The 115,343-nt window shown below is 71.0% G+C and carries 95 protein-coding genes and 4 pseudogenes (1 of these 99 cut by a window edge); 53 read left to right on the top strand and 46 right to left on the bottom strand.

What is annotated here, in order from left to right; translation table 11 throughout:
* Both ACZ6I3_RS27720 and ACZ6I3_RS27715 read left to right on the top strand, forming a co-directional pair.
* Positions 1-2,084, top strand: the 3' portion of a protein-coding gene (locus ACZ6I3_RS27720) for an RHS repeat-associated core domain-containing protein (protein WP_469418264.1). 1,144 nt of this gene lie to the left of the window's left edge; only the last 2,084 of its 3,228 coding nucleotides appear in the window; its start codon lies off the left edge, out of view; the stop codon is at positions 2,082-2,084.
* Positions 2,085-2,146: 62 nt separating this feature from the next.
* Entirely contained in the window at positions 2,147-2,359 is a 213-nt protein-coding gene (locus ACZ6I3_RS27715; RefSeq protein WP_469418250.1) for a hypothetical protein, read from the top strand.
* A gap of 84 nt (positions 2,360-2,443) precedes the next feature.
* On the opposite strand, the gene ACZ6I3_RS27710 is transcribed toward ACZ6I3_RS27715, so the two are convergent.
* From ACZ6I3_RS27710 to ACZ6I3_RS27690, 5 genes are all read right to left on the bottom strand, one after another.
* On the bottom strand, positions 2,444-2,734 hold the full coding sequence (locus ACZ6I3_RS27710; protein WP_469418248.1) for a hypothetical protein: 291 nt from the start codon (positions 2,732-2,734) through the stop codon (positions 2,444-2,446).
* 20 nt (positions 2,735-2,754) lie between these two features.
* Positions 2,755-3,708, bottom strand: coding sequence for a hypothetical protein (locus tag ACZ6I3_RS27705; RefSeq protein WP_469418247.1), 954 nt, complete (start codon positions 3,706-3,708; stop codon positions 2,755-2,757).
* A 93-nt stretch (positions 3,709-3,801) separates the two neighbouring features.
* Positions 3,802-4,599 (bottom strand): AfsR/SARP family transcriptional regulator, encoded by a 798-nt coding sequence (locus ACZ6I3_RS27700; protein ID WP_469418246.1) that lies wholly within the window; start codon positions 4,597-4,599, stop codon positions 3,802-3,804.
* A 30-nt stretch (positions 4,600-4,629) separates the two neighbouring features.
* The gene (locus tag ACZ6I3_RS27695) at positions 4,630-5,664 is read right to left on the bottom strand and encodes a ferritin-like domain-containing protein (RefSeq protein WP_469418244.1); all 1,035 of its coding nucleotides are present in this window, start codon (positions 5,662-5,664) and stop codon (positions 4,630-4,632) included.
* 64 nt (positions 5,665-5,728) lie between these two features.
* Positions 5,729-6,469 carry an AfsR/SARP family transcriptional regulator gene (locus tag ACZ6I3_RS27690; protein WP_469418243.1) on the bottom strand — a complete coding sequence of 247 codons (741 nt, stop codon included), beginning with the start codon at positions 6,467-6,469 and terminating at the stop codon, positions 5,729-5,731.
* 315 nt (positions 6,470-6,784) lie between these two features.
* Here ACZ6I3_RS27690 and ACZ6I3_RS27685 point away from each other — a divergent pair, with 315 nt between their 5' ends.
* A complete protein-coding gene (locus ACZ6I3_RS27685; protein WP_469418242.1) occupies positions 6,785-9,595 on the top strand; it encodes a hypothetical protein in 2,811 nt (936 codons plus the stop codon).
* Positions 9,592-13,743, top strand: a complete 4,152-nt coding sequence (locus tag ACZ6I3_RS27680) for a hypothetical protein (RefSeq protein ID WP_469418241.1) — start codon at positions 9,592-9,594, stop codon at positions 13,741-13,743. Before ACZ6I3_RS27685 ends, ACZ6I3_RS27680 begins: the two co-directional genes overlap by 4 nt.
* Positions 13,744-13,771: 28 nt before the next feature.
* Here the strand turns inward: ACZ6I3_RS27680 and ACZ6I3_RS27675 are convergent, their stop codons facing one another.
* From ACZ6I3_RS27675 to ACZ6I3_RS27665, 3 genes are all read right to left on the bottom strand, one after another.
* Positions 13,772-14,614 carry a S8 family serine peptidase gene (locus ACZ6I3_RS27675; protein ID WP_469418240.1) on the bottom strand — a complete coding sequence of 281 codons (843 nt, stop codon included), beginning with the start codon at positions 14,612-14,614 and terminating at the stop codon, positions 13,772-13,774.
* Between the two features lie 320 nt (positions 14,615-14,934).
* Positions 14,935-15,768, bottom strand: coding sequence for a cyanobactin maturation protease PatG family protein (locus ACZ6I3_RS27670; RefSeq protein WP_469418238.1), 834 nt, complete (start codon positions 15,766-15,768; stop codon positions 14,935-14,937).
* A 36-nt stretch (positions 15,769-15,804) separates the two neighbouring features.
* Complete coding sequence (locus ACZ6I3_RS27665) at positions 15,805-16,014, bottom strand: hypothetical protein (RefSeq protein WP_469418236.1); 210 nt, start codon at positions 16,012-16,014, stop codon at positions 15,805-15,807.
* 27 nt (positions 16,015-16,041) lie between these two features.
* On the opposite strand from ACZ6I3_RS27665, the pseudogene ACZ6I3_RS27660 reads away from it, so the two are divergent.
* Positions 16,042-16,283 (top strand): annotated as a pseudogene (locus ACZ6I3_RS27660) (hypothetical protein); the annotation flags it as partial.
* A gap of 82 nt (positions 16,284-16,365) precedes the next feature.
* Here the strand turns inward: ACZ6I3_RS27660 and ACZ6I3_RS27655 are convergent.
* Positions 16,366-17,196: a DUF4394 domain-containing protein gene (locus ACZ6I3_RS27655; RefSeq protein WP_469418263.1), complete on the bottom strand. Its 831-nt coding sequence runs from the start codon at positions 17,194-17,196 to the stop codon at positions 16,366-16,368.
* Positions 17,197-17,484: 288 nt separating this feature from the next.
* Between ACZ6I3_RS27655 and ACZ6I3_RS27650 the strand changes: the two genes are divergently transcribed.
* Positions 17,485-18,729 (top strand): PucR family transcriptional regulator, encoded by a 1,245-nt coding sequence (locus ACZ6I3_RS27650; protein ID WP_469418235.1) that lies wholly within the window; start codon positions 17,485-17,487, stop codon positions 18,727-18,729.
* 75 nt (positions 18,730-18,804) lie between these two features.
* On the opposite strand, the gene ACZ6I3_RS27645 is transcribed toward ACZ6I3_RS27650, so the two are convergent.
* On the bottom strand, positions 18,805-21,546 hold the full coding sequence (locus ACZ6I3_RS27645; RefSeq protein ID WP_469418233.1) for a SpoIIE family protein phosphatase: 2,742 nt from the start codon (positions 21,544-21,546) through the stop codon (positions 18,805-18,807).
* A 268-nt stretch (positions 21,547-21,814) separates the two neighbouring features.
* Between ACZ6I3_RS27645 and ACZ6I3_RS27640 the strand changes: the two genes are divergently transcribed.
* Positions 21,815-22,867: a PP2C family protein-serine/threonine phosphatase gene (locus tag ACZ6I3_RS27640; RefSeq protein WP_469418261.1), complete on the top strand. Its 1,053-nt coding sequence runs from the start codon at positions 21,815-21,817 to the stop codon at positions 22,865-22,867.
* A gap of 90 nt (positions 22,868-22,957) precedes the next feature.
* Here ACZ6I3_RS27640 and ACZ6I3_RS27635 read toward each other — a convergent pair whose 3' ends face one another.
* A complete protein-coding gene (locus ACZ6I3_RS27635) occupies positions 22,958-23,863 on the bottom strand; it encodes a LysR substrate-binding domain-containing protein (RefSeq protein ID WP_469418231.1) in 906 nt (301 codons plus the stop codon).
* Between the two features lie 74 nt (positions 23,864-23,937).
* On the opposite strand from ACZ6I3_RS27635, the gene ACZ6I3_RS27630 reads away from it, so the two are divergent.
* From ACZ6I3_RS27630 to ACZ6I3_RS27610, 5 genes are read left to right on the top strand one after another with little or no spacing between them, the layout of a single operon-like run.
* Positions 23,938-24,603 (top strand): RraA family protein, encoded by a 666-nt coding sequence (locus ACZ6I3_RS27630; protein WP_469418230.1) that lies wholly within the window; start codon positions 23,938-23,940, stop codon positions 24,601-24,603.
* Positions 24,600-25,265 carry an RraA family protein gene (locus ACZ6I3_RS27625; protein ID WP_469418229.1) on the top strand — a complete coding sequence of 222 codons (666 nt, stop codon included), beginning with the start codon at positions 24,600-24,602 and terminating at the stop codon, positions 25,263-25,265. The genes ACZ6I3_RS27630 and ACZ6I3_RS27625 overlap by 4 nt, the downstream gene beginning before the upstream one ends.
* A complete protein-coding gene (locus ACZ6I3_RS27620; protein ID WP_469418227.1) occupies positions 25,262-25,876 on the top strand; it encodes an RraA family protein in 615 nt (204 codons plus the stop codon). Before ACZ6I3_RS27625 ends, ACZ6I3_RS27620 begins: the two co-directional genes overlap by 4 nt.
* A 5-nt stretch (positions 25,877-25,881) precedes the next feature.
* Positions 25,882-27,063, top strand: a complete 1,182-nt coding sequence (locus tag ACZ6I3_RS27615) for an aminotransferase class I/II-fold pyridoxal phosphate-dependent enzyme (protein ID WP_469418259.1) — start codon at positions 25,882-25,884, stop codon at positions 27,061-27,063.
* Positions 27,060-27,887 carry an alpha/beta fold hydrolase gene (locus ACZ6I3_RS27610; protein WP_469418225.1) on the top strand — a complete coding sequence of 276 codons (828 nt, stop codon included), beginning with the start codon at positions 27,060-27,062 and terminating at the stop codon, positions 27,885-27,887. The genes ACZ6I3_RS27615 and ACZ6I3_RS27610 overlap by 4 nt, the downstream gene beginning before the upstream one ends.
* Here the strand turns inward: ACZ6I3_RS27610 and ACZ6I3_RS27605 are convergent.
* On the bottom strand, positions 27,884-28,339 hold the full coding sequence (locus tag ACZ6I3_RS27605; RefSeq protein ID WP_469418224.1) for a group II truncated hemoglobin: 456 nt from the start codon (positions 28,337-28,339) through the stop codon (positions 27,884-27,886). The two genes, ACZ6I3_RS27610 and ACZ6I3_RS27605, sit on opposite strands and share 4 nt — an antisense overlap.
* Positions 28,340-28,618: 279 nt before the next feature.
* On the opposite strand from ACZ6I3_RS27605, the gene ACZ6I3_RS27600 reads away from it, so the two are divergent.
* The 3 genes from ACZ6I3_RS27600 to ACZ6I3_RS27590 are packed head-to-tail and all read left to right on the top strand — an operon-like array spanning position 28,619 to position 32,122.
* The gene (locus ACZ6I3_RS27600) at positions 28,619-29,824 is read left to right on the top strand and encodes a hypothetical protein (RefSeq protein WP_469418222.1); all 1,206 of its coding nucleotides are present in this window, start codon (positions 28,619-28,621) and stop codon (positions 29,822-29,824) included.
* The gene (locus ACZ6I3_RS27595; protein ID WP_469418221.1) at positions 29,821-31,386 is read left to right on the top strand and encodes a vWA domain-containing protein; all 1,566 of its coding nucleotides are present in this window, start codon (positions 29,821-29,823) and stop codon (positions 31,384-31,386) included. Before ACZ6I3_RS27600 ends, ACZ6I3_RS27595 begins: the two co-directional genes overlap by 4 nt.
* Positions 31,373-32,122 carry a hypothetical protein gene (locus tag ACZ6I3_RS27590; RefSeq protein WP_469418219.1) on the top strand — a complete coding sequence of 250 codons (750 nt, stop codon included), beginning with the start codon at positions 31,373-31,375 and terminating at the stop codon, positions 32,120-32,122. The genes ACZ6I3_RS27595 and ACZ6I3_RS27590 overlap by 14 nt, the downstream gene beginning before the upstream one ends.
* 8 nt (positions 32,123-32,130) lie before the next feature.
* Here ACZ6I3_RS27590 and ACZ6I3_RS27585 read toward each other — a convergent pair whose 3' ends face one another.
* Complete coding sequence (locus ACZ6I3_RS27585; RefSeq protein WP_469418217.1) at positions 32,131-33,177, bottom strand: Clp protease N-terminal domain-containing protein; 1,047 nt, start codon at positions 33,175-33,177, stop codon at positions 32,131-32,133.
* A 66-nt stretch (positions 33,178-33,243) separates the two neighbouring features.
* Entirely contained in the window at positions 33,244-33,843 is a 600-nt protein-coding gene (locus ACZ6I3_RS27580) for an LURP-one-related family protein (protein WP_469418216.1), read from the bottom strand.
* Positions 33,844-34,097: 254 nt separating this feature from the next.
* On the opposite strand from ACZ6I3_RS27580, the gene ACZ6I3_RS27575 reads away from it, so the two are divergent.
* The 4 genes from ACZ6I3_RS27575 (at position 34,098) to infA (ending at position 37,908) form a co-directional block, all read left to right on the top strand.
* A complete protein-coding gene (locus ACZ6I3_RS27575; protein ID WP_469418215.1) occupies positions 34,098-35,894 on the top strand; it encodes a sensor histidine kinase in 1,797 nt (598 codons plus the stop codon).
* 127 nt (positions 35,895-36,021) lie between these two features.
* Positions 36,022-36,684 (top strand): response regulator, encoded by a 663-nt coding sequence (locus ACZ6I3_RS27570; protein ID WP_469418214.1) that lies wholly within the window; start codon positions 36,022-36,024, stop codon positions 36,682-36,684.
* A gap of 211 nt (positions 36,685-36,895) precedes the next feature.
* Positions 36,896-37,687 (top strand): GNAT family N-acetyltransferase, encoded by a 792-nt coding sequence (locus ACZ6I3_RS27565; protein ID WP_469418212.1) that lies wholly within the window; start codon positions 36,896-36,898, stop codon positions 37,685-37,687.
* Positions 37,684-37,908, top strand: coding sequence for a translation initiation factor IF-1 (gene infA / locus ACZ6I3_RS27560; protein ID WP_467912458.1), 225 nt, complete (start codon positions 37,684-37,686; stop codon positions 37,906-37,908). Before ACZ6I3_RS27565 ends, infA begins: the two co-directional genes overlap by 4 nt.
* Positions 37,909-38,040: 132 nt before the next feature.
* Here infA and ACZ6I3_RS27555 read toward each other — a convergent pair whose 3' ends face one another.
* Positions 38,041-38,475 carry a VOC family protein gene (locus ACZ6I3_RS27555; RefSeq protein WP_469418210.1) on the bottom strand — a complete coding sequence of 145 codons (435 nt, stop codon included), beginning with the start codon at positions 38,473-38,475 and terminating at the stop codon, positions 38,041-38,043.
* A gap of 87 nt (positions 38,476-38,562) precedes the next feature.
* Here ACZ6I3_RS27555 and ACZ6I3_RS27550 point away from each other — a divergent pair, with 87 nt between their 5' ends.
* The 3 genes from ACZ6I3_RS27550 to ACZ6I3_RS27540 are packed head-to-tail and all read left to right on the top strand — an operon-like array spanning position 38,563 to position 40,933.
* Positions 38,563-39,168, top strand: a complete 606-nt coding sequence (locus ACZ6I3_RS27550) for a TetR/AcrR family transcriptional regulator (RefSeq protein ID WP_469418209.1) — start codon at positions 38,563-38,565, stop codon at positions 39,166-39,168.
* Between the two features lie 44 nt (positions 39,169-39,212).
* The gene (locus ACZ6I3_RS27545; RefSeq protein WP_469418257.1) at positions 39,213-40,229 is read left to right on the top strand and encodes a DMT family transporter; all 1,017 of its coding nucleotides are present in this window, start codon (positions 39,213-39,215) and stop codon (positions 40,227-40,229) included.
* Positions 40,226-40,933, top strand: a complete 708-nt coding sequence (locus tag ACZ6I3_RS27540; RefSeq protein ID WP_469418207.1) for a GNAT family N-acetyltransferase — start codon at positions 40,226-40,228, stop codon at positions 40,931-40,933. Before ACZ6I3_RS27545 ends, ACZ6I3_RS27540 begins: the two co-directional genes overlap by 4 nt.
* Positions 40,934-40,957: 24 nt before the next feature.
* On the opposite strand, the gene ACZ6I3_RS27535 is transcribed toward ACZ6I3_RS27540, so the two are convergent.
* From ACZ6I3_RS27535 to ACZ6I3_RS27525, 3 genes are all read right to left on the bottom strand, one after another.
* Positions 40,958-43,597 carry a SpoIIE family protein phosphatase gene (locus ACZ6I3_RS27535; RefSeq protein ID WP_469418256.1) on the bottom strand — a complete coding sequence of 880 codons (2,640 nt, stop codon included), beginning with the start codon at positions 43,595-43,597 and terminating at the stop codon, positions 40,958-40,960.
* A 246-nt stretch (positions 43,598-43,843) separates the two neighbouring features.
* The gene (locus ACZ6I3_RS27530) at positions 43,844-44,932 is read right to left on the bottom strand and encodes an ABC transporter substrate-binding protein (RefSeq protein WP_469418206.1); all 1,089 of its coding nucleotides are present in this window, start codon (positions 44,930-44,932) and stop codon (positions 43,844-43,846) included.
* Positions 44,933-45,112: 180 nt separating this feature from the next.
* The gene (locus ACZ6I3_RS27525) at positions 45,113-45,370 is read right to left on the bottom strand and encodes a hypothetical protein (protein WP_469418204.1); all 258 of its coding nucleotides are present in this window, start codon (positions 45,368-45,370) and stop codon (positions 45,113-45,115) included.
* Between the two features lie 110 nt (positions 45,371-45,480).
* Between ACZ6I3_RS27525 and ACZ6I3_RS27520 the strand changes: the two genes are divergently transcribed.
* Both ACZ6I3_RS27520 and ACZ6I3_RS27515 read left to right on the top strand, forming a co-directional pair.
* A complete protein-coding gene (locus ACZ6I3_RS27520; RefSeq protein WP_469418203.1) occupies positions 45,481-46,095 on the top strand; it encodes a TetR/AcrR family transcriptional regulator in 615 nt (204 codons plus the stop codon).
* Positions 46,096-46,104: 9 nt separating this feature from the next.
* Positions 46,105-47,061, top strand: a complete 957-nt coding sequence (locus tag ACZ6I3_RS27515; protein WP_469418202.1) for a phosphotransferase family protein — start codon at positions 46,105-46,107, stop codon at positions 47,059-47,061.
* A gap of 87 nt (positions 47,062-47,148) precedes the next feature.
* Here the strand turns inward: ACZ6I3_RS27515 and ACZ6I3_RS27510 are convergent, their stop codons facing one another.
* Positions 47,149-47,508, bottom strand: a complete 360-nt coding sequence (locus ACZ6I3_RS27510) for a hypothetical protein (RefSeq protein WP_469418200.1) — start codon at positions 47,506-47,508, stop codon at positions 47,149-47,151.
* Between the two features lie 129 nt (positions 47,509-47,637).
* A complete protein-coding gene (locus ACZ6I3_RS27505; protein ID WP_469418199.1) occupies positions 47,638-48,024 on the bottom strand; it encodes a VOC family protein in 387 nt (128 codons plus the stop codon).
* Between the two features lie 71 nt (positions 48,025-48,095).
* Here ACZ6I3_RS27505 and ACZ6I3_RS27500 point away from each other — a divergent pair, with 71 nt between their 5' ends.
* On the top strand, positions 48,096-48,992 hold the full coding sequence (locus ACZ6I3_RS27500; RefSeq protein WP_469418197.1) for an aminoglycoside phosphotransferase family protein: 897 nt from the start codon (positions 48,096-48,098) through the stop codon (positions 48,990-48,992).
* A 116-nt stretch (positions 48,993-49,108) separates the two neighbouring features.
* Positions 49,109-50,014 (top strand): trypsin-like serine peptidase, encoded by a 906-nt coding sequence (locus tag ACZ6I3_RS27495; RefSeq protein WP_469418195.1) that lies wholly within the window; start codon positions 49,109-49,111, stop codon positions 50,012-50,014.
* Between the two features lie 25 nt (positions 50,015-50,039).
* On the opposite strand, the gene ACZ6I3_RS27490 is transcribed toward ACZ6I3_RS27495, so the two are convergent.
* The 4 genes from ACZ6I3_RS27490 to ACZ6I3_RS27475 form a co-directional block, all read right to left on the bottom strand.
* Positions 50,040-51,470: an Nramp family divalent metal transporter gene (locus ACZ6I3_RS27490; protein ID WP_469418194.1), complete on the bottom strand. Its 1,431-nt coding sequence runs from the start codon at positions 51,468-51,470 to the stop codon at positions 50,040-50,042.
* 119 nt (positions 51,471-51,589) lie between these two features.
* Positions 51,590-52,543 carry a phosphoglycerate dehydrogenase gene (locus tag ACZ6I3_RS27485; RefSeq protein WP_469418192.1) on the bottom strand — a complete coding sequence of 318 codons (954 nt, stop codon included), beginning with the start codon at positions 52,541-52,543 and terminating at the stop codon, positions 51,590-51,592.
* Positions 52,543-52,710, bottom strand: a complete 168-nt coding sequence (locus ACZ6I3_RS27480; RefSeq protein WP_469418190.1) for a hypothetical protein — start codon at positions 52,708-52,710, stop codon at positions 52,543-52,545. The genes ACZ6I3_RS27485 and ACZ6I3_RS27480 overlap by 1 nt, the downstream gene beginning before the upstream one ends.
* A gap of 29 nt (positions 52,711-52,739) precedes the next feature.
* A complete protein-coding gene (locus tag ACZ6I3_RS27475; protein ID WP_469418189.1) occupies positions 52,740-53,720 on the bottom strand; it encodes an aldo/keto reductase in 981 nt (326 codons plus the stop codon).
* Positions 53,721-54,020: 300 nt separating this feature from the next.
* On the opposite strand from ACZ6I3_RS27475, the gene ACZ6I3_RS27470 reads away from it, so the two are divergent.
* Entirely contained in the window at positions 54,021-54,887 is an 867-nt protein-coding gene (locus ACZ6I3_RS27470; protein ID WP_469418187.1) for an endonuclease/exonuclease/phosphatase family protein, read from the top strand.
* On the opposite strand, the pseudogene ACZ6I3_RS27465 reads toward ACZ6I3_RS27470, so the two are convergent.
* The 5 genes and pseudogenes from ACZ6I3_RS27465 to ACZ6I3_RS27445 form a co-directional block, all read right to left on the bottom strand.
* A pseudogene (locus ACZ6I3_RS27465) lies at positions 54,875-55,790 on the bottom strand (ABC transporter substrate-binding protein). The gene ACZ6I3_RS27470 and the pseudogene ACZ6I3_RS27465 overlap by 13 nt on opposite strands.
* Before the next feature lie 14 nt (positions 55,791-55,804).
* Positions 55,805-57,319, bottom strand: coding sequence for an aromatic amino acid ammonia-lyase (locus ACZ6I3_RS27460; RefSeq protein ID WP_469418185.1), 1,515 nt, complete (start codon positions 57,317-57,319; stop codon positions 55,805-55,807).
* A 128-nt stretch (positions 57,320-57,447) separates the two neighbouring features.
* Positions 57,448-58,941: a tryptophan 7-halogenase gene (locus ACZ6I3_RS27455; RefSeq protein WP_469418183.1), complete on the bottom strand. Its 1,494-nt coding sequence runs from the start codon at positions 58,939-58,941 to the stop codon at positions 57,448-57,450.
* Positions 58,938-66,944, bottom strand: a complete 8,007-nt coding sequence (locus ACZ6I3_RS27450; protein ID WP_469418181.1) for an SDR family NAD(P)-dependent oxidoreductase — start codon at positions 66,942-66,944, stop codon at positions 58,938-58,940. Before ACZ6I3_RS27450 ends, ACZ6I3_RS27455 begins: the two co-directional genes overlap by 4 nt.
* A gap of 82 nt (positions 66,945-67,026) precedes the next feature.
* The gene (locus tag ACZ6I3_RS27445) at positions 67,027-67,536 is read right to left on the bottom strand and encodes a DinB family protein (RefSeq protein WP_469418180.1); all 510 of its coding nucleotides are present in this window, start codon (positions 67,534-67,536) and stop codon (positions 67,027-67,029) included.
* 439 nt (positions 67,537-67,975) lie between these two features.
* On the opposite strand from ACZ6I3_RS27445, the gene ACZ6I3_RS27440 reads away from it, so the two are divergent.
* Positions 67,976-68,923, top strand: a complete 948-nt coding sequence (locus tag ACZ6I3_RS27440) for a glutathione S-transferase C-terminal domain-containing protein (protein WP_469418178.1) — start codon at positions 67,976-67,978, stop codon at positions 68,921-68,923.
* Between the two features lie 263 nt (positions 68,924-69,186).
* Complete coding sequence (locus ACZ6I3_RS27435) at positions 69,187-69,612, top strand: hypothetical protein (RefSeq protein ID WP_469418177.1); 426 nt, start codon at positions 69,187-69,189, stop codon at positions 69,610-69,612.
* A gap of 63 nt (positions 69,613-69,675) precedes the next feature.
* On the opposite strand, the gene ACZ6I3_RS27430 is transcribed toward ACZ6I3_RS27435, so the two are convergent.
* Entirely contained in the window at positions 69,676-71,184 is a 1,509-nt protein-coding gene (locus tag ACZ6I3_RS27430) for an MFS transporter (RefSeq protein ID WP_469418175.1), read from the bottom strand.
* A 145-nt stretch (positions 71,185-71,329) separates the two neighbouring features.
* Between ACZ6I3_RS27430 and ACZ6I3_RS27425 the strand changes: the two genes are divergently transcribed.
* Positions 71,330-72,001 carry a TetR/AcrR family transcriptional regulator gene (locus ACZ6I3_RS27425; RefSeq protein ID WP_469418173.1) on the top strand — a complete coding sequence of 224 codons (672 nt, stop codon included), beginning with the start codon at positions 71,330-71,332 and terminating at the stop codon, positions 71,999-72,001.
* A 99-nt stretch (positions 72,002-72,100) separates the two neighbouring features.
* On the opposite strand, the gene ACZ6I3_RS27420 is transcribed toward ACZ6I3_RS27425, so the two are convergent.
* The 3 genes from ACZ6I3_RS27420 to aceA form a co-directional block, all read right to left on the bottom strand.
* Positions 72,101-72,970 (bottom strand): 3-hydroxybutyryl-CoA dehydrogenase, encoded by an 870-nt coding sequence (locus tag ACZ6I3_RS27420; RefSeq protein WP_469418172.1) that lies wholly within the window; start codon positions 72,968-72,970, stop codon positions 72,101-72,103.
* Entirely contained in the window at positions 72,967-74,565 is a 1,599-nt protein-coding gene (aceB, locus tag ACZ6I3_RS27415) for a malate synthase A (RefSeq protein ID WP_469418170.1), read from the bottom strand. The genes ACZ6I3_RS27420 and aceB overlap by 4 nt, the downstream gene beginning before the upstream one ends.
* Before the next feature lie 99 nt (positions 74,566-74,664).
* Complete coding sequence (aceA, locus tag ACZ6I3_RS27410) at positions 74,665-75,948, bottom strand: isocitrate lyase (protein WP_469418168.1); 1,284 nt, start codon at positions 75,946-75,948, stop codon at positions 74,665-74,667.
* Positions 75,949-76,326: 378 nt separating this feature from the next.
* On the opposite strand from aceA, the gene ACZ6I3_RS27405 reads away from it, so the two are divergent.
* Positions 76,327-77,733 (top strand): short-chain fatty acyl-CoA regulator family protein, encoded by a 1,407-nt coding sequence (locus ACZ6I3_RS27405; protein WP_469418166.1) that lies wholly within the window; start codon positions 76,327-76,329, stop codon positions 77,731-77,733.
* A gap of 59 nt (positions 77,734-77,792) precedes the next feature.
* Here the strand turns inward: ACZ6I3_RS27405 and ACZ6I3_RS27400 are convergent, their stop codons facing one another.
* A complete protein-coding gene (locus ACZ6I3_RS27400; RefSeq protein ID WP_469418164.1) occupies positions 77,793-79,916 on the bottom strand; it encodes a glycoside hydrolase family 97 protein in 2,124 nt (707 codons plus the stop codon).
* A gap of 149 nt (positions 79,917-80,065) precedes the next feature.
* A pseudogene (locus ACZ6I3_RS27395) lies at positions 80,066-80,247 on the bottom strand (LysR family transcriptional regulator); the annotation flags it as partial.
* Between the two features lie 71 nt (positions 80,248-80,318).
* On the opposite strand from ACZ6I3_RS27395, the gene ACZ6I3_RS27390 reads away from it, so the two are divergent.
* On the top strand, positions 80,319-80,732 hold the full coding sequence (locus tag ACZ6I3_RS27390; RefSeq protein ID WP_469418254.1) for a cytidine deaminase family protein: 414 nt from the start codon (positions 80,319-80,321) through the stop codon (positions 80,730-80,732).
* 30 nt (positions 80,733-80,762) lie between these two features.
* Here the strand turns inward: ACZ6I3_RS27390 and ACZ6I3_RS27385 are convergent, their stop codons facing one another.
* A complete protein-coding gene (locus ACZ6I3_RS27385) occupies positions 80,763-82,946 on the bottom strand; it encodes an endonuclease (protein WP_469418162.1) in 2,184 nt (727 codons plus the stop codon).
* A 337-nt stretch (positions 82,947-83,283) separates the two neighbouring features.
* On the opposite strand from ACZ6I3_RS27385, the gene ACZ6I3_RS27380 reads away from it, so the two are divergent.
* The 3 genes from ACZ6I3_RS27380 to ACZ6I3_RS27370 are packed head-to-tail and all read left to right on the top strand — an operon-like array spanning position 83,284 to position 88,774.
* Positions 83,284-85,605, top strand: a complete 2,322-nt coding sequence (locus ACZ6I3_RS27380) for a glycosyl hydrolase family 95 catalytic domain-containing protein (RefSeq protein WP_469418160.1) — start codon at positions 83,284-83,286, stop codon at positions 85,603-85,605.
* Between the two features lie 24 nt (positions 85,606-85,629).
* Positions 85,630-87,519 (top strand): glycoside hydrolase family 97 protein, encoded by a 1,890-nt coding sequence (locus ACZ6I3_RS27375; RefSeq protein ID WP_469418158.1) that lies wholly within the window; start codon positions 85,630-85,632, stop codon positions 87,517-87,519.
* A 19-nt stretch (positions 87,520-87,538) separates the two neighbouring features.
* Entirely contained in the window at positions 87,539-88,774 is a 1,236-nt protein-coding gene (locus tag ACZ6I3_RS27370; RefSeq protein WP_469418157.1) for a glycoside hydrolase family 88 protein, read from the top strand.
* On the opposite strand, the gene ACZ6I3_RS27365 is transcribed toward ACZ6I3_RS27370, so the two are convergent.
* The 8 genes from ACZ6I3_RS27365 to ACZ6I3_RS27330 form a co-directional block, all read right to left on the bottom strand.
* On the bottom strand, positions 88,755-90,176 hold the full coding sequence (locus ACZ6I3_RS27365) for an aminobutyraldehyde dehydrogenase (RefSeq protein WP_469418155.1): 1,422 nt from the start codon (positions 90,174-90,176) through the stop codon (positions 88,755-88,757). The genes ACZ6I3_RS27370 and ACZ6I3_RS27365 overlap by 20 nt on opposite strands.
* On the bottom strand, positions 90,169-91,488 hold the full coding sequence (locus ACZ6I3_RS27360; protein ID WP_469418153.1) for a flavin monoamine oxidase family protein: 1,320 nt from the start codon (positions 91,486-91,488) through the stop codon (positions 90,169-90,171). The genes ACZ6I3_RS27365 and ACZ6I3_RS27360 overlap by 8 nt, the downstream gene beginning before the upstream one ends.
* Before the next feature lie 31 nt (positions 91,489-91,519).
* Positions 91,520-92,590: an ABC transporter ATP-binding protein gene (locus tag ACZ6I3_RS27355; RefSeq protein ID WP_469418152.1), complete on the bottom strand. Its 1,071-nt coding sequence runs from the start codon at positions 92,588-92,590 to the stop codon at positions 91,520-91,522.
* A 3-nt stretch (positions 92,591-92,593) separates the two neighbouring features.
* A complete protein-coding gene (locus ACZ6I3_RS27350; RefSeq protein ID WP_469418150.1) occupies positions 92,594-92,872 on the bottom strand; it encodes an ABC transporter permease in 279 nt (92 codons plus the stop codon).
* Complete coding sequence (locus tag ACZ6I3_RS27345) at positions 92,869-93,474, bottom strand: ABC transporter permease (protein WP_469418148.1); 606 nt, start codon at positions 93,472-93,474, stop codon at positions 92,869-92,871. Before ACZ6I3_RS27345 ends, ACZ6I3_RS27350 begins: the two co-directional genes overlap by 4 nt.
* A complete protein-coding gene (locus ACZ6I3_RS27340; protein ID WP_469418146.1) occupies positions 93,471-94,364 on the bottom strand; it encodes an ABC transporter permease in 894 nt (297 codons plus the stop codon). Before ACZ6I3_RS27340 ends, ACZ6I3_RS27345 begins: the two co-directional genes overlap by 4 nt.
* Positions 94,365-94,367: 3 nt before the next feature.
* A complete protein-coding gene (locus ACZ6I3_RS27335) occupies positions 94,368-95,492 on the bottom strand; it encodes a polyamine ABC transporter substrate-binding protein (protein WP_469418144.1) in 1,125 nt (374 codons plus the stop codon).
* Between the two features lie 195 nt (positions 95,493-95,687).
* Entirely contained in the window at positions 95,688-96,863 is a 1,176-nt protein-coding gene (locus ACZ6I3_RS27330) for an aromatic ring-hydroxylating oxygenase subunit alpha (protein WP_469418143.1), read from the bottom strand.
* A gap of 303 nt (positions 96,864-97,166) precedes the next feature.
* Between ACZ6I3_RS27330 and ACZ6I3_RS27325 the strand changes: the two genes are divergently transcribed.
* From ACZ6I3_RS27325 to ACZ6I3_RS27280, 10 genes and pseudogenes are all read left to right on the top strand, one after another.
* Complete coding sequence (locus ACZ6I3_RS27325) at positions 97,167-97,583, top strand: hypothetical protein (RefSeq protein WP_469418142.1); 417 nt, start codon at positions 97,167-97,169, stop codon at positions 97,581-97,583.
* Complete coding sequence (locus ACZ6I3_RS27320) at positions 97,580-98,821, top strand: NADH-ubiquinone oxidoreductase-F iron-sulfur binding region domain-containing protein (protein ID WP_469418140.1); 1,242 nt, start codon at positions 97,580-97,582, stop codon at positions 98,819-98,821. The genes ACZ6I3_RS27325 and ACZ6I3_RS27320 overlap by 4 nt, the downstream gene beginning before the upstream one ends.
* 55 nt (positions 98,822-98,876) lie before the next feature.
* Positions 98,877-99,068 (top strand): ferredoxin, encoded by a 192-nt coding sequence (locus tag ACZ6I3_RS27315; protein ID WP_469418138.1) that lies wholly within the window; start codon positions 98,877-98,879, stop codon positions 99,066-99,068.
* Between the two features lies 1 nt (position 99,069).
* Positions 99,070-99,864, top strand: a pseudogene (locus ACZ6I3_RS27310) (CoA-binding protein); the annotation flags it as partial.
* A 109-nt stretch (positions 99,865-99,973) separates the two neighbouring features.
* Positions 99,974-101,131, top strand: coding sequence for an acetate--CoA ligase family protein (locus ACZ6I3_RS27305; protein ID WP_469418136.1), 1,158 nt, complete (start codon positions 99,974-99,976; stop codon positions 101,129-101,131).
* A gap of 20 nt (positions 101,132-101,151) precedes the next feature.
* The gene (locus tag ACZ6I3_RS27300; protein ID WP_469418135.1) at positions 101,152-102,324 is read left to right on the top strand and encodes an acyl-CoA dehydrogenase family protein; all 1,173 of its coding nucleotides are present in this window, start codon (positions 101,152-101,154) and stop codon (positions 102,322-102,324) included.
* Positions 102,325-102,377: 53 nt separating this feature from the next.
* Complete coding sequence (locus tag ACZ6I3_RS27295; RefSeq protein WP_469418134.1) at positions 102,378-103,550, top strand: acyl-CoA dehydrogenase family protein; 1,173 nt, start codon at positions 102,378-102,380, stop codon at positions 103,548-103,550.
* Between the two features lie 53 nt (positions 103,551-103,603).
* The gene (locus tag ACZ6I3_RS27290) at positions 103,604-104,506 is read left to right on the top strand and encodes a 3-hydroxybutyryl-CoA dehydrogenase (protein ID WP_469418132.1); all 903 of its coding nucleotides are present in this window, start codon (positions 103,604-103,606) and stop codon (positions 104,504-104,506) included.
* Positions 104,507-104,553: 47 nt separating this feature from the next.
* On the top strand, positions 104,554-105,165 hold the full coding sequence (locus tag ACZ6I3_RS27285) for a TetR/AcrR family transcriptional regulator (protein WP_469418130.1): 612 nt from the start codon (positions 104,554-104,556) through the stop codon (positions 105,163-105,165).
* Positions 105,166-105,251: 86 nt separating this feature from the next.
* A complete protein-coding gene (locus ACZ6I3_RS27280; RefSeq protein ID WP_469418129.1) occupies positions 105,252-105,989 on the top strand; it encodes an SDR family oxidoreductase in 738 nt (245 codons plus the stop codon).
* 10 nt (positions 105,990-105,999) lie between these two features.
* Here ACZ6I3_RS27280 and sigJ read toward each other — a convergent pair whose 3' ends face one another.
* Positions 106,000-106,914 (bottom strand): RNA polymerase sigma factor SigJ, encoded by a 915-nt coding sequence (gene sigJ / locus ACZ6I3_RS27275; RefSeq protein WP_469418128.1) that lies wholly within the window; start codon positions 106,912-106,914, stop codon positions 106,000-106,002.
* A 70-nt stretch (positions 106,915-106,984) separates the two neighbouring features.
* The gene (locus ACZ6I3_RS27270; RefSeq protein WP_469418127.1) at positions 106,985-108,664 is read right to left on the bottom strand and encodes an NAD-dependent malic enzyme; all 1,680 of its coding nucleotides are present in this window, start codon (positions 108,662-108,664) and stop codon (positions 106,985-106,987) included.
* Positions 108,665-108,783: 119 nt separating this feature from the next.
* Between ACZ6I3_RS27270 and ACZ6I3_RS27265 the strand changes: the two genes are divergently transcribed.
* The 8 genes from ACZ6I3_RS27265 (at position 108,784) to hypA (ending at position 115,248) form a co-directional block, all read left to right on the top strand.
* Complete coding sequence (locus ACZ6I3_RS27265; protein ID WP_469418125.1) at positions 108,784-110,319, top strand: hypothetical protein; 1,536 nt, start codon at positions 108,784-108,786, stop codon at positions 110,317-110,319.
* Between the two features lies 1 nt (position 110,320).
* A complete protein-coding gene (locus ACZ6I3_RS27260; RefSeq protein ID WP_469418124.1) occupies positions 110,321-111,412 on the top strand; it encodes an NADH-quinone oxidoreductase subunit B family protein in 1,092 nt (363 codons plus the stop codon).
* 61 nt (positions 111,413-111,473) lie between these two features.
* Positions 111,474-113,267, top strand: coding sequence for a nickel-dependent hydrogenase large subunit (locus tag ACZ6I3_RS27255; protein WP_399015116.1), 1,794 nt, complete (start codon positions 111,474-111,476; stop codon positions 113,265-113,267).
* On the top strand, positions 113,260-113,811 hold the full coding sequence (locus tag ACZ6I3_RS27250; RefSeq protein ID WP_469418122.1) for a NifU family protein: 552 nt from the start codon (positions 113,260-113,262) through the stop codon (positions 113,809-113,811). Before ACZ6I3_RS27255 ends, ACZ6I3_RS27250 begins: the two co-directional genes overlap by 8 nt.
* Positions 113,808-114,404 carry a DUF5947 family protein gene (locus ACZ6I3_RS27245; RefSeq protein WP_399015112.1) on the top strand — a complete coding sequence of 199 codons (597 nt, stop codon included), beginning with the start codon at positions 113,808-113,810 and terminating at the stop codon, positions 114,402-114,404. Before ACZ6I3_RS27250 ends, ACZ6I3_RS27245 begins: the two co-directional genes overlap by 4 nt.
* Positions 114,405-114,445: 41 nt before the next feature.
* Positions 114,446-114,652: a hypothetical protein gene (locus ACZ6I3_RS27240; RefSeq protein WP_469418120.1), complete on the top strand. Its 207-nt coding sequence runs from the start codon at positions 114,446-114,448 to the stop codon at positions 114,650-114,652.
* Positions 114,653-114,686: 34 nt separating this feature from the next.
* Positions 114,687-114,884, top strand: coding sequence for a hypothetical protein (locus ACZ6I3_RS27235; RefSeq protein ID WP_391100313.1), 198 nt, complete (start codon positions 114,687-114,689; stop codon positions 114,882-114,884).
* Between the two features lie 7 nt (positions 114,885-114,891).
* Positions 114,892-115,248 carry a hydrogenase maturation nickel metallochaperone HypA gene (hypA, locus tag ACZ6I3_RS27230; RefSeq protein WP_469418119.1) on the top strand — a complete coding sequence of 119 codons (357 nt, stop codon included), beginning with the start codon at positions 114,892-114,894 and terminating at the stop codon, positions 115,246-115,248.
* The last annotated feature ends 95 nt before the right edge of the window (positions 115,249-115,343 follow it).

The raw sequence follows: 115,343 nt of genomic DNA, 5'->3' as shown, positions 1-115,343 counted from the left end.
GCCACTCCAAGTACACCAACCACCTGGTGCAGAGCGCGATCGACGCCATGGGCACGGGCGCGGACGGCACGGGCGGCAACACCACCACCTACGGCTGGGACGGCCGCAACAACACCATCTCCCAGAAGCTCCCGCTCGGGGCGACGGCTTCCGTGACGGCGTACCAGACGATCGCCGGCACCGACCTGCCGAACGACTTCACCACCGCGGACGGCCGCAAGGACACCTTCAAGTACGACACCAACGGCAACACCATGTCGGTGACCACCTCGGGCACCGCCGGCGGAAGCCGCGAGTACACGTACAACAAGGACACCCCGACCTGTGGCGGCTTCGAGGGCCAGCGCTGCACGGCGAAGGACGGCAACAGCAAGGTCACCTCGTTCGCGTACGACGACAAGGGCAACCTCAAGACCGTCACCCCGCCGGCGCCGCTGGGCAAGATGGAGTACACCTACGACCCGCTGGGCCGGGTGGAGACCGTCACGGACGGGCGCGGTATCAAGACCGTCTACGTCTACGACAACCGCGACCGCGTGACGAAGGTGTCCTCCACCAACGCCACGGTCACCTACTCCTACGACGGCGACGGCAACGTCACCTCCCGCACCGACGCCTCAGGCTCCACGGGCTGGACCTACGACAAGCTCAACCGCGAAAGCGTCCGCACCCTGCAGAACGGCGCCCAGACGGCGCTGGCCTACACCCCGGGCGGCGAGGTCGACCACTACACCGACCCGACGGGCAAGACCGACTACACGTGGGACAAGGCCGGCCGCCTGGACTACCTGACCGCCCCGGACGGCAAGAAGACCGACTTCGACCACAACAACAACGACAAGCGCACCAAGACCGTCTACCCCGGCGGCACCACCCAGTCGACGACGATCGACAAGAACGGCCGCCCCGAGGCCATCAAGACCACCTCGGGCTCGACCACGCTGGTCGACCTGGCGTACGGCTACAAGAACACCGCGGGCAAGGACACCACCAAGATCCGCACCCGCACCGACAACCTCACCAAGTACAAGACCACCTACGACTACGACTCCCAGGACCGCCTGCGCTACGCCCTGGAAGCCGACTCCGCAGGCGCCCGCAAGGCGTCGTGGCTCTACTGCTGGGACAAGGCCGGCAACCTCACCAGCCAGGACGGCACCAAGAGCGCCTGTCCCGGCGGCACCACCTACACCCACAACGACGCCTCCCAGTTGACCGGCAAGAACGGCTCCACCGCAGGCTGGTCCCACGACAAGCTCGGCAACGAGACCTCCGGCGCGAGCGCCACCGCCCGAACGAACGAGACCTGGACGGACTACAGCCAGCTCTCCTCCAGCACCGCGGGCGGCAAGTCCTACGACCTGGTCCACGCGGGCACGACCAACTCCGAGCGCACCAAGCTGGGTTCGACCTGGTTCCACCACACCGCGCTCGGTCTGGCCTCCACGACCGCCAACGGCGTCGACACCGGATTCATCCGCGAACCTGCGGGCACCTTGAACTCCATGACGACTGGGGGGAAGTCCTACTACTACCTCACCGACGCCACGGGCAACGTCCTCGGCCTGGTCGACGACGCGGGCAAGCGCAGCCACACCTATGCCTACGGCCCCACGGGCCTGCCCCGCGGCACGACCACCGAGGCAGTCCCCCAGCCCCACCGCTACACCGGTGCCTACCTCGACCCGACGGGGCTGTACAAGATGGGGCACCGCTACTACGACCCGTCCCTCGGCCGCTTCACCCAGCCTGACCCCTCCGGCCAGGAGGCGAATCCCTACCTGTACGCGGGCGGCGACCCCGTCAATCAGGCCGACCCCAGCGGCCTCGGGCTGGTGGATGCACTGGGCGTCGTCGGAGACGGCCTCACAGGTCTCGCGCATCTTGCTCAAGGCGACACCCGAGCGCTGTGGGGCGACGTCGCCGGAGTAGTGGTCGGAGGGCTTGCGGGAGCCGCGTGCGGAACGGCGGTCGCCGCCTCGGCGCCGGCGACCCTGGGAGGCTCCTTGGGCGCCGCCGCCGGATGCTACGCGATCTCCTGGAGCGCCGGGCAGATCGCCGGCAACGCTGTGAGCGGGGGCTAGAGACGTAATTCTTCTGCGGGGTGTCCATTGCCCCGCCACAGGGCCACAGGAAGGATATGCAGATGCCGAATGTCGGATGGTCGTTGGAGCAACGCGCGGCTGTGAAGAGGTGGATGCTCTTTGCCTCTGTGTTCGCTGTCGCCGGAGTGATTCTCTCGATATTCCTGATCGCGGCGGGTAACTCCGGAGGCTGGGTCGTTCTTGGCATGACCGTTTGCATCTTCGGAGCCCTCTACCTGTTCATCGGAAACATCGCGAAGAAGCAGCCGCGCTGAAGTGATCAGCGTGCCTGTGCCGAGCCCCTCCCGCCGGCGTGGGAGGGGCTCGGCCACGACTGGTCTGGGTCAGAGCAACGCTCCTCAGCGCTCGTCCGGTGTCGAGGGGTGTGCGTCGGACGTCGGGCCATCGGAGGTGGGCCCATCGAGCGCCCGCAGGGTCCGCTGGAGTTCGGCGACGGCCCGCTCCTTCTCCGCGTCCGTCAGGCGAGGATCCGTGCGGATCATGTCGATCCTGCCCTGCACGAAGGCCCGCTCGGCGGCGAGATCCCGGGGAGTCCGACGGGACTTACGGGCGAACTCCTCGCGCCGGTCCCCGGGCGGTCCCGCGGGCCCGTCAGCGTCCGGCGGAGTGCGCGGCGGAGGTTCGGACATGTCGGTCGACTCCCGCGGGATCAGCTCCTGACCGCGAAGTTGTAGTTGGGGTCGAGGAATTCGACGCGGAAGCCGACGTTGCCGTTGTGAACGAAGCTCTGGTTGGGCGTGAGCAGCCCCCAGGGGCCCCAGTTGCCGCTGACGTCCCGCGTGCAGATGGAGGCACCGAGGGTCCCCATGGGCCGGGTGCCCGAGTAGAAGGGCTGGAAGGTCTCCACGATGGGCCCCCAGTTCCCGAACGTGCTCTTCGCTGTCTGCTGGGCCAGCGTCGCCGCGTAGTCGAACTGGTAGATGACGTCGTGGCGGTTATGGACATGGTTGTAGAGCTGCGCGATGTTGGTCCACCTCCCGGGCGACGACTCCGCAGTCGTGATCGTGACACCGATGACCTGTCGGGGCAGACCATGCGAATTCACAGTCCTGCGGTACTCGCCCAAGTACGACCAGGGCACCTCCAGCTGCGGTTGGACTGGAGCGTTCTGCGCCCAGTCCCACACGCAGAGGGTCGGCGTGGTCTGCGCGTAGTAGGCGACGAACACTTCCAGCCCCTTGACCGCGCGGTTCATGGCTGTCAGGTACAGGAAGTTGTTGACGTTGCCTCCCGGGGTGTCGGGGCAGATGATGTCCCAGCCCAGCGAGGTGCCTGTCGCGAAGGCCCGCTTGAACGTTTGGTAGTAGAGGAAGCCGTAGCCGAGACGGGTCGGCACCGGCTGTTCCGTGACGCCGAAGTGCTTCTCGAACTGCTCGGCCAGGGCGGACGCCATGTGGTCGCGCTCTTCGAGATCCATGTCCGGGTCGGTCCTCGCCATGTGGAGCCTGCTCTGCAGAAACCCCCGCTGGAGGGCTTCCGCGTTCTCGTTGGGATATTCCCTGCTGAGGTGCGCGAACCTCTCGCGCTCGTCCCCCGGCTCGCCCGGCATGTCCGGTCCGATGATGCGGAACGGTGCGGAGGCGTCGACATACGTAGTGGTCATGGGAGGTTCACCTGCCCTGGGGCCATTGACATGGATGACTATGGAGTGCGGGGCAGACCACCCGGCCGTAGGTGCGGGGCGGTTCCGTCCCACTCACCGACGATAGGGGGCGCGCGTCACTCCAGCGTCATCACACCGCCATCCGTCCACCGGGCGGTCCCGGGGCGGCGGACCCACGCCGACGGCCGGCGGGAGCATCCGGGTGAACAGCGGTGAGGGCGGGACGCCGAGTTCCTCGCGCAGTACCCGGCAGAAGGCGCGGTAGTGCCGCACCGCCTCGTTCACGTTGCCCTCGGCGAGATGCGCGGCGACTACCGCCCGGTGCGCGCTCTCCCGCATCGGTTCGCTTCGTACGCTCATCAGCGCGGTCTCCAGGGCGAGCGCGTGCCGCCCCTCCTGTGCCAGGTGGTGGGCCAGCGCGTCGAGAGCGTGCAGGCGCAACTGCCGCAGCCGTTCCCGTTCGAACAGGGCCCAGTCGTCGTCCCAGCCGGGCAGTAGTTCTCCCTCACCGAACAAGACCGTCGGCACCGGCTCGTCGCGCGGCTCCCCGGACGAGCGCACCAGGCGCAGCGCCGTCTCGGCGAGCTCATGGGCGTCCACGGTCACGGAGTCGACGATCGACACGGTGTTTCCGCTGCAGGTGACAAGCGCCCGGTCGCCATGTGGCAGTTTGCACAGGGTGCTGCGCAGGCTGCCCCGGGCGTGCGCCTCGGTCGCCTCCGGCCACAGTGTCCCCGCGAGGAGCGTCCGGCTGACGCAGGAGCGCAGTCCCAGGAAGGCCAGCAGACGTTGCGCGTTCCCGCACAGATTCACCGCCTGGCCGCCGTTCACCAGCCGGAACTGACCGAGCAGCCGGAGGCGGGGGGAGGAAGGTGATTCCGAGCAAGCCATCGTCCCTCTCAGAGGATGAGGCAGGGAGCTTCACGGCGCCACGTAGCGAAACTCCGGTCCGTAGGTCTTGCCGCTGTCGTCGGGAAGCGCGCGTTTCATCAGCTCGCGAGCGGGTGCCCGCAACGTGAACATCTTTGTCTCAGCCTCGCCGAGCAGGTCCGGATCGCCTTGCCTCCAGGTCTCCTCGAGAATGCCCAGCAAGGCGCTGTAGGCACGGTTGAACTTGTCGAGGAGGGCCGTCACATCGGCAGCGGGCACGTCAGGTCCCGTCCGTGGCCAGCCTCCCTGAGGGACGACGCCCATGGGCAGACGCTCCGGCAACGGGACCACCGTCGTCGAGTCTCCCCATTTGTGTCCTTGCGCGATCTCCATGAAGGCGTAGTAGTGGGCGAGCTCGCCCCTTGCCAACGGGTACGGGTTCTCGGGCGACGCGGATGTGCCCTCTCCCTGCTCCTTGATGACCGTGATGGCCGACTCGACGTCACCGAGCGTCCTGAGTGCCTCGAGGCTGTTTCCCGAACCGTGGTGCGTCATGTCCCTGGTCACTTGCCGGTCGCCGGTGATGAGCCGGGGGTTCGCGCGCAGAGCGTCCAGGATCGCGGTGTAGAAGGCGCCGATCGAGGGGAAGGCCGCGGAGTCCGCCTGCGTGACCGGGGCTTCGGGCTCCTCGACACTCGCGTACATCTTGGCCGATGCCGTCGTCAGGCCGCTCAGGTAGACCGTGAGCTCGGGGCGTACCCCGCCGGGCAGCGGGCCCGGGTACACCGGCACCAGCGCCTCGTCGGCGAGGCGGGGGGTACCGCCGATCGTGGTGAGCAGATTGCACGCGATACCGAGATGCGACATCTCGTCGAAGACGATCGTGCGCAGGGTGCCGAAGACCTGGTTGCCGCCGCCGGGGACCTTGATCGACCACCAGCCGCACAGATACGGGGGAAGGGTGGCGAGCTCCAGGAGGATCGCCTGTTGCAATGCCTTGTGCAGCCAGTTGGTGTCCCGCTGTTCCGCGGGCTGCCGCATCAAATCGACGATCAGGCTGCTTTGGGCATACTGAACAGCGTTCACCGTCGGCCTCCTTCCGGACGGGTTGCCCCGTCCTCGATCGTCGGTCCGTGCCGTCATCCCATCGTCATCGCCGTTGTTCTCGGCTCCGTCCGAGAGGGATCATCCGCGTGAACCGGGGGGACGGCTCACTCCCGAGCTCCGTGCGCAGCAGGTGCCGGAACGCCTCGTAGTGCCGGAGCGCTTCGATCAGGTTGCCCTCGGTGAGATGTGCCGAGACCACCGCCCGATGCGGGGCCTCGCGGAGCGGTTCGACGCGGATGCTGGCCAGCGCGGCTTCCAAGGCCAGGGCGGGCATGTCGTGCCGGGCAAGCCTCTCCGCCCGGGTGTCGAGTGCTTGCAGGCGCAGCCGACGCAGCCATTCCCGTTCCAGCACGACCCAGTCGTCGTCCCAGTCGGGCAGCAGATCGCCCCGGTCGAGAAACCCGGTCAGCGGAGGATCGGCATGAAGGGGATCGCGGCCCTGGATGATGGCGAGTGCGGTCCGGGCGAGGGTGCGGGTGTCCACTCTCACGCCGTGGCCGAGGATGAGCGACTCCTGCGTGCAGTGGACGAGTTCGGCCTCGTGGCCGTCGCCACTCAGGCGCCACAGGGCTGTCCGTAGGCTTCCGCGGGCGTGTGTTTCGGTCGCGTCCGGCCAGAGGGTCTGCGCGATCACAGAGCGGCAGACCCGCCGGCGGAGTCCGACGAGAGCCAGGAGACGCTGGGCGTTGCCGCACAGTGGCACGGGCTCGCCGTGAAGCTCCAGGCGGAACTGGCCCAGGAGCCGGAGGTCGGTGTGCTGTGGAGGTGAGGGGGAGGGATTCATTCGCTGTCCCTGCGGGCTGTGTCGCGAGGCCGAGGGCCTGTGTTTCACCGCCGCACTCATCATAAGTCGGCTCGCCGGGGCAGGCCTGTTGTCGCGCCCGGGCCGACAGCTGACCAACTACGAGACGTGGTGTCGAGGTTGACCCGGGCCGACCCCGGCCGCCAGTGGTTGATGGGGCACATACCGGTCGGTCAATTGTCTACTGGCAGGCCCGTGATGACGGTGAAATACTGACAAAGGGGTATGTACTGCCCGGTTGGGTTCCATAGATCACGGGAGCTGGTGCCGATGTGCGCCGCCGCCTCAGGGACGCCCATGGACGGGACCACCGTCACCTTCCTCCGCCGTGAGGACATGCTCGTCCTGGACTTCACCTTCTCCAACATCTCCCGATCGGGTACTGCGGGCGCTGTCCTCCTCGGCCCCACGACGCCCGGCACCGCAGGAACGATCACCGCCCGCTTCCCGCCGCAGGCCGCCCTGGAGGAGGCCACGCTCCTGGCGGTGGCGTCCACCGACACCAAACGGGTGCGGTACTCCGGCGAGAGCACCGTCGCCCTGCGCGTACCTCCGGGCACGTCCGTGCCGTTCACCGCGGAGGGGCTGCTGTCCTGGGCCGCGCTCCAGCCCGTCCAGGCGGGCACCGTACTCGAATGCGTCTGGGGTCTCTTCTTCGGTCCCGCCTCCGCCGACCTCGTGTGGCGGCACGTGACCGCCCCTGTCACGGGCAGCTCCGGGGCCACCGGCATCTGGCACACCCGGATCGCCCCCGCGTCCGCGCCGCAGTACGAGGGTGGCCCGGTGGGCCTGGTGGGAGTCGCGTCGCCCCGGGGCGGGCAACCTTTCACCAGCTCGCTCTCCGCACCCCACCGAACACAGATCCACAACGCCGCCGGCGCCCGGCCGGTGACAGCCAACGGCGTCGTGCTCTCCGCGCTCGGCGCCAACGTCGACCTGTCCGGGGACTGGAAGGACTTCCCGGTGTTCGGCATCACCGGCTACCGCCACCGTTCGGCGGGCGGCCGGGACATCGTGGTCCAGGTCGACGAACGCGGCTTCCTGCTGCCGTTCGGATTCCCCGTCCAGGTCACCACCCGCACCGAGCGACGGCTCGACTACGGACTCGTCCAGTCGATCCGGCTGACCGTGCTGAAGCCCGAGATCACCTACGAGGGCATCGCCGCCCTTCCCAACGGCGGCCGGGCCTTCCCCTTTGCCCGGGTCCGGGTCGACCAGCCGATCGACACCGAGATCTCCATCGGGACTCCGCTCGAACGGGTCGGCTACTGGGTGCATCGGGCCGACGCGCCCGCCACGGCGCTGCCCTTCGCCCTCAGCGCAGACGACCGGCTCGGCCACCGTGTCCACTTCACCGCCCCACTCGTCTTCATCCGGGGGGACTTCGCCTACGGCGGCCTGAGCGGCCCGCTCGCCTCGTACGAAAACATCGCCAAGAACCTTCCGCTGCCTGCCACCGGCCGCCTCGCACTCGCCCCCGACAGCGTCACGACTGACGAGAAGTCCACGGTCGACATCGCCGAACTGCGGGTCGGAGCCGAACCGGCCCAGGCCACCTCCGCCCAGCTCATGGCCGCCGGACGGCTGGCCGCACACCCTCGGCTGCTCTCCGTCGGCGCCCGGATCCCGGCCCTGGACGCCCTCGCGCCCCCGCCCGCCGGAACCGCGGTCAGCGCCGCAGCGCCCCCCGCCGTCACCGGCACCGTCCACCAGCTGAAGCTGTACGACAAGTACGTGACCGGCGGCCTCGCCGCCACCCGCCAGGTCTACGCGAGCCTGCCGAAGGCCGCCGACTTCGCACCACCACCCGCCGCCTCCGGCGCCGTGGCCGCACTCGGTCTGCCGGTGACCGGACTCTCCACCACCACCGGGCTTGTCGGCGGGAAACTGGACACCGTCGCCGCCGGACAGTTCGACCCGGGCACGTACTTCAAACCGCCCGCGGGCGTCGGCGATCTGCCCACCCGGCTGCTCGGGGTGATCGACCTGACGAAGCTGGTCGAGCCGGGACCCGTCGGGGCGGGCGACGGCACCAGCACCCCGAAGATCGTCACCACCGTCGAACACGGGCAGGGGGCCGGCAAGCCGCCGACCGCCGTCCGGACCGAGATGACCTGGCGCCCCAGGATCAGGGTCACCACCATCGGGCCGCTGACGACGACCCGGTCCGACAGCCTCGACATCAGGTCCACCAGCGTCTCCGGGTTCGGCGGCTCCGCGTCGACCGCCGAGGTCCGCGGCGAACTGCGGGATTTCAGGCTCAGCTTCGCCGGCATCCTCTCCATCGATTTCCGGCGGATGGCCTTCACCGGTAAGCCGGGCACCACCCCCGACCTCGACGTCAAGATCGGCAGCGTCGGTTTCGACGGAGACCTCCGCTTCCTCGACAAGCTCCGCGAATACCTGCCGTCGCCCGTCGGCGGACCCCGCGTCAACGTGGACCTCAAGGGAGTCGAGGTCGGCTACGGACTCGCCGTACCGACCGTGGGCGCCGGGGTGTTCCTGCTCCAGAACCTGGCCCTGTCCATCAGGGTTCGGCTCCCGTTCGACGGCACGGCCGTGCGCACCACCTTCGGCGTCTCCTCCCGTGACCACCCCTTCCTCGTCACCGTCTCCCTCCTCGGCGGCGGCGGATTCTTCTCCCTCACCGTCGAATCCGGCAAGGTCACCGCCCTGGAAGCCCAACTGGAGTTCGGCGCGGCCGCCGCCCTCGACCTGGGCGTCGCCAGCGGCTCGGTCTCCATCACCGCCGGGGTGTACCTCAAACTGGACCACGGCGCGAGCCTGCTGGAGGGCTTCCTGCGGGCCGTCGGAGCCCTCGACGTCCTCGGCATCATCAGTGTCTCCGTCGAGTTCTACCTTTCCCTGAGGACGACCGAAGTCCCCAAGAACCCGGCGAATCCGAGCGGCCCGAAACGCAAGGAGATCATCGGCTACGCCGTGGTGACGGTCCGCGTACGCGTCGCCTTCTTCTCCCAGTCCGTCAGCCTGCCGATGGAGCGCCGGTTCGGCGGCGGGGGAGACCCCTCGTACAGCGATGCCTTTCCCACCCAGAACGCGTGGAGCAAGAGGTGCGCCGCCTTCGCCGCCCTGGAGGACGCGTCATGATCAAGCAGACCCTGGTGTGGACCCTGCTGCCCGACCCGGCGGCCTCCCTGACCGCCGCCGGGACGACCCAGCTGTCCCTCGTCCTCAGCATCCGGCTCTCGAACGACGAGGGCAGCCCACCCGGCACCGCCGTCCTCCCTCTCTCCCGCTACACCCAGATCGCCGCCTTCCCCACCCTGAACTTCCAACCGCTGACGGTGATCGTCAAGAAGGCGAACAACACCTCCATCACCCCCGTTGCCACCTTCGTCGACGACCCGCCGGACCCCGCGCTCTGGCAGGCGCTCTTCCCCGGGTCGCTGCTCGTCGAGCCCTTCGTCTTCGCCCAGCACGCGACGACGGCCCTCGTCCAGTCCTATCCCGCCGCGAGGGTGGAAGCGGCCCTGGCCGACGTCTACACCCGCCTCCTCGCCGGTGTCGTCGACGCCGCCGCCCGGGATTCCGACGAGGATCAGTACGGCTCCGCCGACGGACCCCGGGACGGCCCGGACTGGGAGACGGTCGAACGGCTGGTCCGGCGCGTCGGCGCCCCCGAAAGCTCGGACCCCGACATCGAGGCGCTCCGCCACGAACTGCTGCGTACGGGAGCCGTTGAGGACGACGACGCACGCGACGGTGAAGGCTGGGCCCGGCTCGCGGAGTTCCACCGCCCCATGGCGCCCACGGCCCGCGAACTCACCCGCATGGGCCCCGGCACGCCGAGCCCGCACGAATTCCACGCCCTGCTCGCCGCACTCGCCGACCACCCGACACTGATGGTCCCCCTCGGGCTGGTCCGCCGCTTCACCCTCTCGCTCCCCACGGACCTGAACGAGCCCGTCACCATCCAGGCCGTACCGCACTCGCTCCAGTTCATCCAGAGCTACCGGCCACGGACCCGCTGCTTCACCCGCAACGGGAAACTCACCCTCGCCCGCCCCGACGGCACCTCGGGCTCCCTCTTCCTGCCGCTGAACGACAGCAGCGTCTACACCCCGATCGACGTCGACCTCGACGCGGGCGGACTCGCCCTCCAGAACTACGCCCAGGCCCTGACGTCCCTGCCCCGCGACGAACCCCCACCCGAGATCAAGCCACCCTCGCTGCGCTCCGCGGGCATCTTCGTCGCCGAGGCGAACCGCCAGGTCACCTTTCAGAAGATCCTCGACGTCGTCGCCGCCATCGACGAGGACCTCAAGAACGGCGGCGAGGGCGACGCGAAGACCCTGGACGCGTCCACCGTCCAGCAGGGGATCCGGGTGGACGTCCACGACGCCGGCTCGAACCGCTGGTACCCCCTCTGCCGCCGTGAGGGGAAGTACACCGTCGACGACTACGGCACCCTGCCCATCAAGGACGAGGGCTGTGTCACCGACGCCATCGCCCGCGGCGCCGACGAGGACGGCAACGACACGGGGCGCCTCACCCAGGCCATCTTCCGCTGGAACAACTGGAGCCTGGTCACCGCCCCCCACGGCAGGACCATCGGCGTCGACGGCCAAGTGACCGACCCAGGGCCGGAGACGAACCCCGCCCTGCCCTTCGCGGCCGCCATCAGCTGCCCCGACAACACCCTGCCGGCACTCCGCTTCGGCCGCACCTACCGTTTCCGCGCCCGGCTGGTCGACCTCGCGGGCCGCAGCGCTCCCTGTACCCCCGCCCCCGTATCGGGCGAACCGGCCACCGTTCCCCTTCGGTTCTCCCGCTACGATCCGGTGCCCGCGCCCGTCATGGTGCTCCGCCGTCCTGTCACCGCGGGTGAGTCCCCGGTCGACCTGGTCGTCCGGACCGACAACGCCGACCCCGTCGCCCCCGCCGCCGGGCCCACCTGCGAGCGGCATCTGCTCGCGCCGAAGGTCTCCGTGGAAATGGCGGAACGGCACGGGGTGCTCGACCTCGCCGCGGGACACCGGCCCGACCCGGCCGTCCACACCCTGCTGACGAAGTACGACGGCGGGAAGGTCACCGGCACCCCCGACCCGGGTGCGGGCGGCAGCCCCTACAAGGACACCGACACGATCGAACTCCCATGGCTGCCCGACCCGTTGTGCCGGGGCGCCGCCCTGCGCGGCGTACCGGGCACCCCCGAACTGCTCACCACCTGGCCCGCCGGGGGCGCCGGCTGGTACCAGCGGCTGCCGATGCGGCTGATCATCGAGGCCGGGCCGATCGGGAGCACCCAGTCCACGGCGGTCGCCGACGCCGGCACCAGGACGATCCGCGTGAAGCTGCGTCCGGCCGCGTCCTTCCCCGCCGTACTCAGCTCGATGCTGGCGCCGGGCGACGAGGACCTGCTGGGTCAGTGGCGGTGGTTCACCGAGCGGGTGAGGGCGGCCGAGGAGACCGACGGCGACCCGGGCGCGGGCCCGGACACCGGCACGGGCACCGGTTACGACGCCCGGACCGGACCGGCCACCAGTGCCGCCGGCTTCGAAGGCGCCGAATCCGACGTCCACGAACTCCTCGCGGACGCCGCGAACACCACACCCGAGCGGTTCGGGCCCGCCGGGAGCAGCGAGCGGGACGACAGCATCTCCGCTCTGTCCGCCGCCGACCGCGAAGCCGCCCTCCGGGCCGTCCTCGCGGGCCGGATCGGACAGCTCACCCCGACGACCGGGCTGACGATGGTCCACGCGGTCCGCTGCCCCATCACCCCGCCGGCCTTCGTGGGCCCGCGCGTCCTGCGGGAGCCCGCACAGACCGTGTACGCCCTCGACGAGACCACGATGGCCGTCCACGGCGCCTCCACCCTCACCGTGCACACCCAGGCGTCGTGGACCGAGTACTCCGACCTGACCGGCGACGGACTGGTGAAGTCCGCGGCATCGGCCGTGCTCCGCCCGGAGACCGACTCCCTCGGCGCCCCCGGCGGCCCGGCGCTGACCAAGATGCCGTTCCGGAGCCGTCACGACCCGGGGGACACCCGCCACAGGCTCATCACCTACACCCCCGTCGGCGCGTCGCGCTTCGTGCCGTACTTCACCCAGCGTCGTACGGTCGTCCTCAACGGCACCACGCCCGCGCAGATCGCCCGGGCCTTCGTCCCGGGCACTGCCGTCGTACGGGCCGCCGTCCCGGCGCTCAACGCCGACGGCACGCCGGCCGGCCCCGGGGTGACGTATCGCGTCGGTACGGATGTGACCGTGAACGACGACAAGGGCGAGGTGGCCAGGATCGCCAACGGGGCGATCACGAACGGCGCTTCGGTGGACGTGTCGTACGTCGTGCCACCCGTCACCCGCACCGGACCGTCGGTCACACTCCACGTGCCGTCGACCGTACGGCCTCCGGCGCCCGTGGTGCACTCGGTGGTGCCCGCCTTCGCCTGGCAGCGGACCACCGCGGGCAACGCCACCACCAGCATTCGCAAGGAGGGCACGGTCCGGGTCCATCTCAAGCGGCCCTGGTATCTCACCGGGGAGGGCGAACTCCTCGGGGTCCGGGTCGTCGACGCCACGACCTCGATCGACCCGTCCGTACAGAAATGGGCCACCGCCTGGGGCCGTGACCCGATCCGGGACAAGGGCGACGCGCCCGTCATGGCGTACCCCACCCCGGCGAACGTGGACGAGCGCGCGGTCGACGTACGCCTCGACCAGGGTCACGCACTCGGCTTCCCCGTCGACTACGACCAGCAGCGGCACCTGTGGTACGCGGACGTACGGTTCAAGGGGGACACCCTCTACCAGCCCTTCGTCCATCTGATGGTGGTCCGGCTCCAGCCCGACTCGCTGACGGTCCCCGAAGACCTGCGGGCGTCCCCCGTGGTCGACGCCGGCTGGGTCCAGCTCCCCGCCTACCGGCGCGCCAAGATCGTCGTCGGTGGAACGGCGGCGGGTTCGCCGGTGAAGGTGTCGGTCGTGGCACCGGAGCCGCCGCCCGGACGGGACGGCCTGACGTCCGAGTTCACCGTGGGCGTGCAGTTCCGCAGTCCGCTGCTGCCCGACGACGCCGGCTGGATGGACATCGACACCGCGCCGCCCGTGCGGATGAACCGCGAGCCGGGGTTCGGGCCGGTCGGGGTGTGGACCAGAGAGGTCAAGCTTCCCGCGGCCGTGGGATCCCGGCCGATGCGCGTGGTGGTACGGGAGTACGACGTCCTCCCCGAAAGCCCGGAGCCGGGCCGGACGACGCGCCGCATCTCCTACCTCGACACGATCCCCATCTGACCCTGCTCCCCGAGGTCACGCCGAGAGGTCACGCCGACAGGTCGCGCAGCACGTCGAACGCGTACGCCGCGTCGAGCAGCGGGGGGACCACGGACGTACGGCGTGCCGGGGGCCGAGGCCGGGTGACCGCGTTCCGTACTGCTTCGGCCGGGGCGCCCGGGAAGAGGGACCAGAGCAGCGCCACGGCGCCGGTGACGACGGGCGCGGCGGCACTGGTACCGGACAGACCGCGGGCGAGTGCTGGTGCTGTCAGACCATGGCGGCCGATCGCCCGGCCCAGCGTCGATGTGCGCAGCAGTCGGCCGCCGTCGTCACACGCGACCACCGGGATCACCCAGGGGTGGCGGACGAGCGGGGGGCCGCCGAGCTCGCCGTCGTTGCCCGCCGCGGCGATGACGAGAACCCCGCGACGGCGGGCCAGTTCGACGGCGTCGAGCAGCATCCGGACACCGGAGGCGTCCGCGTGGCCCGCGGACGGGAGGCGTACGAGCGCCAGACTCAGATTGACCACCCGGGCACCGGCGGCGACGACATCGGCCAGCGCGTCGGCCAGGTCGGGCGGCGTGGCGGGCGGGACGTCGACTCCGGGGACAGGACGTACGACGAAGGAACAGCCCGGACAGATACCGGGCGTGGGGGCGGTGGGCCGGGCTGCGAGTGCCGAGAGGACGAGCGTCCCATGGCCCGGGGGAGCGCCCGTGTCCCGGGCGGGGGCCGGGGCACCGACGAACCGTACGGGCTGCAGCGCCAGATCCGGGTGGCCGGGGTCGACGGCTCCGTCGACCACCCCGACCACGACATCGGGACGTCCGGAGGTGTGTTCCGTGAGGGCGGACAGATGGGCCGGTCCCGGGGGCCCGGTCAGTCGCACGTGGGCTTGACCCTCACCGGATGCGATGACGTCTCGTTCCCCTCGCAGTCCAGACAGGTCTCGACCTCCACGGTCGTTCCGAAGTCGTCGCAGTATCGTTTCGTGGTGCAATGCGGAACGCAGAGGCATCTGGTCATGCAGCGGCTCCGGCACTTCTGGCACTGGGGCTGGGTCCAGGAGTTCTTGCACGCACTGGCGCACTCGTGTTTGCACTCGAACGAGCAAGTGGCGTAGTCGACCTGAGCGGGGAAAACGCCGTAGGCGCCGCGCACACTCGATTCGGCGGTGAATCCGGGAATGGTCACCGCGATCACCTCAGCTCAGAGGCTCGGCCCGAGACGGGTCAGCAGGTAGGGGTTCATATAACGGGTGGAGACCAGTACGGAGTACCTCTCCGTGAGGTCGGTGGTGCGGCTCGTGTAGGACAAGGTGAAGCTCATGACACCCTGGTCGCCTCCGACCGTCGATGGGCGGACCGTGATCGAGGTCAGCGCGTAGTCGTCCGCGAACGCCTCGAAGGTCTTCAGATACACGGCCTCGTACCGGCAGGCCACGAAGTTCGCGGCGCGGTCCTCGGGCGTGGCACCCGCGTTCTCCGTGATCTGGAGGATTTTGGTCAGCACTTCGTCGGCGGTGGCCCGGAAGCGTTTTGCCGGCATGCCGTCCGGCTTCTCGATCGCCTTGAACAGTGCGGGGCGGTCGAAGGAGTAGAGCTGGTGGAACTCCAGGACCGGCAGATCGGGCCCGGAGCAGGAGTCGGCCGCAGCGAGGGGATCGCGCACTCCGACCATCACATCGAGATCGAGCGGGGTGGGAGCGGGCCGGACGGCCGCGATCAGCTTGTCGTAGTCGTCCGAGTAGCGTGGCACGACGTCATACGTGTCCACTCCCTGGATCGTGAGGACGTACCGCATCTGCCGGGCCAGGTAACGGTTTTCGGGCCGGGCGAGCACCTCATGCAGAACCTCGTCCGTCGTCAGCCCTTTGGTGTTCGTCACTCCCACGACCTGGGTGAACTCCTTCTCGACCCCGGGGTCGCGGAACCGGGCGCCGATCTGCCCGATGGCGAATACGTAGGGATGCTGGTGGCCGTGGGCCATTCCTGCGGCCGGTGGCGGAGCCGCCGCCTCCGGCGTCACGGTGTCGTCGCTCATGGTGGCTCCCGGTGTCCCGTCGGCCGGCCGCGTGCGTCAGCGGCGCCGCTTGGAGAAGGTGACCCATTCGTTCATCCGCCGGGCCCGGCGGGCACAGTTGTCGCACGGGCCTACGCCCACGGCGTTCGTCGCCCTGCCCACCAGGTCGCCGAGGCCGATCTCGTCCTCTCGGACGAACCCGGGGAGACGGAGGTCGTGGCGCGCCCGCTGGTCGCGCTTCTGCCGTTCGTCGCGCTCCCGGCCCATGTCCGGTGCTCCTGACGTCGATCCCCTGTGCCTTTTCATTGTCCGCCGCGCGACAATGCCCCGCATCCGGAGGGGATCGAGGCCGTCCTGGCGGCGAAATTCCAGGTGTTGTCGCCGCATCTGGACGAGCGTCGGCGTCGCCTGGGCATCGGGGCGGAAGCAAGGTCGTTGGGCCATGGGGCATCAGGCTCGTCGCCGCTCCAGCCGGGGTCCGGGAGGGCACGGTCTCGCACGGGATGGCTGAACTGAATTCCGGCCAGCAGCCGTTGTCGACCCGAAACCCTGCGTCCTCGATGGTGGCGCCGGTTCGCCGCGGACCGGCGGTGGCCGGGCCGCGGCGCGGGCCGGCGATCAGGATCCCGTGAGGGAGATGGCCAGGTCCGTGATGTTCAGCGGGAACTGGCCGATGGAGGTGGCCTGGCCGGTGAAGACGTTGATGCCGTACAGCGAGGGGGTGCCGGCGCCGTACGGGGTGAGGGAGGCGAACGCGGCGTTGTCGACCGTCTTCCCGCCGGACAGGGTGCTGTAGATGTCCATGCCGGCGTTGATTCCGGCATCGATGCCGAGGCTGCCGGTCGGGGCGAGCGTGCCGTTGTTCGCCGGGGACTGGAGGACGACCTGGTCCGTGGTCGTGTTGATGTCGACGAGCGTGGTCGCGGTGGCCGCGTTGAGGTCGTTGTTCGTGTAGGCGGCGGCCGAGACGCCCTTGGTCGTGCCCTCGATCGGCGGGGTGGTGAGGTTCAGGTCCTGGATGGTGCTGTGGTCGTTGAGGTTGTGCCGCAGGTTCTGGCCGTTGTCACTGATCACACGCAGGCGGTCGGCCGCCGGGTTGAAGTCGACGCCGAAGTTCGCGCCGTTCAGCGCGTACTGGAGCTGGGAGACCTTGGTGACCAGGACGTCCCCGGTGCCCGACGGGGTCTTGATCGTGTAGATGCCGCCCTTGTTGCCGACGCCGTACATCAGACCGTTCTGCACCCGGAAGTCGATCCCGATCAGGCCGGTGTCGCCGCTGAGGCCGGTGACGGCCCTGACCCAGTCGAGGATCTGCGGCCGGTCGGTCGTGAACGTGGCCATCAGGGTGCCGTCGCCGCTGATGCCGAAGGCGCGCAGGCTGGGCGTGGCGGCGGGGGCGGCCGAGCCGGTGCCGGGTGCGCCGAGCATGAGCGCCGTCGATGTGACCATGACCGCGACCGCCGCCATGATTCTCTTTCTCGTGTCTGCTGTCATCGGAGTTTTCCTCCCGTTTGGGTGAGCGCCATTCGAGGCAGTCATGCCGAAGGCGGTTCTCATTAAGGCCGTTTCACAGTTCCTCCACAAGCAGAAGGGCTGACGGAAACACCCTGATCCGGGAATTTTGCGCACTGTGATAAAAGCCTTGTCGATACACCTGCCACCGTTTTGTGCGGAGTGATGAACGCCGTCCGGATCTCCCCTGTCGGCCCGCTTGTCCTGAATGGCATGCTCGCGTTCATGGGGAGCCTCTTCGCCGAGCTGGCCCGGCAGGCGTCGACCAACGCCCGTCGTGAGGTCGAGGTGTACACACGTGAGATCCCGGAGTTCGGGTTCCTGGACAAGGACTCCCGGGCGCGGGCCGAGACGCTGGAACACTCGATGTGGTTCCGGCGTCGTACCGTCGAACTCTCGCCTGACAACAGCGAGTTGAGCGGAGGCGATCTCGGCTACATCGCGTCGATGGGGGAGCTGCGGGCAGGTGCCGGGATGTCCCTCGACGCGCGGCAGCGGGTGCTCCGCGTGCACACCGCCCTCATGCTGCGTGAGATCAACGAGGCGACCGAGGCCCAGCGTGGCGGCGGCGTCGACGAACTCATGCGCATGATGACCTGGTTCGCCCCCCAGGGCGAACGAGGCATCGCCTCCTACCGCCAGGGATTCGTGCGCGTACTGCGCCGCCGAATGCCGTACACCGAGCAGGTGGCCCTGCTGACCCGGTCATTGCTGAAGGGAGATCCGATTTCGGCGGAACTCGCCGCGGCCGTCGAGATGGAACTGCCGGACCGCTACGCGGTGACGGTTTTTCGGATTCCGGACCGGCCCGCCATCGATCGTTTCCTGGAAAGCGAGATCGGGGCGCTCGTGAAGAGCCACCGAGCGCCGGTCATGTGGGGACCGGAGGGCGGCGACGGAAGCGGTGAGCTGATCGCCCTGCTTCCGCTGTTCTCCGGCCCCGAGGCAGCCGGAAGCGCACCGCCGCACGCTGTTCCCGACCTCTTGCCCGACCTCACCCCCGGCCACCTGCCGGACCTCGTTCAGGACGTCGCCCAGGCTCTCGGCCGCCCCTGCGCCGTCGGAATGTCCGTCGCACCACTGCCGGAGCTGGCCGATGCTCTGGACCGCGCCCGCCGGATCAGCCGGGCAGCCCCGCCGCGCCGGGCATCCGCCCGGCTGCGGCCGCACACCCTGGCCGATGTCTTCGTCGAACTCGCCGTCGCAGACGTGCCACTCGTCGACGACTGGCTCCGCACACTGGCCCGCGGCCTGGAGACCGGCCCCGACCTCCTCACCACCCTCGACGCGTACTACCGACACGACATGCACCGCGGTGCCACGGCGACCGCGCTCAACGTCCACACCCGCACCCTGGACTACCGCCTGCGCCGGGTCCGTGAGCTCACGGGCATCGACCCCGGATCGACACGAGGCGTGCGCACCCTCAGTGCCGTGGTCACCCGGCACCTGTCGGGAGCATGGCGCTGAAACGCGTCGGGCGCGCCGGACCGGTGACGGTCCACGGGTCTCGGACCGCTGTGCGGTCCTGCGCAACGACCTGAATCACGCGTCGGCTGCCTCGTCGTCCAGGGGTGTGTCCGCGTCGGCCGGCCCCGGGGCGGGCCGCTGCATGGCCTCGGGCAGGGCCTGCTCGGCCCAGATCACCTTGCCCTGCGGGGTGTACCGGGTGCCCCAACGCTCAGCCATCTGCGACACCAGGAACAGGCCCCGGCCACCCTCGTCCGTCGACGCGGCGTACCGCAGATGCGGTGAGGTGCTGCTGCCGTCGGCCACTTCGCAGATCAGCGCACGGTCGCGGATCAGCCGCACGTGGATCGGCCCGGAGCCGTAGCGGATGGCGTTGGTGATGAGCTCGCTCAGGATGAGCTCCATGGTGAAGCCGAACTCCGAGAGGCCCCACGCTTCGAGCCTTCGGGACACGGCGTCGCGCATACCCGCGACGGCGGCGGGATCCGGTGGTACGTCCCAGTCGGCGATCCGGTCGGGCGGCAGTCGCCGCGTGCGGGCGACGAGCAGGGCGACGTCGTCCTTGGGCCGCCCGGGGAGCACCCTGTCCAGCACGTGCTGGCAGGTCTCCTCGGGCGGGCGGCCGGGGTGGCCGGTGAGCGCATCGCGCAGCAGCCCCATTCCCACGTCCAGGTCGCGCCTGCGATCCTCGATGAGGCCGTCGGTGTACAGGACGAGCTGGGTCCCCTCGGCGAGGCACAGCTCCGCGGTCTGGAACGGCATGCCACCGAGGCCCAGGGGTGGCCCGGCGGGCACGTCCGGGAACGTGACGGTCCCATCGGGCCGGACCAGCGCGGGCGCCAGATGCCCCGCCCGCGCCATGACGTAGCGGCGCGTCACGGGGTCGTAGATCCCGTACAGGCAGGTGGCGCCCACGACGCCCGCCGCGCTCTGAGCCGTCTCGTTCTGGTCGATGCTTCCGACCAGGTCGTCCAGATGGCTCAGCAACTCGTCCGGTGGCAGATCGAGGGCGGAGAAGTTGTGCACCGCGGTACGCAGCCGTCCCATCGTGGCGGCGGCGTGGAGGCCGTGGCCGACCACATCGCCGACGGCCAGTGCCACCCGGCTGCCCGGCATGGGAATCACGTCGAACCAGTCTCCGCCCACGCCCGACTGGGCGGGGAGGTAGCGATAGGCGATGTCGAGGGCGTTCTGCTCGGGCATGGCCTGCGGCAGCAGGCTGCGCTGGAGGGTGACGGCCAGGGCGTGCTCGCGGGTGTAGCGGCGGGCGTTGTCGATGCTTATCGCGGCACGGGCCACCAACTCCTCCGCCAGCGACACGTCCTCTTCGTTGAAGCGCTCGTGCTGCCGCGTGCGCCAGAAGGTGGCCATGCCCAGCACGACGCCGCGGGCCTGGATGGGGGCGGTGATGAGGGAGTGGATGCCGTAGTCGATGATCGCCTTGGCCCGCTCCGGGTCCTGCACGCGCCAGCCCGTGGCGGTCGGCAGATCGCTCACCAACTGGGAGCGGCCGCTGCCGTAGCCGCGTGCCTGCGGTGTGGAGGGGAGATAGTCGAAGAGCCGGCCCTGTTCGGTGAGCGGATGGTCGTCCACGATGCCGGACACGGCCGCGCGTCGCATGTCCGTCCCCGTGGGGGCCGGCTCCTCGCCGTGCAGCACCGCGTCGGCCAGGTCCACGGTGACGAAGTCCGCGAAGCGGGGAATGGGGACCCGCGCCAACTCGTCGGCGGTGCGCAGCACGTCCAGGGTGGTACCGATGTGGAGTCCGGCGTCGTACAGCAGCCTGAGCCGCTCCCGTGCCACCTCCGCCCTGCCCGTCACCGCCTGCAGCTCGGTGGAGTCGCGCAGTGTCACCACCGTTTCCCTGGGGCCGCCCTCGCGACCCGTGGGCCGCTGGTTGACCGCGATCAGCCGCTCTCCCGCGAGGTGCACCTCGTCGGTGGCCTCGCGCCCGGAGGTGAGCAGCGCCTTCGTCTCGGGATCGAGTCCCGGCAGTTCCGAGACGAACCGGCCCTCGATGTCCAGGGGCAGCTCCAGCAGTCGTCTGGCCTCGTCGTTCGCCAGTATCAGCTGCCCGTCGGCGGCCACGATCAGCACCCCTTCCCGAACGGAGTGGAGCACTGTGTCGTGGTGCTCGTACATCAGGGACATCTCGTCCGGGGCCAGGCTGTGTGTCTGCCGCCGCAGCCGCCTGCCCAGCAGTGCCGTCACGCCGATGGACAACAAGAGCGCTCCGGCCCCCGCGCCCAGGATGATCGGTAGTTGCCGGGTCAACTGACTCTCGACGTTCTTGACCTTCATCCCGGCCGAGACGAGCCCCACGACCTCGCTCTCGGCGTCCTTGATCGGCACCGTGGCCTGTACCTCGCGACCGAGCGGGCCGTCGACGCTCTCCACGTAGAGCTTCCCCGCCAGCGACGGTCGGATCTCACCGACGAACCGCTTTCCGATGCGGTCCGGCAAGGGGTGTGTGTACCGGATGCCCTCGGTGTCCATGACCACGATGAAGTCGACGTCGGCGGCCCGGCGTGCCGCTTCGGTGAGCGGCTGGAGGATCTTGCTGGGGTCCGGGGTCTGCAATGCCGCCAGGACACCCGGCGAGTGCGCGAAGGTCTGTGCCACGGCCGTGGCACGGCGCCTTGCCTCGGCGCTGGTGTCCCGCTCCGACTGCAGAATGAGAGCGAAGACACCGCAGGCCACGAGCAGCACCACCAGAGCCACCTGGAAAACCAACACCTGCCCGGCTACGCTCCGCGTGCTCTTGCTGATCAGACGCTTCACCGATAGGCCTTGAAAACGGGCGAAAAGACTCGCCATGCGACCTTTTTAACACCGGTGATCCCAAGTGGCCAGGGCGCGCCTGATCCTTGTCCGGCTGATCTCGAACATGTGTGCTGCCATGTGCGGCGTGGCCTCCACTCCTCCGGGCGTGACGGTCCGCCGCAAAACCTCGCGTGCGATGCGTGATCCATCCGCGCCTTGTGTCTAATGAGGTCGATATGATGCTTTTGTGATCACGCCTGCACGGCTGTGGCGCCGTCGCCCCGCCTACAGCGGCCGATGGGAAGCTGCCAGGCTGTCGCCCCTGGTCCTGACCGTTCTCATCGCCGCCCTCGCGTTCTCCACACCCAGGGAGATCGCCTTCAGCCGCCTTCTGCCCGCAGCGCCCGCCCTTGCGGCCGCGATGTGGCCCGTGCTCCCCACGATGGCGCTGGGGGCGTTCTGCTTCCTGCTCATGATCGTCCTCAGCTTCTTCCATACCGATCTGGGGACGCAGTACACGTCGGCCGCGATCATCGCGGTCACCTTGGCGGCCGCCTACGGCAGTCATGTCCGACTTCAGCGGGAGGAGGTGCTCTTCCAGGTCCGCCTCGTCGCCGACGCGGCCCAGAAGGTACTGCTGCGCCCCCTGCCGCGCCGCATCGAGGGCGTCGAGATCGAATCGCTGTATCTGGCAGCCCAGGAACAGGCCCGGATCGGCGGCGACTTCTACGAGGCGATCGGTACGCCGTACGGGGTCCGGCTGCTCATAGGTGACGTCCGAGGCAAGGGCCTGTCCGCGGTGGGGGCGGCCTCGGCGGTGATCAGCTGCTTCAGGGAGGCCGCCTACGACGAGCCCGACCTGCGGGGCATCGTCCACCGTCTGGAGACCACCGTCACGCGCCACAGCGCCGCATTTCCCGTCCAGGACCAGCCCGAGCACTTCGCCACCGCTCTCCTCGCCGAGATCCCGCACAGTGGCGACCGGCTACGACTTCTCAACTGCGGACATCCCCCACCGCTGATCGAGTACTGCGGGAACGTCCGGGTCCTGGAGCCCACCCTCCCCTCCCCGCCCCTCAACCTCGCAGCGCTCATCGGTGACCGCTACTGGGTCGACATCGTCGCCTTCGCCCCGGGCGAGCAGTTGCTGCTCTACACGGATGGCGTATCCGAGGCCCGGGACCACACCGGCCGGTTCTTCCCGTTGCCGGACTGGATGCGGCGGCAGGACACGGAGCACCCCCGCGAGCTGCTCGACCGGCTGCACGGGGATCTGCTCCGGCACAGCGGCGGAAGGCTCGGTGACGACATCGCGGCCCTCGCGCTGAGGCGCGTCACCGCGCAGGATCGGGGAGCCGTCGGAGCCGAGGGCTGACCCGTGACGATGTCCTCGAGCTCGGCGGGGACGGTTGTGTGTCGCCCTACCGTAGGGATCCGCAGGTCGCTCCCGAAGGCCCGTGCGCAGTCAGTTGTGCGGTGGCGGTGCCTGCGCTGCGGCCAGCTGTGTCGCCAAGGCGGTGAGGCGTTCGGCCAGCGCACCGGGGTCGGCTCGCGTCATGGCGGTGAGTCCGATGGTCGCCGTCGCCTGCCGGAGCGCTCTGAACCGGACGGCGGGGTGTGACGCGGACGCCGCGGCGGGCACGACGGTGACGCCGAGGCCGCACTCGACCATGGCGATCTGGGAGGTCACCGACCGTGCCCAGTGGGTCGGGACCGGGCTGAAGCCCGCGGCTCGGCACAGGGTCGCCATGGCGTCGTGATAGTCGGGCGAGATATGGCGGTGCAGCCATACCCATGGAGCGCCGGCGAGGTCCGCCAGGTCCAGCGGGCCGGTGGCTTCGGCGGCCGGGTGCCGGAGCGGCAGGGCGGCGACGAACCGGTCCACGAAGAGTGAGGTCGCCGTGGTGCCGCGTACGGGCGCGGTCTGGCGCACGATCGCCCAGTCGAGCGAGCGGTCGAGCAGCCCTGCCGCGGCCTCGTGGGTGTCGACCTCCTGGGTGCGGATCTCGACGTCAGGCAGGGCCTCGTGGAACCGCTCCAGCACGAGCGGCAGGGGCCAGGAGAAGGCCGAGGCGACGGCGCCCAGGCTCAGTCGGCCGCCGCGGCCGGTGGCCGCCTGCCGGGCGGCGGCTTCGGCTTCCTGGGCGTGCCGGATCAGGGCGCGACAGTGGTCCAGGAACACGGCTCCGGCGGGGCTGAGCGCGACCGACCGCTGGGTGCGGTGCAGCAGTTCACAGCCGAGCTGCTGCTCAAGCTGCTTGATCGCCTGGGACAGCGGCGGCTGGGACATCCGCAGCCGTTGCGCCGCCCGGCCGAAATGGAGCTCTTCGGCGACCGCGACGAAATACCGCGCCTGCCGGATCTCAACCATGATTCGCACATCCTCTTACTGATAGAGGAAATCAGACCTTCCGAATATATCCAGAGGCTGTTGAAGTGGAAGCCATGAGCAACTCATCTCTCCTGGACCGCTTCGCGGCGTTCGACTCCGCCGCGGTCAGCGACGCGCTCGACCAGCTCGGGCTTCCCCCCGGAATCGGCGGCATCCGCCCGGTGTGGGGCCCGGTGGCCGTCGTGGGATTCGCCGTCACCGTGGGGCTCGAACCGCGCACCGAAGGACCTGCCGGAGCCCACATCGCCACCACGGCCGTCGAGAACTCGGACGACCTGAGCGTGATCGTCGTCGACAACCAGGGCCGCACCGACGTGTCGTGCTGGGGCGGCATCCTGAGCCTGGGCGCGGCCCAGCGCGGAGTTCGAGGTGTCGTCGCCGACGGTGTGTGCCGCGACGTGGCCGAGGCTCGCGAGCTGGGTTTCCCGGTGTTCTCGCGGGGCTCGATCCCCGCCACCGCGCGGGGCAGGTTGCGGCAACGCTCCACCGGCGAGCCGGTCAGCGTCGCCGGACTCACGGTCGAGCAGGGCGACGTCGTCCTCGCCGACGAGACCGGAATCGCCGTCGTCCCGCGGAACCGGGCCGAGGAAGTGGCGGAGACCGCCACCGCGATCGTCGCCCGGGAGCGCTCCATCGCGGACGAGGTGCGCGCCGGCGCGCACCTCTCCCGGGCCATGCACGACGCCCGCCTCGCCGGAGACAAGGAGCCGGTCCGATGAGTGACCCCACCGCCACCCCGAACCTCGCCACCGGCCTGTCCACCGCATCGGTCTCCGACGCCCTCGACTCGCTCGGCCTCCCCGGATCCCTCCACGGTATCGGCGCGCTGCGCCAGGGCCGGCGGACCGTCGGGCCGGTCTTCACCGTCACCTACGAACCGGTCGACGAGACCGGCGGCACGGTGGGCGACTTCCTCGACGACGTCCCCGCCGGCGCGGTGATTCTCATCGACAACGCCGGCCGCACCGACTGCACGGTGTGGGGCGGCATCATGAGCCGGACCGCCCACGAGCGTGGCATCGCGGGCACCGTCATCAACGGCACCTGCCGCGACGTCGCCGTCGCGACCGCCGCCGGCTACCCGATCTGGTCGGTCTCCCGGTTCATGCGCACCGGCAAGGACCGCGTCCGAGTGGCCGCGGTCCAGACTGCCGTCACCATCGACGGCGTCCTCGTCCATCCCGGCGACATCCTCGTCGCCGACGACGACGGAGCCGTGGTCGTCCCTGCGGCCCGCTGGGACGAGGTCGCGGACATCGCCCGCCGTATCGACCGCGTGGAGGAGGCCATCGTCGAGGCCGTCCGGGGCGGCGCGACGCTCGCCGAGGGGCGTGCGCGGCACGGCTACCACTCGCTCCAGACCCGGAAGGACCCCTCGTGAGCCCGAACGACCTCGCCCGCCGCCACTCCAGCGCGACCCTGTCCGAGGCATCCGGACTCTCCGTGGCACTGTCCAGGGAAATCCGGCCCCTGTGGGCCGGTGCCCGGGTGTGCGGCCCGGCGTTCACCGTGCAGGGCGCCGGCGGCGACAACCTCGCCCTGCACCATGCCGTACCGCAGGCCCCGCCCGGGTCCGTCCTGGTCGCCGATCTCGGCGGTGCCGGCTTCGGCCACTGGGGCGAGATCCTCACGGTGGCCGCCCAGCAGCGGGGGATCGCCGGCCTGCTCATCGACGGCGGCGTCCGGGACGCGGCGGAGACCGAGGCGCTCGGCTTCCCGGTCTTCTCGCGCAACAACGCGATCCTCGGCACCCGCAAGGACTTCCACGGCGTGTTCGGGCGCCCCGTCAAGGTCGGAGGCATCACGGTCCACACCGGTGACCTCGTCGTCGGTGACGTCGACGGAGTCGTGGCACTTCCCGTGTCCGACACCGACCGCATCCTCGACCGCGCCGACGCGCGCGTGGCCCACGAGCACGAGCTGATGAGGCGGCTACGGGAAGGCCGCAGCACCCTCGACCTCTACGACAACTTCGAAGCTGCCGGGCGGTGACGACGATGACGGACAACCCGATCTTCGCCGTGGCCGCCCAGGCCGAAGCACTGCGGGCCCAGGGCGCGGACGTCATCACCCTCGCCGCCGGAGAGCCCCGAGCGGCCACCAGCGCCATCGTCGTGGAGGCCGCCGTCGCCGCCGTCCGCGACCCCGCCACCCACCACTACGGAACAGCCCAGGGCGACCCCGCCCTGCGCGCGCGTGTCGCCACCGCCGTCGCAAGAGACACCGGGCTCCCCTTGAGCGCGGACGACGTCCAGATCGCCCTGGGCGCGAAGCACGCCCTCTTCCTGGCCGTCCAGGCCCTGATCGACGCCGACGACGAGGTCCTGGTCGCCGCACCCGGCTGGCCCGGGCACGCCGAGGTCGTCACCGCGGCCGGCGGCGTCGCCGTGCCGGTCGCCACCGACCAGGAGTTCCGTATCCCGGCCGAGGCGCTCGACCGCTGCCGTACCCCTCGTACCCGGGCGGTGATCCTCTCCAGCCCCGGCAACCCCACCGGCGCCGTCCATCCCGAGTTTCTGCTGCGGCAGATCGCCGACTGGGCGCAGCGGCACGGCATCTGGGTCATCAGTGACGACATCTACCGGGCGTTCGACTACACCGGGACCTACCGGTCGATCCTGCGGGTGGCTCCGCAGCTGCGCGGTCGCACCGTCGTCGTGGGCGGAGTGTCCAAGGAGCACGCCATGACGGGCTGGCGCGTCGGGTGGCTCGCGGCGCCACCGGAGATTGTCGCCGCGGCGCGCCTTCATGTGTCCCGCACCATCACCCACGTCCCGACCGTCAACCAGCGGGCCGCCCTCGCCGCCCTGGGCGACACCTGCACGCCCGTCGACGCCGCCCGCGACTACCGGCGCCGACGCGCCCTGCTGGCGGAGGCGCTGAACGGGATCGACGGCATCGACTGCCCGCTGCCCGACGGCGGCATGTTCGCCTTCCCCGACGTCGGTGGACTCCTCCGCGACCGTGGCTGGACCAGCAGCGCCGATCTCGCCGCGTGGCTTCTCGACACCGCCCATCTCGCGGTCGTGCCCGGCGAGGCGTTCAACGCACCCGGACGCATCCGGGTGTGCTTCGCTGTCGACGACGACACGCTGATCACCGCGATCGAGCGACTGCGGACCGCCCTGGGACCCACGAAGCACGAATCAGCCGGACAACAGCCGGAGGAGGCCCGATGAGCCCCGTCAGGAAGCTCGAACGCTTCACACTCCCCCTCACCGTCGGCACCACCCGCGTCGAGGTGTCCGGCCTCCACCGCGACGGCACCGGCACGCCCCTGGTGTTCCTGCACGGCTTCGGCTCGACCAAGGAGGACTACGCGGACGTCGTCCAGCAGGAACGACTCGCCGACCGCCCCGTCCTCGCCTACGACGCACCAGGCTGCGGCGCCAGCACCTGCACGGACCTCGGCGCCGTCTCCATCCCCTTCCTCGTCTCCGTCGCCGAACAGGTCCTCCAGGCATGGCAGATCGACCGCTTCCACGTCGTCGGGCACTCGATGGGCGGCCTGACCGCCCTCCTGCTCGCCGACGGTGACCCGGCCAGGGTCGCGAGCTTCACCAACATCGAGGGCAACGTCGCACCCGAGGACTGCTTCCTCAGCCGACAGATCGTCACCCACGCCCATGACGATCCCGACGAGTTCCTGGCCCGGTTCGGCGAACGCGTCGGCGACTCCCGCTTCCACGGCGGTGCCCTCTACGCGTCGAGCCTGCCCCACAAAGTCCGGGCCGGAGCGGTCAGGGCCATCTTCGAGTCCATGGTCGACCTCTCCGACCACGGCAAGCTCCTCGACCGGTTCCTCGGACTCCCCGCCCCGAAGGTGTTCATGTACGGGGAACAGAACAACTCCCTGTCCTACCTCCCCGCCCTGACCGACGGCGGCGTCGAACTCGCCGAGATCGACCACTGCGCCCACTTCCCGATGTACTCCAACCCACCACAGATGTGGGCACGCATCGCCGAGTTCATCTCACAAGCCGACGCTGAGTCGCGCTGCTAGGACAGTCCCTTCCAGCCCCAGCGGGGAGTGGGGCCAGGGTCACCCAGGTCGGTGTCGTCGGGGTCGGCCGAGACGGATCGGGCGATCTTCGTGCCCCAGTCGAAGTAGGCCATCACTTGCTGCCGCAGCAGGTCGTCGTCGGGGAGTTCCTTGTCGACGGCCTCCGTCATCAGCTCCATCCAGCGCAGGCGCTGTTCCTCGGTGATGGCCAGTCCGAGGTGGGAGCGGAGCAGGGCCTGATGGCCGCCCAGTTCCTGGGTGAACGCCTCCGGGCCGCCGAAGACCTCGTCCAGCCAGACGGCCACGTGCTCGATATGAGTACGGGTGAAATCGGCGAAGACGGGCGCCAGCAGCGGGTCGGCCAGGACCCGGTCGTAGAAGGTGTTGCTCACCCGGCGCAGGACCTCCATCCCACCGATGGCCTCGCTCAAAGATCCAGTGCGCTCGCTCATGCCACTCATCCCCGTCGACAGCGTCACGCCGGTCAGAACCGACGTGTCCCATGCTCGCACCCCACCTCGCCGCGTGTCCGAACATTCGTCCTACCTGTCTGGGGTGTCGTGCGTTTTTCCCTGCGTACAGCCGACGTTCCGGGAGGAGCCGTTCGGGGTACATCGGCAACACCGACGATCCAGGCCCGGACCCACGGGGGGAGAACGCAGGTGTCACGGGGGGAGACGCAGGTGCCCGCGAACAGACCCGCGAACAGACCGGATGCCGAAGAGCCGCGGTTGACCGTCACCAGACCTCCGCGCCGACGCCTGAGCAGAGTGCTGGCGTCGGCGCTGCCCGTCCCGGTCGTCGGGCTGGTCCTGCTCGTGGCCTCCGGGAACCTGCTGCTGCCGTTGCGGCAGGTGGTCACCATCGAGGCCAAGATGGCCTCGAAGAGGGACTTCTTCCAGGACCCCGTGGTCGAGCGGCTGCTGATGAAGCACGGCTTCCGCGTGCACGTCACCAACATGGGCTCGCGTGAGATAGCCAAGCAGGACTACGAGGGATACGACGTCGTCTTCCCCTCCGGCCAGCCGGCCTCCGACCTGATCAGCCGGGAGCGCGCCCGGGCGAACCGTCCGGTGCTGCTGTACCGTCCGTTCGTCAGCCCCATCGTGCTGGCCACCTACCGGGACTACGCCGAGGTGCTCACGGCGGAAGGCGTCGCGAAGCGCCTGCCGGGCTCGGGCGGCCGGCCGATGTACTACACCCTCGATATGCGGCAGTTCCTCGATCTCGCGCGCGGCAAGAGGAAGGGCGTCCAGCGCGATCCCGAGGACGGCTACCGCTGGGACGAGATCGACCGCGACGACCACGTCCGCAACGGCAACAAGATCCTTGCCCAGACCTCGGACATCTGCGAGTCCAACTCCGGCGGTACCTATCTCGGGCTCGTGGCCTTCGTCGAGCACGGGAACGACGCACCGGACAGCGAGGCCGAGGCCGAACGGCTCGCCCGGAAGATCAAGCCGCTCCTCGTCGAACAGGGATTGCCGTCCTCCGAGCGGGCTGAGACGTATCTGTCCCCGGACGGGCAGAGTATCGCCCCTGTCTCAGTGATCTACGAGCACCAGTTCCTCGCCCATCAGATCGAGTACGCAGCCGAGAAGGGCGCGACCGACGACGAGCGCGTCCTGCTCTACCCGTCCACCCGCTTCGTCACCGAACCCCAGCTCGTCGCGCTGACCGGCGACGGCGCCAGGCTCGGTGAACTGGTCAGCGAGAACCGCGAACTCCAGCGCCGAGCCATGGAGTTGGGCTTTCGGGCCCGCAACACAACCAGCGGCGCGACCAGCGACGAGCTCACCCGGTTCCTCACCGACCGGCAGATCCCGGTGCCCACCACCTCCTCCGACGACACCCGGGCGGTCCTGCCCAGCCTGCCCTTACTGGAGAAGATGATCGAGATCGTCGGCGACTGCCCGGACCGGACGGGCAGCCGGTGAGGCGCAGCGCGGGCCGGCTGGCGCTCTGCCTGGCGCTCGTGGCCACCTTGCTCACCGCCTGCTCGGGCGACGACGGCGGCGAAACAGTCCGACTGCGCGTGCTCGCCAGTCCCGATCTCGCCGTACTGGCGCCGCTGCTGGGCGATCTGAAGGACGAGACCGGCGTCGATCTGCGCCTGGACCACCGGGCCGACGCCGAGACGAAGACCCCGGACCGCGACAGGTACGACCTCGCGTGGCTGTCCTCCGACCGCTATCTGCGTCTCACCGACAGGAGCGCGACCCGCGGGGTGCAGCGCACCCCCACCATGACGTCCCCCGTCGTCATCGGACTGAAGCGGGACGTGGCACGGAAGCTTCGCGCCCAGGTGCCCGGCGGCCGGCTCACCTGGGCGGACATCGCGGACGCCGCCGCCACCGGCACCCTCCGCTTCGGCATGGCCGACCCCCGCCACGCCGGCAGCGGGCTCGCCGCCCTCGTCGGCGTCGCCACCGCCGCGGCCGGCACCGGAGCCGCCCTGCGCCCCGAGGACGTCTCCTGCGACCGGCTGCGCGGCTTCCGCTCCGGCCAGACCCTCACCGCCGACACCGGTCCCGCCCTCGTCGACTCCTACGCCGACCACCAGGACGAGACCAACGCCCTCATCACATACGAGTCCGAGCTGCTCGCCCTCAACGCCACCGACCGCCTCGACGACCGCCTGGAGGTCGTCCGCCCCGAAGACGGCATGGTCCTCGCGGACTTCCCGCTGCTCCTGCTCGACCAGACCCACCGCACCGCGTACGACAAGGTCACGCAGTGGCTGCGGCGCGACTCGGTACAGCGGCAGATCATGCGGCACACCCTGCGCCGCCCCGTGAACACGACGGTCACCCGGGACGCGCGACTGCGCGAACAGGTCGGCAACGCGCTCTTCTACCCCGACCAACCCGCCGTCGTCGAAGCCCTGTTGGCGGACTACGGTGACCCCGACCGCCGCACCACAAGCCAGGTGGTCTTCCTGCTCGACTTCTCCGGCTCGATGCGCGGTGCCCGGATGTCCGCCCTGCGCGAGGCCTTCGACGGACTCAGCGGAGCAGACGCCTCCGCCTCCGGCAAGTTCACCCGCTTCTACCGGGGCGAGCGGCTGACCGTCCTCCGGTTCGGCGGCCGGGTGCTGGAGGAGAAGACCGTCACCGTCACCGGCCCGAAAGACCTGACGGCCCTCGCCGACACCGTCGCCAGGGGCGGCTACGGCGATGCCACCGCCGTATGGTCCGCCCTCGACCGCGGGTACCGCACCGCCGCCCGCGAACTGGCCGCCGACCCGGACCGCTCCGTCTCCCTCGTCCTGATGACGGACGGCGAGAACAACGCGGGCCTGTCCTACGCGGAGTTCGTCCGCCGTCACAAGGCGCTGCCCACCGCCGTGCGCACCGCCGTCCACACCTACCCCGTCCACTTCGGCGAGGCCGACCCAGGCGAACTGCGGCGCGCGGCGGGGCGGACGGGCGGACGGATGGTGGATGCCGCCGGCTCGTCCCTTTCCGAGGCGTTCAAGGAGATCCGTGGCTGTCACTGACGCACTGTGGTGGAGCCTTTGGTGGCCGTGGATGACGGTCTGGCTGGTGACGGCCGCCGGCGCGGTGGTGCTCGCGGTGGTCCTGGTGCGCCATTCCCGGGAGCGGCGCAGGCACCTGCGGCGCTGGCAGTCGGCGTACAGCATCTGCCTGTACCTGGACGAGCAGGCGGTGATGGACCTGTACGAGATCGGCAACTACCGGTCCGCGCTGGAGGAGGCCGTCGAGCTGCGGACGAAGGTCGACACGAGTGTCGGCCTCTGGAGCCGGGTGCTGACGTGGCTGTTCCGCTTCCGGCTGAAGCGGGACGTCAGCCAGGAGACGTTCCGCAAGTTCGTGCGCAAGGACAAACCGATCAACGTGATCGGCGTGGTCATGGAGGCCTTCGACCGGGCCGACGCCATCGTCCACGCCGACCTGACCACACTGACCGTCGTCCCGAACCGCAACCTCGCCGACAACCTGGCCGAGGGCCGTGCGGTGACCCTGAGCCGCATCGGCGAATTCGTCTCGGTCAAAGGTGTCTTCACCGGCGTGCCCGATGTCGCGGAGGGATTCGTCCTGCGGGCCGAGTACGGCGCCGAGCGGCCCCCGGTGTACATGCGCGTCGTAGCCTCCGGAAACGCGCGCCGCTCGATACCGGCCGGCACTTTCACGGCCCGTTGCCTCGGCAAGATGACCGGCTGGCGCGAGGACACCCGAGAGGTGACGCTGGAGGCGATCGCGATCTTCTGGTGACGGCACGGTCAGGCGCCGGGAGCGGTGGTCAGTGCGTCGACCAGCTGCCGGGCGCGTGTTTCCTCCCTCAGGAGGGTCTCGACCAGGGGGCCGGTGCCCGGGTCGTCTGCCGACGCGCTCGCGGAGTCGGCCGACCGCACCGGGCGCGGGCGTGCGGCCTCATCGAGGTACTTCTCCACGGGCCGGGCGTCGGCCGTCAAGCGGACGCGGTCATCGGTCAGGGCACTGTGCACCGCGGCGTAGTCGATGCCCAGGAGGGCCAGCCGCTCACCGCCCGCGTACCGGGTGCCGGGAGTGGGGCTGCTCTCCTTCGCCAGATGCGGGTACTGGAGCGCGACCTCGTGCGTGGCCAGAACCGCCAGCAGGACATGCTCGGTGCCCACCGCGCCATGGCCGAGACGGCGTGCCTGGTCGTAGGTCTCCACGCTGACCCACCAGGCAGGCCTCGAAGCCCAGTTGATCCCGAAGAACCTGAGAACCCATCGCTGCCAGAAGGGCGTGTGCCGATAGTGGCTCCGGCCGAGAAGAACATCGCGAGTGGAGTGCAGCAAGGGGGCGAGGCCGTCCTGCCGGCCTCCGGTTCCGCCGTCGAGCCGGGCGCGTACGGCCTGCGGTGAGACGCGGCACGCGCCCAGCAGTTCCACCGCCCGGTTGTCCTCCTCCAGCAACGCCCGCAGCAGATGAACGGCGGTGAACTTCGCCGCGCCCTCCCGCTGTGCCTGCCCCATCGCCGCGGTCAGCGCCCTGACGGCGGCGCCGGTGACGTGGTCCCGGCCGCCGTCGTCCCCCAGCACGTCCTGCGCGGCAACGCTTGCCTCGGCGTCGTCGGCAGCGCTCCACGCACCGTCCCGGTCCATTCTGTCCCGCAGTACCGCCATCAGCGCGGTCCTGGTCGCTCCTTCATCGTCGAGCGCCTTGCGCGCTGGCCCCTTGGCCGTGGTGATGCCGGCCAGTAGATGCCCGGTACCCATGGGGCCCTCGGCGGACCCCCGGGCGCCGCGGGCGGCCCCCAGGATTCCGATGACGTTCCAGTCGGGCTCCTTGATCGCTTCCATGCAGCCTTCGTCTCCGATTCCGCTCAATGGCTCGCTGTCTTCACTGTCCTTGCGGCGTCGGCCCTGTCATCGTGACTGCAGGGCGTCCAGCGCAACGGCCTGTGCGATGGCGAGGCGGCGGTCGAGGTCGGGGGCCGCGATGTCGAGCACGTACCGGTCGCGCAGCCCGAACTTCTTGTCGAACGCCATCAACCGCTTGTCGCCCACGGTGAAATCGAAGTGGTACGGCCATACGAACGGCACGAAATCGGTGAACGGAAGAAACTCCCAGACTCGGCGCAGCAGGGCCACCGACAGGTTGCGCTCGCGCCCGGTGAGCTCCAGCGTGCCTGGCTGCTCCAGGATCCACGTCGAGCGCAGCAATGAGGCGACAGGCCTTTCGCGAAACGAGCCGATGGGGTTCCCCTCCTCGTCCCGCACGGTGTAGACGGCGCCGATGTCGAGGACTTGGTCGGCCTCGAAGGTGCACAGGACGCGGTCCTTGGACTCGTCGGTGTAGAGGGTCACCTGTTCCTTGAGCGCCATCCGTTTCTGCTGTGCGAAGGCGACGACCTCGCCCTGCGAGCCGTCGGGACGGGCCACGGTCACCACGTACTGGTTGGCCATGACGGTCATCTTCTGCAGGACGTTGAACCGATCGTGCGCCTGTAGCTGTGCGTCGTCCACGTGACGGCTCCCGCCTTCTCGTCTCTTGCGCGGCCCAGTTGTGCACTGCCCGCACCGCTTCTGCTCTGCTGAACCATCGTCACCGCGACGGGCGGCTCGGAGCAGTCCCCGGAAGTCGTGGCGCGCAGCGACCAATGGCGACGGCCCGGGCACGCCCAACAGCGTTTGCCGCGCCTGTGGTTGTCGACTTTCGTCGTTCGCCGTCACGACGCGGGGATGATGCGGTGCACCTGCGCGCTGAATATCGTCGGCCTGTGGAACTGGACGAAGCACACACCGCCCGCGTCGTACGGACGCTCCGTGCCCGGCTTGCCGCCGCGTCCCCTTGGAGCCGCAGAAGGATCGCCGGGGAGATCGTGCTCACCGTCGCCCTCGCTGGGTCCGCGGGGCTGTTCGAAGCAGTGAGGGCCGGGTTCGGCGTACGAACCTTCGCCGTCGTAGCCGGCATCGCCGTGCTGTCGCTGACCAGGCGCGCGCTGCCGGCGACGGTGCTGGTCGTCTCCGCCTGCACGGCAGCGGTGTTGCCGTCCGCGGTGCCGCTGCTGGTCTATGCGAGCTGGTCGGCGGGAAGCCGCATCATGAAGCCCTGGCGCGTGGTCGCCGCCTTCGCTGCCGCGCTCGTCCTCCATACCGTGGCGTCCGCCCACCACGAGATGAGCGGCTCCGGTCTGTCGCTGCCCATCACGGGCGCGCTGAGCGCCGCAGCTTTTCTGACCCTGGCGATCGTGCCGGGGCTCGTGTCCCGCTACCGTGCGCAACGCCGCTCGCTGCTGGACGCACTACAGCGGAACAACGCCCAGCTCATGCGCGAGCAGGCGATGGTGGCACGGCAGGCGCGTCTGCTGGAGCGCGGTCGCATAGCCCAGGACATGCACGACAGCCTCGGCCACCAACTCGCCCTGATCTCCGTACACGCGGGCGCCCTGCAGGTTGATCCGGACCTGACCGATCGCCAGCGGGACGGGGTCCGGATCCTGCGTGACGCCTCCGTTGCCGCGATGGGGGAGCTGCGCGAGGCCGTCGGTATCCTCCACGAGGACCGGGACGACCAGCGGAACGGGCCTGACGACCACACCGCGCATGCCGGGAAGCGTGTCAGGCACTCTCCGGCCGGGGCCACCGACACGGGCGGCGGGCGTCCGCTCTCCCGGGCGGTGGCCTCCATCGACGGCCTGGTCGCAACGTCCCGGGCTGCGGGCGCAACCGTGGAACTGCACCGGTCCGGCACCGCACGGCCACTGGCGCCCGCCGCCGACCACGCGGCATACCGCATAGCCCAGGAGGGCCTGACCAACGCCCACAAGCACGCCCCGGGCGCCCCGATCACCCTTGCCCTGCGCTACGAGCCGGACAGCCTGGTGGTGGAGGTCGCCAACGGACCCGCGCCCGCCGGGCCGCCGGACGCCCCGGCAGCGATCAGCGGCGGTCAGGGACTGGCAGGCCTGCGCGAGCGGGCCCGGCTCATCGGAGGCATGGTGCACACCGGCCCCACGGCGGACGGCGGATTCCGCATCGCGGGGATGCTTCCCTACGGCGCCGGACACGGCGAGCCCGGGGCCCGTCCGGAAGATGCGACCTCCGTCGGTCCGCACGACGACTTTGTGGGACAGCCGGCGGCGGGACCGGCGGGCAACAGTGGAACGGCCGTCAACCGTTCCGACAACCAGCAGGAGTTCGCCGCCCTCATGAGCAGCAAGAAGAACGTGGCCATCGGCTGCGCCGTCACCGCCGTCGTCCTCGTCGTGAGCGTGATCACCCTGGGCGTCTGGGGAGTGAGCACGCTGATGGACGAGCTGGACAAGTCCACGATCCCGGTGCGCGTGTACGAGTCGGTGAAGACCGGCGATCCCGAAGCCGACGTGCAGGCCAAACTGCCCGACGAGGACTCGTTTCTGACGGCGGATCTGGAGGACAAGGGCCCGCGCATACCCAAGGACGCGACCTGCCGCCACTTCGGGTCCGACGACCCCGACGACATCTCGACCATCTTCCGGTTCTGCTTCCGCGACGGAGAGCTGGTCGCCAAGCAGACCTTCAAGGACGAGAGCTGATCCGCAAGTCCGAGAGATGACCCGGCGCGCGCTGTGGCGCCGTCTGTGCGATGCACCCGACCGGATCAAGGCATGATGGCGAGGCCATGCCATCCGCTTTCCGACCGACACCGCCCCAGGAGGCCGTGTGATCCGGGTCCTCGTCGCCGACGACGAGCCGCTCATCCGGGCCGGCATCAGGATGATCCTCAACTCGGCCGACGACATCGACGTGGTCGCAGAGGCCGGTGACGGCCGAGAGGCGGTGCAGAACGCCCGCGGCACCGCCGTCGATGTGGCCCTGCTGGACATCCAGATGCCGGTGATGGACGGGCTGACGGCCCTGGCCGAGCTGGGCCGCGCCGCGCCGCAGGTACGGGTACTGATCCTCACCACGTTCGGCGAGCGCGACAACGTACTGCGCGCGCTCGGCCACGGCGGCGCGGGCTTCCTCCTCAAGGACACCGCGCCCGAAGAGCTGATCCATGCCGTGCGGGCGGCGGCCGCCGGCAACGCCTATCTCTCACCGGCGGCCACCCGGCACGTGGCGGACGCCCTCGCCTCCCCCATGGCCACCGCCCGCGCGGAAGAGGCCAGACGCCGCCTCGACGGACTGACCGCCCGGGAGCGCGACGTGCTCGCCCTCCTCGGCGAGGGCCTGTCCAACGCGGACACGGGCAGGCGGCTGCACATGAGCGAAGCCACCGTGAAGACGTACGTCAGCCGAATCCTCAGCAAGCTCGGGTGCGACAACCGGGTACAGGCGGCGCTGCTCGCGCGCGACGCCGGGCTGCATACGGGCGAGGGGTGAGCCGACCCACGCCATGGGCATCGCCGTAAATGAATTGAGCGAGGCGACGACCCGCTGTTAATTTCACGGTGGACCGTGAAGTCGTCGTATGGAGGTGAGCCCCGTGAACACAGTTACCCGTGGGTGCTCCCTCAACCCGTCACGGTCCGGCGGCTGACGTTCGGTGTCGCCAGGAGCGCCTGAGGTCGAGGCACTCTTGAAGGAGACTCCGATGGACACAAAGCCTTTCGCATCTGGCCTGAGCGGGAACGCGGTGGTGATCACGCGCGTCGCGGACAGGCAATGGCACGCATTGGATGACGACCTGGTGGTCGGTCGCGGGCATGCGCAACACCGGCCCGACGGACGCCTGTTCATCAGCGTCGACGCCTGGCACGACGCCACCTTCGACCGGCTCGCCGAGGCGATGCTGGCGGAACTGCCGGCGCCGCTGTACACGGTGGTCGACGAAGCCGACGGCCGGCTGACGGCGGGCTGGCGGCGGGCCGGGTTCACGATCCGGCGCCGCGAGTGGGAGTACGTCGTGCCGACCGACCCGCGGGTCACCGGGCTCGAAGCGGTCCTGCCGCCTTCGGGCGTGACGATCGTGCCGGCCGGTCAGGCGGACGAGGATCTGTTGCGGGCGGTGGACCGTGCGATTCGTGACGAGGTCGAGGCGAGTGTCGGCTGGCAGTCGATGCCCGCGGAGGTGATTCCCCGCGCCGAAGGCGACACCGTCGTCGACCCGTCGAAGTACGCGGTGGCCGCGGCGCCGGACCGCTACCTGGGGCTGATCCGGGTGGTGACGGCGATCCGGCCGCGCATCGGGCTGGTCGCGGTCCGGGCCGGCGAGCAGCGCCGGGGCATCGCGCGGGCGCTGCTGGCCCACGCGCTGGGGACGTTGCACCGCTCCGGGTTCGCCGGGGCCTGGACCGAAGTCCAGGAGCCCAACCAAGCGGCCTCGGCGTTGTTCGAGGGCATCGGCGCCCGGCCGATGAGCAGCAACCTGGAGCTGGTGCGATGACGAAGAACAAGAACGTCATCGAAGTCGAGGGCAAGGTCGTCGAGTGCCTGCGCAGCGCCATGTTCACCGTGGAGCTCGAGAACGGCCATCAGGTGCTCGCGCACATCAGCGGGAAGATCCGCAAGAACTACATCAAGATCATGCTGGCGGACCGGGTACTGGTGGAGCTTCCGCCCTACGACCTGACGCGCGGCCGGATCGTGTTCCGGTACCGAAACTAGCGGCGGTCGGCGCCTTCCGCGGAAGCTGGTCCTTGGGCTCCGGTCACGGCGTTTCCGTGACCGGGGCTCCTGGGGTGGCTGGTACGGCCGAGGCGGCCACCGCTCCGGCCCGGCCGACGTCGCGGAGGACGCTCAGTCGAGACAGAACTCGTTGCCCTCGATGTCCTGCATCACGATGCACGACTCGTTGGTGCCATCGGCAAGCATTGTTCGCACGTGTGCCGCACCGAGGGAGACCAGCCGTGCGCACTCGGCCTCCAGGGTGGCGAGGCGCTCCTCACCCACGAGCCCAGTGCCGGCCCGCACGCACAGATGCACCCGGTTCTTGACGATCTTCCCTTCGGGAACGCGCTGGAAGAGCAGTCGCGGGCCCACCCCCGAGGGATCGCTGCAGGCGAAGTAGGTGACCTCTTCCTCAGACGGCAGCGAGCGGTGGTAGTCCTCCCACGTGGCAAACCCCTTCGGGACCGGCGGTACGACGTACCCCAACACCTCGCACCAGAACCCGGCGAGGCGTGCGGGTTCGCCGCAGTCGAAGGTGACTTGGAACTGCTTGATCGATGACATCGGCGCACCATAGCAAGGCGTGCGCCACTTCCCTCATCCCGTTTACTCCTCTACTCTAGGTAGACCTACCTACCTAGTTGGACAGTGATGAGCGAGACCCACGTGAGCGCGGCGGGAAGCGGGAGACAGCGCCCGGCCCGGAAGCGGCTGCTGGAGGCGGCGGCTCGTCGCTTCTACGCCGACGGCGTGGTCGCGACCGGCATCGACACCATCACCGCCGAGGCCGGCGTGGCCAAGATGAGCCTCTACAACAACTTCTCCTCCAAGGCCGACCTGGTCCGGGCCTACCTCGACGCCCGGCACGAGGAGTGGCTCGGTCTGTACCGGGCCCGGCTGGAGCGGGTCGAGGGCCCGCGTGAGGGCGTGCTGGCGGTGTTCGACGCGTACGCCGATCACGCGGCGTACGCGTACGAGCACGGCTTCCGGGGGTGTGGTCTGCTCAACGCCGCCGCCGAGCTCCCGGCCGGGGACGAGGGCCGGGCCGTGGTCCGTGCTCACAAGGAAGAGGTGGAGCGTCTGATCGCCGGCCACGTCGAGGAACTGTTGCCCGACCGGCCCGACGAGGCCGGCGCGACGGCCGAGCACCTCTCCTTCTTGCTGGAGGGCGCGATGGCACGCGCCGGCCTGGAGGGTGACGGTGAGCGTGTCCAGCATGCCCGCTCGATGGCGGCGGCCCTGCTGGACCGGCTGTGAGGGGTGTCGACCGCGGCCGGTCCGCGGGAATCGGGGCCCTGTGCGTGCTGGCCGCCTCCGTGCTGTGGGGGACGACGGGCACGGCCGCCACCTTCGCCCCGGACGTGGGTCCGCTGGCCATCGGCGCCGTCGCCATGGGCCTGGGCGGACTGCTGCAAGCCCTCGTCGCCACGCGGCAGATCGCCCGCAGCATCGCGGGCCTGCGCGACCAGCGGGGCACGGTCCTGCTCGGCGCCGCGTCGGTGGCGGTCTATCCCCTGGCGTTCTACAGCTCCATGCACCTGGCGGGAGTCGCCGTGGGCACCGTCGTATCGATCGGCACCGCCCCGCTCGCCTCGGCCCTGATCGAACGCGCCGTCGACGGCCGCCGGCTCACGGGGCGTTGGATGTTCGCGGCCGCCCTCGGCCTGCTCGGCACCGTCCTGCTGTGCGTGGCCGAAGCCGCGCACGCCGCCGACGACACGGGACAGGCCTCCGTGGCCGACACGTTGCTCGGCGTGGGTCTCGGCCTCGTCGCCGCAGTGACGTACGCCCTCTACTCCTGGGCCGCGCACCGGCTCATCACCCGCGAGATCCCCTCCCGCGCGGCCATGGGCGCCGTCTTCGGGATCGGCGGCCTGCTGCTCCTTCCCGTCCTGGCAGTCACCGGCGGACCGCTCGTGAACTCCTGGTCCAACGCGGCAGTCGGCACCTACATGGCTCTCGTGCCGATGTTCGCCGGCTACGTCCTCTTCGGCTGGGGCCTGGCCCACGTGCCCGCCAGCACCGCCACCACCCTGTCCCTCCTCGAACCGGCGGTGGCGGCGGTCCTGGCCGTCCTCGTCGTCGGCGAGCGGCTCCCCGCCACGGGCTGGCTGGGCATCGCCCTCGTCATCGCGTGCCTGGCCGTCCTCACCACCCCCTCACGTGCCCACCGCCGCTCACGCGGACAACCGCGCAAGCCCGCGGGCGACAACGGGACGACCGGGGCTGACTACGATGGTCCGCCGGCATCCGATGGCACCGTGTCCGTCACGGGGCGACCGGCTTCGACAAAGGGCAGGAGCGGCTCAGCACGATGACAGGTCTCCGCGACGTGGTCGCACTCGACGACCCGGTGGGGGAGTCGCTCCGCGGCCACCACGGGCATCTGGCTCGCCGACTCGGCCGGGCCGTCACCTATCTGCCGGGAGTCGCGACCTTTTCCGCGGTCTCCGCGGAGGCGGACTCGCAGGAGTGGGACGAACTCGCCCAGCTGCTGGGGCGCGGCGAGTTCGCCGACATGTTCAGCTGCCCGGCGACGCCGCCGTCGGACTGGGAGCCGGTCTTCGTCCTCGAGGGTCGCCAGATGATCTGGGCAGGTGAGAGTCGTACGGATGTCTCTCATGCCGAACTCGACCCCGATGTGGTCCAGTTGGGCGCTGAGAGCGTGCCCGGGATGCTCGACCTCGTCGAGCGGACCCGGCCGGGTCCGTTCTGGCCCCGTACTCATGAACTCGGCACCTATCTCGGCATCCGCGACGGCGACACGTTGGTGGCGATGGTGGGGGAGCGGCTCCGGCCTCCTGGGTGGACCGAGATCAGCGCCGTCTGCACCGCTCCCGAGGCACGCGGACAGGGTCATGCCGCCCGTCTGACGCGCGCGCTCGTCGCGCGCATCGTGGACCGGGGCGATCGTCCCTTCCTGCACGTGGCCGAGGCCAACACCGGCGCGATCGCGCTCTACGAGCGGCTGGGGTTCGAGACCCGGAAGCATGTGACGTTCCGCGGGTTCCGCACTCCCTGAGGCATGCGGCCCGGTGCCGTCGGCTCACCAGGCCGCGTCCTCCCACTGGTCCAGCAGGGCGTCGGCCGACACCCCGTCGGGATCGTTCACCGGGCTCTGGGTGGACTGTTCCGTCCAGATCACCTTGCCCCGGGCCGTGTAGCGGGTGCCCCACCGCTCCGCGAACTGGGCGACGAGGAACAGCCCTCGCCCGCCTTCGTCGGTGGTCGCGGCCCGGCGCAGGTGTGGCGAGGTGCTGCTGCCGTCGGCGACCTCGCAGATCAGGCTGTCGCGGTCCTGAACCAGCCGTAGCCGGATCGGTTCAGTGCCGTAGCGAATGGCGTTGGTGACCAGCTCGCTGATGATCAGCTCGGTGGTGAAGGCCATCTCCTCCAGCCCCCAGGTCTCCAGCCGGCGAGTGACGTCGGACCGGATGCCGGCGACGACCGCCGGATCGTTGGGCACATCCCATTCGCCCACGTGGGAGGGGTCCAGCAGGCGAGTGCGGGCCACGAGCAGGGCGATGTCGTCGCTCGACCGAGCGGGCAGCACCGCGTCGAGGACGTCCCGGCAGGTCTCCTCCGGCGTCCGGTCCGGGCGCGCCAGGGCGTGGCGCAGTCCCTCGAGGCCGGTGTCGAGGCCCCGTTCCCGGTTCTCGATCAGGCCGTCCGTGTAGAGGACCAGGCGGGAGCCCTCGGGGAGGGCGAGTTCGGTGGTCTCGAAGGGCAGGCCGCCGCCCAGACCGAGCGGCGGTGAACCGGGCACCCGCAGGAACTCCACCGTGCCGTCGGGGCGCACCAGGGCCGGCTCGGGATGCCCGGACCGTGCCAGTGCGCACGTCCCGGACGCCGGGTCGTAGATCGCGTAGAGACACGTGGCTCCCGAGACGCTCTCGTTGTCCCGCTCGGCGTTCTCGTCGCTGTCGATCCGGGCGACCAGCTCGTCCAGATGCCCGAGGAGCTCGTCCGGGGGCAGGTCCAGGGCGGAGAAATTGTGCACCGCGGTGCGCAGCTGGCCCATCGTCGCCGCGGCGTGCAGGCCGTGCCCCACCACGTCGCCGACCACCAGGGCGACCCGGGCGCCGGGCAGGGGGATCACGTCGAACCAGTCGCCGCCCACGCCTTCCAGGGCGGGCAGGTAGCGGTGGGCGACTTCCACGGCCGAGTGGTCGGGCAGGGAGCTGGGCAGCAGGCTCCGCTGGAGTGTCTCGGCCAGCGTGTGCTCGCGGGTGTAGCGGCGGGCGTTGTCGACGGCGACCGCGGCCCGGGCGGCCAGTTCTTCGGCGAATGCCAGATCCTCCCCGCCGAAGGGGTCCGTGTCCGAGCGCCAGAAACTCGCCATGCCCAGCACCACACCGCGGGCCTGCAGCGGCACGGTGATCAGGGAGTGGAAGCCGAGGTCCAGCAGGTGCCGGGCGCGTTCCGGGTCCTGGGCATTCATCCACTCACTGGACGCGGTCAGGTCGGCGTCCAGGACCGCACGGCCGCGCTCGGCGCCGACGGCCACGGGCGAGGTGGGGACGAAGCGGATCAGTTCCCCCACCGGGTAGAGGGACCGGGCACCGTCGACGCCGTGTACGGCCACCCGGCGCATCTCGGGGCCGGGGCCGGCCGACTCCGCACCCCGCAGGATCGGATCCAGCAGATCGACCGTCGCGGCGTCGGCGAACCGGGGGACCGCCACCTCGGCCAGTTCCTGCGCGGTGCGCACCACGTCCAGCGTGGTGCCGATCCTGATCCCCGCCTCGTACAGCAGCCCCAGCCGCTCCCGGGCCACCTCCGCCCGGCCCGCCAGCGCACGCAGCTCTGTCGAGTCACGCAGCGTGACGACGCTGCCCGCGGGGCGGCTGCCGGGATCGACCGGCCTGATGTTGACCGCCAGCAGCCGGTCGCCCGCCAGGTGCACCACGTCGGTGACGACTCGGGCCGAGCCGAGCAGCAGGGTGGTGTCCGCCGCGAGGCCGAGCTCGCTGACGCGGCGCTCCTCGGCGTCCGCGGGCAGGTCCAGCAGTCGCCGCGCCTCGTCGTTGGCGAGCAGCAGCCGTCCGTCATCGCCGATGATCAGTACGCCTTCCCGCACCGCGTGCAGCACCGCGTCATGGTGCTCGTACATCCGGGTCATCTCGGAGGGGTCCAGGGCGCGGGTCTGCCGCCGCAGCCGCCAGGAGACGAGCGCCGTGCCGACCGCGGCCACCGCGAGTGCCGCGCCCGCGAACCCCAGCAGCTGCGGCAGCTGGTCCTGCACCACGTCGTCCACGCTGGCGACGGTGACCCCGACCGATACGAAGCCGACGATGGTCGGCCCGTCGGTGTCGTAGACGGGCACGGTCGTGTCCACGGCAAGGCCCAGGCTGCCCTCGAACGTCTTGGTGAAGGGCCGGTCGGCGGCGCCGCCCTCGCGCAGGGCGAAGATGTGCTTGCCGATCAGCTTCGGGTCGGGGTGGGTCCAGCGAAAGCCCTGAGGGTCGAACGCGACCACGTAGTCGACCCCGGTGTGCCTCCGGGTGTCCTCCGCGCGCGGCTGCATCAGCCCGGTGGGCTTGCCGGACTTCATGGCGGCCAGCGTCCCCGGGGCGCGCGCGAAGGACTGCGCGACGCCCATCGACAACTGCCGCGCCTCCTGCATGTTCGAGTCCCGGGCCTGCACCACGAGAGCCCCTCCCGCGGCGGCGGCGAACAGCACCATGATCACGAGCTGGAGCAGAAACACCTGGCCGGCGACGCTGCGCACCCTTGGCAGGACCCGCCGGCGCCTCCCAGAGGGCAGGCCGCCGGGCTCCGGCTCGGGCTCCTCGACCCGTCGCGAGGCCCGCCGAGAGCGCCCTCCGCTGTGCGCGTGGGGCCGGAAGGCCGAGAGCCGACCAAGGTGCCTGGCCATACGGACTCTTTACCATGCGTGTTCATATACGGCCATATAGCTGGGTTCAGTCGGTCAGTTGCGCACCCACTCCTGCCAGCGCCTGGTCACGGAGTCCTCGTTCTCCAGCCACCACGGGATGTCCAGGTCGAAGCCCGAGAGCAGGTGTCCGGGCGTGCTCGCCAGGTTCACGGCGGTGGCTTCGGTGAGAAATCCGTAGGCAGCGGGCACCACAGGCCCCTCGAGGTATATACGGGCCATACGGGCCTGCACCTCGGGCCGCAGCGCGAAATCGATGAGCCGGTAGGCGGCGTCGGAATGGGCGGCGCCCTTGGGGATTCCGTAGCCGTTGCTCTGTCTGCGGGCGCCGTTCCACTCGTACGCGAGCGGAGAGCCGCCCTTGATCAGGCTCTGGACGCGGCCGGCCCAGGTGCTGGAGGCCGTGACCCGCTTGCGATCCAGCAGCTCACCCGGTTCGGCGCCGTACTCCCAGAACGCCCGCACCGAGCCCTTGATCTCGTCGAGGACCTTGAAAGCACGGTTCACGTCGAGCGGGTAGAGCCTGTCGAGCGGCACTCCGTCGGCGAGCAGGGCGAACTCCAGTTCCGGCAAGTCCACCGTGCCCTGAAGCGCCCTTCTCCCCGGGAAGGCGCCGAGGTCCCAGAAGTCCGACCACGACGCGGGCTTTCTCCCGCCGAAGGCGTCCGCGCCGTAGGCCAGGACGCTGGCCCAGTAGCTCTTGCCCACCCCGTTGGGGGTGAGCAGGGACTCGGCGATTCCCGCGTTCCTGGTGTTCTTCAGCCGGCCGTAGTCCAGTTCCTCGGAGGCGTCCTCGCGCTCGAAGCGCACCAGATTGGACATGTCGATGTCCATGACGTCGAAGCGCGGACGGCCTTCCTTGATCTGGGCGAGGATCTGGGCGCTCGAGAAGTTCACCACGTTGATCCGGATGCCCGTTTCCTTGGTGAACGGGTCGTAGATCGCTTTGCGGTTCGCCTCGCCGTAGGAGCCGCCGAAGTCACGTACCACGAGCAACTTGTCGCTCTTGGCGGAACTCCGGTCGGTGCGGCTGTCGCACGCGGTGAGCGATACGGCAGCCGCACCGGCTGCGATTCCGCCGACCCCACTCAGGAAGGCCCTGCGGTCGATCCCGACGTCTCCCACCGGCTGCCTCCCCAGTGTCGTCTGGAGTGTCTTCTGGATGATCCGTGACGGAGGGTGATTCCTGGCCGGTCCTGCTTCGTGCTTCAGTCAGTTCTTATCAGGAAAAGTCCGGTCTTTACAGGCGTGGGGGTGGGGTCCGGTCCACCGCGTCACCAGCGCTCGCCGGCGTCCTGCGGATTCTCACGCCTGGCGGTGCGCACGCCTCGCGTGGTGGCGGCGCGCCGCCGTTCCCAGCAGGGCCAGACCCGCGACGCCGACCAACAGCGTTGTCCACTCCGGCATTTGGGCTGCCCGCAGGAGGCCGGAGACACCGAAGCTCGTATCCCACCCGGCTTCCGTGATGGCGGAGCCGAAGCCCTGGATGGCGAGGATGGCGCCGAAGAGCCACAGCAGCCCCTGCCCTGAGCCGCTGTCCCTCCTCTTGAGCTGCTTGTCCATGATGAGCCTTCCCTCCCGTTGGCCGCGCATCGTTCCGATGCGATCGCATCACATCGTGCAGGGAATCCGGATACGATGCAAGTGCATCAGAACGTGGGAAGGAGTGAACCGTGCCCAGGCAGGTCGACTACGAGGACCGGCGTCGACGGATCGCCGAGGCGGTCTGCACCCTGATCGCGCGCTCCGGCATGGAGGCCGTCAGCCTCCGCGACGTCGCCGCCGAAGCCGGCGTGTCCATGGGCGCTGTCCAGCGGTGCTTCCGTACCAAGCAGGACATGCTGCTCTTCGCGCTGGAGCACATCTCCCAACACGTCGGCGAGCGCGCCAACCAGCGCATCGCCGCTACCGCCACCCCCCAGGCCGCATCGACCCTGCTGTCCCACACTCTGGCCGAACTCGCCCTGCTGGACGAGGAATCGAAGACACAGGCCCAGGTCTGGCTGGCCTTCGTCGCCCATGCCCCCGCCAGTGCGGAACTGGCCGCCGTCCTGCGCGACACCTATGCCAAGCTCCACGGCCTCATCGCGTGGCTCATCCGCTACGGCCAGGACACCCGGGAGGTTGCTCAGCACCTCGACCCCGAGCGCGAAGCACACACGCTCCTCGCCCTGGCCGACGGCCTCACGACCCACGTCCTGGCAGGCCACCACTCCCCGGCCACGGCACTGGCCATCCTCCAGCGCCACATCGACCACCTGCTGGACAACGCCTCCGACCGCGGCTGAGGTGGCACGGTGACCAACCATGATGAGGCGGCGGTTGTCCGACCGTTGACACTGGCTTGGGTGAGCCGGCATCTGGAGGTCGGCGAACGGGTCGTCAGGGCCGAGGCGCTGCGCGGCGGCATCACCGCCGACATGCGGAGGCTGACCATCGGAACGCGGGACGGAGGTACCCGTGATCTGGTGCTGCGGACCTTCGTCAACGTGGAGCACGCCGAGGACCGGCTGAGCAGGGAGGCCGGTGCTCTGACCCTGCTCGCGGGGGCCGGCGTGCCGGCTCCAGGGCTGGTCGCGGTTGATCCGGTCGCCGCGCAGTGCGAGTATCCGTCGCTCCTCATGACACATCTGGAGGGCCGGACGGTCCTCGACGATGAGGGTCTGGAGAGCCGTGTCCCCGCCTTGGCCCGTCAACTCGTGGCGATCCACGCGTTGCGCCCCGCCGAGTGGCGGCCCCGGGAGTATGTGGCGCTGACGACCGCCGACACCGTCGTGACTCCGAAGGGCGCCGATTCGGCGGCATGGGCCGCTGCGATCGACGTGATCCGCAAGCCCGCGCCGCCCTGTGAAGGGCGATTCCTGCACCGGGACTTCCACCCCGGCAACGTGCTGTTCGACGCGTTGTCCTCAAGTCCGGCGGATGCCGGGATCACCGGCGTCGTCGACTGGGCGGCCACCTCCTGGGGCCCGGCGGATCTCGATGTGGCGCACTGCTCCACCAATCTCGCGCTGCTGCACGGCCCGGCGTGGGGTCTGCGGTTCGCTGAGGCGTATCAGAAGGCCGGCGGGGTGTTGGCCGCGACCGCGAGCGAGCGGCTGTACTGGCGGGTGCGGGACGGGCTGGCGTTCTCGGAAGAAGTGCGGTTGGTGTCGCGGTCGTGGCGGGAGGCGGGGAGGGTGGAGCTGACGACGCGGGTTGTGGAGGAGCGGCTGGATTCCTATGTCACGGCCCTGATGGACGCGTCGGGCTGAGCCGAGGCGGTCCGGACCTCGGCCTTCACCGCTCAGGCAAGTGGGGGCGTCAGGCAGCCCCAGGGGGCAGTCCTCGGCGCGTCGTCTCTACCAAGCGTTCCAGAGCCCGTCGTGACGGTGGCGGACCGGAGGGATATCCGCGTCGTCAAGGTCGTGGCCGGCGTGGTGCAGTCCGCGGATCCGCTGGGCTTCGAGTCGAACCTGGAGCCGGGCCCGGCCTTCAGCCGTAGCGATCTCGGTGGAGAACGAGCCCTTTCTGCAGTAGAGCACCATCCACTGCCAGGAGGTGATCCGGTGCAGCGTCTTCGTAGGGGCAGGGCGACGGCCTTCGCGGGTCGCCTGGGCCAGTTCAGCGAGCGTGTAGCGCAGGTCGTACAGGGACATGGACTCCGAAGCGACGCCTTGGACGCGGAATCGCCTGGGAGTTGTGCGGACGGTTCGGGACATCGAGAGCCTCCGTCGGGCCCTCTGGGCTTTCCAGAGGTACCTACGGAGGGTGGGCAGTGGTCAGCACGACTCAGCCCCCTTGTCGTTGGTCAGCAGTGTCGGAGCCTCCGGCTGAGCTGTGTGTGGGCTTCAAGTGGTTGTCGCCGCGCGGTCGGACTCACTGCGGAGAACGCAGAATTCATTGCCCTCGGGGTCCGCGAGGACGGCCCAGCCGGGGCCATCGGGTTCCCGGCGGTCGTCGACGAGGGTGGCCCCGAGGTTCAGTAGACGCTCGACCTCTTCCTCGCGCGTGGTCTTGGGACGCAGGCACAGGTGAAGTCTGTTCTTGATGGTCGTCTTCGGTTCCGGCACCTGGTTGAAGTACAGCAGCGGGCCCTCCGGCAGCATCACCGCAGTCTCCGGATCACCGGGGTTGTCCTCCGGATGCAGCGGACTGCCGAGCACCTCACTCCAGAACCGGGCCAGTTCATAGGCATCCGCACAGTCGATCGCCACATTCTGCAATACCGAGACCATGTGCCAGAGCCTGCCTGAAGCTCCGCTCGGTCCGCCAGGGTTTTGGAGCTGCCGCAGTACTGTGACTTCGCATGACCGACACCGAGATCGAGATCACCGCAGAGCTGGTTCAGGACCTGCTGCAGGAGCAGCATCCAGACCTCGCAGGGCTGGCCATCCGCGAGGTGGCGGGCGGCTGGGGCAACCAAATGTGGCGTCTCGGAGACGATCTGGCCGTGCGCATGCAGCGCATGGACCCCACCCCGGAGCTCCAGCTCAAGGAACGGCGGTGGCTGCCCGTGCTGGCTCCGCGCCTTCCGCTCCCGGTGCCGACCCCGGTGCGGTCCGGCGAACCGTCCGAGCGCTTCCCCAAGCACTGGACCGTGATGACGTGGGTTCCCGGCGAGCCGCTGGACCACGGCTCGATCAGCCGCGGCGCCCACGCGGCCGACACGCTGGCGGGCTTCCTCCGGGCGCTCCATGTGGAGGCGCCCGCCGAGGCGCCGATCAGCAGGGACCGCGGTGCCCATCCCCGGAACTGCACGGACGGCTTCGAGAACTTCTTCCAGGCCGTCGCCCCCGACGACATCGCTGCCGACGTACGGGCCGTCTGGGACGACGCGGTCGCGGCCCAGGCGTGGCAGGGCCAGCCGGTGTGGGTGCACGGCGACCTCCATCCCGCGAACGTCGTCGTCACGGACGGAACGCTCTCGGGCATCGTCGACTTCGGTGACATGTTCGCCGGCGATCCGGCGTGGGACCTCGCCGCCGCGTGGGTGCTGCTACCCGCGGGCACGGCCTCACGGTTCTTCGACAGGTACGCGCATGCGGACGAGGCGGCGATCCGGCGCGCCCGCGGGCTGGCCGCGATGAAGAGTCTCTTCCTGATGCTCATGGGACAGAACGGAGATCGGGGTCTTCCCGGCGGCAAGCCGCACTGGGGACCTGTAGGCCGGGCGGCACTTGATCGTGTCCTGAAGGGCGTTTGAGGCGTGCTTCAGCTTCGCAAGAGTGGTCTCTGATTTCAGTCGGCGGATGCACCCCACTCGCCGAAATCGCATCCTTCCGGGTGGTCGCCCGATCCCGGTCATTCGAGAGGACACCCATGTCGCACAGCCCGTCCCGAGGAGCGCGCCGCGCCGTCTCCGGTCTCGCCACCGCCCTGTTGGCCCTGGCCGCTCCCCTGGCGGCCCCGGCCGGACCCGCGGTGGCCGCGGCCGGGAGCGGGGAGGTCAGTACGGTCACCTACACGGCGGGGGAGCAGGCCGCCGCGCTGTCGTACTGGACGCCCGCGCGTATGAAGCAGGTGGGCCGTACCGTCGACCTGGGGCCGACCGGGCCGCTCAGCAAGCCCTGGACCGGCAAGGGCATCCCCAGCATCGGCCGGCTCTTCTTCGTCAACTCCAGAGGGCAGGACACCTGGTGCACGGCGAGCGCTGTCACCAGTGCCAACCGCTCTGTGATCATGACTGCCGCCCACTGCGCGCGCCTCGGCTCCTCGCCCGTCAACACCTACAGCGACATCGTCTTCGTCCCCGGCTACGCCAAGGGCAAGGCACCGCACGGCCGTTACGCCGTCAAGTCGACCATGACACCGCGTTCCTGGGCCGAGGACACGGTCAATGACGTAGCGGCGATGGTCGTCGCCACCCCGGCCTCGGGGAAGCGGCTCACCGACGCGGTGGGGGCGCAGAAGGTCGCCTTCGGCCGTCCGGCCGGTGAGCGGGTCACCGCCTTCGGCTATCCCGGGACCACTCCGCAGCGGGGCGAGGAGCTGCTGCACTGCACCGGTACCTCTCAGAAGGCCCCCGAGGGCGAGCAGCGCGTCCCGTGCGACCTCGGCGGCGGCGCGAGCGGCGGTCCCTGGCTCGCCGGCTTCGACTCCGCCACCGGCAAGGGCACCGTTGTCTCGGTCAACAGCCACGCCGAGGGCAACAAGGACACCCCGATGTACGGGCCGACGTTCGACAAGACCGCGCGGGCCGCCTACGACGCCGCCGTGCGCGGCTGAGCGCACCAGGAGAGGCGTCGCTGGTTCAGTCGCCCGGTGTGAGACCCAGCGTGTCGAGCACCCCGTACACCCCGAGGAAGAGAATCGCCGCGCTGCTGAGGACCAGGGCGGCGGTCATCCAGGGGTTGGCGCGGAAGCGGGGCGGGACGCCGGTGTAGCGCAGGCGCCAGACCGCGATCACGACGGCGAGGAGGAAGATGCCGCCGCCGATGCCGCCGATCTGCACCATCAGGACCGGGGACTGGACCCACAGGAAGAAGCACATCCACACCGGGGGCAGGCACCAGGTGAGGATCCGGATGGTGCGGGTGCGGACGCGCATGTCGTTCCAGTCGATCGCGCCGAGCAGACCGAGGGTGTTGGTCCACAAGCGCGGGACACTGGCCGACGAGGCGACGGTGACCGAGAAGAGCACGGAGATCGCGCCGGCCAGGAAGAGGTACTTGGCCCAGGGGCCGAGCGTGTCGGTGTAGCTGTGCGACAGCGTGGTGATCATGTCGTTGCCCTCGGGCACCAGGCCCTGCGGATGCAGCACGGAGGCGCCGATCACGTAGAAGGACAAGGTGCAGATGGTGCACACGAACCAGGCGACGCCCACATCGAGACGCATGACCTTGAGCCAGCCCTCGGCGCGCCGGGCGCGCTGCTCGGTCCCGTCGTCGGGACCGGTCCAGCGGGCGTAGCCCTTCTCGAGGCACCAGTAGGTGTACGTCGTCATCTCGTCGGCGCCGACGCCGGTGATGCCGAACATCGCGAGGGCGATGCCGACCGTGCCGGCCGGGATCTGGAAGCTGAGCCCGTCGGCGAGCTGCTCGGTGCCGTACCCGTAGGCGGTCAGCGGCAGGGCGAGCGCCAGGCCGACAGTGATCACCGTCTTGAGCGTGATGCCGATGACCTCGGCCCGCTCGACGACGTGGTACTTGCCCGTCTGGAGGATGAGGATGGCGGCGGTGGTGACGATCACGGCCCAGATCGTGAGGGACGTGCCGCTCAGCGACCCGCCGTGGATCGGGAAGAGGATGGAACAGGCGGCCGCGGTGCCGCCGATGATGCCGCCGCGCTGGAACATCTTGGCGAAGTCCATGCCGATCCACAGCCAGTTGATCCAGCTGAGGCGGCCGATGCGGGGTCCGACGTCACGGAAGCCGTCCAGCGCGGGGCGGCCGTTGAGGATGGTCCAGCGGGCCAGTTCCATCTGCACCCAGACCTTGACCGCGGTGGAGATGATCACGAGCCACAGCAGGGCGAAGCCCGCCTTCGCACCGAGCGAGGTGGTGGTGATCAGTTCACCGGAGCCGACGACCGCGGCGGACAGGATGAGCCCGGGGCCGAGGTGGCGCAGGCGGCCGCGGAAGGTGTCGGGGGCCGGGCGGGCGTCTTCGGCGCGCAGCGCGTACGGGTCGGGCTGCGCGGGGGGCGGCGTCGGGGCGGCGCCGTCGGTCGACGTGATGGCCATGTCAGGTCCTAGGGATCTTCCGGCGTCGTCACCGGTATCCGGTATGGGGACAGAGGTGTGTCGTGGTGCGTGGCGTGGGAGCGGGTGGTGGGGGCCGGCCGGCCTGGAGGTGATGGGGTTCAGCGGGCCTGGTGGTGTGGCGCCTTGCCTGCCAGTACGCGGACGACGTCCTCGGCCACCATCGCGCCCATGGCCTGGTTGGCCTCCGGGGTGCAGGCAGCCATGTGCGAGGTGAGGAGGGCGCGGGGGGCCTCGCGCAGAGGGTGGTCGGCGGGCAGGGGCTCGGTGCTGAAGGCGTCGAGAGCCGCGGCACCGAGGTGCCCGGAGCGCAGCAGGGCGGCGAGCGCGCTCTCGTCGACGAGGCCGCCGCGCGCCGCGTTGACCAGGATCGCGCCCGGCCGCATCGCCGCGAGCCGGGCGGCGTCCAGCAGCGGCGTGCCGGACGGGTCGGGCGGGGTGTGCAGGCTGACGGCGTCGGCGCGGGCCAGCAGGTCGTCCAGGGCGGCCGGTTCGGCGCCGTGCGCGCGGACGTCGTCGACGGGGACGTACGGGTCGTGCGCGAGCACGTGCATCCCGAAGGCGTGGGCATAGCCGGCGAGCAGACGGCCGATGCGGCCGAAGCCGACGATGCCGAGTGTCCTGCCGTGCAGTTCGGGGCCGAACAGCTTCGGCCAGCCACCCGCCGCCACCGCGGTGTGCGAGGCGGTGAGGGAGCGCGTCGCCGACAGGAGCAGACCGAAGCTGTACTCGGCCACCGCACGGGAGTTGCTGCCCGGAGCGCACACCACCGGGATGCCGCGGGCGTGGGCGGCGGCCACGTCGATGGTGTCCACGCCGACGCCGTGTTTGGCGATCACCTTGAGGCGGGGTGCGGCGTCCAGTACCTCGGCGGTGATGGAGTCCATGCCGACGATCAGGGCGTCCGCGTCGGCGGCGTGGGCGAGGAGTCCGGCGGTGGGCAGGGCCGCGTCGGCGCAGGGGCGGAGCGGTCCTGCCCCGTTCTCCTCGAGGATCTGCCAGGGGCGCGCCGAGTGCCGCGCGAAGGTGGGCGTCGTGATCAGCGTGGTCGGCATCAGCGGGCTCCGCCGCGCGCGGTGCCGAGGTGGGACGCGGCGATCTGCCGGAGGCGGGCCAGGCGTTCGGCGGCGGTGGGTGAGTCGAGCAGGGACCAGTAGCCGATGAGCTGTTCGCGGGCGCGCAGGGCGGTGGTGAACTCGGCTGGGGTGCGGCCGGTTGCCATGAGGATCTCCGTAACAGTCAGGGTGGGGGTCAGCGGTTGTAGGCGGGCATCGGGCCGCGCAGGCGGGCGCCGACCTCGTCGCAGGCCGCGGTGACATCGGCGGGCAGCGGGCCCGCGGCAGCGGCGGCGATGTTGGCGAGCAGGTGCTCGGTCCTGGAGCCGCCCAGGAGCAGGGCGTCGGTGGAGGGGCGCTCCAGCAGCCAGCGCAGGGCCAGATCGGTCAGCGGCAGGCCCGCCTCGGAGGCGATCCGGGCCAGGTCGGTGACGGCGCGGAACAGGTCCTCGTTCCAGTAGCGCTGCCGGTACATCGCGGCCAGCCTGGAGTCGCCGAAACGGCCGCTGTCCGGGGCCTGTTCGAAGGTGTGACGGCCGGTGAGCAGGCCGCCGCCGAGCGGGTTGTAGACCATTGTGGCGAGGCCGGTCACGGCGGCGTACTCGACGTACTCCTCCTCGATACGGCGCGCGAGGAGGTTGTGCAGCTGCTGGGCGATCACCGGACGCGGGGCTCCCACCTCGTCGGCCGTGCGGGTGAGTTCGGCGATCTGCCAGGCCGCGAAGTTGGACACGCCGAGCGCGCCGATCTTGCCCTCCCGCACGAACTCGGCGACGGCCGCCAGGGTTTCGGCCGGCGGGGTCGCACGGTCCGGCTGGTGCAGATAGAACAGGTCGACGTGGTCGGTCCCGAGCCGCTTGAGGCTGCCCTCCAGCGCGGCCCGCAGTCCGGCGGGCGACAGGGGCGCGTGGTCGCCCTGGTCGGGGTGCGGGATGCCCGCCTTGGTGGCCAGCACGATCCGCTCCCGGCGGCCCGGCAGCAGCTCTCCCAGCAGTCGCTCGCTGTCACCACCGGCGTAGCCGTTGGCGGTGTCCACGCCCGTGACGCCCGCGTCCAGCGCGGCGTCCAGCATCGACGCGGCCGACGCGCGGTCGACGGTGTCGCCGAAGGTCATCGTGCCCAGAACGAGACGGGACAACGGGACGGGGACGTGCGGGAGTTCGATGCCGACGGTCACGACGTTTCCTTCCGGGACGGGACGTGGGCGGGATGCGCGTCTGAAGTGCGCCTGGTGCGCGAAATGCGCAAGTGGCGTCGCCATCCGCGGGTGGCAGGTGTCAACGCCAGGGGAACGCTCGCATGGCTGCGCGAATCGCGCAAGAGGTCTCGCGCGCTTCGCGCACTACTGGTCATCATCCGAGCCGGGTCGCCCCATGCCCTCCACTGAAGGATCAGAAGTCTGTGTCGCCGACAGCCCCGTCCCATAACCTCGTGCGTGGAGACGTCGGATGCCACATGTGTCCGCGTGGAGGAGGCGATGGTGCTCGTCAGGGGTACGCGGTTGCTCGCGGGCGCCGTGGTCGTGGCCTGCATGGTGCTGGTCGGACCCAGCGCACCGAGCGGTGCCCTCTTCGGCAGGTCGGTGCCCGTCGATGCTGTCAGGGATGTCGTACCGAACCGGGTCATGACGTGGAACATCTGCAACCCGTGCGACGCCAGCAACGTCGGCCGGGCCGCGGAGATCGCCACCTATGCGCCTCAGGTCATCGGCCTGCAGGAAGCGTGCGTGCGGGACGTCGAGAGGATTCGGGAGTACCTGAAGAGCCTGCACGGGCTGGAGTACCACGTCGAGTACGGGACGGTTCTCCAGGACTGGGGCCGCTGCGGGGGAGCGCCGTGGAATCCGGGAGCCTTCGGCCAGGCGCTCCTCTCGGCCGCACCGATGACCGACTCCGACAAGGTGGAATACCCCGACGGAGGATCCGAAGACCGTGGGTACATGGCCGTCACCACCATGGTGGGTGGCCAGCCGGTCCGGGTCTTCAACACCCACCTCGCACAACGACGTCAGGAAGCGGTCCGGGCGGACCAGGCCCGCGTACTCGCCGCGGACGTCGCCCGGCACGACCGCGCGATCGTTCTCGGCGACTTCAACGCCGTGCCGGACGCTCCCGAACTCGCCCCGATCTGGGCACTGGCCGCCGATACGGACCCCGAGTGCCGTCCCTCGTCCTCCGGCACCTGCGAGACGACCACCGACTGGCACAGCAAGTTCGACTACGTCTTCCTGCGGGGCATCGCCCCGCTCAAGCACCGAGTGCGGACCACCCCGTACTCGGACCACGACCTGCTGCACACCGACGTGGATCCAACCTTCACCGAGGGCCCGGCTCAGCCGGTGTGAAGGATCCGAAAGCGATCGGATTCCGCCGGATCTCGATCAACGACCTGGACGGGCGGCCCGGCCCATTGCCAGACGCTGATGCCCGGCGTGCGCGTGAACCGGATCTGACCGCGGGTGCCTTCGGCTGCGACACGCGGCCATGATGCGGCGATGCGCCGCCGGTCCGTGCCGTGCGCACGCAGGACATCGGCGAGGACGGCGACCGTGTCGCAGGAACGGGATCCCGGCGCCGTCGTCGTCCAGCAGCGTCGCCCATTCGGCGAATTCCGGTTGTCCGGCGGGAGCACCGATCATGATTGCGGCGAGGCGCCGGTCGCGGCGGACGGACCGGACGATCGGCACGGCCGGCTCCGGTGACCGACCAGCAGCAGGAGGGCTGTCGCGCGATGGTCGACGAGTGCGTCGCACACGGCCGTGGGGGTGAGCGCGCTCATGTCGAGTTCGATGACGGTGCTACCGCGTGGAGCGAGGCGGTCCCGCAGTACGCGGGTCCCGGACGCCCAGTAGACACTGGGCTGGGTCGCCACGGCGATGCGGGTGTGGCCCGCGCCCGGGAGGAAGTCCGCGTAGACCTGCCAGCCACGTGACTGCGGCGGGGACAGGCGCGCTACCCATTCCGCAGAGGAACGGCAGGCCGACGGCGTCGGACCTGGTGGCAGCGGCGCGGGCGACGACGCTGTGATATTCCCCTGCCACGGCCGCCACGCCCAGGCCGGCCAGCTCGTCCACGGCCGCCGCGGCCCTCCGCGGATCAGCCTCGGTGTCCCGGACCACCAGCTCGAGCGGTCTCCCGGCGATCCCGCCGGCGTCATTGACTTCGGATACGGCCAACTCGAGTCCCGCGAGCAGGTGGTGGCCCGCCTCGGTCCAGCCGGGCCGAGTCAGCGGAACGAGTGCGCCGATCCGTACGGGTGACCTCACGCGCCTTTCCTCCAGATGTCCGTGAACCGGTCGAGCAGAGCGGCCGCCGCCGTCACATCGTCCGTGAGCGGCCGGTCGGCATGGTCCTCGTCGAGCACCGATCCGGCGAGTTCCAGCGCGTGGGCCACCGGCAGGCCCGGCTCGGGCCTCAGGCCGCGCTGGCGCAACGCCCTTACGGCGGCGACGAGTTCGCAGCCGACGACGAGCCGGTACGCGCCGCAGGCGCGCAGTGTCTGGCGTGCGGCCAGGGAGGCGAAGCTGGCCTGTTCCTCGACGCCGCGCGAGAGGACGGCGTGGCCGAGCGACGCGGGCGCGGAGAACGCCCGGAGATCGCCGAGTGCGGCCCCGGCGGCGTACTCCAGGATCATCACGCCGGAGGAGGCGGGCTCCTGGTCGGAGAGGAAGGGGCGCAGCCGGGTGTAGGCGGGCTCGTTGAGGGTCGCGAGGCGGGACGTCGACAGGCGTGCCACCTGCGCCAGCGACAGCCGGAAGTGGTCCAGGGCGAGGCCGAGCTGGGCCTGGTAGAAGCCGCCGTGGTGGTAGGCGGCCATGTCCTCGGGAAAGATCAGCGGGTTCTCGGCGGCCGCGTTGATCTCGACGGCGACGACCTCTTCCAGGGCGTCCGCCGCGTCGTGGGCCGGTCCGTGGATCTGGGGCAGACAGCGGAAGCCGTACGGGTCCTGGAGACGGTCCAGCGGTGGGGTCGGACGATCGGCCGCGCCGATCAACTCCCGCATACGGCGGGCGACGTCGGCGCAGCCGCGATGCGGACGGGCGGCGTGTACGGGAGCGGCGTAGGCCTCGTGCGAGCCGTCGGTGGCCAGCAGCGACAGCGCGGCGACGACCTGGGTGGCCTCCAGCAGCCCGCGCAGCTCGTGCAGGGCGAGGGCCGACTGGCCGAGGGTGAGGGCGTTGCTGCTGATGGAGGCCAGCGCGTCGTTGTTGTCGAGCGGCAGCGGCTCCGGCGGGGTGCCCCCGCGCCAGGGATGCTCCCCTGCCAGGGCCAGCCCCGCCTGCGCCAGGGCCGCGATGTCGCCGGTGCCGACCGAGCCGAACTCGTTGACGACCGGGTACGCCCCGCTCTCCAGTGCCTCGCACAGCGCCGTCACGACGGTGGGCCGCAGCCCCGCGCCTCCGGCCAGCAGCTGGTTGGCCCGTACGGCGAGCATCGCGCGTACCTGACGGGCGGGGAGCTCCTCACCGATGGCGCCGGCGTGGCTGCGCAGCAGCCGCAGACCGTGCGCGGCGTCCGCCCCGGTGGGTACGTCCTCGTTCCGTTTGGCGCCGACGCCGGTGGAACGGCCGTAGACGCGGCCGGTCGCGGCGATCTGCCGGGCGGCGTTCCAGGACTCCTCCATGCGCAGCATCGCCTTGCTCAGAGGAGTCGGCCGCGCGGTCCCGGAGGCGAGCCGCGCGACGTCCGCCACACCGAGACCGGTGCCGTCGAGAGCGACGAGAGCCGAGCTGTGGTCGACACCCCTCGGAGTGCCAGGAGCGTCCGGAGTGTCCACAGTATGAGACGAGATCAAGCCCAAACACCCCTCGATCCAGGCAGTTGACCGCTATTCATGCAGAAAGAACTCTGCATGAGGCTATGCATCCGGGCAAGGGGTGTCTCGCGGCGGTGACCACGTGATTCCTACGGCTCAGGTTCGACCCAGGACAGACCGTCCTCCGACGCCACCAGGCCGCCCGGCCGCAGCGGGGCCTCGTCCTCCAGCGGGCCGCCGAACAGCCCGCGTTCCTGCAGCACGGTCCCTTCCTGGAACACTTGCCGGAACGTCTGCGACTCGTAGAGCGGGTTGCGCAGATCGCCGGCGTCCGGAAGGCGGCGCACCGCTTGCTCGAAGTCGTCGGCGGCCGCGGTCAGCCGTTCGCCGGCCGGTCCGGCCCCGGTGAGTGACGCGTCGCCGGACGCCAGACCGCCCACCAGCTCGACGAACGCCTCCAGTTCGGTCGTGCCGACACTGGTGACCTTGCGCGCCTTCCAGAAGTACGACCGCTCGTCCTGGTGCATGTCGTAGAAGGAGACCAGGAACTCGTGGAACAGGCTGTACTCGTGCCGGTAGCGGGCCTCGAACTCGGCGAACAGCCGTTCCTCGTCCAGCGTTCCGGCGAGGCAGCCGTTGAGGGACCGGGCGGCGAGCAGTCCGCCGTACGTCGCGAGGTGCACACCGCTGGACAGCACCGGGTCGACGAAGCACGCCGCGTCTCCGACGAGCGCCATGCCGGGCCGCCACAGCCGCGACTTCCAGTACGACCAGTCCTTGCGGACACGGACCTGGTCGTAGGGCGCCTCCGTGGCCCGCGGGACGCCGTCGAGGAGGTCGCGTACCTCCGGGCAGGCGTCGATCAGCCGGCGCCAGGCGGTCGCCGGGTCCCCCTGGACGGCCTCGGCGTTCTCGCGGGCGACCACGGCTCCGACGCTGGTCAGGTCGTCCCGGAGCGGGATGTACCAGATCCAGCCCTCGTCGAAGGCGGCGCAGAAGATGTTGCCCTCGTTCGGTGCCGGGAGCCGAGCGCCGCCGGCGAAGTAGCCGAACACCGCGATGTTGCGGAAGAAGTCGGAGTGGATCCGCTTTCCGCCGACGTGCGGGTGGATCCTGCTGCCGTTGCCGGAGGCGTCCACGACGTACCGGGCGCGGGCCTCGCGGATCTCCCCGTCGGGGCCGGTCCAGCGCACCCCGCGGACCCGCTCCTCGTCGGCGAGTACGCCGGTCACACGGCAGCCCTCCCGTACGTCGACCCCGACCCGGCGGGCGTTGTCCAGGAGGATCGCGTCGAACCGGGACCGCTCGACCTGGTAGGCGAACGAGGTCGGGTCGGCCAGCCGCGGCGACAGCGCGAAGGAGAACTGCCAGGGGTCCCGGTTGCGGCCCCAGCGGAACGTGCCGCCGCGCTTCGTCTTGAAGCCGGCCCGCGCCATCTCCTCCTCGACACCGAGGATCCGGCACACCCCGTGCACGGTGGAGGGGAGCAGGGACTCGCCGATCTGGTACCTCGGGAAGGTCTCCTTCTCGACGAGGAGGACGCGATGGCCGTGCAGGGCGACGGCCGCCGAGACGGTGGACCCGGCCGGGCCGCCACCGACCACGATGACGTCGACGTCCTGCGGGCGATGGGCCGGACTCACTGGTCTCCCTTCGTCGTGCGCGCGTCGATCCAGGTGCGGACCGCCGACGCGGTGGTCTCCGCGTGTTCTCGCATCATCGTCAGATGGTCGCCGGGGACGTCCGCGATCTCGTGTGCCGTGGGCCAGGACGTCCGCCAGTGGTCCGCGTCGGCGGAGGCCGCCATGGCGGGCGTGGGCCGCAGCGCGCGCACCAGGAGCGTGGGCGTGGCGACCGGCTCGGGCTCCCAGTCGAGGAAGATCCGGTTGTAGGCACCGATCGCCGCCAGGGCGCTGTCGTCGTCCCCGGTGAAGAGGGGCTGTCCGGTGTCCTGCGGCGGCGGGGCGCCCAGGGACAGCAGCCAGCCCTTGCCGCTGTTCTCCGGAGTGATGTGGTAGGTGTCCAGCAGCACCAGACCGGCCGGTGTGCGGCCCATGTTCTCCAGCCGCTGGGCCACCAGATGCGCCACATTGCCGCCCGCCGAGCGTCCTACGAGCACGAAGGGCCCGTCCCCGACGTGCCGCAGTACGTTATCGGCCTGCGTACGCGCCAGCGCGGCACGGTCCTCCGGTACGGCGGCACCGGCGCCGATCCCGGGATGCGGGAACTCCAGGACGTCCAGGGCGCCTTGGAACGCGCGGTGGAAGCGGGGGAAGTCTCCGCCGTCCGACGCGAGCGAGGGATGGTAGGCCGGGATGTAGACGACCGTCGGCTTTCGCGAGCCGGAGCGGCCGTGGGAACGGCGGATCGGGGGCAGCGCGTGTTCGCGACCCCGGGCGGCCGGGAACGTGGGCAGCGCCCAGGACGCGGTGACGAGCAGGTGCATCGCCGCCACCGGTTGGCCGGCGGCACTGACCGCCCGGAACAAGGAGGCCAGGGTGTACGCCTGCCGCCCGGCCTCCGCGGACCCGGCCGCCTCGGTGGTCTTGGTGACCTCGTGGGCCTCGGGGGCCGTCGTGGTGGCAGGTTCGCCGTCCAGCAGGCCGAGCAGATGGCGTGCCAGTTCCTCGGCCGTGCGGTGCTCGAACACCACCGCGGCCGACAGCCGGAGCTTCAGCGCGATGCTGAGCCGGTTGCGGATCTGGACGGCGGTGAGGGAGTCGAACCCCAGGTCGGCGAGGCTCTTGCCGGCCGGGAGGGCGTCGGCGTGCGGGTAGCCGAGCACCGCGGCGACATCGGCCCGCAGCAGCTCCACGAGCGCCGCCTCCCGCTCACCGGGGGACACGGGGGCCAGCCGCTTCCGCCAGGATCCCGGCTCCAGCATCTGCCCGGAAGACCCCGCGGAATCGGAGGGCGTCCCCGCGACGGTCGGCCGGTTCTGGCGGACGAGCCCGCGCAACGGCGGTGGCAGGTGCCCCGTCCCGGACCGGAGCGCCGCCCGGTCCAGCAGGATCGGCGCCAGGACCGGCTCCGTCGCACGCAGCGCGGCGTCGAACAGGGCCAAGCCCTGCTGCGTCGACAGCGGCAGGAGCACGTCACTCGCCTGTGGGTGCTGTGGGTGCCGTGAGGGCAGCCCCGCCGCCATGCCGTCGGTGTGTTCCCACGGGCCCCACGCCAGCGACACCGCCGGGAGCCCCTCGGCGGCACGGCGCTGGACGAGGGCGTCGAGGAACGCGTTCGCTGCCGCGTAGTTGCCCTGGCCCGCCCGGCCCAGCAGACCGGAGACCGAGGAGAACACGACGAACGCCGAAAGGTCCATGTCCCGGGTCAGCTCGTGCAGATGCCAGGCCGCGTCGGCCTTCGGCCGCAGTACCGCCGCCATCCGCTCGGGGGTCAGCGAGTCCAGCACGCCGTCGTCGAGGACCCCGGCGGCGTGCACCACCGCGGTCAGCGGCGTCTCGCAGCGCTTGACCACCTCGGCCAGGGCGGCACGGTCGGCCGCGTCGCAGGCGACGAGGGTGACCCGCGCTCCCGACTCCTCCAGCGCGCCGCGCAGTTCCCGGGCTCCGGGGGCCTGCGGCCCACGGCGTCCGGTCAGCAGCAGATGCCGTACGCCGTGCTCGGCGACCAGATGGCGTGCCAGCTCCGCGCCCAGGGCGCCGGTGCCTCCGGTGATCAGCACCGTGCCGTTCGCGTCGAAGGGAGCCGCTTCGCTGGAGACATCACCGGCCGCGACCAGTCGCGGAACCGTCACCTGCCCCTCTCGCACCCGGAGTTGCACCTCACCGGTGGCGATCGCCGACGGCAGCATCCGCAGCGACTCGGGCCGTCCGTCCACATCCACCAGGACCACACGACCGGGCAGCTCCGACTGCGCCGCACGCACCAGCCCCCAGACCGCCGCACCGGCCAGGTCCGGCACCGGCCCGGTGGCATCCCGCGTCACCACCACCAGCCGGGAGCCCGCCGACCCCGGATCGCCCTGCCAGTCCTGGAGCGTCCTGAGCACGCGGCCGGTCAGCTCGTGGACGGCGGCGAGCTGACCGGTGCCGGTCGCACGGGCCAGGGCGGAGACGGCGACGACTTCGGGGTTCCCGGCGCCGGGCAGGAACTCGGCGAGGTTCAGCTCGTCCGGCCCGCGTACCACCCAGCCGCGCTCATCTGCGGCGCCGGAGACGTCGAGGCCGGACCACTCAGGGCGCAGCAGAGCCCTTCGTACGATGTCGTCCGTCACGGCGTGCGTCATGTCGCCCCGGTCGGCCGGGAGTTCCCTCGTGGTCAGCGAGTCCACGCGTGCCACGAGCCGGCCGGACGGGTCGGCCAGGGTCAGCGACACCGTGTCCGGGCTCGTCGGCGTCACCCTGACCCGCAACTCGGTGGCGCCCGAGGCATGCAGGCTCACGCCGTTCCAGGCGAACGGCACGCGCACCGGGCTCGTCCCGGCGGACGCGGCCAGCAGCGGCGCGTGCAACGCGGCGTCGAACAGCGCCGGATGGAGTCCGAAGCGGCCCGCTTCCGACGCGTGCGACGCGGGCAGCCCGACCTCGGCGAAGACATCGTCACCGTGCCGCCAGACCGTGCGGACCCCCTGGAAGGCAGGCCCGTAGGCCAGTCCGGCGTCGGCGAGAGCGGTGTACGCGTCGGTGAGGTCCACCGCCTGGGCGCCCTGGGGCGGCCACGCGGTCAACTCGTCTCGCGTACGGCGACCCCGGCCCAGCTGCCCCGTGACATTCCTGGTCCATGAGGCGTCCTCGGTGGAATCCTCCGGCCGGGAGTAGACGTCGACCGTTCGACGGCCGGAGTCGTCCCGCGCACCCACCACGACCTGGACCCGCACCCCCGAGGCCCCGGGCAGGGTGAGCGGCGCCAGCAGCACGAGGTCCTCGACCGTGCCGCAGCCCACCTCGTCACCCGCCCGCACGGCCATCTCCACGAACACCGTCGCCGGCACGACGACCTTCCCGGCGACGACATGATCCGCGAGCCATGGGTGGGCCGCGAGGGACAACAACCCGGTCAGCACCGTCCGCTCGGTCTCCGGCACCGGGAACGCCGGGCTCAGCAGAGCCCCGCCGTCGGCCACTGCCGGGGACGTGGCGTCCAACCAGTACCGCTGCCGCTGGAAGGCGTACGTCGGCAGCTCCACGCGGCGTGCGCCGGAACCCGCGTACACCGCCGCCCAGTCGACAGCGGCCCCGGACACGTGCAGCCGCGCCAGGGCCGACAGCAGCGTCTCCGGTTCGTACGCTCCGCTTCGTGTCGCCACGGCGAGAACGGAGCCGGTCGTGAGCGCCTCGGGCAGACAGTCGGTGGCCGCCGCGGTGAGGGCGGGACCCGGACCGAGTTCCAGATAGGCGGAGACGCCGTCGTCGGCGAGCCGGCGCACGGCGTCGGCGAAGCGCACGGGCAGCCGGACGTGCCGCGCCCAGTACTCGGGCGAGGACAGCTCCGCGGGCTCTGCGGGTCGGCCCGTCACGGTGGAGACGATCGGGATGCGAGGGGCTCGGAAGGTCAACTCACTTGCTATGAATAGGAATTCGTCAAGCATCGGCTCGACCAGGGGCGAGTGGAAGGCATGACTCACCCGCAGCCGTACGGCTCTGCGGCCCCGCGCCTCGAAGCCGGCCGCGACGGCGAGCACCGCCTCCCGCGCGCCCGAGATCACCACGGAACGGGGCCCGTTGACGGAAGCGACGGCCGCCTGAGCCCCGAACTCCGCGAGCGCGGCGACGACTTCCTCCTCGGTCCCGTCCAGCGCCACCATCGCGCCGCCGTCGGGCAGTGCCTGCATCAGGCGGCCGCGAGCGGCGACGAGCCTCGCCGCATCGGGCAGATCGAGTACGCCGGCGACATGCGCGGCCGCCAGTTCGCCGACCGAGTGGCCCACCAGCCGGTCGGCTCGCACGCCCCACGACTCCAGCAGCCGGAACAGCGCCACCTCGAAGGCGAACAGTCCGGCCTGGGCGAAGTCCGTACGGTCCACCAGCGCCGCCTCCGGCGAACCCGGCTCCGCGGACAGCACCGCGCCGAGCGGCTGGGGGAGCCGGTCGTCCAGGTACCGGCAGACCTCGTCGAAGGCGTCGGCGAAGACCGGGAAGACGGCGCGCAGTTCGGCGCCCATCCGGGGACGCTGGGCGCCTTGCCCGGTGAGCAGGAAGGCCGTACGGATCTCCGGGTCCGCCAGTCCTCGTACGACTCCTGGTGCGTCCCGGCCCTGCGCGAGCGCGCTCAGCGCGTCAAGAGCGCGGGTCCGGTCACCGAGTGGCACGATCGCGCGATGGGGGAGGGCGGAGCGCGTTACCGCCAGCGAGTAGCCGACGTCGGCGGGCGACAGGCCGGGCCGGTTCGCCACCTCGGTCGCGAGCCGGCGGGCCTGGGTGCGCAGGGCGGGTTCGTCGGCGGCCGAGAGCAGCCACGGCACGGGCGGTGCCGCCACCGTCTCCCGGGAGACCGCCGTGTCCCTCTCCGGCGCCTCCTCCAGAATCACATGCGCGTTGGTCCCGCCGATCCCGAACGCCGACACCCCCGCGCGCCGCGGCCGGTCCGAGGCAGGCCAGGACCGGGCGTCGGTCAGCAGTTCCACGCGGCCCGAGGACCAGTCGACGTGCGGTGAGGGCGAGTCGGCGTGCAGCGTCCGGGGCAGTTCACCGTGTCGCAGGGCCTGCACCATCTTGATGACGCCGGCGACTCCGGCCGCCGCCTGAGTGTGCCCCAGGTTGGACTTGACCGACCCGAGCCACAGCGGCTGCTCGCGGCCCTGTCCGTACGTGGCCAGCAGGGCCCGCGCCTCGATGGGGTCGCCCAGCTTGGTGCCGGTGCCGTGGGCCTCCACCGCGTCCACGTCACCGGCGCGCAGGCCCGCGTCCGCCAGCGCCCGTGTGATCAGCCGCCGCTGGGCCGGCCCGTGGGGCGCGGCGAGCCCGTTGGACGCGCCGTCGGAGTTCACGGCGGAGCCGCGGAGCACGGCCAGGACCGGATGGCCGCCCCGCCGGGCGTCGGACAACCGCTCCAGCAGGACGAGGCCCACGCCCTCGCCCCAGGCCGTGCCGTCGGCCGCCGCCGAGAACGACTTGCAGCGCCCGTCGGGCGACAGCCCGCGCTGCCGGCTGAACGCGAGGAACGGCTTGGGCGTCGCCATCACCGTGACCCCGCCGGCCAGCGCCAGCGAGCACTCGCCCGAGCGCAGCGCCCGCGCCGCCCAGTGCAGCGCCACCAGCGAGGACGAGCACGCGGTGTCGACCGTGATCGCGGGACCGCGCAGACCGTAGACGTACGAGATCCGCCCGGAGGCCACGCTGCCCGCCGAGCCCAGCCCCAGATGGGCCTCCAACTCGTGGGAGCGGCCGAAGCGGGCGGAGTAGTCGCCGTACATCACGCCCACGAACACGCCGGTGTCGCTCTCACGCACCGACGCCGGATCGATTCCGGCCCGCTCCCACACCTCCCAGGACGTCTCCAGCAGCAGCCGCTGCTGCGGATCCATCGCGAGCGCCTCGCGCGGCGAGATCCCGAACAGCCCGGCGTCGAACTCCGCCGCCCGGTGCAGGAATCCGCCGTGTCGCGTGTACGACGTGCCGATCCGGTCGGGATCGGGGTCGTACAGGGCCTCCAGGTCCCAGCCGCGGTCGGTCGGGAACTCCGAGATGGCGTCCCGCCCCCGCGTCACCAACTCCCAAAGATCCTCCGGTGAGTTGACGTCACCGGGATAGCGGCAGCCCATGGCGACGATCACGACGGGGTCGTCGTCGGGGGACCGGTCCTGACCACCGTACGACTTGGGGCGTGCTCCGGACTCGGCCTCGAAGAGCGCCACGCGCAGGTGGCGGGCGACCTCGGCCGGTGTCGGGTGGTCGAAGACCAGTGTCGACGGCAGGCTCAGGCCGGTCAGCTCGCCGAGCCGGTCGACCAGTTCGACGACGCCGACGGACGTCATGCCGAGATCGCTGAAGGGGCCGGCCGTGTCGGGCAGATCGCCGGGCGCGCACCGGCAGATCTCGGCCGTTTCGGTGAGCACCGTTTCGCGGAGCGCGCGTTCCTGGTCGTCGGGCGAGAGGCCCAGGAGCCGCTCGCGCAGGGCGGTATGAGCGGTGTCGGCCGTGGCCGGAGCCGGGACGGCCAGCGCGTGCCGGGCGATCTTGCCGGACGCGGTGCGCGGGACGGCGGCGATCTCGTGGATCTCGGCCGGCACCTTGTAGTCGGCCAGGAGGGTCCGGCACTCGGCGAGCACCTGCCGCACGTCGAGTCCGTCCGGCCCCGGTACGACGAAGGCGACCGGCACCTCGCCGAGCACGTCGTGCGGCACCCCCACGACGACGGCCTCGGACACGCCCGGACACTGCGCCAGAACCTGTTCGATCTCCGTCGGGTGGATGTTCTCACCGCCGCGGATGATCAACTCACTGACCCGGCCGGTGAGCCGGAGATGACCGTGCTCGACGCGGCGGCCCAGGTCGCCTGTGCGGTACCAGCCGTCCCGCAGCGCGGCGGCCGTCGCCTCGGGCTGCCCGTGGTACCCGGCCATCAGGCTCGGCCCCCGCACCCAGACCTCGCCCTCGGCCCCGTCCGGGACGTCCTCGCCGCCGCGCGGGTCGACCAGACGTACGTCCATGCCGGGGACGGGCCTCCCACAGGAACCCTCGACTCCGGGCTCGTCGGGACGGTTCACCGCGATCATGCCGCAGGTCTCGGTACTGCCGTACGCGTCGAGCAGTTGCGCCCCGAGGGTCTCCTCCACGGCCGCGCGCAGAGCGGGACCACTCGGCGCACCGGCCACGACGCACATCCGCAGCGCCTGCGGTAATTCACCCGCCGAGTCGACCAGTTGGTGATACGTCGTCGGCACACCGGCCAGCATGGTGAAGGGCCCGCCGAGCCCCTCGTGCGCCGTGAGCAGTTCCTGCCGCAGCCCGCCCGGCGGCAGCAGCTCACCGGCGATCCGGGCACTCGCGCCCACAGCGGTCACGCCCAGGATGGCCAGCGAGTGGCTGAAGCTGTGGAACAGCGGAAGCGGCCAGAGCAGCCGGTCGTCGGGCGAGAGGCCGAAGACCGGGGCGTAGCAGGCGGCCACCGACCACAACGCGGCCCGCTGCGTGGACAGCACGCCCTTGGGCCGGTGCGTGGTGCCCGAGGTGTAGAGCATCCAGGCCGGATCGTCGAGCCCGAGCAGGTCGATCTCCGCGGACGCGTCGCTCCCGACCGCGCTCAGGAACAGCTCGGCGCCGTCCGGGGCCGGGCCGCTCCCGGTGACCAGGACGCCCAGGCGGTCGTACGGCGTTCCCAGGCGCCGCAGTCGTGCGAGACGCGCGGCGTCGGTGATGACGAACTCGGCACCGCTGTCCTGGAGGAAGTGGACCAGCTCGGCGTCTGAGGACCGCGGATTCAGCGGGACGCCGACCATCCCCGCGCGCAGCACGCCGAGGCAACTCTCCACCGTCTCCACGCAGTTGCCGAGGCAGATCGCGACACGGTCGCCGCCGCCCAGTGACGTCCGGGTCTTGAGGTACGAGGCCAGTGACCGCGTACGGCGCTCCAGCTCGGCGTAGGTGACGCCGCGCGAGGAGTCGGCGTAGGCGACCCGCTGCCCGGCCACCTCGGCGTGCCGCCGCAACAGCTCCGGCAGCGGCCGGATCAGCTCGTCACGCGTCATCTCTCCGCCTTCCAAGTCCCTCGCGGTGCAACGATGTTGACCCTACGGGACCCGGGGGCGGCGCCCGGGTCGGCGCTCCGGATCAGCCGTGGCGCGTCGCGTCGCCGAGGATCTGCTCCCGAAGGATCTCGGCGTGGCCGCAGTGCTGAGCCAGCTCACGCAGCGTGTGGAGGTAGACCCAGCGCAGCGGCAGCGGGCCCCGGCGGTTGCCTCGCACGAGGTCGTCCAGCGTCAGCTTCTCCGTGGCTCGGCGGGACTCCGCGCACGCCTGCCGATGAGCGCCCTGGACCGAGGCGACAGTGTCGTCGTCGTGGAGGTCGAACGACTCATCGGGTGTGTCGGGAATGCCGATCTCGCTGCGGGACCGGCAGGTGATCGCCTCGTCGAACCAGACCTTCTCGACGAACGTGGCGTGCTTGACCAGCCCGAGCAGCGTGGTCTTGGACGGGACCAGCGAGCGGCGCGCCTGCTCTTCGGTCAGCCCGTCCAGACTGTCGTGCAGCGCGGACCGATGCTCATCGAGGAAGATCTCGAACTGATCGCGGAACGCCGCGTGGAAGACGGTGGGTTCTGTCGTCGACTGGAAGACCATGACCGCAACGATAGGTCGCTCGGCCTCTCGCCGTACGAGGGCCTGAACAGGGCGGGCCGTTCGCGTGAGGGACGGTCCCGCTCAAGGGAGCAGCCGCGGCACGTGCAGGCCCTCTTGACGTGGCGGGAAAGCCGCCTGACACTCCAGAGCAGAGATCCCTAGTGCATCGGTAGGAAATGATGGAGCGACTGGAGCCGCCCGCCGACCGCGCGTCGCGCGCGGGCCGGTGGTGCCTGCTCCTCACCTCCCGCCGGCACATCGATCTCCTGCGCGTCTGCAGCGCGGCGAGCCCCCTCCGCTGAACCGGCGGCGCCCACCGGCACCGCACCCCCGCCGCGCACGGGTATGCGCCGACGCCGCCGCGCACCCGTCCCCATGTGCGCCGCCCGCCCGCCGCACCTCCTCGCACCAGAAGCCGGACCCGGACCCAGGGAGACACATGCCCGCCGCACCCCTGACCACCGTCCCGTCCCTCCCCTCACCGCCGCCGTTCCGGGGCAGGATCGGCTGTGACGCCAACAGCGGCTACTACCCCGCGCCGCGCCGCTACCGTCTCCACCTCTCGCCGTCCTGCCCCCACTGTCTGCGGATCGCCATCACCCACAGCCTGCTCGGCCTGGAGGACACCCTCCCGGTCGTGCTGCTGCCGGCCCTCCCCGACCTGCCCGACGGCGGACACTCTGCCCTGAGCCCCTTGTACGAGGCCAGCTCGCACCGGCATCCCGGACCAGCCCTCGCACCGGTGCTGAGCGACACCTGGACCGGGCGGATCGTCACCACGCACCCCTCGCACATCCTGAGGGACCTGGCCCGGCGCTTCGGCGACGACGGCACCGACCGGCCCGTCCTCTACCCGCACGGCGCGGAGGAGGAGACAGAGGCCGTCGAAGGTCTCTGTGACCACAACATCAACGAGGCCGCACAGCAGGCCGGACAGGCCGACACCGACGCCACGGCGCGCCACACCGCCCTCGGCTCCCTCCTCCGGGTCCTGGGCTCACTGGAGTGGCGCCTCGCCGACCAGGACTTCGTCCTCGGCGACGAACTGACCGCCGCCGACGTGCGGTTGTGGGTGGCCCTGGTCCAGCTCGACACCGTGCACCGGCTGCATCTCGACGCCGCCGCGGTCCACCGCGTCGCCGACCATCCGCACCTGTGGACCTACGCCCGACGGCTTGCCGCCCACCCCGCCTTCGGCCGCCATCTCGACCTGGACGGCATCGCCCGCAGGCACCACGCCCATTGCCAAGGGCTGGAGGCCGCGGGGGCGGCGGTCCAGATCCTCGACTGGGCCGTCCACATCGCGGAAGGGCCCGCTCGGCAGGGCCCGAACTCTTTCATGGAACCGCAATACGCCCGCCACCTTCGTCCGCCCAACCCCGCCTAATCTGCGACGACATGGGGCCCGCCATACCGGAACGTGGCGGGCCCCGTGCTCTCCTTGTCCGCACCTCCCCTCTGCACTTGCCGTGGCGCTGGACGGCACGGGCCGGCACCCGGCGGCATGGCGTGAGCCGGGCGGCCGGCTCTCCTCCCGAGCCGCTCACACATTTGGCGGCCCTTCGCGAGAAGGGACTGCACAGAGCGGTCGAGGATGGACACGACATACGCGGCAGCACAGCTGGCCGCTCCGCCGGAGGAGGCATGTACATGCGCCGTGCAGGTTTCGTCGTCGCCGCCACGACCGCGCTCACGCTGGGGACCGCCGGCCAGGGCTGGGCGGACACCACCAGTGGCGACATCACCACCAGTTGGGGGGACCGGACCCGCGTCCAGGTGACCTGGGTCGACCGGAACTCCTTCCACCACGGCGCCCTGGCCGTCACCGACCAGACCTGCGACGACCGCTCCCTCTACGCCACCCTCACCCTCCAGACCGGCTCCGGCGCCGCCCACACCCTGGGCGACAACCACAACACCGACGGCTGCGGCACGACCGCCGACTTCCACGACATCGCCGCCACCGACCCGAGCGGCATCAGAAGCCTCACGATGACCCTGTGCCGCAGCGCACCCGGAACGCCCGACGAGTGCGAGACCGGGTACATCGCCGTGAATCCCCATTACGGCTCCTGACGCAACACCGCTCTCGCCGGCCGGCCCCTCCGGCAGGTCGGGGCCGGACGCCCCGAGCGGGCCTCACATGTGCACCACGGGCGCCGCGTCGGGGTCGGTGGCCGGTGCGCCGCGCCGGTAGAGGATGACGCTGATGACCAGACCGGCGGCGAAGAAGGCGGCCGACCACCAGTAGGCGGTGGAGTAGCCCTCCAGCCCGGCCTGTGCCAGGACGGCGGGGTCCTTGGGGTTGCGGCCTGCCAGGTAGTCGGTGACGGCGCTGGTGGAGAGGGTGTTGAGCAGCGCCGTACCGAGGGAGCCGCCGACCTGCTGCATGGTGTTCACGGCGGCGGAGGCGACACCGGCGTCCTCGGCCTTCACCCCGGCCGTGGCCAGGCTCATGGCCGGGGCCATCACCAGGCCGAGGCCGAGTCCCGCCACGATCAGCGGGGGCAGGATGTCGGTGGCGTAGCCGCTGCCGAGGCCGAGACCGGTCAGCCACGCCATGCCGGCCGCGGCCAGGCCCATGCCCAGCGGTACGACCGCCTTGGGGCCGAGGCGGGGGATCAGGACGGTGGAGGCGAGCGTGGAGGACAGCATGAGCGCGCCCACCATCGGCAGGAAGGCCAGTCCGGTCCTGATGGGGGTGTAGCCCAGGCTCTGCTGCAGGTAGTAGGTGAGGAAGAGGAAGACACCGAACATGCCGGCGCCGGTGATCAGGATGGAGACGAAGGAGGCGCCGCGGTTGCGGTCGAGCAGGACCCGCAGGGGCAGCAGGGGGTGCGTGGCGCGGGTCTGCCACCAGGTGAACGCGGCGAGCAGGACGGCACCGGCGACCAGGAAGCCCCAGGTCCGCACGGAGCCCCAGTCGTGGCTCTCGGCGTTGGAGAAGCCGTAGACCAGACAGAACAGGCCGCCGGAGACGAGGACGGCGCCGGGGATGTCGATGGTGGCGCTCTTGTCTCGGGTGGAGCGCTGGAGCAGGAGCATGCCGCCGACGAAGGCGACAGCGGCGAAGACCAGATTGACGTAGAGGGTCCACCGCCAGTCGAGGTGCTCGGTCAGGAAGCCGCCGAGGAGCAGGCCGATGGCGCCGCCCGCGCCGGCGATGGCGCCGTACACGCCGAAGGCCTTGGCGCGTTCCTTGGCGTCGGTGAAGGTCGTGGTCAGCAGGGACAGGGCGGCCGGGGCGAGCAGAGCACCGAACAGGCCCTGCGCGGCACGCGCGACGATGAGGACCTCGAAGCTGCCGGCGGCACCTCCCAGCGCGGAGGCCCCGGCGAAGCCGACCAGGCCGACCAGGAAGGTCGTCTTTCGGCCGAACAGGTCGGCTGTGCGTCCGCCGAGCAGCAGCAGGCTGCCGAAGGCGAGCGCGTAGGCGGTGACGACCCACTGCCGGTCCCCGTCGGAGAAGCCCAGATCCTTCTGGGCCGAGGGAAGCGCGATGTTCACGATCGTGCTGTCCAGCACCACCATGAGCTGCGCCAGCCCTATGACGGCGAGGATCCACCAGCGATGCGGCGATGACGCTTCGGCCGACGGTGGTGAGGACACGGTGGCCGCGCCGGCCGTGTGGGTGGAGGTCTTGGGCATGACGGAACTCCGGAAGAAGTGGCCGGACTGGCTGACACCTGTCAGATTAGTCTGAATCTGACAGCCGTCAAGTAAAATGGTGGAGGGTCCCTAGGATGGCCCGGAGCACAAGCAGCGCAGAGCGCAAGCAGCGCAGGACGCACGCATGGAGGCAGTCGTGGGAGCAAGAGCCGAATCCGCTCGACGGCCGGGGCGCCCCGGCGCGGACACTCCCGCGGTCCCCACGGAGGAGAGCATCCTGCGGCGCGGGCTCGAGGCCTTCGCCGAACTGGGCTACGACCACGCCTCCGCGCGCGAGCTGGCCCGCCGCCTGGGCGTCAGCCACAACTTCATCAACGACCGGTACGGCTCCAAGGCGGCCTTCTGGCGTGCGGTGGTGGACCACGCGCTGGGAGCGCAGCTGGCGCGTCTGCCGGAGGTTGACGACACGGTCGACGACGCCGAGGCCCTGCGGCGGATCATCACCGGCTTCTACCGGACCGCCGTGGACGAGCCGTTGATCGGACGGCTCTTCGTCGGCGAGTTCACCCGGGACACCGAGCGGCTGGACTACCTGTACGAGCACTACATCGCGCCGACCCTGCAACTCATGGCGCCCGGCATCGAGCGGCTGGTGGCCGCGGGGCGGATGGCGCCCGTCCCGATGGACGTGCTGTTCTTCGCGGTCGTCCCGCCCGTCTCGGGAATGGTGGAGGTCCCGCTGGCGCGCCGCCTCGGCCGGCCCGACGACGCCTCGCCGGAACAGCTCACGGCCACGGCGGAGGCACTGGCGACGCTGGTGGTCAACGGACTGCTGGCGTCCGGACCGGCGACTTGATCCGACGCCGACCTGCCGGGGCGGGAAGCGCCGCACTCGCGCTTCCCGCCCTCCCCTGTGACACCCCGCGGGCCCCTCAGCCCGCGTCGTACCAGGCCCTCAGTCCTGGACGTAGGTGTGGAACCCCCGCCCGGTCTTCCGGCCGAGCAGCCCCGCCTCCACCATCCGCTGGAGCAGCGGGGGAGGAGCGTAGAGGGGATCCCTGAACTCGTCGTAGAGCGACTCGGCGATCGACGCGACCGTGTCGAGGCCGATCAGGTCCGCGAGCCTCAGCGGGCCCATCGGGTGGGCGCAGCCCAGTTCCATGCCGGTGTCGATGTCGGAGGCGGTGGCGAAGCCGGACTCCGCCATGCGGACGGCCGAGAGCAGATACGGGATCAGCAGGGCGTTGACGACGAACCCGGCCCGGTCCCGGGAGTGGATGACCGTCTTGCCGAGCGCCTCGGTCGCGAAGTCCTGTACGGCAGCCACCGTGCGGGGCGAGGTGTGCAGGGAGGTCACGACCTCGACCAGCGGCAGCACGGGGACCGGGTTGAAGAAGTGCAGGCCCACGACCCGGTCCGCGCGGCCGGTCGCCCTGCCGAGCCGCATGATCGGGAGGGAGGAGGTGTTGGTGGCCAGCACCGCCTCCGGATCCTCGACGATCTTGTCGAGGGCGCCGAAGATCTCCGTCTTGGCGTCGGGGTTCTCCACCACGGCTTCGACGACCAGCTGCCGGTCGGCGAGATCCTCCAGGCTGCCGGTGAACGACAGACGGGCGAGCGCGTCCCGGGCGGCGGGCTCCTCCAGCTTGCCGCGCCGGACCGCCCGGTCGAGCGACGCCGTCACCCGTTCCCGGGCGGCCCGGGCCGCCATCGCGTCCACTTCGCAGACCGTGGTGTCGAGCCCGGCCCGGGCGCACACCTCGGCGATGCCCGCCCCCATCTGCCCGCCGCCCACCACTCCGACGCGCCGGATCCCGCCGCTCACGCCCCGGCCTCCGTCCGCTTCACCAGGTGCCGCGTGTACGCGTCCGGGGTGAAGAACAGCGGCAACTCGCCGGTCATCGCGGTCCGTTCGAAGAGGGCGCGGATGTCGTCGACGGGTGCCCACGGGTACTCGGCGCCCAGCGCGGTCACCTCGTCGTCGAGCAGGCGCAGCACCGTCTCCCGGTCGATGACGCGGTGCCGCAGCCACTGCCAGATCTGCACCCGGGCGATCTCGGCGGTCGCCGCGTCCTCCATCAGGCCGTACAGCGCGACGGCGCCCTGTCCGCGCAGCCAGGCGGCGAAGTAGCGCAGTGCGACGGCGATGTTGGTGCGGACGCCCTCGGCGGTCGGCGGCCCGCTGATCCGGCGCACCGAAAGCAGGTCCGCCGGAGTGACCTCCACGTCGTCCCGCGTGCGGTCGAGCTGGTGGGGGCGTTCGCCGAGGACGCCGTCGAAGACGTCGCGGCAGACGGGGATCAGCCCGGGATGGGCGACCCAGGAGCCGTCGAAGCCGTCCTCCGCCTCGCGTTCCTTGTCGAGGCGGACCTTGGCGAGGGCGGCCTCGTGCGCGGCCGGGTCCTTGCCGGGGATCTCGGCGGACATGCCGCCGATCGCGTGGGCCCCGCGCCGGTGGCAGGTACGCACGAGCAGCTCGGTGTAGGCGCGCATGAAGGGCGCGGTCATGGTGACCTTGGCCCGGTCGGGCAGCAGGAAGTCGGTGCGGTGGCCGAAGGTCTTGATCAGGCTGAACAGGTAGTCCCAGCGGCCCGCGTTCAGCCCCGCGCTGTGCTCGCGCAGCTCGTGGAGGATCTCCTCCATCTCGAAGGCGGCGGTGATCGTCTCGATGAGGACGGTGGCGCGGACCGTGCCCCGGGGGATGCCGAGCAGGTCCTGGGCCAGGACGAAGACGTCGTTCCAGAGGCGGGCCTCGTAGCGGTTCTCCAGCTTCGGCAGGTAGAAATACGGGCCGTGACCGGCGTCGATCTGCCGCTGGGCGCAGTGGAAGAAGTACAGCCCGAAGTCCACGAGGGCGGCGGGCACGGGCCGGCCGTCGAACTCCAGGTGCTCCTCGTCGAGGTGCCAGCCACGGGGGCGGACGACGATGGTGGCGAGCTGTTCGCGGTCCTTGAGGCGGTACTCCCTGCCCTCGGGGGTGGTGAAGTCGATCCGGCGCTCGATGGCGTCGAGCAGATTGAGCTGGCCGCCGACGATGTTGTCCCACGTGGGGGCGGTGGCGTCCTCGAAGTCCGCCAGCCAGACCTTGGCACCCGAGTTCAGGGCGTTGACGGTCATACGGCGCTCCGGCGGGCCGGTGATCTCCACCCGCCGGTCGGTCAGGCCGGGCGCCGGAGGCGCGACGCGCCAGGACGGGTCCGCGCGGACGGCGGAGGTGACCAGAGGGAATTCGAGCGGGGAGCCGCTCGCCAGGCGCAGGGCCTGCCGGCGGCGCTCCTTCAGCAGCGACCGCCGGCGCTCGCCGAAGGCCGCGGCCAGGTGGCCGACGAAGTCGAGGGCGGCGGGCGTGAGGATCTCGTCGTGCCGGTCGCCCGGAGCCGCGAGAACGCGGACGTGGTGGGTCAGTGCGCTGGTGGACATGGGTGCTCCTGAGGGAGGGAGGAGAGCGAGGGCCGCACCGGGACGGTGGTACGGCCCCCGCTCGGCCGGGGCGGACCGGACGGCGTCCTCGAGGACGGCCTAGTGGAACTGCTCCTCCTCCGTGGAACCGGAGAGCGCGGTCGTGGAGGAGGTGGGGTTGACGGCGGTGGAGACCAGGTCGAAGTAGCCGGTGCCGACCTCGCGCTGGTGCTTGACGGCGGTGAAGCCCTGCGCCTGCGCGGCGAACTCCCGCTCCTGGAGGTCGACGTAGGCGGTCATGCCGTGCTCGGCGTAGCCGCGGGCGAGGTCGAACATGCCGTGGTTGAGGGAGTGGAAGCCGGCCAGGGTGATGAACTGGAACTTGTAGCCCATGGCGCCCAGTTCACGCTGGAACTTGGCGATCTGGTCGTCGTCCAGCGCGGCCTTCCAGTTGAAGGACGGCGAGCAGTTGTACGCGAGCATCTGGTCCGGGTACTGAGCGTGGATGGCCTCGGCGAACTCGCGGGCCTGGGCGAGGTCCGGGGTGCCGGTCTCGACCCAGATGAGGTCGGCGTAGGGGGCGTAGGCCAGGCCGCGGGAGATGACCGGCGCCATGCCGCCCCGGACCCGGTAGAAGCCCTCCGCCGTGCGCTCACCCGTCACGAACTCGGCGTCGCGCTCGTCGACATCGCTGGTGAGCAGGTTCGCGGCGAGCGCGTCGGTGCGGGCGATGATCACCGTGGGAGTGTCGGCGAGGTCGGCGGCGAGCCGGGCCGCGTTCAGGGTGCGGATGTGCTGGGAGGTCGGGACGAGAACCTTGCCGCCGAGGTGACCGCACTTCTTCTCCGAGGCGAGCTGGTCCTCGTAGTGGATGCCGGCCGCGCCGGCCGCGATCATCGCCTTGGTCAGCTCGAAGGCGTTCAGCGGGCCGCCGAACCCGGCCTCCGCGTCGGCGACGATCGGGGCGAGCCAGTCGGTCGTGTCGCCGGCGCCCTCGGCGGTGGCGATCTGGTCGGCGCGCAGCAGCGCGTTGTTGATCCGGCGCACCACCTGGGGCACGGAGTTGGCTGGGTACAGGCTCTGGTCGGGGTAGGTGTGGCCGGCCTGGTTGGCGTCGGCCGCGACCTGCCAGCCGGAGAGGTAGATCGCCTGGAGCCCGGCCTTGACCTGCTGCACGGCCTGGCCGCCGGTGAGGGCGCCGAGAGCGTGGATGTAGTCCCGCTCGTGCAGCTGGCGCCACAGCCGCTCGGCGCCGCGCCGGGCCAGGGTCTGCTGCTCACGGACACTGCCGGAGAGCCGCACCACGTCCTCGGCGGTGTAGGTGCGCTCGATGCCCTGCCACCGGGGATCGGTGGCCCAGCGCCGCGCGAGTTCCTCGGCTGCCTGTGTCCTAGCCTCTGCCATGACTGTCACCGTCTCCTCGGTATGTAAAGGGGTGCCAATCCCCACCTCGTCGCTGCGAAGGACTGGCACTGTGTGTCTCTTACTGGAGTGCGGCCCGCCTGCCTGCCGTAGGGCGGAGCTGAGCAATGCTTGCCCGGAAGTGCTGCCTGCTGCCGGGGTCTCCGACGTCAGGGCATGAATCGTGCCCGGTGCAGGGCCTGCGCTGCCGGAGGTCCGGCGGGCCGCACTGAGACTCTCGCAGTGGCACTCAGTGCCATCAAGGGTGGACGGATGCCAACTTCTGCGAATCTTCACGGCTGTATTTGCCAAGTTTGCGAAGGGCCGCTACGGCTCTCTGTCGCGTACGCTGACGGACATCTCAGGGGAGGTTGGAGCAGGGTGAGCAAGATCTACGCGGGCCCGCGGCTGCGGCGGCTGCGCGAGGAGCGCCGGATGAGCCAGGCGGAGCTGGCCCGCGTGCTGGCGATCTCGCCCAGCTATCTGAACCAGATGGAGCACGACTCCCGGCCGCTCACCGTCCCGGTCCTGCTGAAGCTGACCGAGGCCTTCGGCGTCGACCCGGGTTTCTTCTCCGAGCGGGACACGAGCCGGCTGCTGGCGGATCTGCGCGAGACGCTGTCGGGCGAGATCGCCGAAGCCCGGGTGTCCCCGAACGACCTCGCCGAACTGGCCTCCCGGATGCCCGAGGTCGCCCAGGTCCTGCTCAACCTCGGCCGCCGCAACCAGCGGTTGTCCGAGCGGCTCGCCGGAGCCGCGGACGGCCGCGCCGGCGGGCAGGGCGTGGCGTCCTCACCCCACGAGGAGATCCGGGACTTCTTCTACCGCCGCCAGAACTACCTGCACGACACCGACCTCGCGGCCGAACAGCTCGCCGGGGAGATCGGCATCCGGCCGGGGGAGGTCGTCCGCGCCCTGACCGCCAGACTCGCCGACGGCCACGGCGTCCACCTGGCCGCCGCCACCGGCGACCGGCTCCACCACTACGACGAAGCCGCCCGCACCCTCCACCTGTCGGCCCGCCTCCGCCCGGGGCAGCGGGCGTTCCGGATGGCCATCCAGCTGGCCCTGCTCGCCTACGGCGACGAACTCGACCGCCAGGCCGCCGAGGACTTCCCGGCCGGTTCCCCCACCCACGCCCTGGCCCGGATCGGCATCGCCAACTACTTCGCCGCCGCCCTGATCCTCCCGTACGCCGCCTTCCACACGGCGGCCGAGGAGTTCCGCTACGACATCGAACGCCTCACCGACCGCTACGGCCTCGGCTACGAGACGGTCTGCCACCGGCTGAGCACCCTGCAACGGCCCCGGCTGCGCGGTGTGCCCTTCTCGTTCGTCCGCGTGGACCGGGCCGGGAACATGTCCAAGCGGCAGTCGGCCACGGGGTTCCACTTCTCCCGGGCCGGGGGCACCTGCCCGCTGTGGAACGTCTACGAGGCGTTCGCCGCCCCCGGCCGCATCCACGTCCAGATCGCCGAAATGCCCGACGGGCAGAGGTACTTGTGGACGGCCCGGGCGGTCACCCGGCACCGCGGCGGCTGGGGCGAACCCGGCAAGACCTTCGCCATCGGCCTCGGCTGCGAGATCCGCCACGCCCACCGGGTCGTCTACTCAGACGGCCTCGACCTCGCCAACGCCTCGGCCGCCACCCCCATCGGCATGGGCTGCCGCGTCTGCGAACGACTCGAATGCCCCCAACGCGCGGTGCCGCCCCTGGGCCGTGCCCTGCGGATCGACCAGAACAGCAGCACCTTCGTGCCGTATCCGGTGGCGGATCCGACGAGGTGAGGCCGGAGGCCTGCCCGAATCGACCGACTCGGGCAGGTGCCGTCATCGGGCAGGCGTCTTCAGATCACGGCGATGAACCCTCCGAAGGGGGCGGTGTCCACGCTGAACCGGTCGCCTCTCGGCGTGCTGTGGCGCAGGGTGCGGTCGGTGCCGGAGGTGTCGGCGAACAGCCGGACCTTCGCGGGGCGGCGCAAGCCGAGGTCGCGGAGGTCGAAGGCCAGCCGCTGCGCCTGGCCGGTGGGCGGCGCGTAGCCGGGGGCCGAGGAGTCGAGGCCGGGGGAGAGGCTGAGGGTCCTGCCGTTGACGCCGGCGACATACCAGGTGCGGCCCTTGCGACGGGCGACGACGACATGGCTGCCGGGGTCGGCGGCCAGGAAACGCGTCTCGTCCCAGGCGACCGGGACGGTGCTCAGCAGCGCGCGGACCTCGGGCGGCTGACCTAGGTAGGCCTCGGGGCTGTCGGCGAAGCCGTTGAACCCGGACTGGTAGACGACGGTGAGGGCCAGCTCATGGGCGTCGGTGGTGTGGCGCGGACTCTCCGGGAGGGCGTACGGGGAGAGCAGGGTGGTGCCGTAGTCGAAGCCGCCGACGATGTTCCGGGAGACGGCGGCGATGGTCGTCTGCTCGGGTATCTGGTCGGCCAGCGGCTTGGTGTTGGAGTAGTTCTCGCTGGCCATGCCCGCCTCGACGCCGAGCAGGTGCGGGTAGGTGCGGTCCCAGCCGCGGGGGATCGTGGTGTTGTGCAGCACGATGTGCAGCCGGTAGCGGGCGGCGTCCTCGATCACCTCCCGCTGCCAGGCGATGAGCTGCTGCTTGTCGGCCTCCCACATGTCGGCCTTGATGCCGGCGATGCCGAGGTCGCGCAGCTTCCCGAAGTGGGCGCGTCGCGTGGCCGCGTCGACGAGCAGATCGCGGGGAGTGCCGGTACCGGTGTTGTTCCCGCCCCCTGAGTTGTGCCAGAGGAAGAGCTTCAGCCCGCGCCGGTCGGCCTCGGCGACGATCCGCTCCAGAGGCACCCGGTTCCCGGCCGCGTCGGTCATCTGGTCCCAGCGGGCGTCGACGAGCGCGTACGGCCAGCCCATCTCCTCGCCCAGATCGAACCAACGGAGCGTCTGCTCCAGGCTCTTGGGACTGTCGTGGGCCATCATCCAGCTGAAGGTCGCGGCCCCGGGCCGGACCCAGGATGTGTCGTCCAGCCGGCAGGGCACCCCGAGGTCGGTCGGGAGCGTCGTGTCGGCGACCGCCGCGGCCGTCCGGGCCACCGCGACGAAGCGCCAGGGCGTCTGCCAGGCCCCGCTCACCTGCGGCGTACCGGGACCGAGAGTGCCGAGCGCCTCGTCGTCGTAGGGGAAGGCGACGGTGTACGTCACCTGCCCGGTGGCCGGGTCGAGGGCGGGCTGCGAGAGGTGGCAGGCCGGGTAGGTGCCGTCCATGCCGGACTCGCTCGCGAGCACCCACCACTCCTGGCCTTGGCGCGCGGCCGTGCGGGCCAGCAGCGGGAAGGAGGCGCCGCGCGGGGAGGTGGTCGCGGCACCGAGCGCCGGAACGGCGTGCTGGTCGCGGGGGATGTACCACTCCTGGTACTTGGGCTTCTGGACCGTGTACGGCAGCGTGAACCGCGCACCACCGTCGGCCGGAACACGCAGCGTCAGACCGGTGGACTCGGCGGCCACGGTGTGGGTGACCCCGTCGTGGCGGTCGGGGAACCGGTACCGGAAGGCGACGCCCTCGGCGTCGGCGCGCAGCACGACGTCCATCGGCAGGCCCTTGGCGTTGCGCAGCGACACGACCCGCTCGGTCATCCGCTTGCGGACCCGGGAGACCTTCCCCTGGAGCAGCTCGTAGTCGACGACGACCGCCCTCGGACGGCCCCGGTCGGTGAGGGTGAGGCGCGTGGCGAAGTCGGCGTCGTCCAAGGTGAGTCCCAGCGGGCTGGGCGGGACGACCTCGACTCCGTCCACCGCGACCGCGTAGGTCGCCGTCCCCGCGTTCAGGACCAGCGCGAGCTCGACACGGCCGTCCTGCGAGGTGACGCTCACCTTCCCGCTCCCGGCCTGCGAGCCTGTGGCCGGGGCGGCCGCCTGCGCGGACGTCGCCGAGAACGGCAGCGCGACCGCCGCTGCCGTCGCCCCTGCGGCGATGACGGATCTTCTGGACGGCTTGCCTGGATCTGCACTGCTCACAGTGTTTCTCTCTCTTTGTGCTGGTTGGTGCGGCGCCACATCGTGCGCGCCGGTACCGGAACCCGAGGGGGCACCGAGGTGAAGAGCTGTCGAGCGACCCGACAACTCTCCGGTCTCCGGAGGGGAGCGAGGCCGCCGGGACCTCACCGTCAGAGAGAGGTGAACGCCGTGGCGAGGTGGTCGAGCAGGGGCGCCGCGCAGGGGTGCGGGTCGCGCCGCGGGGTGATCGTGTAGACGCCGCGGGCCGGGGGAGGATGAGCGCGATGGCGTGACCGGTCGCGACCAGGGCCAGCTTGCCGGGCAGATCGGCCGCGACGAGGTCGATGCGGGCTCGCCCACAAGGCCTATCACCGACACTCGTGAGGATCCTTCGCGGAAGCGGACCTCACGAAAGCAGAGATGATGACCACGCAGACGCACCACGTCGACGACGAACTCATCGAGGCGGCGGCTCACATCGCCCGCACTCGGTGCCGTGGCGACCAGCACACCATGGCGGCCGCGGCCCGCGCCCAGGACGGGCGGATCGTCACGGCGGTGAACGTCTACCACTTCACCGGAGGCCCCTGCGCCGAGCTGGCCCTCATCGGCGCGGCAGCCACCCAGGGGGTCTACGAGCTGGACACGATCGTCGCCGTGGGAGACCGCGACCGGGGGGTCGTCCCTCCGTGCGGACGGTGCCGTCAGGTGCTTCTCGACTACTTTCCAGCCCTCAAGGTCATCGTCGGCGAGGACGACCGCGTCCGAACCGTCCGTATCACCGACCTGCTCCCCGAGAGCTATGTCTGGGCCGATCACCAGGGCGATGCCGAGTAGATCGCTGTCCGGCGCGAGTTGACGCGGGTCTCAGGGCCAGACCCCGGAGAAGTCGATCGCGCGGGCCCACTCGGGATGGTCTATCAGCGGATTCCGGTTGCCCTGTATCTCCGCGATGGCCGCGTTGCGGTGCAGTTCGTACTCGCTGACTGCCTCGCTCTCGTGCCACCGCAGCAGGACGGGCAGCCGGTCTTCGGGGAACTCCTGCGCGACATCGCCGACCTGGCCCGGATAGCGCAGCAGGAAGTACAGGGTGGCTCGGGCGACCACGCCCCTGCACTTCTCCGGTTCGAATCCCACGCTCTCGCGCTTCCCGCACGCGTCCCGGACGGTTTCCTCGTAGTCGGGGAAGTCGAAGTACGGGAAGTTGCCGCGGTAACTGTTGCAGCCGGCCTCGCACGTGAACAGATGATGCAGGTCGCCCCGCATGGGCTCCTTCGCGTGGAACCACGACTGCGGCACCACATGCTCGCAGTTGAACGGCATGGACGCCTCCAGCGCGCGGAACTCGGCCTCGAATTCGGCCGGCCCCGCCGTCCGCTCCCGCAGCAGCAGCTCCCGCTCGCGGGCCAGCCGGGTCTCCTCCACGGCCGCGTCGGCCCGTATGACCTCCTCGGCGGAGAAGCCCTGGCCGGAGTAGATGCTGCGCAGCCGTCCGTCCTTGTGCAGGTCGACCCACGGGTAGACCAGCCGCATCGGCTTGTACCTGGGCTTGGGCGCATGGGTCTCGGCCAGCAGCGTCGTCAGCGCGCGGCGCAGCGCGTCGCCGTCGTCGGTGCGGACGTCCGCGTAGTACGCGGCGCGCGCGGCGGCGTCCGCGGACCGGTCGTAGTAGGGACGTTCCCGGGAGAGTCGGTGATGCGTCAGGGCCGCGTCGATGTCCTTCCCGACCGCCGAGACGACGTCCGGCTGCCCGTCCGAAGAGGGCTGTGGTGTCGGTGCGCGTGCGGGCAGCGGAGCCGCGAGGGCGGCCGAAGGGGAGGAGGTGCCGAAGTCGAGGGTGATCCGCAGCGGGAGGACGAGCTGAGCGGAACCGTCGGCCGCGTGAGACGGAGCCCCGTCCTGTGAACCGTTGGCGCCCGCCAGGGTGGGCCTGCCGGCGGAGGACGGCATCGACGGCGTGTTCTCCTCGGGAGACGGGTCGAGCCCCGTGGTGGACACCTCGTCCCGCAGCTCTGCCGCCTCGCCGGTCAGGGGCGCCTCGTGCAGGGACCGCAGCACGCGGCTGATCCGCACCCCCTCGTTGGCCCGCCAGGCCAGTTGCTGCTCGCCCGTCTCCGGCCGCCACACCGTGCCGTCGACGCTCAGCGGCCTGCCCTCGGCATCGGTCTTCGGAACGGCCGAGTGATGCAGCGCCACGACTTCCCACTGGTCGTTGAAGACCGGAGAGCCCGAGGACCCCTCACGGGTGTCGGACTCGTAGTGCAGGAACCGCTCCAGTACGTCGACGATCTGGTTCTCGCGCAGCGCGATCTGCTTTGGCTCGCCGCGCGGGTGCTGGATGATGTTGACGAACTCCCCGATGACGGCCTTGCCTTGTGCCTCACTGAGGATGAGCCGGCCGAACGACGACAGCGCCTCGCCCTGCGCGCCGCGTGGGGCAACCGCGACGAGGGTGTAGTCCAGCGCCCGGTCGGTGACGAAGCACCGGAGCGGCTCCAGCGGGAAGACCGCCGGTACGAGCGGGTTGCCGTCGGTGCCGTCCTGGAAGGCGAAGGCGACCTTGCCGCGGCCGGCCTCCTGCGCGTCGCCCAGGACGTGGTTGTTGGTGAGCAGCAGGGAGGGGGAGACCATGAAGCCGGTGCCGTGTCCGCCGCCCGGCCCGCTGATGGTGATCCGGCCGACCGAGCGCGAGACCTTGGCACCCTCCTCCAGGAACGCGACCGGGGTGAGGTTGTTGCGCCCGATGAGGCGCTCCAGTCCCAGCGCGTCACTGGTGAAGCTCTCCGGGGGCAGGCCCAGGGTGCTCCCCGCGCCGCCGGCGGGTTCCGTCGGTGTCCGCTCGATCGCCCGCGCCATGGCCCAGTCGGCGCCGAGACGTGCCAGCCGCTTCTCGATCCGCTCGGGCGTATCCGCGTACAGCACGCCACGCGTCTCGAGGACGGACCGGTTTCTTTCACGCTGCTCGGTGCGGTTCCCGTAGCGGGCTGCGGCCATCGTCAGTTGCGACAGATAGTCCGACTCTCGTTCGGAAGCGAGTTCCGCCGTGGCCATGATCCGCCTCCTGGCCTGTGATCGGGGCGGTGGTGTCCGAGACGCGTGCTTCTCAGCAAGCCGTATATATACCGATGTTTTCAGACGTGAGATACATGCGCAAAAGGGGCCAGGACGACCGCCCGTTGGTGAACACCCTGGCCGAGGACGCGCGGTGCACCCACGACGAACTGGCCCGGGATGCTCGTCCCGTGACTGCGTGCTGCGTGTCTGACGCCCCACTCCCTGGCGATACATCGGATGAGTCACGTCACTGGGGTCATTGACAGGTCCACGAGTACTGCTAGGTTCCGCGATACACCCGATGTATTGATGATCCGTCAGCTCTGGAGGACGTATGACCTCACAGCCGGAGCACCATTCGAAGGTGGCCCGCAGAGCCGTACTCGGCACCGCGATCTCGGGCGCGGCAGCAGCCGCCCTGCCCGGAACGGCCCACGCGGAGGACCCAGAACGGACGGTGCCGTCCGCCGCTGACGGGGGCGGCAGACGACCCTGGAGACTCCGCGACACCATGACGACCGACGGCGCCTGGGCGACGTTCCTGCGCGGCCAGGACCTGCTGTGGACCAGGCTGCCCACCCGCTGGTACGAGGGCCCGTTCCTCGGCGACGGGCTGCTCGGCAGCATGATCTACCGGGAGCCCGGGGCCAACCGCATCCGCTTCACCGTCCAGCACGCCCGGGTCCAGGACCACCGCCCCGAGTTCGGCAGCGGCTGGGGCACCTGCCGTCTGCCCGTGGGGCACCTGACCCTCGACCCGGTCGGCACCATCACCGCCGTCGACTGGCGGCTGAGCCTGTGGAACGCCGAACTCACCGGCACCGTCACCACCACCGCCGGCACGCTCACCCTCTCCGCCCTCGTCCACGACGAGGTGCTCGCCGTCCGGGCCCGGGCCGCCGGCGGCGAGCGCACCGTCTGGACCTTCCACCCCGAGGAGGCCATCAGCCCCCGCAAGATCCAGGAGGCCCCGCCCGCCGACTACACCCCCAACCCGCCCTGGACCACCCGGACCGCCGCCGACGGCACCGAGCAGGTGCTCCAGCCCCTCACCGGCGGCCAGACCGCCACCGCCCACCGGCGCGACGGCGACGACATGCTGCTCAGCGTCGGGCACAGCGCCCCCTCCACCACCGCCGCCGAGGCCGACTCGCTCCGCAACCTGCGGCGAGCGACCTCGTACGGCGCTCTCAGACGACGGCACACCCGCTGGTGGCACGCCTTCTACAAGAAGAGCTTCGTCTCGTTCCCCGACCAGCGGCTGCAGAGCTTCCACTGGATCCAGCTCTACAAGGTCGCCTCCGCCAGCCGCGCCGACGGACCCGTGATGGCCACCTGCGGGCCGTGGCTGGAGCCCACCCCCTGGCCCGCGGTCTGGTGGAACCTCAACATCCAGCTGGAGTACTGGCTCGTCCACGGCTCCAACCACCTGGAACTCGACGCGCTCGCCACCACCCTGCGCCGCAACCAGGAACAGCTCATCGCCAACGTGCCCGCCGCCTACCGCGCCGACAGCTCCGGCGTCGGACGCAGCTCCGACATGTTCGCCAACCGGGGGGTGGGCAGGCCCGGCTCCGGCTCCGAGGTCGGCAACCTCACCTGGGCGCTGCACAACGTGTGGCTGTCCTACCGGCACTCCATGGACGAGGCCCTGCTGCGCGACACCGTCTTCCCGTTGCTCCGCCGGGCCGTCGCCTACTACCTGCACTTCCTCACGCCGGGCAGCGACGGCAAGCTCCACCTGCCGAGCACACTCTCGCCCGAATACCCGGTCGTACCGCCGCAGGACACCACCTACGACCTGGCCCTGATCCGCTGGGCCTGCCAAACCCTCATCGAGTCCGCCGAACTCCTCGGCATCGACGACGAGTCGGCCCCGCGCTGGCACGAGGTGCTGGCCAAGCTCACGCCCTACCCGGTCGACGGCAACGGCTACATGATCGGTGCCGGCACCCCGTACGCCCAGTCCCACCGCCACTACTCGCACCTGCTGATGGTGTACCCGCTGTACCTCGTCAACTGGGACCAGCCCGAGAACCGCGACCTGATCACCAGGTCGATCGAGCACTGGCACGCGCTGACCGGCGCCCATCGCGGCTACAGCTACACCGGTGCCGCCTCGATGTACGCGATGACCGGCGACGGCGACACCGCGATCACGTATCTGCGGAAGTTCTTCGACACCTCCACCCGCTACCCCTGCCAGGCCAACACCCACTACACCGAGGCCGGTCCGGTCATCGAGACGCCGCTGTCCGCCTCACAGTCCCTGCACGACATGTTCTGCCAGAGCTGGGGCGGGGTGATCCGCGTCTTCCCGGCCGTCCCCACCGCGTGGGCGGACCTCACCCTGCACGACTTCCGCACGCAGGGCGCCTTCCTGGTCAGCGCCGTCCGCGCGGCAGGCAAGACCCGGTTCATCCGGATCAGAAGCCTGGCGGGCGAGCCGCTCAAGCTGAAGCACGGGCTCAGCGGCCGGCTCACGGTGCTCCTCGACGACGGCCGCCCCGCCCGCACCCGCGACCTCGGCGACGGGGTGCTCTCCATCGAGCTGCCCAAGGGCCGCGAGGTGCTCGTCCACTCCGGCTCCCGCCCCGACCTCGTCATCGCGCCCGTCACCGCCGGCGAACCGGGCCCCGCCTGGGGACTGCCGTAAAGCCCACACACCTCGGAGGGTTCCATGGCCGTTCCGATCAGAACCGCGGTCGCCGCGCTGTGCACCGGCCTCGCGGCCACACTCCTCACGACCGCTCCCGCCCGGGCCGAGAAGCAGGAACACACCTGGGCGGTGTCCGCCTCCGCGCACGCACCCCGCGCACGGATATCCCTGGACGAAAGCGCCGGCACACTGAGCCTGTCCGTGACCCGTACCGGGCGTACGGTCATCGAGCCGTCGCCCGTCGGCATCGTCACCGAACAGGCCGATCTCTCCAAGGACTTGCGCTTCCTGCACCGGAAGAGCCGGACGGTCGACGAGCGGTACCGCACCAAGTCCGGCAAACGACTGGACCGCCGGGTCCGCATGAACGAGGCCCGGCTGTCGTTCGCCACCCCGACGGGCGCCCGGCTGGACCTCGTCGTCCGCGCCTCCGCCGACGGCGTCGCCTACCGGTACGTCCTGCCCGCCGCGTCCGGCGATGTGCTCGGCGAGACCTCCGCATTCCATGTGCCGCCGGACGCGAGCGCGTGGCTGGGCACCTACCGGGCCGACAACGAGGGCCAGTTCGTGCAGTACACGGCCGCCACCGCGCCCACCGGCGCGTACTCGGCCCAGGCGCTGTTCGCGACCGACGGCGGCTACACCCTGCTCGCCGAATCCGACCTCACCGGCGCCTACTCCGGCGCCCGGCTCGCGCACGACCAGGGCACCGGCACCTACCGCGTCGAGCTCGCCGACGACCGGGTCCGCACCGACGGCCCCCTCGCCACCCCCTGGCGGGCCATGGTCACCGGTGACCTCGCCACCGTCACCCGCTCCACCTTCACGGACGACCTCGCCCCCGCCTCCAAGGCCGGCGACACCTCCTGGATCAAACCCGGCACCGCCCTGTGGACCTGGCTCGCCGGCGGCCGCCCGGCCGGGCAGAGCCTCGCCGCGCAGAAGGCCTACGTCGACTACGCCGCCGAACGCGGCTGGCCCTACGAGGCCGTCGACGCGGGCTGGTACTTCAAGGCCGGCGCCTGGGACACCACCGACCCGGACTGGCAGACCAACAGCTGGATGCCCGAACTCGTCGCGTACGCGCGTGCCAAGGGCGTCGGCATCATCGTCTGGATCCACCAGCGCGACCTCGACACGGCCGAGGAACGCGCCCGATGGCTGCCCACCCTGGAACGCTGGGGCGTCAAGGGCGTCAAGATCGACTTCATGGACTCGGAGGCACAGTCCACACTCCGCTGGTACGACGCCATCCTCCCGGAGACCGCGGCCCACCACCTTCTGGTCAACTTCCACGGCTCCACGATCCCCAAGGGCATCCAGCGCACCTGGCCGCACGTCATGACCCTGGAGGGCGTCGCCGGCGAGGAGAAGCGCACCAACACCGCCGCCCACCTCACCACCCTGCCCTTCACCCGCAACGTCACCGGCTCCATGGACTTCACCCCCGGCGCGTTCCAGCGCGTCGGCCTGCGCCCCAACTCCGACGCCGCCGAGGTCGGCCTCACCGTCGCCTACGAGTCGGGGCTGCAGATGTTCGCCGGCACCCCCGAGTCGTACGACGCCCGGCCGCTCGCCCGGGACTACTTCGACCAGGTTCCCGCCGCCTGGGACGACACCCGGCTGCTCGCCGGGCGTCCCGGACAGGAAGCCGTGCTCGCCCGCCGCGGCGGCGACCGCTGGTTCCTCGGCGGGGTGTACGCCGGTGCCGCCCGCCGGGCCGAGGTGCCGCTGACCATCGGCCCGGGACGCTGGCTGGTCGAGACGGTCGAGGACGGTACCGGGGGGCTCGTCCAGAAGCGTCACGTACTGCGCGGCGGCGACACGCTCGCCGTGGACGTCGTGGCCAATGGGGGCTTCGCCGGCATCGCCTGTGCCTGGCGCCCGGGCCTGACCAGTTGTCACCGCTGAGCATTCCTGGAGGACCAGCATGAGTGTTTCCCGACGTACGGTGCTGGCCACGGCGGCCGGTGCCGTGGCGACCGGCGCTTCCCCGACACCGGCCGCGGCCGCCGGCACATCCCCGGCACCGAACCTGCGGAAGCTCCGCGCGGCCGCCGACTACGCCGTCGAGAAGCTCCGCGTCGTCGCACCGACCGTGACCGCCTTCCCCGTCGGCACGAAGTTCGAGAAGTGGGTCTACTCGCAGAACGGCGACTGGGTCGGCGGGTTCTGGCCGGGCACGCTGTGGATGGCATGGCTCCACAGCAAGGACGAGACCTTCCGCACCCTGGCACTGGCCTCGGCGCGGAGGCTGGCCCCGCGGCAGTACGACACCGGCACCCACGACCTCGGTTTCCTCTTCTACCCGTCCTGGGTCACCGCCTGGCGGCTGACGGGCGACGAGGTCTGGCAAGCGGGTGCCTTGCGGGCGGCCGACTCTCTGATCCAGCGGTACAACCCGCGCGGGTGCTTCATCAGAGCGTGGGGAGCGCTGAACGACGAGAAGAACGCCGGCCGGGTGATCATCGACACGATGATGAACCTCGACCTGCTGGCGTTCGCGAGCCGCCGCACCGGCGACGCGAAGTACCTGGACATCGCCGTGGAGCACGCGAGGACGACCCGGCGGGTCTTCCCCCGCCCGGACGGATCGACCCCGCACGTCTACGACTTCGACCCCGACAGCGGCGCCCCGGTCGGCCCGAACACCGTCCAGGGGTACAGCCCCACGTCGTGCTGGTCGCGTGGGCAGGCGTGGGGACTGTACGGATTCACCACGATGTACCGGAGGACCGGGAACCGGGACTTCCTGGCCACCGCCCGCAAGCTGGCGGACTTCGCGGTCGGAGCACTGACCCCGGACCACGTCCCGGTGTGGGACTACCGGGCGCCGCAGCAGCCCCACGACATCAAGGACGCGTCGGCCGGAGCGATCACGGCCTGCGGCCTCCTCGACCTGTCCGCCGCCACCGGCCAACAGGCCTATCGCGAGGTGGCGTTACGGCTGCTCACCGCCCTCTCGGAGACCTGCCTGACGCGGAACTCGGCACGGGCGGAAGCGGTGGTGGCCCGCTGCACCCGCCACCGCCCGAACGAGGACGGCGTCGAGATCTCTCTCCCGTACGCCGACTACTACCTGCTGGAGGGCATTCTGCGGGTCCTGCGGCCGGGGGACGTGGACCGGGCGATCGATCTCTCCTCGGTCACAGCATCACATGCTTGACCTGCGTGTAGTCGAGCAGTCCGGTGAGCGAGAGGTCGCTGCCGTACCCGGAGTGGCCTACGCCCCCGTGCGGCATCTCCGACACCGTCGTGCCATGGGTGTTGACCCAGACGATGCCGGTCCGCAGCGCGCGGCTCGCCCGCATGGCCCGGTCGTGGTCGCGGGTCCAGACGCTCGCCGCGAGCCCCTGGGGAACGCCGTTGGCCAGGCGGAAGGCCTCGGACTCGTCGGTGAAGGGCTGGACGGTGACGACCGGGCCGAACACCTCGCTCCGTACGATCTCGTCCTCCTGCCGCGCCCCGGCGACCACCGTGGCCTGGTGGAAGTAGCCGGGGCGGGGCAGGGCCGAGCCGCCGGTGACGATCTCGGTGTGGCCCGGAAGCCGTTCCAACATGCCGCGTACATGGGCGAGTTGGGCGGCGTTGGCGAGCGGGCCGAACGCGGCCCGCTCGTCGTCCGGTGCTCCGGGCCGTCGGCCGGCGGCCCGTTCGGCGAAGCGGGCCAGGAATCGGTCGTGCACGCGCCGGTCGACCAGGATCCTGGTCGCGGCCGTGCAGTCCTGCCCCGCGTTGTAGAAGGACAGCGACGACAACTGCTCCACCGCGTCGTCGAGATCGGCGTCCGCGTGGATCAGCACCGGGGCGTTGCCGCCGAGTTCCAGGTGGAGCCGCTTGAGATCGGCGGCCGCCGCGGCGGCGATCTCCTGCCCCGCGCGGACGCTGCCGGTGACGGCCACCAGCCGCACGTCGGGGTGGCCGACGAGGGACCGCCCGGTGTCGCGGTCGCCGCACACGACGTTGAGCACGCCGGGCGGCAGCTGCTCGGCGGCCAGCCGGGCCAGGAACACGGCCGAAGACGGGGTGGTGTCGGACGGTTTCAGGACGACCGTGTTGCCGGCGGCCAGCGCCGGGGCGATCTTCCACACGGCCATCATCAGCGGATAGTTCCACGGGGTGATCTGGGCACAGACGCCGACCGGCTCGCGGCGCAGCACGGAGGTACGGCCCGGGGTGTACTCGGCGGCCGCCGCACCCGGCAGATTGCGGGCGGCTCCCGCGAAGTACCGCAACACATCGACGATCGCGGGCAGTTCGTCACCCAGGAACAGCGCGCGCGGCTTGCCCGTGTCGGCCACCTCGGCGCTCGCCACCGCACCGGCGTCCCGCTCCAGCGCGTCGGCGATCCGCAGCAGCGCGGCCTGCCGCTGCGCCGGAGTCGTCACCGACCAGCCGGGGAAGGCCTCTTCGGCCGCCCGGCAGGCCGCGTCCACGTCCTCGGGGCCGGAGAGCGGGGCCGTGCCGTGCGGGAGTCCGGTGGCCGGGTCGACCAGGCGCAGGGTGGCGCCGGAGGCCGCCGGTACCTCCTTGCCGCCGATGTGGTTCAGACGGTCGTTGTCACCCACGGCGCAGTGCCTCCTCGGCGGCGGCGCGGCCGGTGCGGACGGCGCCCTCCATGTATCCGGCGACCCACTGGTCGGAGCCGCAGACATAGAACGGCGGTTCATGGGTGCCGTGCGGCGGACCGACCGCCATGACCTCGCCCGGCGACCACTGGGTGACATAGCCCTGAGTCCAGGGGTCGGTGCCCCACAGCCGCAGATGGCAGGCGGTCGGGCGGAGCGCCTCGTCGCCGAACAGGCCTGCCATCTCGGCGAGCAGTTCGGGGGTGCGCCGCTGCGGCGGGGTGCCGAGCAGGACGCCGTAGCGCTCGGGCGGGACCAGGGCCGACAGGACGCCCTCGTTCTGTGGCCAGGTGCTGGCCAGCACGCCCTCGGTCTCGGACAGTCCGTTCAGATCGGCGTCCCGCCAGAAGGGACGGTCGTAGACGGCGGCGAACTTCGCGGCCGTCGCGTGGCGTTGGCGGTGCAGGGAGGCGATCCGGGCCTCGCCGACCCCGCTGATCGCGACGGACCGCAGCGGGCCCACCGGGAGGGCGCTCACCACAGCGTTCGCGGTGAGGATCTCGCCGGTGACCAGGCGTACGACGCAACGGTCCGGGCGGATGTCCAGCGCGGCGACGGGGGAGCCGAGCCGGATGCGCGCTCCCAGCTCGCGGCCCATGACCTCGGCGAGCGTCGCCGAGCCGTCGGCCAGTCGCAGTCCCTCCCAGTCCTCGTAGTCGTAGTCGCCCGTGCCAGGCCCGGGGACCGCCGCGCTCTTGCGCAGCGCCGCCAGCAGGGAGATCCGCTCGTAGGAGCCGCCGGCCAGGGCGAGTTGGCCGATGTCCCACAGGCGCACCACGGCGGGCGTGGCCTGCCGGGAGCGCAGCCAGTCCGCCACCGACAGCCGGTCCAGGGCGGTCGCGTCCGGATGCGACCACGGATCGTCCGGGTCGACGGTGGCGGCCAGACCGGTGAACTCGGCGCTCAGGCGCTCGTGCAGGGCCGTGTCGCCGGGTCCGAACCAGTGCGGCGGATCGCCGGCCGAGAGGCCCTCCGGGGTGGCCCGGGTCATGCGGCCCGGCTCGGCGACATAGCTGGGGACCAGCTTCAGGCCCAGCTCCTCGGCGAGCCGGAGATAGGCGGTGTGCCCACGGCCGACGACCTCACCGCCCAGCTGGACGGTACGGCCGTCGGGCGTGCGGGTCTGCTCGACCCGGCCGCCGACCCGGTCGCGGGCCTCCAGAACGAGCACGTCGGTGCCGGCGGCGGCCAGGTCCCGGGCGGCGGAGAGCCCCGCCAGCCCGGCACCCAGCACGATCACGTCGTGATGCATGGGTTCGCTTTCGTCAGAGGTGTCGGGGCGTTCAGGCCAGGACCAGGCAGTGCTCCGGCCGCCAGCCGAACTCCACCGTCTCGCCGCCGCACCAGCGGTCCTCCATGCGCGCACGGGCCGTGTTCTGCTCCAGCACCGACAGCGTGACGCCCGGGGCGAGATCGATCAGATAGGTCGTGGTGGGGCCGCTGTAGACGGTCTCGCGGATGACGCCGCTCAGCATCGACATGCCGGGCTCGAAGTCCGACAGCCAGATCTTCTCGGGGCGTACGGACACGCTGACGGCGGTGCCGTCCGCGATCTCGGACCGGGGGCCGACGGGCAGCGCGGGTCCCTTCTCCAGCGTCACCTCACCGCCCCGGTAGGTGCCCGTCATCAGGTTGGAGGTCCCCATGAAGGAGGCGACGAAGCCGGTGGCGGGGTGCTCGTAGATGTCCTCGGGGGTGCCGCACTGCTCGATGCGGCCCTCGTTCATCACGGCGATCCGGTCGGACATGGTCAGCGCCTCGTCCTGGTCGTGCGTGACGAAGACGAAGGTGATGCCGACCTCGCGCTGGATCTGCTTCAGCTCGACCTGCATCTGCCGGCGCAGCTTCAGGTCGAGGGCGGCCAGCGGCTCGTCGAGGAGCAGGACGGCCGGACGGTTGACCAGCGCGCGGGCCAGCGCGACGCGCTGCCGCTGACCGCCGGAGAGCGTGCCGGGCTTGCGGTCGGCCAGCCCGGCGAGCTGGATCAGCTCCAGCATCTCGCCGACCCGCTGCCGGATCTCCGCTTTGGCGACGCCCTTGCGCTTGAGGCCGAAGCCCACGTTGTCGGCGATGCTCAGATGGTCGAAGAGGGCGTAGCTCTGGAAGACCGTGTTGACGTTGCGCCTGTTCGGCGGCAGCGCCGTCACGTCCTCACCGCCGAGCAGCACCGCTCCCTCGGTGGGGTCGCTGAACCCGCCGATCATGCGCAGCGTCGTGGTCTTGCCGCAGCCGGACGGGCCCAGCAGGGAGAAGAAGGCGCCGGCCTCGATGTCGAGATCGAGCTGGTGGACGGCGTAGGAGTCGGCGAACTGCTTGGAGACGCCGTCGAGCCGGACGGCGGGGGTCGCGTCCATGGGTCACTTCCCGGAGAAGAGGTCGAGGCCGCCGCGGCGGCCGAAGAGGCGCGGGATGAACAGGGCCAGGGCGATCAGGGCGATGGATCCCGCGAGCATCAGGGTGCCGACCGCGTTGATGGTGGGCTGCACCCCGAAACGGATCGCCGAGTAGATCCGCACCGACAGCGGCTGCGGGTCGACGCCGGTGGTGAAGTAGGCGAGCACGAAGTCGTCGAAGACCAGCGCGAAGATCAGCACGGCACTGGCCAGTACGGCGGGCAGCAGCGCCGGCAGTGTCACCAGCCGGACCCCTGCCACCGGGTGGCCCCGAGGTCCATGGCGGCCTCCTCCACCTCCGGGTTCAGCGCGGCGACCCGCGAGCGGAGGACGACCGTGACGTACGAGATGGAGAAGGTGATCTCGGCGAGCATCACCGTGCCGGTGGACAGCGGCACGCCCAGTCCCTTGAACAGCAGCATCGACGCCACGCCCGTGACGATCTCCGGCGTGATCAGCGGCACCAGCATGACCAGGCCGGCCAGCGAGCCCAGCCGGGTGCGGCACCGGACCAGGCCGAGCGCCAGCGCCACCCCGAGGAGGAGCGAACCGGCCATCGCCACCAGGGAGACGCGCAGGCTGGTGCCCAGGGAGGCGAGGAGGACGTCGTCGTGGGCGAAGGCGCGGTACCAGCGCAGGCTGAACCCGTCGAACACCGTCAGCGACTTCTGGGAGTTGAAGGAGAACAGCGCCACCACGGCGATGGGCAGATAGAGCAGCGCGAAGAACAGCCCGGTGACGGCGACGAGGACACGGGGCCTGCGATGGGCGCGGCCACGCCGCGTACGGGGCCCGACGGCCGCACGGGCCGGGGCGGTGGGGGAGGGGAGCCGGAGCAGGGTCATCGGCGTGCCTCCGCCTCGTCCTTGCGGGTCCGCCGCAGATAGCCGAGCATCCCGATCAGCAGGACCAGCATCAGCAGCATGGTGAGCGCGGATCCCAGCGGCCAGTTCTGGCCCTGGAAGAACTTGTCCTGGATGAGGTTGCCGATCATGATCTGGTCCGGGCCTCCCATGAGCTGTGCGCTGACGAAGTCGCCCATCGCGGGCAGGAAGACCAGGACGAGCCCGGCCGCCGCGCCCTGCCGGGTGGCGGGCAGGGTGACGAAGAAGAAGGTGCGGACCGGGCCGCCGTACAGATCGCGGCCGGCCTCGATGAGGGAGACGTCCAGCCGTTCCAGGGCCGCGTACAGCGGGATGATCATGAAGACCACGAAGCCGTAGACGAGCCCCGCGACCACGCCGAAGCCGCTGTTGAGGATCTTCGTGCCGGCGTCGGCGAGCCCCGCCGCGCGCAGCGTGCGCAGCACGGGACCGTCGTCGGAGAGGACCACCGACCAGCCGTACATCCGCACCAGGTAGTTGGCGAAGAACGGCACCACGATCGCGGCGATCAGCGCGTGCTTGTACCGCCCGCCGTGCAGGGCGATGGTGTACGCCACCGGATAGGCGATCAGCAGACAGATCAGGCAGGTCAGCAGCGCGTAGCCGAGCGAGCGGGCCAGGACCTCGGTGTAGGCGGGGTCCGCGAGGGCGCGGATGCCGGCGAGGTCGAAGCCGAAGCGCGGATTGCCCAGCTCGTCGGTGGTGCCGACAGCCAGGACGGCGACGAGGACCAGCGAGGCGATCAGGAAGCCCGTCATCCAGATGGTGCCGGGCAGCATGAGCCAGGTCCAGACGCGGGTGCCGTCGGCATCCCGGCGGCGGGTGCGGGAGGAGTGGCGCGGCAGTGCCATGTCTCAGCCCGCCTTCACATGGGTCCAGGCGGTGTCGCGGGCGTCCTCCGCCGCGCGGCCGCCGTTGCGGAAGAACAGGTCGGCCTTCAGGTCCGCCTCGGTGACCAGGCACTCGGGAAAGGGTTCGACCAGGTCGGCGTAGACCTTCTCGGCGCCCGCGACCGGCATCGGGTAGCCGATGTACTCGATGTTCCTCTTCACGTTCTCCGGCCGCAGCATGTAGTCGATGAACAGCATCGCGGTGCCGGGGTGGGGCGCGTTCCAGGGGATGGCGTAGCAGTCGGAGTTGATCGGCGAGCCCTCCTTGGGGGCCTGGAAGCCGAACACCGACGGGTCCTCGGCCTGGTTGAGCATGGCGGCCATGTCGCCGCTCCACGCCTGCTGGATCAGCGCGTTGCCGTTGAGGAGGTTGTTGTAGCTGTCGCTGGAGAAGCCGCGCAGCCGCGGTCGCAGGGTGCCCAGCAGCGAGGTGATCCGGTCGAGGTCGCCGGTGGCACCGGAACTGACGTCGAGACCGAGCGCGAGGGCGCCCATGCCGAGCACCTCGTCACGGTCGTCCAGCAGGAACACCTTGCCCTTGGCCCTGTCGCTCCACAGGTCCCGCCAGCTGTCGGCGAGTTCACCGATCCGGTCGCGACGCCAGCCGATGCCGGTCTTGTACGTCGTGAAGGGGACCGTGTGCGCCGAGCCGGGGTCGTACCAGGGGTCGGCGAAGTAGTCGTAGGTGCCGAACACGGCGCGGGCGTTGGCGAGCCGGGAGTGGTCGATACGGCGCAGCCGGCCGCCGCGGACCAGGCGCTGGGCCCATTTGGCCGAGGGGAAGACGACGTCGTAGCGGTTGCCGGCGTTGAGCTTGGCGACCATGCCTTCCATCGAGTCGAAGTTCGACTGGACGACCTTGACGCCGTACTCCTTCTCGAAGCCCTTGAACACGGCCGGGTCGACGTAGTCGGCCCAGTTGAAGTACACGAGGTCGCCGTCGACGCGTGGCTCGACCGGGGCGAGCCGGTCGGGGCCGGGTTTCTTCGCGGGCAGGAACCCGCAGCCGCCGGCCGCGGCGCCCAGCAGGCCGCAGGCGCCCGCCCGCAGCACGGCACGGCGGGACGGCGGTATTGCCTCGGGGGACATGAACGTCCTCTCCGTCGAGGAACGGCACAACTCCAGGGCGGGACCGGCTGGTCGGCTCACTTCAGGCCCTGATTCCGCAGTGAAGACCGGTCTGGGGAGGGTGCGTACGCGCGGGTCAGAAGGCGCGCGGTAAGGACGACGGGAGCCGGACGGCGGCGTCGCGCGGATGCGGTGAGCTCGCGGCTCTGAAAGGCATCACTCGGTGATTCCCTCCAGGTCCTCCCGGACCCGGCGCGCGAACCAGCCCACCGCGGCCTCACGCTGCGAGAGGGGGCCCGGTTCGAAACCGGGGGTGCGCATCCCGGCCTGTACCCGTTCCACCAGCTCGGCGTCCTCGTCGTTGGTGACCCAGCCGATGTGGATGTTGAGCCGCCGGGCCAGCCGGGTGCGGACGTCCTCGCCGAGCTTGGTGTAGAAGGCGCCGGGGATCGCCGCCCGGTCCTGGGCGGTGGGCAGGGCGGTCCACGCGAGCACGTGGTCAGGGTAGAAGTCGATGAGCGTGTTGGGATAGATCACGGCGTACCGCCATACCCGCCGGTCGGCCTCGGCCAGCCCCGGCATCGGGGTCGCCAGCCGCTGGTAGAGCCGCTCGGTCCAGTTCGAGGACGGCTTGTCGCGCAGCGGGGACTCGAACAGGACGTAGTGCTCCCGTACGTCCACCGTGTACGCCTGGTAGTCGAGCAGGCGCATGAGCGAGGGGTGGGCCACGGGGACGTGGTAGCCCTCCAGATAGTTGTCGACGATCACCTTCCAGTTGGCGTTCTGCTCCTCGCCGCCGGTCAGATCGTGGATGCGGTGCTTGCCGACGGGCACGAGACCCGGCCCCGCGTAGCGTCCCACGGCCTCGGCGAGCCCGGCGCAGGTCTCGGAGAGGGGCGTCGCCTCCAGGTCGAGGTTGACGAAGACGAAGCCGAGGAAGGACTCGACATTGACCGGGTGCAGCCCGAGCCCGGGCTTGTCCAGGCAGGGGATCCGGCGGGCCTCGGGGGCGCCGACCAGCCGTCCGTCCAGTTTGTAGGTCCAGCCGTGGTACGGGCAGCGGATCGCCTTGCCCGACGGCTCGGGGGCGGAGACCAGGCGGGTGCCGCGGTGCCGGCAGACATTGAGGTGGGCCGCGAGGCCGCCGTCCTCGGTCCGGACGACCAGCACCTCCCGGCCGGCGGCGGTGGCGGTGAGCCGGGCGCCCGGCCCCGGCAGGTCCGACTCGTGGCAGACGAGCTGCCAGGACTTGGCGAAGACGCGGTCGGTCTCGGCCTGTGCGATGGCCGGATCGGTGTAGTAGCGGGCGGGCAGCGCTTCCCCGGGGTGTTCGAGCGGCGCCTGGGGCGGGGGAGAGGTGACGGTCTCTGCCCGGGTGGTCGAGGGGTGCATGGGGTCCTCCTCCGCGCCGCGGTGGCGGCGATGGGCGGTGAGGCTGATCGGACTGACTGACTGATTGGTTAGTCAGAGTGAGACCGTCGCGGAAGCAAGTCAAGACTTGTGGGCTGACTGATTGGTTAGTTAGTCTCGTGGTAGGCGGATGGCCGGTATCCGACGACGGATGCCCAGGCGCACCCCGCCCCGTACAGCTCCCCCGCCCTTCTCGCCACGGCGCCGGAGCGTCCCCACTCTCGTCATCGCCGCGCCACCCCCGTCTCCGGACCACCCGGGGACGGCGCGACCCCGGAGGCACGCATGAGCGCTCGCCGAAGTCTGGTTTGGCTCGGCCTCACGCCCGAACCCGAACAGGAACTGCCCACCGCGGTGGCCGCCCTGCGGGCCCGGGCGGACGGCCGCCCGACGCCGCCCCTCGTCGCCGCCGAGCGACAGCGGGTCGAGCGGCTGGTGCTGCGCGGCACACAGCGCGGCTGGCTGCGCTATCTGCGCGAAGTCACGGAGCTGGTCGTCGAGGCGGCGGGATCCCGGACCGCCGACCCGGGGGCGGCGCTGCTGGCCGGCGAGGTCGTCCTCGACCACCACCGCATGCTGATCGGCCTGCCCGGGGCCGGCTACGAGCGCACCGCCGCACAACGGCTGGAGCTGGAGCGGGCGTTGACCCGGCTGAGGTCTCGCACACCCCTGGGGCACTCTGAACTCAGGAGCACCCTGTGACCGGCGTGTTCTCTCTCCTCCCCGAAAGCGTCCTGGTCCCGGAAGGCGTCCTGTTCCCGTCGCCTTCCGGCGCCGAGGACCTCTCCCGGTATCTCGCCGGGGGCGGCTACGCGCCGCAGCCCGCGCCCGACCGGTTGCTCGATCAGATCGGCGCAGCGGGACTGCGCGGCCGCGGCGGCGCCGGTTTCCCGGCCGCCGTCAAGCTCCGCGCCGTCCGAGACGCACCGGGTCCGCACGTCGTCGTCGCCAACGGCGAGGAGGGCGAGCCCGGCTCCGTCAAGGACCGCTGGCTGCTGCGCCACCGGCCGCACGCGGTCCTGGACGGGCTGCGGCTGGCCGCGGCCGTCACCCGGGCCGGACGCGGCTTCGTGTACCTCTCCGACGACCTGGCCGAGCAGGCGGTCCGGCGTGCGCTCGCCGAGCGTCCGTCCGACCTGCCCGTGGACGTCGTACGGACGGAGCACACCTACGTCGCGGGGGAGGAGACGGCGGTCGTACGGCGGATCGACGGCGGCCCGGCCCTGCCGACCGCGAAACCACCGCGTCCGTTCGAAAGCGGTGTCGGGGGCGCGCCCACGCTCGTCGCCAACGTGGAGACGCTGGCCCGGATCGCGCTGATCCACGCGCGGCCCGACGCCACGGCCCTCGTCGCCGGTACTCATCTGGTGACCCTCTCGGGTGCCGCCGACGCGGCGCTCGTCGAGGTGCCCGCCGGTACGCATCTGAAGGTCCTCGCCGACCTCTGCGGATACGGCACGGCCGAAGCGGTCCTGCTGGGCGGCCTGTTCGGCGGTCTGTACGGCGAGGGCTGGACGGACCTGCCGCTCGACCACGACCAGCTGCGCGCGGCCGGCGGTGCGCTCGGCTGCGGAGCACTGTACTTCCCCGGTCCGGAGGACTGCCCGGTCGCCGTGGCCGTCGAGGCCGTCGCCCATCTCGCGGCACAGAGCACCCGGCAGTGCGGGGTGTGCGTGTCCGGCACCGGGGCGCTGGCCAAGACCCTGGCGGCCGTCGCACACGGCGAGGCCGGCCAGGACGCGGTCGCCAAGCTGCGCCGCTGGTCGGAGCAACTGCCGGGCCGCGGGGCCTGCGGGCTGCTCGATGCCGCCGCCCGGATCGCGGGCACCCTCCTCACCCACTTCCCGGACCGGACCACCGCCCACCGCCGCCCCGGCTGCCCCGTCTGCGCGGGCACCGCGCCCGAGGACGGGCGCCGCTTCACCGTGCCGGTGCCCTGAACCCCACCCCGCCCTCTATACGCCCCCGGCCCCCGCCGCTCTGAAAGGACCCGCCGTGAAACTCCTGCTGGACTCCACCCGCTGCCATGGCTACGGCCTCTGCCAGGAACCCGCACCCGAGCTGATCGAGCTCGACGAGTGGGGCTACGCGCAGGTCCGCCCGGCCGAGGTGCCGGACGGCGACGCGGACGCCGCCGAGGCCGCCGTCGCCGCCTGCCCCAACTCCGCGCTGCGGCTGGAGAAGTGACATGGGACGCGACCTCTCGGCCCTCTTCGACCCCGTCTCCGTCGCCGTCGTCGGAGCCAGCGACGACCCGGCCAAGTACGGCCACGCCATCGCCGCCCAGGCCATCCGTGCCAACGGCCGGCGCCCCGTGCACCTGGTCAACCGCCGAGGCGGCACGGTGCTCGGCCGTACCGTCGCCACCAGCCTGAGCGCGGTCGGCGAACCCGTCGACCTGGCGGTGGTCTCGGTGCCCGCCGCCGGATTCGAGGACGCCGTCGACGAGGCACTGCGGTGCGGGGCCCGGGCGATCGTCGCCATCACAGCCGGTTTCGCCGAGACCGGCGACGCGGGGCGGACACGGCAGCAGGCCGTCGCCGAAAGCGTCCGTGCCGCCGGTGCCGTGATGGTCGGACCCAACTGCCTGGGGATCGCCGACAACACCACCGACCTCTTCCTGGCCTCCGACACCTTCACCCCCGGAGGTGTCGCGCTGCTCAGTCAGAGCGGCAACCTCGCCCTCGAACTCCAGCTCCGCTTCCGCCCGCACGGCCTCGGCTTCTCCCGGTTCGTGTCGCTCGGCAACCAGGCCGATGTCACCCTCGTCGACCTGCTCGCCGACTGCGCCCGGCACGAGGGAACCCAGGCCATCGCGGTCTACGCCGAGGACTTCGGCGACGGACGCGCCTTCGCCGAGGCGGCCGCCGACGCCGGGAAACCCGTCGTGCTGCTCACCGCCGGCCGCGGGGACGCCTCCGCACGCAGCGCGCAGTCGCACACCGGCGCGCTCACCACTTCGGCCGATGTCGTGACCGCGGCCTGCCGTGACGCCGGTGTGGAACTGGTCGCCACCCCGCGCGAACTCACCGTCGCCCTGGCCGCGTCGAGCGGCGGGCGCCGGGCGCCGGGCGCCGGGGCGCCGGGTCGCCGTGCTCACGGACGGCGGCGGGCACGGCGCCGTCGCCGCCGACGCCGTCGAGGCCGCCGGGCTCGCCGTGCCCGAACTCCGGGAGCCGACCAGGCGGCAACTGCGGGAAACCCTCTGGGAACAGTCGGCCGTCGCCAACCCGGTGGATCTCGCCGGGATGGGCGAGCAGGACCCCGGCTCGTACGCCGAGACCGTCGCCGCTCTCCTGGTGGCCGAGGAGGTCGACGCCGTGCTGATGACCGGCTACTTCGGCGGCTACGCGGCCGCCGGCGGCGGGCTCGGCGGGGGTGGCGCGGCGCTCGCGGCCGGGGAACAGGAGGCCGCACGCCTCATCGCCGCCCGGCACCGCGCCACCGCCAAACCCATCGTGGTGCAGTCGATGTACCCCGAGTCCCCCAGCTGCCGCACGCTCGCCGCCGCCGGCATACCGGTCTTCGCCGCCACCGAGGACGCGGCCCGCGCCCTCGCCGCTACGGCCCCCGCCGGACAGCGCACCGGAGTCACACCGCTTCCCCGGCCGGCATCCCCGCTGCGCGAGAGCGGCTACCTGGAGACCCGCAGAGCCCTGGAGGAAGCCGGACTCGCCTTCCCCGCCGCCCGTGAGGTCCACGACGAGGCCGAACTCCTCGCCGTAACCGAGGAGTTCAGCGGGCCCTACGTCCTCAAGGCACTGCACCTCCTGCACAAGTCCGACGCCGGAGGAGTGGCACTCGGCCTGGCCGGGCCAGGCGAACTGCTCGCCGCCTTCCGTGAGATGCGTGCCCGACTCGGCGCCTCCTCCTACTCCGTGGAGGCCATGGCCGACCTGACCGACGGCATCGAGCTGATCGTGGGCGTCAACCAGGACCCGCGCTTCGGCCCCGTCGCCATGGTGGGCCTCGGCGGTGTGCTGGCGGAGGCACTGCACGACGTCGCATTCACCCTCGCCCCCGTCTCCGCCGACCGGGCCGAGACCCTGCTGCGCGGACTGCGCACCGCCGCCCTGCTCGACGGGGTGCGGGGCAAGCCACCCGTCGACGTCGCCGCCGCCGCGAAGGCCGTCGAGACGATCACCGCGTTCGCCGCCGCCCACCCGGAGTTCGCCGAGATCGAGGTCAACCCCCTTCTCGTACGCCCCGACGGCGTGCTCGCCCTCGACTCCCGAGCCGTACTCGCCTGACCCCACTGGAAGAGGCCCCCATGGAACTGCGCTACACCCCCGAGCAGACCGACCTGAAGCGTCGCGCCGCCGACTACGCAAGGCTGCTCATGCGCTACGAGGACCAGTCCGAGCAGGCCGGCGGACCCCTGCCGCAGCAGCTCGTCACCGAACTGACCCGGGCCGCCATGGACGCCGGCGTCTACGCCATCAACATGCCCGCCGAGTGGGGCGGCGCCGGGCTCAGCCTCCTCGACCAGGTCATCGTCGAGGAGGAGTTCGGCAAGGTCACCAACTGCCTGTGGGACATCCCCTGGCGGCCCGCCAACGTGCTGGCCTACGGCGATGAGCGGCAGCGCGAGAAGTACCTGCTGCCGGTGATCCGCGCGGAGAAGTTCGACGCGTTCGCCGTCACCGAGCCGGGCGCGGGGTCCGACCCGTCCTCCGGCACCTCCACGGCCGACCGCACCGACGGCGGCTGGGTGCTCAACGGCGAGAAGTGGTTCGTCACCTGCGGCGACATCGCCGACTTCCTGCTGGTGCAGGCGGACGCGGGCCCCGAGCGGCAGCCCACGCTGTTCTTCGTGGACCGGGCCGCGCCCGGCGTGGAGATGACCCGCATCCCGCACTTCATGCACTCCGCGGTCAACGGGCATCCCGAGTTCACCTTCACCGACGTCTTCGTGGCCGACGAGGACGTGCTCGGCGGCGTGGGCAACGGCTACGAGCTGACCAAGGAGTGGTTCACCGACGAACGCCTGATGATCGCGGCCCGCACGGTCGGCGCGGCCGAGCGAGCACTGCGACTCGCCCGTGACTGGGCCGTGGAGCGGGAGCAGTTCGGGGCGCCGATCTCCTCGTACCAGCTGATCCAGGGCATGCTCGCCGACTGCGCCGTGGACATCGCCGTCAACCGCGCCTACACCCACCAGGTCGCCTGGGAGGCCGACCAGCCGGGCACCGACCGCAAGACGCTGCACGCCAAGGCCTCCACCGCCAAACTCGCCGCCAGCGAGGCCGCAGGCCGGGTCGCCGACCGCTGCCTCCAGATCTTCGGCGGCCGGGGCTACGACCGCACCTACCCCGTCGAGCGCATGTACCGCGAGCTGCGCGTCGACCGGATCTGGGAGGGCACCTCCGAGATCCAGCGGCTGATCATCGCCAACGAGCTCATCAAGCGCGGCACGCGCGCCCTCGCCCTGCCCACGCACTGAAACCACCCCACTCAACACCCCACTCAACACCCCACCGCTCAGCGAGGACTTCCATGGACTTCCGCCTCACCCCGCGCCAGGTACGGCTCAAGGCCGACGCGCGCGCCCTCACCGACTTCATCGCCACGTACGAGACCCAGTGCGAGGAGGACAACGGCCTCCCCGCCGACGCGCACGCCAAGATCCGCGACGCCGTCCTCGACGCCGGACTCCAGGCCGTCAACATGCCCGCCGAGTGGGGCGGCGCCGGACTCACCATCGCCGAACAGGCCACGGTGCAGGAGGAGCTGGGACGGCTCACCGGCGCCCTGTGGGACATGGTGTGGCGGCCCGCCAACGCGCTGCGCTTCTGCACCCCCGAGCAGCGCGAGCGGTTCCTCATCCCGGTGATCAACGGCGAGCGGCGCGACTGCTACGCCGTCACCGAGCCCGGCGCAGGCTCCGACCCGCAGAACCTCGCCACCACCGCCACCCGGAACGACCAGGGCTGGGTGCTCAACGGCGAGAAGTGGTTCGTGACCGTCGGGGACCACGCCGACTTCATGATCGTGCTCGCGGCGGCCGGGCCGGAGCGCGCACCCACCCTCTTCCTGGTCGACAAGGACACCCCGGGCATCGAGATGACGCGCGTGCCGCGCTGGATGCACACCTTCGTCTACGAGCACCCCGAGTTCACCTTCACCGACGTCCAGGTCGGCGAGGACGCCGTGCTCGGCGGCATCGGAGAGGGCTACGACATCACGCGCTCGTGGTTCACCGAGGAGCGCCTGATGATCGCGGCCCGCACCACCGGGGCGGCCGAGCGGGCGCTGGAGCTGTCCCGGGACTGGGCCGTGGAGCGGGAGCAGTTCGGGGCGCCGATCTCCTCGTACCAGCTGATCCAGGGCATGCTCGCGGACTGCGCCGTGGACATCGCCGTCAACCGGGCCTACACCCATCAGGTCGCCTGGGAGGTCGACCAGGCCTCGGCCGAGGACCGCAAGACGCTGCACGCCAAGGCGGCCATCGCCAAGCTCTCGGCGAGCGAGGCCTCGGGCCGGGTGATCGACCGGTGCCTCCAGATCCACGGCGGGCGCGGCTACGACCGCTCCTACGCCGTCGAGCGCATGTACCGCGAGCTGCGCGTAGACCGGATCTGGGAGGGCACCTCCGAGATCCAGCGGCTGATCATCGCCAACGAACTCGTCAAGCGCGGCACGGGCGTCCTGGACCTGCCCGGCGCCTGACCCCTACCGCCGCGGACCGGAGAACCCGTCGCAGACCAGAGAGAGGAAGACGGATGACCGACATCAAGCGCGTGGGAGTCGTCGGCTGCGGGCTGATGGGCGCCGGCATCGCCGAGGTCTGCGCACGGGCCGGCGTACCGGTCACGGTCGTGGAGCGTGACGCGGAGGCGGCCCGGGCCGGCCGCCTCCGCATCGGCCGCTCGCTCGGCCGGGCCGCCGCCCACGGCAGACTGAGCGACGAACGACGGGAGACCGCCGACTCCCTGATCACCGTCGTCCATGAACTCGACCTGCTGCACGACCACGACCTGGTCGTCGAAGCGGTCGCCGAGGACGAGGCCCTCAAAGTCGACGTCTTCACCCGCCTCGACTCCGTGATCACCGGCGGCGACACCATCCTGGCGACCAACACCTCCTCCATCCCGGTCATCCGGCTCGCCGCCGCTACGACCCGGCCCGACCGGGTCGTCGGGGTGCACTTCTTCAACCCCGTGCCGGTCCTGCGCCTCGTCGAACTCGTGCCCTCGCTGCTCACGTCGCCCGCCACGGCGGCACGGGCCGAGGAGTTCGTGACCGGCACCCTCGGCAAGGAGGTGGTCCGCACCCGGGACAAGGCCGGGTTCGTCGTCAACGCGCTGCTCGTGCCGTATCTGCTGGCCGCCGTCCGCATGGTGGAGTCGGGCAGCGCGACCGTCGAGGACGTCGACCGGGGCATGGTCCTCGGCTGCGCGCACCCGCTCGGCCCGCTGGCCCTGACGGACCTGATCGGCCTGGACACCACGCGGGCCATCGCCGAGTCGCTGTACGCCGAGTTCCGCGAGCCCCAGTACTCACCGCCCCCGTTGCTGTCCCGGATGGTGGAGGCCGGTCTGCTGGGACGGAAGTCCGGGCGGGGCTTCCACACGTACGACGAAGAACCGCGGCAGGAGGCCCCGGTACGGGCCGGCCGGCCGTGAGGGAAGATGGTCATGGCCCACGACCACCGAACGAGGGGAGCCGCAGGGTGTCCACCAAGGTGCGCACGGCAGACACGCGCGAGCGCATCCTGACCGCGGCGTGCGAGGTCATCGCCGACATCGGGTTCGAGAAGATCCGCATGCGCATGGTCGCCGAGCGCGCCGGAGTGTCGACGGCGCTGCTCCACTACCACTTCGACACCCGCGAGAAGCTGTTCACCGAGGCGATGACGCACTCCTTCGCCCACACGGCCGTCGACCTCGAACGGGACGCGGAAACGGCTTCGGCGGCGGTCATCCTGGCCCGCATCCTGCGCAACCTGCTGCCGACCGATCCCCAGCTCCACCAGGACTGGCGGCTCTGGCAGGAACTCTGGGTCAGGGCGCTGCGCGACGAGGCCACCCGGGTCTTCGCCGTGGACCTCTACGCGCAGCTGCACGCCTGGGTGGGGGACGCGGTACGGCGCGGCATCGACTCCGGCGAGTTCACGCCGACCGACGTCGACGACCTCAGCACGCTCGTACTGTCCCTGAGCGACGGCTACGGCATCCGCCTCATGCTGCGCGACCCGACGGTCACCCTCGACACGGCGCTGGCCTCCGTCTGGCGCCATGTCTCCACCGCACTCGGGCTGCCGGACAGCGTCCCGACGGAGTGAATCCGCGCGGGCTGTCACAGACCCGGGCCCTGCCCTGTCTCTCTGGTGAGTCAGCAACGTCAGCAACTCATCGAACGGAGACAGTGATGAAGATCGTGGTCGTCGGCGGAACGGGCCTCATCGGCTCGCAGGTGGTCACGCTCCTGCGCGACAGGGGACACGAGGCCGTGGCCGCCGCCCCCACCACGGGCGTCGACACCCTCACCGGCGAGGGCCTCGCCGAGGTCCTCAAGGGCGCGGACGTGGTCGTGGACGTGTCGAACTCGCCGTCCTTCGACACGGAGCCTGCCCTGGACTTCTTCACCCGCTCGGCGCGGAACCTCTTCGCCGCCGAGAAGGAGGCAGGCGTCCGGCACCATGTCGGACTGTCCATCGTCGGTGTCGACCAGGTGCCCGGATACGGCTACTACGAGGCCAAGGTCGCCCAGGAGAACGCCGTGCGCGGCAGCGGCGTGCCCTACAGCCTCGTGCGCGCCACCCAGTTCTTCGAGTTCATCGCCCCGGTGCTGGACATGTCCACCGAGGGCGGCGAGGTGCGCCTGCCGTCCCTGCGGCTGCGTCCGATCGCCTCCGCCGAAGTGGCCGCAGCCGTCGCCGAGGCGGCTCAGGGCGAACCGTCGAACGGCATCCGCAACATCGCCGGACCCGAGACACACGGCCTGGACCGGCTCGGTGAGCTCACCCTCGCGGCGAAGCCGGACGGCCGGACCGTCGTCACGGACGAGACCGCCGGCCTGTTCGCGGGGATGCCCGACGTGCTCACCGGCGACGAGACCGCACACCTCTCGGCCATCCGCTACGAGGACTGGCTCCAGCAGCACTGAGGCCAGGAGGCTACGGGCGGTCGGTGAGCCTGTCGGCCGACCGCTCGTACGCCCTCAGCTTGTCCGGCGTCAGCACCCAGTAGAGCCCGTCGATGCCGTCAGGACCCACGGTGGCGCTCACCAGGGCGACAGCCACCCCGCCCTGGGCGAGCAGCAGACTGGGCTGTCCGTTGGCCTGGACTATGCCGTAGTCGGCACCGGGGAAGAACTTCTGGGCGAAGGCCGTCACCCTGGCCACGCGCCCGGCCCCCACGATCTCCAGCCGCGCCACGCCGCGCATGCCGTTGCCGTCCGCGTAGGCGACGACGTCGGCCGACAACACGGTTTCCAGCGCGGCGACGTCACCGTGCCGGGCGGCGGCCACGAAGGCGTCGAGCAGGCGCCGGTGCTGCGCCGTGTCGACCGGTTCCCGGCGCTCGGCGGACAGCCGCTTGCGGGCCCGGCTGACGATCTGCCGTGTGTTGGCCTGGCTCAGCTCCAGCATGCCCGCGATCTCGTCGTACGCGTAGTCGAACGCCTCGCGCAGCACATAGGCCGCCCGCTCCACCGGATTCAGCCGCTCCAGGACCAGCAGCACGGCCAGCTCCAGGGCCTCGCCGCGCTCCGCGCCGACCTGCGGATCGACGCTCGTGTCCACGGGCTCGGGCAGCCACGGCCCGACGTAGGCCTCCCGGCGCACCCGCGCCGACTGCGCCACATTGATCGCCAGACGGGTGGTGATCTTCGCCAGGAACGCCCCGTGATCGAGCACCGCGCCCCGGTCGGCGCCCTGCCAGCGCAGCCACACGTCCTGCACCACGTCCTCGGCCTCGGACACACTGCCCAGGACGCGGTAGGCGATACCGAACAGCCTGAGTCGCAAGCGCTCGAAGGCGTCCGCCGCCGCGTCCAGCGCGTCGTCGTCGAGGGGCTGCCGCTGGTCCATGCTGCCGATGCCTCCGGGTTCGACCGTCGTGTGTCCGACAGTACGTCCCCCAGAGCGCTCGGACGGGTTCCTAGGCCTCGTAGCGGGGTGTCCACTGCGCCTGTGCGACCGCCTTGCGCAGCTCCTCCTCCGTCGCGTGCGGGGCCACCCCGTCCTCGACGGCGGCGAGGGCCGCGGCCAGGGCGATCTCGCGGGCGGAGTCCCGCATCCCGGTCAGGGGCGGCAGCAGCGGCACGGGTCCGTCCTCGCCGTCCGCCGCCCGCACCGCGCACTCGGCGACGGCCCGCGCCGCGGCCACGAGCATGCGGTCGGTGACGCGGGTGGCGCGGCTCGCGGTCACCGCGAGCCCCATGGCCGGGAAGACGTACACGTTGTTCGACTGCGCCACCGGCACCTCGTGCCCGTCCACCGTCAGCGGCGGGAAGGGCGAGCCGGTGGCGATCAGCGCCCGGCCCTCGGTCCAGCGGGTGAGGTCGGCGGGCTCGGCCTCGGAGTGGGAGGTGGGGTTGGAGAGCGGGAAGACGACGGGCCGTTCGCACGTCGAGGCCAGCTGCCGCACGATCTCCTCGGTGAACGCGCCGTGCGCCGTCGACAGCCCGATCAGCGCCGTCGGCTCGACGCGGCGCACCACCTCGGCGAGGCCGGTGCCGTCCCAGTCGGCCACCTCGCTGTCGTCGCGCGCGAACACCCGCTGCTGCGGGGTCAGTTCCGAGCGCGAGGACACCAGCAGGCCGTCCACGTCGAGGATCCAGAACCGCGCCGTGGCCGCGTCCTCCGACAGCCCCTGGTCGACCATCGCCGTACGGATCATGTCGGCGACGCCGATGGCCGCCGAGCCCGCGCCGAGGATCACCAGCCGCTGGTCGGGCAGCGCAGTGCCGGCCACGTCCGCCGCGGTGGACAGGGCGCCGAGCGCGACGGCAGCGGTGCCCTGGATGTCGTCGTTGAACGTGAGCAGCCGGTCGCGGTAGCGGGCCAGGATCGGATGAGCGTGGGCGGTGGCGAAGTCCTCCCACTGGAGCAGCGTCCCGGGCAGCTCCGCCTCGACCGCCGACACGAAGGCCTCGATCATCTCGTCGTACTCGGCGCCGGTCAGCCTGCGCTCTCGCCGGCCCAGGTAGCGCGGGTTGTCCAGCAGCGCCTCGTTGTCCGTGCCGACGTCCAGCAGGATCGGCAGCGTACGGGCGGGGTGGATGCCGCCGATCGCCGTGTACAGGCTGAGCTTGCCGATCGGGATGCCCATGCCGCCCACGCCCTGGTCGCCCAGTCCCAGGATGCGCTGTCCGTCGGTGACGACGATGACGTCCACGTCGTGGTCCGGGTACGGGCGGTTGCGAAGGATGTCCCGGAAGCGGTGCCGGTCCTCCCAGCTCAGGAACAGCCCGCGCGGCCGCCGGTAGATCTCGCTGAAACGCCGGCAGGCCTCACCCACCGTCGGCGTGTAGACGACGGGCAGCAGCTCCTCCAGGTACTCGGTGACCAGACGGTAGAAGAGCACCTCGTTGGTGTCCTGCAGCTGCCGGAGATAGATGTGCCGGTTGAGGGGCTTGTCGTAGCCGTGGAACGCCTCGTAGGCGCGGGCGACCTGCTCGTCCAGGGTCTCCACGGCGGGCGGCAGCAGCCCGTCGAGCCCGAGCTCCGCGCGTTCCCGCCGGCTGAAGGCGGTGCCCTTGTTGACCAGCGGGTCGGCCAGGGTCGTGACGGCGGGGCTCGTGGTCGTGCGGGGGTGGCGATTCATGGGCTGGTCCATGAGGTGACGACTTCCCCACCCCGAACGGCCCAACCGAATGGGCCGGAGGAGGCGGGGGCGGATGAGCGGTGTGACCGTGGTGGAAGGGATGCGCGTGCACACACGGACGAGGAGGCGCGATGGCCGAGGGACTGGTCGAGGGCGGCAGGGAGTGCGCTGCCACGACGGGCGGCGCGGAACAGCCGCCGGAACGGTCCCCGGGCGCCTTCGAGCAGCTCAGCGCCGTCGCCGACGCCGTCCTCTACGAGGGCTACCTCCTCTACCCCTACCGCCGGTCCTCGGCCAAGAACCGCGTCCGATGGCAGTTCGGGGTGCTGTTCCCCCGGGACTGGGTGGAGGCGGACGGCCCCGTCGTCCCCGGTGTGTCGGGCTCCGCCGACTCCTGGTACCAGCAGACCGAGTGCCTCCTGCGGATCCGGCGGCCCGGCGACGCCTCCGTCCGCGTGCGGATCCGCTACCTCCAGGCGCAACGCAAGCAGATGGAGGACAGCGGCCGGCAACCCGTCGCGTCGCTGCGCAGCGACGACGGCACGGTGCATCTGACCTTCGACGAGGCGGTACCGCGCGAGTGTGAGGTCGTGGTCCCCCTCCACGAGCTCCTCGACTCGGGACGCGCCGTCCCCGTGGGCGCCGCGGCAGGCGTGGACGTCGAGCCGCTGCCCGGGGGCGCCGGGCGGGTGGTACGGCACCGCGACGAGGTACGGGCCGACACCACCGTCACCGCCGAGCGCCTCACCGACGACCTCTGCCGGCTGCGCGTCCGCACGGCCAACACCGGGCCCGCACCGGAAGGACGGACCGCGCGTGACGAGGTCCTGCGCCGGGCCCTCATCGCCACCCACACCCTCATCGGCGGCGACGGGGTGGAGTTCGTCTCGCTGACCGATCCGCCGACGGACCTGGCCGCACCCGCGCGCTCCTGCCGCAACGAGTTCACCTTCCCCGTCCTCGGCGGCACGGCCGAGGACGCCGGGCACCTCCTGCTGTCCGCGCCGATCATCCTGCCCGACCACCCCCAGGTCGCCCCCGAGAGCCCGGGCGACCTGCACGACGCCGCGGAGATCGACGAGATCCTCACCCTGCGCACCATGCTGCTGACCGACGAGGAGAAGCGCGAGGCGCGCGCCACCGACCCCCGGGCGGCAGCGATCCTCGACCGGGTCGACACCATGCCGCAGGAGGTCTTCGAACGGCTGCACGGTGCCGTCCGCTCCCTGGCACCGGTCGCCCCGGCGGCCGCTCCGGCAACCGCCGAACGCCCCGCCTGGTGGCAGGAGGGCGCCGACGACGGTCTCTCCCCGACCACCGACACCGTGCTCGTGGACGGCGTGCCCCTCCGCGGCGGCAGCCGCGTCCGGCTCCGTCCCCGCGTACGAGGCGCCGACGCCCAGGACATGTTCCTGGCCGGCCGGACCGCCGAGGTCTCCGCCGTCTTCCACGACGTGGACGGCAGCGTGCACCTCGCCGTCACCCTCGACGACGATCCAGCGGCCGAACTGCACACCTGGTACGGCCGCTTCCACTACTTCCGGCCCGACGAGCTCGAACCACTCGGGCCCGCCGGATCCCCGGACGAGCCGTCGGCACCGGCTCCCGTCGCGGCCAAGGGGCCGCACACGACCGACTCCGAGACCCCCGCAGCGGAGGCCGAGTGACATGACAACGAACAGCAGTACCGCCGAGGTCAGCAAGGAACCCGATCGCGCCGAGGACCGTCAGGGCTTCGACGAGATCACCATCCTCTGGATCTCCGAGGGCATGAGCTGCGACGGCGACACCGTCTCGCTGACCGCCGCCGACCAGCCCTCCATCGAGGACCTGGTGCTCGGTCTGATCCCGGGCCTGCCGAAGGTGAACCTGGTCAACAAGGTGCTCTCCCCGAGCCTGGGCGGCGAGGACTTCCTCGCTCCCTACCGGGCCGCCGTACGCGGCGAACTGGCCCCGTTCATCCTCGTCATCGAGGGCTCGGTCCCCAACCAGAACATCATCGAGGGCGACGGCTACTGGACGTCCTTCGGCAACGACCCGGAGACCGGCGAGCCGCAGCCCCTGAACTGGTGGATCGACCAACTGGCCCCCAAGGCCTGGGCGGTGGTGGCCGCCGGCACCTGCGCCACCTTCGGCGGCATCCACGCCATGTCCGGCAACCCCACCGGCTGCATGGGTCTCGCCGACTACCTCGGCTGGGACTACACCTCGCAGGGCGGGCTGCCCATCGTCAACGTGCCCGGCTGCCCGATCCAGCCCGAGAACTTCATGGAGACCCTGGTCTGGGTCCTCTACCACGCGGCCGGTTCCGCGCCCCCGCCGCCGCTGGACCACATGCTGCGCCCGCAGTGGCTGTTCGGGAAGACGGTCCACGAGGGCTGTGACCGCGGCTCGTACTACGAGCAGGCCAGCTTCGCCAAGGACTACAACTCGCCCAAGTGCCTGGTCAAGACGGGCTGCTGGGGCCCGGTCGTCAACTGCAACGTGCCCAAGCGCGGCTGGATGGCCGGCATCGGCGGCTGCCCCAACGTCGGCGGCATCTGCATCGGGTGCACGATGCCCGGCTTCCCCGACGCGTTCATGCCGTTCATGGACGAGCCCCCCGGCAGCACCCTGTCGTCGCTGGTCGTCAAGCCGTACGGGGCCGTCATCCGCCGGCTGCGCGGCGTGACCAACGAACTGGTCAACCACGAGCCCAGGTGGCGCCACAACAAGCGCAAGCTGACCAGCGGCTACGACCCGCACTGGCGGTCCTCATGACGCCCGGCACCGACCGCACCACCCACCCCCACACCACCGACAGCGAGGGGCAGTACCGCAGATGACGACCACCGAGGCCCGGCCCACGGAGCGCAAGCCGCCACAACTCGTGGACATGTCCTGGGATCCGATCACCCGGATCATCGGCAACCTGGGGATCTACACGAAGATCGACTTCGCCAACCGGGAAGTCGTGGAATGCCACAGCACCTCGTCGCTCTTCCGCGGCTACTCGGTGTTCATGAAGGGCAAGGACCCGCGCGACGCGGGCTTCATCACGTCCCGGATCTGCGGCATCTGCGGCGACAACCACACCACCTGCTCCGACTACGCCCAGCAGATGGCCTACGGCGTCAAGCCGCCCCCGCTCGCCGAGCACATCGTCAACCTCGGTGAGGCGGCGGAGTACATCTTCGACCACACGATCTTCCAGGACAACCTGGTCTTCGTGGACTTCTGCGAGGCGATGGTCAAGGCCACCACCCCCAGTGTGCTGGCCCGCGCCGAACGCACCGAGGCGCCCCGGGGCGAGACCCACGGCTACCGCACGATCGCCGACATCATGCGCGCCTTCAACCCCTTCGAGGGCGAGGTCTACAAGGAGGCCCTGAAGGTCAGCCGGATCACCCGCGAGATGTTCTGTCTCATGGAGGGGCGGCACGTCCACCCGTCCACGCTGTACCCGGGCGGTGTCGGCACGATGCCGCAGCCGACCGCCTTCACCGACTACCTCAGCCGGCTCATGCGGGTCATCGACTTCGTGAAGAAGTCCGTCGCCATGAACGACGACGTCTTCGACTTCTTCTACGAGGCGATGCCCGGCTACGAGGAGGTCGGCCGCCGCCGCACCCTGCTGGGCTGCTGGGGCGCCTTCCAGAACCCCAAGACCGTCGACTACCGCTACGAGACGATGAACTCCTGGGGCAAGGACATGTACGTCACCCCCGGCATCATCGTCGACGGCGAGCTGGTCACCAACAACCTCGTCGACATCAACCTCGGCCTGCGCATCATGCTGGGCAGCTCGTACTACGAGGACTGGGTGAACGAATCGCCCTTCGTCACGCACGACCCGCTCGGCAACCCCGTCGACATGCGCCACCCGTGGAACCAGACCACCGTCCCGGTGCCGCAGAAGCGCGACTTCGACGACAAGTACAGCTGGGTGATGAGCCCGCGCTGGTACGACAAGCGGACCGACGACCACCTCGCCCTCGACACGGGCGGCGGCCCGCTCGCCCGCCTGTGGTCGACCGCGCTGAGCGGCATCGTCGACACGCCGTACGTCAAGTCCACCGGCCACAGCGTGCGTATCTCGCTGCCCAAGGGCGAGTCGCTGCCGGAGACCACCCTGGAGTGGCGCATCCCCAAGTGGAGCAACACCATCGAACGCGACCGCGCCCGGCCGTACTTCGTCGCGTACGCGGCCGCCATGGCCCTCCAGTTCCTGGAAGAGGCCATGGGGATGGTGCGCGCGGGTGAGACCAAGGTGTTCGAGAACTACGAGGTGCCCGACGAGGCGATCGGCTGCGGCTTCCACGAGGCGGTGCGCGGCGTCCTCTCCCACCACCTGGTGATCAAGGACAAGAAGATCGCCAACTACCACCCGTACCCGCCCACCCCGTGGAACGCCAGCCCCCGCGACATCTACGGCACCCCAGGACCGTACGAGGACGCCGTCCAGGGCCAGCCCATCTTCGAGGAGAACGGGCCGGACGAGTTCAAGGGCGTCGACATCATGCGCACGGTCCGCAGCTTCGACCCCTGTCTGCCCTGCGGTGTGCACATGTACGTCGGCAAGGGCAAGACGCTCACCACCCTGCACTCGCCGACGTACGGGGCGAACCATGGCTGAAGCCGCCGGAGCGAGGCTGGCCGACCCGGACGTCGAGGCCCGGCTCGCCCGGCTCGACGACCTGCTGGAAGGCCTCGAGTCCGCCCCCGGTCCCACCACCCGCTCCGCCACCGAGGCGGTCGCGCTCCTGACCGAGGTCTACGGCGAGGCACTGGCCCGCGTCATGGACCACGCGGACGGGACGCTGGCCGAGAACCTGGCCGACGACGAGCTGCTGGGCCACCTGCTGGTCCTGCACGACATCCACCCCGAGCCCGCCGAGCGCCGGGCGGCGCGCGCGGTCGAGCGGCTGCGGCCCGCCGTCCAGGAGCGCGGCGGCGACGTGGAGTGGGCCGGGGTGGAGGGGCAGGTCGCCCGGGTGCGCCTGACCTCGGGTGGCGGATGCGGCTCCGGCTGCGGCGGCGGAGGTTCCGAGGTCACCGACGCGGTCCGCGCGGCGGTCCTCGCCGTGGCCCCAGAGCTGACGGCGGTGGAGCCGCTGCCGAGCACACCGGCCCCCGCGTTCGTACCGCTCACCACGCTGACGACCCGGGACGCACGGTGACCACCGACGGGGCCCTGGCCCGCCTCATCCGCTCCTCGGCCGACCGTACGGCGGCGGCCGCGGAGGAGGTGTGCGACCTGTGCGCCGCGCCCCTCGCCGACGAGCACGCCCATCTCCACGACGCCGGGCAGGACGAGGTGCGCTGTGTCTGCCGCCCCTGCTCGGTGCTGTTCGCCGAGTCCGGGGCGGGTGGCGGCCAGTCCCGGCTGGTGCCCCGGCGCCGGGTCCGGCTGCCGCACGTCGACACGGCGGTGCTGGGCGTACCCGTCGGTCTGGTCTTCTTCGTGCCCCGGGCCGACGGCACCGTCACCGCACAGGGCCCGAGCCCGGCGGGGGCCATGCGCTGGGAGGTGGACGCGGCGGCCTGGCGGGAACTGGCCGGGACGGTTCCACAGCTCGCCACCGTGGAACCCGAGGTGGAGGCCCTGCTGGTCAACACCGTCCACGGTCTCGACCACCACTGGATCGTGCCCGTCGACGACTGCTACCGGATGGTCGCCGTCGTACGCCGGGAGTGGCGCGGCCTGTCCGGCGGAGGCCGGGTCTGGCCGGTCGTCGAACGGTTCTTCGAGGACCTCACCGAGCGGCCATGAGCACGCACTCCGCAGGTCGGAGGCGAGGAAGGAGAACACCCATGGGCAGCATCAGAGTGGGCCGGCCCCAGGCGAAGCCCGACACCCCCGGGCACATCGCCGGCATGCACCAGGGCAACAAGGGACGGTACGCGGAGCAGAAGGGACACCACGAGGACGGCACCGCCGACGCGCGCCGCTCCACGGGGATCCACTGGAAGCGGCATGACGCCCTCGTGGAGGGCATGCCGAACATCTCGCCGGGATGAGAGCCGTTCCCGGACGGAGCAGGGAGTCGCCGCAATGAAGGTCAAGAGAGCACGCAGACCCGTCGCGCGCAGGCGAGGCGGGATGAGCGGACAGCGGGTGCTGAAGGCAGAAGCCGCCCTGGTGGGCGGTCTGGCCCTGGCACTGGTGTGCTGGGAATGGCCCAGCCTGAGGCGCGAGGCACGGATCTGGCGGATGTCCGGCGGGTTCCGCGCGGGCAACCGGTATCCGTGATCCGGCCGTGCACGAACTGTCGATCGCGACCGCGATCATCGAGCGGGCCGACGAGCTGGCCCGGGCGGACGGGACGGACGCCGTCTCGACCGTGACCGTCCGGGTCGGCGAGCTGGCGGGCGTCGTCCCCGACGCCCTCGGTTTCGCCTTCGAGGTGGCCCGCGACGGCACCGCCCTCGCCGGGGCCCGGCTCGTGGTCGAGCAGGTCCCCGGGCAGGCCTGGTGCGGCCCGTGCGCCGAGGAGTTCCCGGTGGGCATGCCCCCGTTCTTCTGGTGCCCGCGCTGCGACCAGCCCTCCAGCGACCTGCGCAGCGGCCGGGAGCTGGAGATCACGGGCATCGAGCCGATACCGGCCTCCGCATAGCGGGGGGGGGGGGGGGGGGGGGGGGGGGGGGGGGGGGTAGGGGGGGGGGGGGGGGGGGGGGGGGGGGGGGGGGGGGGGGGGGGGGGGGGGGGGTA

The organism is Streptomyces sp. NPDC041940 (assembly GCF_055589465.1).
The sequence above is the reverse complement of the archived record's forward strand: the minus strand, read 5'-3'. Positions and strand labels throughout refer to the sequence as shown.

Bases quoted from the DNA above. Each gene is read 5' to 3' on its own strand.
- ACZ6I3_RS27240 (WP_469418120.1), top strand. From the start codon at position 114,446: ATGGGCAGCATCAGAGTGGGCCGGCCCCAGGCGAAGCCCGACACCCCC.
- ACZ6I3_RS27650 (WP_469418235.1), top strand. From the start codon at position 17,485: ATGGGGAGCCTCTTCGCCGAGCTGGCCCGGCAGGCGTCGACCAACGCC.
- ACZ6I3_RS27495 (WP_469418195.1), top strand. From the start codon at position 49,109: ATGTCGCACAGCCCGTCCCGAGGAGCGCGCCGCGCCGTCTCCGGTCTC.
- ACZ6I3_RS27670 (WP_469418238.1), bottom strand. From the start codon at position 15,768: ATGAGCGACGACACCGTGACGCCGGAGGCGGCGGCTCCGCCACCGGCC.
- ACZ6I3_RS27340 (WP_469418146.1), bottom strand. From the start codon at position 94,364: ATGGCACTGCCGCGCCACTCCTCCCGCACCCGCCGCCGGGATGCCGAC.
- ACZ6I3_RS27655 (WP_469418263.1), bottom strand. From the start codon at position 17,196: ATGGTCACATCGACGGCGCTCATGCTCGGCGCACCCGGCACCGGCTCG.
- ACZ6I3_RS27370 (WP_469418157.1), top strand. From the start codon at position 87,539: ATGAGTGTTTCCCGACGTACGGTGCTGGCCACGGCGGCCGGTGCCGTG.
- ACZ6I3_RS27705 (WP_469418247.1), bottom strand. From the start codon at position 3,708: ATGACCACTACGTATGTCGACGCCTCCGCACCGTTCCGCATCATCGGA.
- ACZ6I3_RS27665 (WP_469418236.1), bottom strand. From the start codon at position 16,014: ATGGGCCGGGAGCGCGACGAACGGCAGAAGCGCGACCAGCGGGCGCGC.
- ACZ6I3_RS27450 (WP_469418181.1), bottom strand. From the start codon at position 66,944: ATGACGCGTGACGAGCTGATCCGGCCGCTGCCGGAGCTGTTGCGGCGG.
- ACZ6I3_RS27565 (WP_469418212.1), top strand. From the start codon at position 36,896: ATGGACACAAAGCCTTTCGCATCTGGCCTGAGCGGGAACGCGGTGGTG.
- ACZ6I3_RS27535 (WP_469418256.1), bottom strand. From the start codon at position 43,597: ATGGTGCTGTTCGCCGCCGCCGCGGGAGGGGCTCTCGTGGTGCAGGCC.
- ACZ6I3_RS27375 (WP_469418158.1), top strand. From the start codon at position 85,630: ATGGCCGTTCCGATCAGAACCGCGGTCGCCGCGCTGTGCACCGGCCTC.
- aceA (WP_469418168.1), bottom strand. From the start codon at position 75,948: ATGGCAGAGGCTAGGACACAGGCAGCCGAGGAACTCGCGCGGCGCTGG.
- ACZ6I3_RS27290 (WP_469418132.1), top strand. From the start codon at position 103,604: ATGACCGACATCAAGCGCGTGGGAGTCGTCGGCTGCGGGCTGATGGGC.
- ACZ6I3_RS27680 (WP_469418241.1), top strand. From the start codon at position 9,592: ATGATCAAGCAGACCCTGGTGTGGACCCTGCTGCCCGACCCGGCGGCC.
- ACZ6I3_RS27635 (WP_469418231.1), bottom strand. From the start codon at position 23,863: ATGGTTGAGATCCGGCAGGCGCGGTATTTCGTCGCGGTCGCCGAAGAG.
- ACZ6I3_RS27605 (WP_469418224.1), bottom strand. From the start codon at position 28,339: ATGAGCGAGCGCACTGGATCTTTGAGCGAGGCCATCGGTGGGATGGAG.
- ACZ6I3_RS27260 (WP_469418124.1), top strand. From the start codon at position 110,321: ATGACAACGAACAGCAGTACCGCCGAGGTCAGCAAGGAACCCGATCGC.
- ACZ6I3_RS27295 (WP_469418134.1), top strand. From the start codon at position 102,378: ATGGACTTCCGCCTCACCCCGCGCCAGGTACGGCTCAAGGCCGACGCG.
- aceB (WP_469418170.1), bottom strand. From the start codon at position 74,565: ATGTCCACCAGCGCACTGACCCACCACGTCCGCGTTCTCGCGGCTCCG.
- ACZ6I3_RS27490 (WP_469418194.1), bottom strand. From the start codon at position 51,470: ATGGCCATCACGTCGACCGACGGCGCCGCCCCGACGCCGCCCCCCGCG.
- ACZ6I3_RS27265 (WP_469418125.1), top strand. From the start codon at position 108,784: ATGGCCGAGGGACTGGTCGAGGGCGGCAGGGAGTGCGCTGCCACGACG.
- ACZ6I3_RS27380 (WP_469418160.1), top strand. From the start codon at position 83,284: ATGACCTCACAGCCGGAGCACCATTCGAAGGTGGCCCGCAGAGCCGTA.
- ACZ6I3_RS27280 (WP_469418129.1), top strand. From the start codon at position 105,252: ATGAAGATCGTGGTCGTCGGCGGAACGGGCCTCATCGGCTCGCAGGTG.
- ACZ6I3_RS27250 (WP_469418122.1), top strand. From the start codon at position 113,260: ATGGCTGAAGCCGCCGGAGCGAGGCTGGCCGACCCGGACGTCGAGGCC.
- ACZ6I3_RS27435 (WP_469418177.1), top strand. From the start codon at position 69,187: ATGCGCCGTGCAGGTTTCGTCGTCGCCGCCACGACCGCGCTCACGCTG.
- ACZ6I3_RS27505 (WP_469418199.1), bottom strand. From the start codon at position 48,024: ATGGTCTCGGTATTGCAGAATGTGGCGATCGACTGTGCGGATGCCTAT.
- ACZ6I3_RS27300 (WP_469418135.1), top strand. From the start codon at position 101,152: ATGGAACTGCGCTACACCCCCGAGCAGACCGACCTGAAGCGTCGCGCC.
- ACZ6I3_RS27555 (WP_469418210.1), bottom strand. From the start codon at position 38,475: ATGTCATCGATCAAGCAGTTCCAAGTCACCTTCGACTGCGGCGAACCC.
- ACZ6I3_RS27540 (WP_469418207.1), top strand. From the start codon at position 40,226: ATGACAGGTCTCCGCGACGTGGTCGCACTCGACGACCCGGTGGGGGAG.
- ACZ6I3_RS27255 (WP_399015116.1), top strand. From the start codon at position 111,474: ATGACGACCACCGAGGCCCGGCCCACGGAGCGCAAGCCGCCACAACTC.
- ACZ6I3_RS27615 (WP_469418259.1), top strand. From the start codon at position 25,882: ATGACGGACAACCCGATCTTCGCCGTGGCCGCCCAGGCCGAAGCACTG.
- ACZ6I3_RS27500 (WP_469418197.1), top strand. From the start codon at position 48,096: ATGACCGACACCGAGATCGAGATCACCGCAGAGCTGGTTCAGGACCTG.
- ACZ6I3_RS27625 (WP_469418229.1), top strand. From the start codon at position 24,600: ATGAGTGACCCCACCGCCACCCCGAACCTCGCCACCGGCCTGTCCACC.
- ACZ6I3_RS27715 (WP_469418250.1), top strand. From the start codon at position 2,147: ATGCCGAATGTCGGATGGTCGTTGGAGCAACGCGCGGCTGTGAAGAGG.
- ACZ6I3_RS27440 (WP_469418178.1), top strand. From the start codon at position 67,976: ATGCCCGCCGCACCCCTGACCACCGTCCCGTCCCTCCCCTCACCGCCG.
- ACZ6I3_RS27685 (WP_469418242.1), top strand. From the start codon at position 6,785: ATGGACGGGACCACCGTCACCTTCCTCCGCCGTGAGGACATGCTCGTC.
- ACZ6I3_RS27345 (WP_469418148.1), bottom strand. From the start codon at position 93,474: ATGACCCTGCTCCGGCTCCCCTCCCCCACCGCCCCGGCCCGTGCGGCC.
- ACZ6I3_RS27610 (WP_469418225.1), top strand. From the start codon at position 27,060: ATGAGCCCCGTCAGGAAGCTCGAACGCTTCACACTCCCCCTCACCGTC.
- ACZ6I3_RS27700 (WP_469418246.1), bottom strand. From the start codon at position 4,599: ATGGCTTGCTCGGAATCACCTTCCTCCCCCCGCCTCCGGCTGCTCGGT.
- ACZ6I3_RS27445 (WP_469418180.1), bottom strand. From the start codon at position 67,536: ATGGTCTTCCAGTCGACGACAGAACCCACCGTCTTCCACGCGGCGTTC.
- ACZ6I3_RS27470 (WP_469418187.1), top strand. From the start codon at position 54,021: ATGGTGCTCGTCAGGGGTACGCGGTTGCTCGCGGGCGCCGTGGTCGTG.
- ACZ6I3_RS27360 (WP_469418153.1), bottom strand. From the start codon at position 91,488: ATGCATCACGACGTGATCGTGCTGGGTGCCGGGCTGGCGGGGCTCTCC.
- ACZ6I3_RS27525 (WP_469418204.1), bottom strand. From the start codon at position 45,370: ATGGACAAGCAGCTCAAGAGGAGGGACAGCGGCTCAGGGCAGGGGCTG.
- ACZ6I3_RS27480 (WP_469418190.1), bottom strand. From the start codon at position 52,710: ATGGCAACCGGCCGCACCCCAGCCGAGTTCACCACCGCCCTGCGCGCC.
- ACZ6I3_RS27550 (WP_469418209.1), top strand. From the start codon at position 38,563: ATGAGCGAGACCCACGTGAGCGCGGCGGGAAGCGGGAGACAGCGCCCG.
- ACZ6I3_RS27485 (WP_469418192.1), bottom strand. From the start codon at position 52,543: ATGCCGACCACGCTGATCACGACGCCCACCTTCGCGCGGCACTCGGCG.
- ACZ6I3_RS27330 (WP_469418143.1), bottom strand. From the start codon at position 96,863: ATGCACCCCTCGACCACCCGGGCAGAGACCGTCACCTCTCCCCCGCCC.
- ACZ6I3_RS27425 (WP_469418173.1), top strand. From the start codon at position 71,330: ATGGAGGCAGTCGTGGGAGCAAGAGCCGAATCCGCTCGACGGCCGGGG.
- ACZ6I3_RS27355 (WP_469418152.1), bottom strand. From the start codon at position 92,590: ATGGACGCGACCCCCGCCGTCCGGCTCGACGGCGTCTCCAAGCAGTTC.
- ACZ6I3_RS27645 (WP_469418233.1), bottom strand. From the start codon at position 21,546: ATGGCGAGTCTTTTCGCCCGTTTTCAAGGCCTATCGGTGAAGCGTCTG.
- ACZ6I3_RS27325 (WP_469418142.1), top strand. From the start codon at position 97,167: ATGAGCGCTCGCCGAAGTCTGGTTTGGCTCGGCCTCACGCCCGAACCC.
- ACZ6I3_RS27235 (WP_391100313.1), top strand. From the start codon at position 114,687: ATGAAGGTCAAGAGAGCACGCAGACCCGTCGCGCGCAGGCGAGGCGGG.
- ACZ6I3_RS27390 (WP_469418254.1), top strand. From the start codon at position 80,319: ATGACCACGCAGACGCACCACGTCGACGACGAACTCATCGAGGCGGCG.
- ACZ6I3_RS27270 (WP_469418127.1), bottom strand. From the start codon at position 108,664: ATGGACCAGCCCATGAATCGCCACCCCCGCACGACCACGAGCCCCGCC.
- ACZ6I3_RS27630 (WP_469418230.1), top strand. From the start codon at position 23,938: ATGAGCAACTCATCTCTCCTGGACCGCTTCGCGGCGTTCGACTCCGCC.
- ACZ6I3_RS27690 (WP_469418243.1), bottom strand. From the start codon at position 6,469: ATGAATCCCTCCCCCTCACCTCCACAGCACACCGACCTCCGGCTCCTG.
- sigJ (WP_469418128.1), bottom strand. From the start codon at position 106,914: ATGGACCAGCGGCAGCCCCTCGACGACGACGCGCTGGACGCGGCGGCG.
- ACZ6I3_RS27710 (WP_469418248.1), bottom strand. From the start codon at position 2,734: ATGTCCGAACCTCCGCCGCGCACTCCGCCGGACGCTGACGGGCCCGCG.
- ACZ6I3_RS27335 (WP_469418144.1), bottom strand. From the start codon at position 95,492: ATGTCCCCCGAGGCAATACCGCCGTCCCGCCGTGCCGTGCTGCGGGCG.
- ACZ6I3_RS27510 (WP_469418200.1), bottom strand. From the start codon at position 47,508: ATGTCCCGAACCGTCCGCACAACTCCCAGGCGATTCCGCGTCCAAGGC.
- ACZ6I3_RS27430 (WP_469418175.1), bottom strand. From the start codon at position 71,184: ATGCCCAAGACCTCCACCCACACGGCCGGCGCGGCCACCGTGTCCTCA.
- ACZ6I3_RS27385 (WP_469418162.1), bottom strand. From the start codon at position 82,946: ATGGCCACGGCGGAACTCGCTTCCGAACGAGAGTCGGACTATCTGTCG.
- ACZ6I3_RS27585 (WP_469418217.1), bottom strand. From the start codon at position 33,177: ATGGAAGCGATCAAGGAGCCCGACTGGAACGTCATCGGAATCCTGGGG.
- infA (WP_467912458.1), top strand. From the start codon at position 37,684: ATGACGAAGAACAAGAACGTCATCGAAGTCGAGGGCAAGGTCGTCGAG.